The organism is Tardiphaga sp. 709, from assembly GCF_032401055.1.
GTDB lineage: Bacteria > Pseudomonadota > Alphaproteobacteria > Rhizobiales > Xanthobacteraceae > Tardiphaga.
In genome coordinates this window covers 5,246,621-5,361,963 of sequence record NZ_CP135529.1, presented here as the reverse complement: position 1 = coordinate 5,361,963, position 115,343 = coordinate 5,246,621, and the positions used below count along the sequence as shown (strand labels likewise).

Genomic DNA, 115,343 nt, shown 5'->3' with positions numbered 1-115,343 from the left:
GCAGCAGAAGCCGCGGCAGATTCCATTCGATCTTGGTCTTGGCGTCTTCAAGATGACCGCGCGACATGGTCTGCGCGTCGCCGAGATCGATCTGCGCGCCGGCCGAGCCGGCGGCGCCGAAGGCGAGCCGGCAGAATTGCAGGCGGGCCGATGCGGTCTTGGCGCTCTTCCGGATCAGATCGAGCGCGAATTCCTTGTCTTCCGGCTTGGGATTGTCGTCGAGCACTTCGAGCCCGTTGACGATGGCGCCCACGGGGCTGATCAGGTCGTGGCAGACCCGCGAACAGAGCAATGCCGCGAGTTCAAGGGCATCGGGGGCCGGACCTGGCGTGGGAGTGTCGGACATGAAATGCGCTCCTGGGGCCACACAGAATGAACGGCGAATCAAGCATTTGCTTTACGGTTAGATACACCGCAGATGGTGGCGCGACCACAACAAGGCTGGCACAGTCCACCGGTGCAACGCCCACGCGTAGAAATGAACGGGGATGACATGCAGGGGATGAAGGCTAGTCGATGACGGATGATTCGCGACCTCGCATGGATGCCGCGCGGGCTGCCACCCTGATGGAGCCGCTGACCGAGCTCGCCGCACAGGCCGGCGCCGCCATCCTCAAGGTCAACCGCAATGTCATGACGGTCGACGGCAAGGCCGACGGCTCGCCCGTGACCGAAGCCGATCTCGCAGCCGACCATGTGATCGGCGAAGGACTGGCCCGGCTGTTTCCGGGAATCCCGTCGCTGTCCGAAGAGCGCCTGCATCTCGCCACGCCCCCCTATGCCGGCACCCTGTTCCTGATCGACCCGCTCGACGGCACCAAGGAATTCGTCGCCGGCCGCCAGGAGTTCACCGTCAACATCGCCCTGATCGTCGATGGCACTCCGCTACTGGGTATTGTCGGTGCCCCAGCCCTCGGGCTGATCTGGCGCGGGCTGGTCGGCCGCGGCGCCGAACGTGTCGAACTCGCACCAGACCTGTCCATCCGCAAGGTCACACCGATCCAGACCCGCGCGGCGCCCGCTCCGGGCGCGGCATGGACCGCTGCGGTCAGCCGGTCCCATGGCGACCAGCGAACCGAGGCTTTCATCGCCAGCCGCCCCGGTGCTGTCAGACAGGAGTTCGGCTCGGCGCTGAAATTCTGCCGCGTGGCCGAGGGCCAGGCCGACATCTATCCGCGGTTGGCGCCGACCTGTGAGTGGGATGTGGCCGCGGGCCATGCCGTGGTGGTGGCTGCAGGCGGCAAGGTGACGGACACCTTTGGCAAGGCGGTTCGCTTCGGCGGCGACCGGAAAGACTTCATCGTGCCGGAATTCATCGCCTGGGGTGACCCCACCGTGAGCGCGCGCGGCTGAACCCGCATTATTTCGCCAGGATATCCTGCACACCCGGCCAGCGCTTGCGCGCGCCGGGCAGATATTTGGCCGGTGCCGCAGCAAAGGCGTCGCGGGTTTCCTCCCGGCCAAACAGGTAAAGGCGTTCGCCCGTAATGAGCCACAAACGCGGATTGCCGGCGAAGGCGACCCCGCGGGCGACGTCGACGGGATCATAGCCACCGAATTGCGGACCGTAGATGTCCGGATGCGCGGCGAAGGAGGCGCGGTTGCCCTCATTGCGGAAGCGCCAGACGGTGCCCTCTTCCGACATTTCGAAGTCCGGCTGCCCGAGCGTCGGGCGGCCTTCGGTGAAATAGGCCACCGGATCGAAACCGCTGATTGCGAGACCCGTATATCGGTCAGTGACCACGCGTTCGCTGGTCGCAGCCTGCGCGCCCGCCGGGAAGAGAGCGGCCGCCAGCAGCAGAATCAAGGCAATTCCACGGCTCCAGCCTGACAATTCCCGCCGTTGTGCCGTCATAGTTGATACCGATAGTATAGGGAGTCGGGGACAATGATTGCAGAGTTAAACCGTGCTTCTCAGCATCCGGTTAAAGCCGCGGTCGCAAATTTGAAATACCAGGGGTTCTTTTCATGACCTTCGCATCACGCCTGGCAGCGGTCGCGCTAGCCACGTTCACGCTCGCCTTCTCGCCGGCTTCTGCGCAGCAACCACCGCGCGGCCAAGCCGCACCGGACACCTATCGGTCCGAAGAACTCATGACGGCCGGCCATCGGTTTTTCGGCAACGTCTCACGCGGCCTCGCTTCGGTGATCGAAAAGGCCGTCAGCCAATGGGGCCTGCCGAACGGCTATATTCTGGGCGAAGAAGGCAGCGGCGCAATCGTGGCAGGCCTGCGTTACGGAGAAGGCACGCTCTATACGAAGAATGCCGGCGATCTGCGCGTCTACTGGCAAGGTCCCTCGGTCGGCTTCGACTGGGGCGGCGACGGCGCCCGCACCATGACGCTGGTCTATAACCTGCCGGCCACCCAGGCGATCTATCAGCGCTTCGCCGGTATCGACGGCTCCGCCTACATCATCGGCGGCTTCGGCATGACGGCACTGACTGCCAACAACGTCGTGCTGGTGCCGATCCGTTCGGGTCTCGGCCTGCGGCTCGGCGCCAATATCGGGTATCTCAAATATACCCCCAGCGCGACCTGGAACCCATTCTAACCTCTTCGATCGGAGCGGCGCGCGATCAAGCGCTTCTGAACGGGCGAATAAAGGTTAACGAGGCGTTACGCTGTCTTTGCCGGCGGTGCCATGGCATGCTAACCGCTGCATTTTGAGAGCGTGGGAGCATTCGTCATGGTTGAACCGATCATGTATCTGGCGATCGGTTTTCTGATCTCGATGCTCTGCGGCCTGATGATCATGCCGCTGGTGCATAACCGCGCCGTCCGCCTCACCACCCGCCGGCTCGAAGCCGCGACGCCACTGTCGATGGCGGAAATCCAGGCCGACAAGGACCAGCTGCGCGCGGAATTCGCGATGGCGGCACGGCGGCTGGAAATGAGCGTCGACCAGCTCAAGAACAAGACCACCAGCCAGCTCGCCGAACTCGGCAAGAAGTCCGACGCCATCAACCGCATGAAGCTTGAGCTCGGCGAAAAGAACGCCACGATCTTCGCGCTGGAAGCCCGTGAAGCCGCCGTGAAGGAAAAGCTCGGCCTCACCGAGGCCGACTTCACCAGCAAGACGGAAGCGTTGCGCGCCGCCGAACAGGCTTTGAGCGACAAGCAGAGCGAACTCGCCAAGCTGAACCACGACCTCTCGGACCGCTCCATGGTGGCCGACACCCGCCAGGTCGAGCTCATCGCCGTGCGCGCGCAGGTCGAGGAATTGAAGGGCCGCGTCGGCGATGCCGAAAAGGAATTCGCCAATACGCAGCACCGACTGGAGCTGCAGCGCGGCGAGTCCGACACCGCAACGCGCGAACTCACCGAGGCGCGCGCCCGCGTCGAGAATCTCAGCCAGCGCGTGACTGATCTCGATCAGCAGCTCACCATTCAGGTGCGCGAAGCCGAACAGCTCGGCGCCCGCGTCACCGATCTCGAGAGCCAGCTCTCGACCCAGAGCAAGATCCTCGCCGAGCGCGATTTCGAGAACAGCCAGTTGCGCCAGGCCAATGAAGCCGCCGAACAGATCGCGCGCGACCTGCGCGTCGAACTCGCCGCCATGAACGGCGCCAAGGGATCCCCTGTTCTCGAGAAACTGCGCGCCGAGAAGGCCGCCGTGGAGACCGAGCTCGCCGCCGCCCGCGAGGAGCGCGCCAAGCTGCAGCGCGACCTCAACGGCGTCCATCAGCAGGCCGAGAGCGCATGGGCCACCGAGCGCATGGAAAACGCGCTGCTCCGCGAACGCATCAACGACATCGCCGCCGAAGTGGCCAAAATGGCCATGACGCTGGAAGGGCCGAATTCGCCCATCGAGGCGATCCTGGCCGCCGCACCGGCGCCCGCGGCCCAGCCGCGACCGGCCAATGACGCAGGTTTCCCCCCAACAGCACCCTCGCCGACCGGATCCGGGCGCTGCAGTCCCATGCCTCCCGCGCCACGCAGCCGGGCTAAATCGCGGGCCAGGAACCCGGATAGGCCGCCCGGCCAGATGCGGAGACTTATTGTGACGACTTGCGGCAGGGTTTGCTTGACACCCCCGCCCCCTATTCCCTAAATCGCGCCACTGACGTCAGTCCCCGCCGGGCCATTACCGCCCGGCCTTTTGGTCTGTACGACATCCCGGGCGCATAGCTCAGCGGGAGAGCGTTCCCTTCACACGGGAGAGGTCCAAGGTTCGATCCCTTGTGCGCCCACCATCCATCCCTTTGTTCCTTACGATTTCGGATAGCCATCCTGCCACGGGGTTGGCCTGGGGACCGGCATGGGACAGAGGGCGCCGGACGAAACCGCCATTCCGCTCATCAAGCGAACTCACAACGAGTATCACCGTATCGGCGTGAATATCTGGGAAGCTAAATACGGGAACCATTAATTCACCTGGCCAAGACCAGACGCCGGTTAGGCCTGCCGCCGTTCGAATAGTGCCCTCATTTTACAGCGCTTTTTGGTGGGCCCCCTATAGACAGGCGTCGAAGAAAATATACTTGCACCTACGCGGCTTTCTGTAATTCAGGCCTAGAGTAGATTTTGTCGAGTCGTAGATTGTGCTTGGCGATCGGTGATCTTGAAGCCGAGCTTTTTCTTCGGTTACAAGAAAGCTAAACGCTAAGGTAAGATCGCTGGATATCGTCGTTGTGCGCCAGATCCTGCATCGACCCTTCATACACGATCTGACCTTTCTCGAGCACGTAAGCCCGGTCCGATACCAGGCGGGCAAAATGAAAGTTCTGCTCAGACAGCAGGATGCTTGCTCCGCGTGCCTTGAGCGCGAGGATCATATGCGCCATCTGCTCGACGATCACCGGCGCGACACCTTCCGACGGTTCGTCGAGCAGGACCAGTAGCGGATTTCCCATCAACGTACGGGCCACCGTGAGCATCTGCTGTTCACCCCCGCTCATCTGGCCGCCGCGCCGGTCCTGCATGCGGCCGAGATTGGGGAAGAGCTCGTAAAGCGCGCCGGGCGTCCAGTTGAGTGCGGCACTTCCATCCGCCCACTGCCGCGGCGCCTGCCTGCCGGTTTCGAGATTCTCGGTCACCGTCAAATCAGGAAAGATACGCCGATCCTCGGGCACGAACCCAAGCCCCATGCGCGCCACTTGGAAAGGCGCCTTGCCGCCGATGTCCTGCCCCAGGAAATTGATCCGCCCCTCGCTCCGCGACAGCAGGCCCATGATGGCCTTGAGCGTAGTGGATTTGCCGGCGCCGTTGCGCCCCATCAGCGATATGACTTCGCCACGGCGCACGTTGAGCGCAACGTCGAACAGGATGTGAGCTGCACCATACCAGGCGTTCAGACGAGAGACGTCGAGCAGGATCGGATTCACGAATGCAGTCATGCGGGTATCCTTGCCGCGACGGCCAGTTCCGGCGGATGTTCGAAAGTCAGGCCGTTGCCGAAATAGACTTCCTTGACCTTGGGATGACTGCGGATTTCGTCTGCGTCCCCTTCCGCAATCAATTTGCCGCGGGCGAGCACGATGATGCGGTCGGCATGGGCGAAGACGACATCCATGCTGTGCTCGGTGAACAGCACGGCCATGCCGCGCTCGATCACCAGCCGCTTGGTCAAAGCCATCAATTCGTTGCGTTCGCGTGGCGCCATCCCGGCGGTCGGCTCGTCCATCAGCAGCAGCCTGGGATTGTTCGCCAGGGCCATGGCGAGCTCGACGCGCTTGATGTCGCCATAAGCCAGTTCGCTGCAAGCTCGGTCAGCCTGCGCGTCCATGCCGACCTGCGCAAGCAGCATCAGCGCCTCATCGCGATAACGGCTTGCGGCGGGACGCCACAGCGAAAAGATCTGCTGCTGATGGGACATCACCGCCATTTGCACGTTCTCGACGACCGTGAAGGATGCGAATGTGGCCGCGATCTGGAACGTGCGTCCGACGCCGAGGCGCCAGATCGCGCGCGGCTTCATCCCGACCAGCTCTTGCTCGGCCAAGCGGACGGATCCGCCCGAGGCACGCAGCTGGCCGTTGACCATATTGAAGGTGGTGGATTTGCCTGCACCGTTCGGGCCGATCAACGCCAGCAATTCACCAGGATGAAGATCGAAGGTGATTCCATCGACGGCACATACGCCGCCGAACGTCATATAGAGATCGCGGACCTCAAGCAGCGCGCCACTCATGTCAGCTTCTCCTGTCGGACAACGCCCACGGCAGGTCGATATTGCTGCCACAGACTTTCGATCTGGCGCGAGATACCAGCCAGTCCCTCCGGGAAGGCGAGCACCAGAAACAGAATAATGCCACCGAACAAGGCCCGCCAGTAATCCGTGGCGCGCATCACCCAGTCCTGCAGCACGCCGAACACCGCAGCGCCGATCACGGGGCCCGTGAGTGACTGAATGCCGCCCAAGAGAACCATGACGAGCCCGTCGACCGATTTGCTGACCGAAATCACATCCGGCGAGACACTGCCCTTGGAGAAGATGTAGAGCGTGCCGGCCAATCCGCCGAACACGCCGGCGATCGTGAAGGCCAGCCACTGCACGAGCTTCACATCGATACCGATGGCCTCGGCACGCAGCGACGAATCCCGCCCGGCCCTCATCGCATAACCGAACGGCGCAAACACAAACCGCCGCAGCGCGTAGGCCGAGAGCCCGACCAATACGAGCGTGAGGTAGTAGTAGCGCGTTCCGCTCAGCCAATCCGCCGGCCAGACGCCCACCATGCCATTGGAGCCACCGGTGACCGCATCCCACTGGAACACGACTGACCAGACGATCTGCGAGAAGGCGAGCGTCAGCATCGCGAGATAGACGCCCGACAGCCGCACGCAGAACCAGCCGAACAGCAGGGCGCCAAGACCGGCCACCAGGGGAGCGACCAGCATCGCGAGCGGCATGGGCATGAATGCCAGTTTGACCAGGATGGCAGCGCCGTAGGCGCCAAGGCCGTAATAGGCGGAATGCCCGAACGAATGCATGCCGCCCGGTCCCATCATGAAATGCAAACTGACCGCGAACAGCGCCGCGACCAGAATGTCCTGACCGAGCACCGCAGCATAAGGCAGCGATTGATCGAGCATAGGCAACATCGCCATCAGCAGGAAAACGCCGATGACCGTCATGCGAAACCAGTTGGAAGCCGCCTTCAATGGTGCTTCAACCGGCGCCGAGTTACGACTGGTCGCTTGCGGCCGTCCCAACAGCCCCCACGGCCGGATCACAAGGACCACCGCCATGATCAGGAATTCGACCACCAGCGTGAGCTTGGAGAACGAGATCTCGATCCCCGCGAGATGAACCGTACCGATGCCGATACAAATCGCCTTCACTTCGGCGATCAGGAGCGACGCCAGAAAGGCACCAGGAATCGAGCCCATGCCGCCTACCACGACGACGACAAACGCATCACCGATCGTCGAGATATCGACGGTGAGGCTCGCCGGCTGACGCGGAAGCTGGACCGCTCCGCCGAGTCCCGCCAGCATGCAACCGAGTGCAAACACGCCGGTGAACAGCCACGCCTGATTGACGCCGAGGGCGCCCAGCATCTCGCGGTCGTGGGTTGCCGCCCGCACCATGACGCCCCAGCGCGTCTTGGTCAGCAGCATCCAGAGCAGGCCGAAAATCGCGGGACCGATCACGATCAGGAACAGATTGTAGCTTGGATAGGCACGACCGAAGAGCTGGATAGCGCCCTCCAGTCCTGGTGCACGACGACCGAGCAAATCCTCCGGCCCCCAGATCCATAGTGCGGCATCATTAAAGACGAGCACCAGCGCGAATGTCGCCAGCAGCTGAAACAGCTCGGGCGCCTTGTAGATCCGACGCAGCAGCAGAATTTCCACCAGCGCGCCGAGCAGTCCGACAGCCAATGCTGCGAGCACCAGCGCGCCCCAAAAGCCGACAGCTCGCCAAGGCCCCACGCCGATCCGTTCGACCAATGAATAGCTCACATACATGCCAAGCATGAAGAACGAGCCGTGGGCAAAATTGACAATCCGGGTGACGCCGAAAATCAGCGACAGGCCGGTCGCTACCAGGAACAGGGACGACGCCCCCGCCAAGCCGTTCAACAATTGAGCCAAGAAGGCGGACAGATCCATGGCAGTCTCGCTCGGAACAGATGTGACGCTCAAACGCGACCGGGCGCCCTCGATAGGAGGACGCCCGGCATCAGGTTAGTCAGCTGGACGCAGCTTGCGCACTTCGTCGTCCGACGGCAGCAATTTGTCGCCCGGGGCGTAGTGATAGTCGACCATCACGCCCTTGCCGTCCTCGACGGCGAGCTTGCCGACATAGAGGCCCCAGGTCGCCTGGTGATCGATCTTGCGGAAGCTGGTCTTGCCGTCCGGCGTATCGAAATTGAGCCCTTCGAACGCTGCGACGAGCGAATCGCTGTCGGTCTTTCCGCCGGATGCCGCGACACCGGCCTCGATGGCCTTGATCGTGGAATAGCCGATGATCGAACCGAACCGCAGATTCTCCTTGCCGTACTTCTTCTGATACTCGGTCAGGAATTCCTGATGGGCTGGCGTCTTGATGCTGTACCAGGGATAACCGGTCACCATCCAGTTCTTGGGGATCTCATCGCGCAGCGGTTCGAGATATTCGGGCTGACCGGTGATGATGCTGAACACCGGCATCTGGTCACCGAGATATCCACGCGTGTTGCCCTCGCGGATGAACTGGGCGAGATCGGAACCGAACAATGCGTTGAACGTGGCCTCGGGCTTGGCGTCGGAGAGCGCCTGGATCACGCTTCCGGCATCGATCTTGTTGAACGGCGGCGCTTGTTCCGCGACGAACTCGACGTCCGGCTGCTTCTCCTTCATCAACCTCTTGAAGGCCGATGCAGCCGACGTCCCGAATTCATAGTTCGGATAGATCAGTGCCCAGCGCTTCTTCTTCAATTTCACCGCTTCGTCGACCAGCGAAGAAACCAGCATATAGGTCGAGGAGTCGAGGCGGAATGTGTACTTGTTGCCGACGGCCCAGACGATGTTATCGCTCAGCGCCTCGGTGATCAGCATGAAGCGTTTCTTCTGCTTCGCATAGTCGGTCAATGCCGTACCGATATGGGCGTAGAAGGCGCCGGCCAGGATGTCGACCTTTTCGCGGGTGACCAGATCTTCTGCCTGGCGGATCGCTTCGCCCGGATTGGCATTGTCATCGCGGGTAATGAGCTCGAGCTTGCGCCCGGCCACACCGCCCTTGGCGTTGATCTGATCAATGGCGAGCATCATGCCCTTCTTGTAGCCGTCGGTGAAGACCGGCTGGGACTTGTAACTGTTGATCTCGCCAATCTTGATGGTGTCTTCGGCCCTGGCCGGAACCGAGGCTCCAATGGCAATCGTCGCCAGGCCAGACAGTAGGACGTGTCTAAAACTCACTTGCTTGGTCATGACTTACCTTCTCCGGTGGGTGATGCGATCGTGAAACGCTTGTGGTTGCTTGGAACGACGTGGTGGCGGCTCCAGACGATCGACCGTGCCGAACAGGCAAATGCAGATCTGGAGCATACCGTGTGACTGGGCGCAGCTCAGGAAGCAGCGCTCAGGGCCGGGGATTTGCCGAAGCGATCACGGCAGGTGCGGGCGTCGTATTGGTAGACCCACTCAGCCTTGATCCCGACTGCGTTGGGGTTCTTCGCCTGCTCAAGCTTGAATGCGAGGTCACGCGCTTTCGATTCTTCGGGCGAAGACAAATGATATGTGCGGCCACGTTCGCGCGCTTCGAGCTGGACACGGGTAGTGCGCGGACGGCGCTCAGCCTCGTAGGCATCGAGCGCCGCGCCGAGATCGCCCGGGCCGAAATGGCTCAGTGCCTGCGCGAGAACATAGCCGTCTTCGACTGCCATGGCTGCTCCCTGCGACAGGAAAGGCAGCATCGGATGCGCGGCGTCGCCGAGCAGCGTGGCATTGCCGCGCGACCAGCGTTGCATCGGATCGCGATCGAACAGCCCCCACTTGTAGATCTGGTCGGGATTGGTGAGCTCGAACAGACGGATCAGGTTGTCGTTCCAGCCAGCGAATCCATCGAGCAGTTCCTGCCGGCTGCTCTTGATGGTCCAGGACTCCTCGACCCAATCGTGATTCTCATTGACGGCAACGATGTTCACCATCGCACCACCCTTGACGTAATAGGTCACCACGTGCCCCTTCGGTCCCATCCAGAAGGCAGACGTCGGCGTGACGAAAGGCAGTGGAAACTGTTCGACCGGAACAAGGGCACGCCAGCACATGTGCCCGGTGTAGCTGGCCGGTTCCTGACCCCAGAGCGCGGCGCGGACAGCCGAACGAACGCCATCGGCGCCGACCACCAGATCGGCCGCATATTCGCTGCCGTCGTCGAAGCAGGCGATCGTGCGCCCGGCCTGCTGACGCAGCCCAGTGCAGGACACACCGAACGTGATGCGCTCAGGAGCGATATCTTTCGCCAGCATGGTGTGCAGGTCGGCGCGATGAACGTGGTAGAATTCGGCCCCGAACACACGAGGACATACTTCACGGAGCGGCGTACGAAACAGCTCTTCGCCGCTCTGCCAATTCCATCCCACCATGGCCTCTGGCAGGAAGCCTGCCGCCGCCAGATCCGGTCCCAGCCCAAGCGCTTCAAGCACCTTCACGGCGTTGGGCGTCATCTGCACGCCGGCACCCACTTCGCTCAAGGCCGAGGCGCGTTCGAACATGTGATAATCGATGCCGAGCCGATCCAGACTGCGGGCAAGTGCCGCGCCGCCGATACCGCCGCCAATGATGGCTACTTGGAAATCATGTTTCATGTTGTCTCCGATCACAGAACGTCACGTGAATTAAAGGTCCAGCTCGAGTGTGGTCAGCCCGCGCGAGCAGCAGGCCATCATCGTGCTGGAAGACGCTCTCGCCGCGGGCGCAATCACTTGGTCGCGATGATCGACGCGCCCCGAGAGAACGCGGACTTCGCAAGCACCGCAGACGCCTTCCTCGCATGAGTAGGAAAGATCGATGCCGGCGGCGAGGCAGGCGCTGAGCACAGTCTCCTGTGCCCCGACATCGAGCGTGCGCCCCGAGCGCGCCAGACGAACGGTGAAGCTGCCCGTGGGGCCCGTATCCACCGGCGCCACGGCAAAACGCTCGCGATGCACGAGGTCGATCGAACGCCGCTCGGTCAGTTCGTCGAAGGCATCGATCATGCGCGTCGGCCCGCAACAATAGAGCGGCGCCTCCATCGGCGTATCCGCAAGAACATCCGCGAGACGTGGCGCTGGTCCACTGGTGTGATGAATCCGCACGCTACCGTCGGCGACGGCGGCAAGCTCGGCATGAAACAGGGTCGCTTCGGGGCTGCGCGTCCAATAGTGCAGCTGTACCGGCTGACCATCGGCGACAAGCTTGCGATACATCGAGACGATCGGCGTGATGCCGATGCCGCCAGCGAACAGGTAACGTGTCGTCTCGTTGGTAGCACCGAGCGGGAAATGATTGCGCGGGATCGAACTCTGATAGATCTCCCCTGCGACCGACTGCCGATGCCAGGCGCGCGAGCCCCCTCTTCCGTCGGCCGCCTCCTGCACCGCGATCTCGTAGCAGTCCGAAGCTGGCTGTGGCCAAAGCAGCGAATATTGCCGCACCAGTCCGGGCGCTACCTCGAGATCGAGGTGAGCGCCGGGCTCGAAAGCCGGCAGCGTCGCGCCGTCGGACGAAGCGAGCCGGTAGAGATTGATCCCCGGCGCTCCGTATCGCACTTCGACTAGCCGCAACCTCAAACCGAGGTCAGATGACGCCATAGGTGATGCCCTTGGCGCGCAGCCAGCTCCGATAGCGTTGCCCCATCAGATCCGTTCGGTGATGCAACTCGTAGCGCAGCTCCGTTGGAATACGCTCCGGTCGCTGCGACTCGACGATCTCGCGATCCTGATTGAAGACCACGTCCGCCCGATCACGCACGACTTTCGGATCGGGATGCGGATTCACGTTCATCGCTGCGCAAACGCGCGCGATAGTCGTCTTCTCATCGACCGGTTGGCAAACGAAGAAGGTGGCGAAGATATCGGACTTGTCGGAAACGATATTGCCGGACTTGTCCGCCTGCTGGGTTCGCTTCGAGAAGTAGGCCACCAGCGGACGGAACGTGTGGTAGGTGTAGAACGCCATCAGCGGAATGCCGCGTGCATCGCCCCACGGCTGAAACACCTTTATTTCCGACGAGCAGAGGCCGGTATCGACCTCATGCACGTCATAGGGCTCAAGCCGATCCGGATTGTCCATGACGCCGTTCAGGCCGGCATGGACGAACGGGAAGTGGCTGGCATCGATGAAGTTTTCGATCGAGCGAAAGCCATTGGCCGCATACATATAGGGGCCGCTATGGACCTTCAGAAAGCTCGGATCATCCCATTGCGGGAACACCGGTATGTCGGCCGTCGGCTCGCCGAGACACACCCACACGAAGCCATAGCGTTCGACTGCCTGATAGGGGAAAGCGCGCGCCTTTTTCATCGGCGTCTCGTCGGGAGCAGCAGGCATGAGGGTGCAGCGACCGCCGCCGTCATACTCCCAGCCGTGATAGGGGCAAACAACGCGATCGTTCTTGATCCAGCCTCTCGACAGCCGGGCGCCGCGATGAATGCAGAGGTCTTCCCAGACATGGATGTCGCCGTTTGCCGAGCGCCAGACGATCAAGTCGCGCTCGAGCAGGCGAACGGGATGGATTTTGTCGGAGGCGAAATCGGAGGAATAGCCGACGACATGCCAGTCGTTGAGCAAAACCGGATCCTGACAGCCATCCTGCGCGGTGATCGGCCGCTGGGCCGATAAAGTCGTGACGGACATTGATGCTCCTCAAGATTGGCCGCAGCTAGTTACATTAATTAGCCGGCCATATAATTGTTTGGTTGGCCGGCTATATAATTTCTGGTAGCAATCCTCATGCCATCCCATGAAACGGCGGGAAACGGCATCGGCATCGACGCCTCAGGGGTCCACAATGCTATCTTTTCTATCTTCGCCCCATCGGCTGCACCGTTTTTGTGCGCCTTCGTGCTCGAATTGCTGCCACGGCATCGGATTCATGAGGAGGCCAGCATGAACCGCGTGTCCGGCCGGCGAGGCGTCTTGTCCGCTGAGCCACCGATCAAACGTCCTGGGCGGCCCGAAGGCGGCAAGGGAGCGATGCGCGAGGGCATAATGGATGCCGCCGAGGTGGTGTTCGCCAATCAGGGATATGCGGGCACCACGCTACGGGAGATTTCCGTGCTCGCCGGAGTGACACAGGCGCTGATCACTTACTACTTCGGCTCGAAGTTCGACCTCTTCAGCGAAACATTTCTTCGACGTGCGACGCCGATCGCAGATGCGCGGATCGAAAGCTTGGCGAGATTGCAGACCGATGGAAAGGCAACGGACGTCGTCGCCATCGTCGAAGCCTTCCTTCGGCCGGTCCTGGACCTCCGTGCGACCGAGCAAGGGCCCGCCTTCTTGCGGCTCCACGCCAGGCTGCATACCGAACCACCCAACCTCTCTTACGAGCTGCGCAAGACGGCTTATGACGAGTCCACGCATCTCTATATCGATGCGCTGCACAAGGCGTTGCCGCATCTTTCACGGCTCGACGTGCATTGGCGGATGACGCTCATGATCGGCACTTATCTTTACGCTCTATCCGATACGAACCGCATGGAGGACATGGTGCCCGAGTCGTACGATCCGAAAGACGGCTCCAGATTGATGGCCGAGACTGTCGCCTTCATCACCGGCGGCATGTGCCGCGAGCCGACGAAGGCTGTTGGTGTCCATAAAAGGAAGGCTGCGAGAAGCCGAGTTCAGATTTAAACGAGAGGAAGAGTGATGGATCACGCCAGCTTCACTGAAATCTGCCTGCATCAGCTCAAGATGTCCGGGGTTCGCGAAGGCGAGCGCCTCGTCGTTCTGACTCAGGGTAGCGATCGCCTGTCATATGCCGACGCTTTCATGGCCGCGGGCCAGCGTCTCGGCGCCAGGATGTATCACATGCGCCTTCCCGCGCCGATGCCGACCGCGGGCTGGAACGTCGGCGTGACCGGCCTGGCCGCCCTGCCCGATGCAGTCGAAGCGCTGAAGAATTGCGACATGCTGATCGACTGCATTTTCCTGCTGTTCTCCCCCGAGCAGTTTGCGATCCAGGCCGCCGGCACTCGCATCCTCACCGCAGTCGAGCCGCCTGCGTTGCTTGCCCGAATGCTTCCCTATCCGGAATTGCGCGAGAAGGTCGAAATCGCCGCCGGCCTTCTCGACAAGGCAAAGGTCATGCGAATCACGTCGCCACACGGCACCGACGTGACCTACAAGCTCAACACCTACGATACGATTGCAGAATATGCCTGCAATGACACACCCGGTCGCTGGGACCATTGGCCATCAGGCTTCGTCTTCACCGGTGGAGACGACGATGGCGTCGACGGCCAGATCGTCGTGGCGACTGGCGATATCCTGCTGCCGCAGAACATCATGGTGCGCGAACCGATCACCTACACGATCGAGAAGGGGTGGGTCACCGACATCCGCGGCGGCCTCGAGGCGGAGATCGTCAAAGCCTATATGGCTTCGTTCAACGACAAGCGCGGTTTCGGCATGAGCCACGTCGGCTGGGGCATGAACCCGCAGGCCAGATGGCACAACTTCGTACCGGGCGAATTTACCGGCGGAATGGGAATGGAGCCGCGCAGCTTCTACGGGAACGTCATGTTCTCGACGGGCCCGAACAGCGAACTGGGCGGCCCCAACGATACCGCCTGCCACCTGGACATTCCGATGCGCAATTGCTCGTTGTTGCTCGACGACGAACCCGTCGTGATCAATGGTGACGTGGTCGTGAAGGAGATCCAAATGAGCCGTTAAGCGATCGCGGGCCCCTGTGCGACGCACGCCGTGACTGCTGCGCAAAGGCAGCGCTTGCACTGTACGGCGCGCACGCAATTCCGAAGAACGCTGGTGCCTTTCGCGGCCAGCAGTGGGTAAATACGCGAGGGAACGTACTTCTCTATTCTGTAATGAGCGCTGGGAGCACCGCTAGTAAGTAGTGGCATATCCTTTGCTTGCACTCGTTGGATGCTTCAACCTCCAACCGAATGGAACGCGACATGCGCTCGCCAAACTGGTCATCGTGGAAGCTTAATGTTTCACGGGTGCTTGAATGGTCCTACGGCCATCTTATCGCGGCCGAATATGACGCGAGCCATCCTCAATCCGAAGGCGGCGCGCGAAACACGTATCAAGCGATTTGGTCGCCTGAGAATGGGTCCTCTGCTTCCCCTTCCCATCGCGAAAACGACTAGAGCCGCGGGCCACCAAGTCGAATTGACGGCGGCTCCCCCCCGGACGCGTTCGCGTGACCATTCTCGCCTCAGACGTGCGAACCTGATCACCCAAGTGGTAGACTGCTCCTGTCACATGATCCCGTAGCGATGGGCCTCTCCCGATGCAATCGCGACCGCATCAACTTCGTGCGAAGCACTCTCGGCCCGCCGGCTAGCACGCCCGTGATGTTGAACGAAGCACCGGTAGTCGCCACTAGTAACATCACAGCCGTCGTTAATTTGTCGACGGGCTTGCATGAGCTCAGTTCTAATAAAAACGCAGCCGGTTTCGACACCGACTGCGCTTGCGCAACGTGGATGGCGAGATAGCGGGTGGTTGCCCGGTGGCCTCCCAAGGACGCGCACGCATAGATCGCCCCAGACTACTTCTGTCTTCAAGACAATCTCTGTGCAGATCGTCGCTGCTGCACACGAGATTTGGATGCACGCATGTAGAGTTCGAAGCGCTGCCTCATCTAACATGATCTGGGCCAAGCTAAGATTGAGGACGATACGCCTGGATGGCGGCTTTGCGCCACTAGGGGGCAGTAATAAAGTTTTCCGGCACGATGCTTAGAAACGAAAGTCATCGATTGCGTATTGTCCTGCTCACCGCAATAACCGCAAACGCCCTTTCAACTCCGACACACTTCGAGGTCGTTCCGATGCAGTTGCGCTACAGAGTTGGAACGTGTCAGCTCAATTGGCCTGCACGCCGGAATTCTTCACGATCGGCGTCCATTTGTTCACCTCGCTTGCGACAAAGGCCTTGAATGCCGCTGGCGTCGATCCTTGAACGACGAAACCCTGCGCTGCGAAAAAATCCTTGATGTCGGGAGATTGCATGGCCTTGATCACCTCCGCGCCCAGCTTTTCGACGATGTCGGGCGGCGTGCCGGCCGGAGCAAACAAGCCCTGCCATGACGACGCCTCGAAACCCGGAAGTCCCGCTTCATCCAGGGTCGGCACGTCTGGCAGCAGGGGAAGCCTCGTCTTCGAGGTAACGGCAAGTGCGCGCACCTTTCCCGCCTGGATCTGCGGCATCAGCACCAATACGTCACCGAATGCGGACTGGATCTGACCGCTCATGAGGTCGGTGAGCATGGCCGCGCTGCCGCGGTAAGGAATGTGCACCATCGAGGCGCCGGTAACCTGCTTGTACATCTCGCCGGTGAGATGCATCGAGGTGCCGTTGCCGGGCGAGCCGAAACTCAGCGCGTCCGGTTTCGACTTGGCCAGAGCGAGAAACTCGGCCGCCGTAGTCGCCTTGACGTCGGGGTTGACGGCGAGCACGAGCGGCGCGCTCACCATGATCGACAATGGCGCGAAATCCTTGACCACGTCGTAGGGCAGTTTGGGGTACAGGGGCTGTGCGATGGCGTTGCTGCCAGTCACACCCGCCAGCAGGGTGTAGCCGTCGGGTGCAGATTTGGCCACGAAGTCGGCCCCGATAGTGCCGCCGGCACCGGGGCGATTATCGACCACGACCGGCTGGCCCCAGCCGGCGGCGAATTTTTCTCCGAGACGCCGCGCAAGCACGTCGGTGCTGCCGCCGGACGCGAAGGGCACAACGATATGAATCGGCTTGTTCGGGTAAGTTGCTTGCGCATAACCCGACGCAGGCAGAAACACCGCGAGACTGGCCAACGCCAGCGTCGTGCGGAGCGACATCGGGAAGCGGATCATGGATAACTCCTTGCAAGTGTGTCGGCGGATCCAACTGGAGCGAGAGATCCCCAGCCACCACCGCCAGCGGTTTCGATGATCAGCACATCGCCTGCGGACCACGCGATGCGGGCGCGCGCTGGCAAGAACTCCACCGCTCCGCCCACACGCAAAACCCGGGCCACCGAATTTGCGCCGGCGTCGCCGCCTTGCACACCGCGGGCGCGGCCGACATGGCGTTCTCCGCGATAGGCAATCCAGCCCTCACCTTCGAGCAGACGATAGGCGCGTCTGACGCCGTCACCGCCGCATTGCATGCCGGCGCCCCCGCTACCGCGGCGGATCTCGTAGCATTCCACGCGCAGCGGCGCTTCGGTCTCGATCACCTCCAACGGCGTATTACGGGCATTGCCGACGTCGGTGGAAACGCCGGCGCGGCCAGACGCGTTGACGCTGGCGCCGGCGCCGCTCGCGATGATCTCGGTGAACATCCAGCGTTGCCCGTCCATCCGCGTGCCGCTGAGCGCGAGGACAGTGGCCACACCGGCGTGTGGCGCCACGCCCGTCCCGCTTGCCGACTGCGACCAGGCACCGAGGATCGCGTTGCAGGCCAGCTTTACGGTTGCCGTGCGCGCATTGACTGCCGCCGGCAACATCGGATTGACCAGGCTGCCGGGCGGAAGCTTCAGCGTCAGCGGCGCCAGGCAGCCCGCATTGTTGGGAGCATCAGGCGCCAGCGTGCGCATGAAGAACAAGGCTGCAGACAGCATGGCCGCCGGCGATGCGTTCAGCGGTCCACGGACCTGCGGCGCGCTGCCGTCGAAGTCGATGACCAGCGCATCGCCCTGCTTGCGCAATGTCACGGCAATGGTGACCGGTGCGGTGTCGATGTCGCTGCCGTCGAGCTGGTCGCGCCAGCTCCACGCGCCATCGGGCGCAGCTCGGAGGGCCGCCCTTGTCATGCGTTCGGTCTGCGCAAGCAAGGCATCGCAGACCTCCATGAAACGAGGTCCGGTGTGTCGCACGATCTGCTTCACTTCACGCGCGCCCTGTGTCAGCGCAATCCATTGCGCCGCGAGGTCACCGCGCAAATTATCCGGCATGCGCGAATTGGCCACCAGGATGGCGTCAATGTCGGGCTGCACACCGTCGGCGCTGCGCCAGCGCACCGGAGGAATGCGCAAGCCTTCCTGGTAGACTTCATTGGCGTCAGGCGGGATGGAGCCGGCGGCCATGCCGCCCACATCCTGATGGTGCAGATTGGCGGCAGCCAAGGCAATCACCTCGCCACCCTGGAAGATCGGATGCACCAGCGCGAGATCGGGCAAATGCGTGCCGCCGGACCAGGGATCGTTAAGCAGATAGGCGTCGCCCTCAGACATCGCGGCCAGCGGGAAACGCGCGAGCACACCGGCCACGGCCGGAATCAGCGATCCCAGCAACAGCGGCAGCGAGCGGGCCTGAGCCAGCATGCGTCCGTCCGGCAGAAACAGCGCCGCGGCGCAGTCGCCGCTCTCGCGGGCTATGGACGATACGGCAGCGCGCGTCATGCCGGCCTGCATGCGATCGGCCGTGCCCTGCAGCGCCAGTCGCAGCGGCTCCATGCGCAGAGCGATCTCCAGATCGTGTGCTGGTGCGTGCGCGGGCGGCATCAGGCCTTCGCCTCCAGCGCCAGTGTTTGGTCCGGCATGAGCCACCAGGACCAGCCTGCGGGCACCCATACGGTGGTCATCGACGCGAATAGGGCATGCGGCCCCTCGCCCTGCGGCGGCAGCGGATCCCAGAGGCCATCGCTCGCCGCCAACTGGACAGCGGCCTCCTCCGGATCGGCCAGCATGCCAAGCGCCGCGATCACGCTGGCATGCGGCATCACCAGCACACGACGGATGCCGGCGCTCTCGGCCACTTCGGCCGCATGTTGCGCGCCGCCGCCGCCGATGGCGACGAGCACCGCGTGAGCGGGATCGAGGTTGCGCTGGAAGGCGTGGGTCTTGAGCGCCTCTGCCATTTCGGCCGCGGCCGCGCTCACGACGGCCTCCGCCGTTCGAGATACAGACAGACCGAGCGCGGCGGCGATGTCGCCGAGCGCGGTCTCGGCCGCCGCGCGGTCCAGCACGATCCCGCCTGCCAATCGCGGCGGCAAACGATCCAGCACGCACAGCGCATCGCTGAGTGTCGGTAAGTCACCGCCCAGACCGAAGGCGGCTGGCCCCGGCCAGGCGCCTTGCGAGCGCGGCCCCAGCCGCAATGCGCCGCCCGGCAGCACCGACACCAAGCTGCCGCCGCCGATGCCGATGGAGGTGATGTCCACGCAGCGCTGGCGGATTGGCAAGCTGCCACATTCCAGCGCATCGGTGAATGTCGGCCTACCCTCCAGGAGCAGACTGATGTCGGCGCTGGTGCCTCCCACATCCATGACGATCGCGGGTCCGGACGCGCATGTGCTGATGCTGGCGGCCACACCCTGCAGCGCCGCGCAGGGACCGGACATCGCGAGGCCGATCGGCTGTTCCGCGAGTTCGCGCCAAGGCGCGGTGCCGCCGGACGATCGCATTACGCGCGGTGTCGGCAGGCCGCGCGCCGTCAACGCGTCAGCCAATGCATGCAGGTAATCTCCCGCCAGCGGCCTGGCATAGGCGTCAAGCGCTGTCGTCAGCCATCGCTCGAACTCCCGCGGTTGCGGATCGACCTCGCAGGACAGTGAAACATACAGGTCCGGCAGACGCGCATGCAGCGCGGTGCGCACGGCACGTTCGTGGTCCGGATTGAGGTGCGAGAACAACAGGCCAACCGCCACGGCGCGCACCCCGGCGGCGCTCACCGCATCGGCGATCGCATCCAGCGCCGACAGGCCAAGCGGTTCGACCTCGCGCCCGGCGGCATCGATCCGTCCGGAGATTTCGAAACGGAGCGGCCCCGGAAACAGTTTTGCGTCGGGCAAGGCTGGCGCGATGACGGGCTCGTACAGCTCCTTGCGATCCTGCCGCGCCAGTACAGGCACATCGCGCATGCCGCGCGTGAGCACAAGGGCGACCGGCGGCTCGTTCAATTCCAGCAGCAGGTTGGTGATGACGGTCGAGCCGTGCACGACCCGTCCGACATCGCCTGCCCCGATGCCCGCCTGCGCGCGCAACAGATCGAGCGCCTCGACGACCGTCTCCGCCAGCGGGCCCCCGGCGCGCGGATGTTTGAGTGAGGCGATCTGTCCGTCGTGTCGCAAGGCCACTGCATCGATGAACGTGCCACCCATGTCCGCCGCAAGCGACCAGGACGGGCTCAACGGAATCGCTCCGGCGAAAACGGCGTGAGATCCACCTGCGTCGGGCGTCCCGCCACCAGATGCGCGATCTCGCGGCCGGTTGCCGCGCCCATGCACATGCCCATATGGCCGTGGCCGAAGGCGAGCCACGCGTTATCGACCGCACGGACCGGACCAATCACGGGCAGACTATCGGGATGACAGGGACGATGACCCATCCAGCGCGTGTAGGACGACGTGTCGAGGTGCGGGAACAGCTGCTGCCCCTGACGTAACAGCGCATCGGCGCGCGCCATGTTGGGCGCGGCTTTCAGGCCGGCGAATTCCACCGTGCCGGCCAGCCGAAGGCCCATGGCCATCGGGTTGACCATCAGATTGTGCTCCACCGCCATCACGGTGTGGCGCAAAGTCAGGTTCGAACTCTGCACGGTGACGTGGTAACCGCGCTGTGTCTCCAGCATCACCGGGCTGTCGAGCGATGCGGCCAACGCGCCCGACCATGCACCGGCCGCCACCACCACGCCATCCGCCGCCAGCGGCTCGCCGCGTTCCAGCCGCACGGCCGTGACGCGCTTGCCCTCACGCTCGAAGCCGCGAACGCGGTCGCGGACGTGGCGCGCGCCGTCCGTGATGCAGCGATTGTAAAGTACCTTGACGAGGGCAGACGGGTCGGACGTGGAGCCGTTCTCGGGCGCCAGGATGCCGAAGCGGAAGCGTCCCTTGAGGTCTGGCTCGAGAGTTTCGAGCTCATCCTGATCGACGTCCTGCATCTTGACGCCCAACGATCGCCGCAGGTTCATGCCCCATGACCACTGCGTTGCGGTCTCCCGCGACGAAAAGACGTAGAGGCAACCGCTGCGCCGCACGAGCTCCTGCGCATCGGCATGGGTGAGCAGCGGATCGTAGCAATCGAAGATTGGCTCCAGCAGTGTACGCAACGCGGTGGCGATACGCGTCACCTCTTCGCGCGACGAATGATGCAGCAAGCGCAGGAGCCACGGTGCCACCCGCGGCGCATAGGCCCAGCGCACCGTCAGCGGCCCCAATGGATCCAACAGCCAGCGCGGAACCTTCTTCCACATGCCCGGCATACCCACCGGCAGGCAGGCGCTGGGCGATAGCGAGCCCGCATTGCCGAACGAGCAGGCTTCGCCCGCCTCCAGCGGATCGACGAACGTCACCGCATGTCCGTCGCGCTGCAGCCATGCGGCCGTGCAGGCGCCAACGATTCCAGTCCCTATGACGACAATGTGCATGGGGACGAATTCTGGAAAATAACTCCCCCATCACACAAGCGAATTCTTCTAATACTCTCATCAGGCTTTCTGATACCCAAACCACGCCAGCGGGAGACTCCTATGCGGCCCGACGTTCTCTCCAATCTCAGCCTGCGCCAGATGCGGGCCTTCGCCGCGGTCGCGCGGGCCGGCAGCTTCACGACGGCCGCGCGGCAGATCAACCTGACGCAATCGGCCGTCAGCATGCTGGTCCAGCAGCTCGAGGAGACCCTCCACCTGAAGCTCTTTGACCGTGGCCCGGTCGTGCTGCTAACCGCCGCCGGCCAGCAATTGCTCCCTTTTGCGCGTCGCATCCTGGATGACGTTCAGCAGATCGCCGAGGGCGCTTCGGACCTTCGCCTGCTTCGTACCGGTCTGCTACGCGTGGCCGCGCCGCAGATGCTGGCATGTACATGGGTGGCGGCGGCGCTGGGCGAATTCGAACAGGCTCATCCCGACGTCGGCCTGCGCGTGACCGACGCGATGGCGGATGAGGTGGTGAGCATCGTGCGCCGGGGCGAGGCGGAACTGGGTGTCGGCCCCGAGCGCGCCACCGGCGACGATGTCACCAGCACGTTCCTGATGGATGTGCCGATCCGTCTGGTCTGCGCGGCGCGCAATCCGCTGGGGCGCCAACAGGCAGTCTCCTGGAAAAAACTGCGCGACGCGCGCTGGGTGATTTACTCCAGCGAGTTCAATCGGCATCTGGAACGCCTGCTGCACGAGCACGATCGCTCACTGTCGATGCAGACCGCCGTCGAGGTCCAATATCTCACCACCGCACTGGCGCTGGTGGGTGTTGGCACCGGCCTTGCCGCCGTTCCGGACTACGGGCAAATCTTCGCTGCGAATTTCGACGTGCGCTTCATCAAGCTCCGCGCCCCGGAAATCAACCGTCGCTACTACATCTACCAGCGACGCGGTCTCGTGCTCTCACCGCCTGCGGAAGCCTTCGTCAAGCTGCTGCGCCAGCGCGCGGCATGCAACGATGGATGAGGCTAGGCGAACGGATTTACCGGGTGTCCGAGACAACAGCTGCTCGCAATGACGAAGTATGAGGAATCCGCAAAACACACTGTCACTCTCCACGTAGGCGGGAATCCAGCACGTCGCAGCTTCTTGAGCAAACCATAGCTATTTCGGATTACTAGATCGCTCGGTCAGCTCAACGCCCAAAGGCGCATCACGTGATGATGCGCCTCAGTGAGAACTTAGAGATCCACCTGCTCCGACATGGCCAATGCGTCATCTATCTCAATTCCGAGGTAACGTACGGTGCTCTCAAGCTTGGTGTGACCTAGGAGCAGTTGAACCGCGCGAAGATTTCCGGTTTTCTTGTAGATCTCAGACACCTTCGTTCGGCGTAGCGAATGGGTTCCATAGCGTCTTCGATCTAGTCCAAGGCTGACTACCCATCGATCAACGATCCGCCCATATTGTCGGGTAGACAGATGAGGTTTAGCCAACTTACGGCTGGGGAACAGGAAGTCTGACGAAAGCAACTTCCGCGAAGCAATCCACTTCTCAAGACTGCTCTTTGTCTGCTCCGATACCTCAAAATGGACCGGGCTCCCCGTTTTCTTTTGAATAACCGTTGCCCGACTCCGCAATAAGCCGGAGATCATCAAGTCTCGAACTCTTATGCATGTCAGATCGCACGCGCGGAGCTTACTGTCGATTGCGAGATAAAGAGGGCAAGCTCTCGGAGGTTGGAGGCAACTTCCAATCTCGTTCTCATCCCCCAAACCTCTCTCGGTTTGAGCGGAAGTTTCTGGCCAACAATTTGACCTTTGTTCCAGACAGGCATGGAGTCGGCTCCGATGCCAACCCGTCCCTCCACGTCGCTCCCTACGAGCGACGAACGAATAGAAACTTACCCCAAATGACGGCTTTGCGCGGTGAGTTCAACCGATCGCTGCAACACATTCGGCAAACCTCTCAGCCGGCGTCTGATAAAGCAAGGTTTTCCGTGGTCGCTCATTGAGCTGCCTTGCAATGGCGCTGAGCCTGGCTTGGCTGTGCAAGGAGAGATCGGTGCCCCGCGGCAGATATTGGCGCAGCAACCTGTTGGTGTTCTCGTTTGATCCGCGCTGCCATGGGGAGCGAGGGTCACAAAAATAGATATCGACGTCGGCGGCCAATGCCAGTCGCTGATGGTCGGCGAGCTCCTTACCTCTGTCCCAAGTCAGGGACCTGTAAAGTTCGCTGGGCAACCGCCGCGATTGCTTGATCAACGCCGAGACAACGCTTTCGGTATCTTTGTTCGCGACTTTAATCAGCATCACATAGCGCGAATGCCGTTCAACAAGCGTTGCGATATAGCTATTCCTCGATCCACCGATCAGATCGCCTTCCCAATGGCCAGGGACCGCACGATCATCGACGGAAGGCGGTCGTTCACTGATGGATACGGCGTTCTTGATCTGGCCGAGCCCGTTCCGTTTCATGCTCGCATGCCTGGAGCGACGAACCGTACGCTTTGCTCTCAGGTGCTCAAGAAGCTCCTTTTTCAGGACGCCGCGCGCCTGGATGAACAGGCTGCGATAGATCGTCTCGTGTGACACCTGCTTTTCGGGCTCCGCCGGGTGCGTCCGCTTCAGCCAGCCGGCAATCTGTTCCGGCGACCAGTGCCTCCCCAACAAGGTCGATACTGTCCGCCTCAAGAACGGACGACAAGCCAGCTTGCAGAGCTTGGGTCGCCGCGATCGATCCCAGGCGGCCTGATCGGACCGGGCTGCCCGATAGCGATCCGCCCCACCATTGCGTCGGACTTCACGGCTGATGGTTGAAGCCGATCGTCCCAAATGACGTGCGATCGACCGCAAGGAGCGGCACATGCTGAGCCAACGAGAAATCTCCTCCCGTTCAGACAGACTAAGCGCTCGCTTGGCACGGCACCGATCCGGCGGCCGGATACCGCCAGTCGGCGATATGATCGAGAATACCAATGAGGAATCGCGGTCAAACCGGCGTCCGATCGAACTCATCGGTTCGCCTGCTTGCCAACGATCCCAGATCTCGGATCGTTGCGCCGCCGAGTAGTTAATGCGTTGTCGCCGGTTCATGTCCGCACTCCATCTTTGCTACAAGATTAGAGTGTTGCACCGACCAATTGAGCCCACTGGATTTAGCGGACGTCGCGTATGCAGAACACCCCAACGGGAATCTGAACGAAGTGATGACGATAGGCACGCTAGTGTGCGGTCGGCTGTTCTCGATCCGGTTCGACGTCCGAGGAGTTTCGAAGCAATATGGCTCAGGGGCCGGCGACTGACATTTCGTCCTTTGCCAGATGGGGTATGCAGCCCCTGCTCAAATATATCGTTGCTTAAACTGGCTGCTAATTCACCGTTGCCAAATACAAACTGGAATCGAAATAGTCCGTGGCCGGCGTCGCCGTTGTGACGCCAGCTTCCACCACGAAGAAATCGCTGACTTGCTGCAGCCATTTTGTAACCGTGCCGTCGGCATAAAGCCGTTTCCACTCCCGTGACGAGAACATCTTTTGCGCCTTAAGCGCCTCTGCTATGTCGGCAATCGAGGCGTTCTGATAGTGCCGCTGGTGAAGAGACTCCGCTGCGGCCTTGGGATTCCGCAACATGTGGTCGTTGGCGGTCGCCCAGCCTCGGATGATCCGCTGCAAGACGTCCTTGTGCGCGGCATAATACTCGTGCCGCGCGACCCAGCCGCCAACCACTGCCGACTGCGGATAGAAGGCGGACGCATCCACCAGCTTGATGGCATCCGGGAGCTTGTCGCGGACGCTGAGGTTAAACGGCACCCACAACGCAACGGCAGGCACCTCTCCGGCAATGAACGCGCCCACGGCTTGCGACATGTTGCTGTTGACCACTTGAACGTCGGCGAGGCCAAGGCCGTTAGCGCGCAAGGCGCGGTCCAGAAAGATATGCGCCGTGGTCCTCGTCGTTGTCGCGATGCGCTTGCCACGGAGATCGGCGAAGGATTTGACCCCGCGGTCCGGGCGAACCCAGAGCTGTGCAGTGGCGATCTCGATATCGTTGATCAGAAAGCCGCGGCCAGCACCGAGCGCGAGATAGTTCGAAATCACTCCGCCCGCCGACAGCACATCCACCTCTCCCCGCGCCATGGCCTCGAACGCTTCCGGCCCGGTATTGCACTCGACAAGCTCGAAATCGATACCCTGTTTGTCGAACGAGCCCAGATCGAGGCCGGTGAAGATCTGGCCGTCGACGGCGACGACATGGAGGTATCCCAGCCGAACGCGTGTTCGCGCTTGCGCGACCGCAGGAGCGGCAAAGGCGGCGCCTGCCGCAAGCCCACCGGCCAGGATCTGACGCCTGTTGAAAGGACGGAGCACGCGCGTCATTGCATCGCTCCGCTCGCAACGCGGCGCGGCGCTTGTAATTCCACGCGAATCCGTTCCGCATGGTATTGCGCAACACCATCGTCGGGATACTGGGCAAGAAAGTCGGTGACCCCCACGAGGGCCACGGCCGACTTATCCTGCCGGATCGCGGCATAGACGATTTCCCAGCGCTGGCAGAAGGCATGCTCCGAAGCTCCATCCGCCTCGCAACGCAGTTCAAAGATCCGCACGTCCTCCGCAAAGCCCTTCGGCTTGATCTCGTCGATGCTGCGGAAAGAAAAGCGTCCTTCGACGCGCTCCTTCACGGCGGCGCTGACCAGCACCTGTGTCCCATAATTTTTGTTGAGCCCTTCCAGACGCGCGGCGAGGTTAACGGTCGCGCCGAGCGCAGTGTAATTCATGCGGTCGGAGGAACCGACATTGCCGACGACCGCATCGCCTGCATGCAGACCAAAGCGGGTGCCATAGGCGGGCCACCCGGCGCCGCGGAACTGTTCGTTCAGCTCGCCATTGCGTTTCACACAGGCGAGCACGGCCTCGCAGGCATGGACGACGTGGTGGGGATCATCGTCTGGCGCGTTCCAGAACGCCATCACGGCATCGCCAATGAATTTATCGATCGTGCCGTGATATTTCATGATAACCTCGGACAGCGCCGCGAAATAGCGCGACGTGAAGATCATGACTTCCGACGGATCGGCCTTTTCCGTCTTGGCCGTGAAATCGGCGACATCGGTGAAGAGCACGGTGACTTCCCGCCGCGTTCCCCCGAGCTCGATCGACGCTCCGGACTCGATGAGCTGCCGCACGATTGGCCTTGGCACAAAACTGGCGAAGTTTCGTATGACAGTCCGCGTCGCAAAGACCGAGCGGCCGAGCTCGTTGATCTCATCGATGACGGAATGCAGGCGCGGGCGATCCGCGAGCCTGAAATGCTGAATCTCGTCGGTTTGTTGGGCGAGGCTGCGCAGCGACCGCGCGAGCATGGAGCCAAGCCAGATCGCCAGTGGCAGCATTCCGAGCACAAAACCGAGAGCCAGCGCAAACAAGCCGCGCCGCTCCGAAATGATCTTTGCGAAAAATTCGTCGAGTGGCGCGATCACAGCGAGCTTGATACCGGCATTGCCCGCGGTCTCGATACCGTGAAAGGCGGCGACATAGGTTCGTCCGGCATCGTCCGCAAAAAACTGCTGAGACGCACCGCCCTTTCGCCACGTCTCAACCGCCTGCGAAAGACCGGGCAGCCTGATCGCACTCATTGACGGCAGCTCGTTGCCGCGCTCGGGAATTTCCTCCATCAGCCGGCTCATCTCGGGATGCGCAACGATCCGCGCCGAATCATTGAATAGAAAGGCAACCCCGGAGTCGCCGAGCCTTTGCTCGTCCAGCATTATCTCAAGGCGATTGAGCAGGAGATCGGCGGCCACTACGCCGCGGCGGCCCTCCTTCAGCGCTGTGCGCAAAGTATAACCGGGCTGGCCGGTCGCAAAGAACACATACGGCCCGGTCAGCAGTGTTTTCTCATCCTTGAAGGCCTCGACGTACCAGGGCCGCTGACGAGGATCATAGGTCGTGGGGCCCTTGGTTTCGGCAACCTGGATCAGGTTATCCGATAGGAAGATAGTGGCGGGCGATGGCGATGCGTTGCCGGTGCGTGAAATGATGACCACGCGGAAGGCGGCATCCTCATCCACGCCGAGGCCTGCACGGAAAGCCGGCTTGGCGCGGTCGATCACATCCATTTCAAGAAATGAGCCGTCCTCATAGCCGACATAGAGATTGAATATCTGCGGGTTGTTGCGCAGCATCGAGGCCATCAGACTGTAGAGTCGCGAATTGTCTTCGATCTCCGCCGACTGGATCGACGGAAGGCCGGCGAGAATTTCGAGGCTGTCGCGCACGTTGCGGAATTTGGAATCGATCCGGTCGGCGCCGAGCTGCGCCACCTTGTCGATAAAGGTACTTGCCGCCGTCTGCGTGATCAGCGACACACGGCTGAAGCTGAAATAGACCAGCGTCAATCCGACAAACAGTACCACCGCCACGAACAGCGTGACGATGGATGTACGAAACCCGATACGAAGTGGGCGCCGCTCTGCTGAACGCTTGGTAGTCATCTCAGGACTCAAAACGGATTGACATAATTCAGGATCGCAATCTGTCTCAACAGCACCTTGCGAATGATATGCGTTGCCTTGACGTGGTCGGTGAAGATCGCGGCTTCACCGGCACTTCCTGCCGGCAACTGCGCCGCAATCCCGGCGTCATCGAGCTTCACGCGGGCGACGAACGGCGCGGATTGCACCGCTTTCGGCATCACGGCAATACCCGACGTCTGGGTCTGCCCTGTGGCGACAGCTTGCAGGATACTTTCCACCCGCCCCGTATAGATCTTGCCCGGGAGAAACTTGAACGTGACCTCGACCGGCTGGCCACTTCGCAGATATCGCGCATCGTTCTGTGCGATTTCGACGCCGACAATCGTATCCGACGTATCGATGAAAGCCATCACCGGTGACAGAGGGAGATTTGCCACCCGCGCACCCTTACGCAGCGCGACGTTGGTCACATAGCCATCGGCCGGTGCGCGCACGATGGTCTTGTCCAGATTCCACCGCGCGCTGTCGCGCTGTGCAGTCAGCTGATCGACCTCCGATTGCCGCTGCTCAACATCGAAGCCGCGGCCGGAATCGCGCTCGAAGAGCTGCGTCATCTGGGCAAGACGCATATCCGATAGTTTGAGCTGCGCTTCGATCCCCCTGACCTGGGCCTCAAAGGGCACCGGATCGATCCTGAAAAGCACATCACCTGCCTTGAGCGGGGTATTGGCCGCGACCGGAACATCGATCACCTCACCGGCGACGTCCGGGACGATGGAGACCGAGTGACGAACCACCAACGCAGGCCCCTGCGGCGCGCCCCATCCCATCGGAATGAACAGCAACAGGCTCAAAAGCAGAAGGACAATGAAAGGAGAGCATTTCCAGAAGAGGTTGAAACGAACAATACCAGTTCGCACAAGAACGAACAGCAGAACCAGATAAACCGCCATGATCGCGATCATCATGATTGCTGCTCCCTCTTGCTGGAGACAGGGACATCGACGTAAGCCCAGATGAGCGCGACCGGCCAGAGCGCGAAGCCGCAGATCAGGGTCACCCAGCCCGCGACCGTCACTGCCTCCGCCTGCCGATGACCGCGGGTTTTCGCGATGTGCCCGGGCAGCCAGCCGGCGATACAGAACACCGCGACCGCGCAAGCCATGAGTATGATCAGGACAATCCAGGCGAAGATGTCGAATCCGCTCATCTAGGCCTCCTTAATTGACCGCTTGCGCCTCCGGGAATTTCCATTTCCCGCTGAGGATTTCGGCGCGCGGACGATAGAGTCGCACGGTGTAGTTCCAGCCCTTCATGATCGGCAAGCAATTCGGGATTTTTCCGTCACAGCCGCCGAAATGGATGCTCACCGAACCATCGGCATTCTTTTTTGAAGTAAGGTTGTTGAGCGAATAGGCGTTGTACGGGTTTTTCTCGTAGTAGCCGGCGGCATTGTAGAGACTGACGGACCAGAACGCATCGACCGGCACGTCCTTGACGTTGAGCTTGTAGATTGTGTTGCCGTCATTCTTCGATGGCGAGAAGCTGAGATAGGTCGCGTCCTTATCGGGATTGCCTCCCCAGCCCGCGGACGTCCCGATCAAATGCCTGATAGGATCGACCTGCCCTTTGGTGCCGAAGGCATGCGAGAAGCCGCCTGCATATTTCGCCAGCACCAGAAGCGCGTCGTGGATATCTTTCCGGGCGGCCTGATCCCAATTCGGCAGATCGAGCTTCCCTTCACCTTTCTGGCTTGCCTTGATCGCGTCTTGCAGATCGTGAACCTGCTTGAGGTCCTCGGGATTGTTTGGATCGACGAGCGTACGGACGCCAGCCACGGCGTAACCGCGTGCCCACATTCTCCTTTGTCAATTTGTGCGATCCGGCACCATAATAAACGGCCGGAACATAATGGTCCTCGTTAATAATTTGCAGCGACATAAAGCGCTTGCCCGCGTTCGGCATCGTGACGGTCACAGGCCCCGCGTCGAGGTCGAACACGGCGAACGAATAGAGCGTGTCGCGATTAAGGCGAATGACCGTTTGATTATCGATGCTCGCCGGCTCACGGTTATGCTTGAACTTTCCCAAACTTCCTTCTTTGAGAAGATTACCGATATAGGCGTCGGACTCGGCACGGGCAAAGTTATCCAGCGTGACAGGCACGGTGACGCCCGCTGGTGATTGAGCCTGCGCGGCAACGACTGCGGCGCACACCAATCCTGAAACAAAAAGAGTAATAAGTGTCTTCATGACGAAAATTCCTTTCGTGTTCAGTTCACAGCCTGCAATAGCGAAGTCGCTTGTAATTACCGTCCTCTCTCACATCACCGCTTGACCAACGGCGGCGGGTAATAGGTGCCGTTCGCCACGCCTTCTGTCGGGCGATAGAACCGGAATGTGAGGCGGTACTTCTGCCCTTTCGGCGTCGGCAGCCAGTTGCCGTCGGGCGCATCGGCAGGCTTCTGATCGGCAAAATAGAGCGTCAGCGAACCGTCAGCGCCGTATTGCAGCTTCGACTGGTTGTTGATCAGAAACCGGTTGATTGGATTCGGCAGCACGCGGAAACGGTGACCGTCCACGGCGATCACCGACCAGAAGAACGTCGCATACTGAGCCGGCAGCCCATCCTTCGGAAAGGTCAGTGTATAGACGTTGTCACCGCTGATCTCGGCTCCGGCCTGATCGAGGCTTCCTCGATAGTAGAGAACTTCCGGCTTGATATTGGCCCAGATGCCGCCGTTGTTGACCAACGTTCGCGCCAGATAATCGAGGCCATATTCTCCAACAACACCGGGACGTGCCCAGCCGTTCTGCACCGTGCCGTGGCCGATGATGGCCCCGGCCTTACCCAAGTCGGCGAATGCACGGATACGGATCACCTGATCCACGCGCGCGCGTTCGGCAGGGTCCTTGATGGCCTTGGCGATGGCGCGAGCCTTCTGGCCCAACGCTTCCAGCCCGACGCTGAGATCAACCTCGCTGTCGAGTGCAATATCGGCTGCCTCGAAAGCTTCGACGCCCGGCAATGTCTCAAGCTCGAATATCGGCGTCTTGGGAATGTCCGGAAGTTTCGGCGCGCCTGTTGCCTGGAACTTGAACTGATGTTGCAAGGCGATTGCCGCCTCCGGATCGGAGCCAAGCTCGACCCGGGCAAGCACGCGAGAATATTTCACCGGCAGATCGATGCGCGTCGCTCCCGCAGGGATCGCAACGTTCGCGCCCCTGAGGCACATGGCAAACTCCCCGAACGGCCGCTTGGGAAAGAGGCGCTCATTGATGTTGGCTATTGTCTCGCCCCAGCCATTGAGGAAGTGGACCGTGTAGTAGCGTCCCTCGACCTTCGGCAGGCTGACGATGGTGCAACTGCTGTCGTCGACAGCGACCCAGGCTTCGGAGTAGGCAACATCAAGATTGGGGTTGGGCCAATCCACGGCGCCGGGCTTGCGATGCACCAGCTCGTTCCATTTAAACCCTTCCTGGAAATCAAGTTGCTGCTGACGCGTGACCAACAGCCGGCCGAGAAGATAGATATACGCGTCACTGATATCCTGGTCCGTGATGCGGGCGGGTTGCGGTTGGGCGTTCGCCGCCCATGCCGTCGTCAAAAGCAGAGCGAATGCTGCGCAAACAAATCTGTTCATGACCCACTCCCATCCATGCCTATAAAAACCGTCACGGCTCGAAGGCAAAGACCTTCTTCCAGTCCTGCTTCATATCCACGACGGTCCAGCCATTTGCCTTCGCCTCGTCCCACGCCTTGTCGAGCTGTCCGATCTTCGACGGCCGGTCATAGGCATATTCGCGTGCCGCATCGGTGTGGTGCACGATGCCGGCAAAGCGGGGGCCACCTCCCGCCATGGTCCATTGCAGCATCTGATGGTCGCCATCGGAATTTCCGAAGGCGAGGATCGGACGGCGGCCGATGATCATGTTGATCCCGGCAGGTTTCCCCGGCCCATCGTCGATGAACTGCACCTTCGCCGTCTTCAGCAGCGATGGCCTGCCCGCGGCGTCGAGCTGATATTTCGTGACACCGCTTGAGCCGACCACCTGCTCGGGCGGAACGCCATAGGCCTTTTCGGCCCACACCCGCATGAACTCGACGCCGCCGCCGGACACGATGAATGTCTTGAAGCCATTGGCGCGAAGATAGGCCAGCAGCTCGACCATCGGCTGATAGATGAGCTCGTTATACGGGCGGTTGAAGCGTGGATGTTTTGCCGTTGCCAGCCAATCGGACACGGATTTTGCAAATTCATCCGTGGTCATCCCGCTATGCGCTGTGGCTGCCAGCGTCAGCAGGCCCTTCTCGCCCTGCTCCGCCAGCGCCTTTCTGTCGCCGGAGAGAAACGCCCTGAACGGCTGCTGCTGCTTCCACTCGGGATGCTGCGCCGCCATGGCCTTGACGCGGTCAAGCGCAAAGGCGGCCTGGAAATAGATCGGTTGCTCGCACCACAGGGTGCCATCATTGTCGAACACAGCGATGCGTTCGGCGGGTGACACAAAATCTGCACCGCCCTGCGTGATAACTTTTGCGACGAAATCCATAATGGATTTCTTGACCGCGCCGTCGTTCCATGAAGGCAGCGGATCGCCTTGTGCAAGAGCGTGCTGGCTCAGGAACGCGCAAAGCGAACTGGCGACAAGCGAAGCCAGAATGCAGCGACGGAAGAAACGATCAATTTTTCCGGTCATCGATAGACCTCACTCGATCGAAAGCCTCGAAAAGTGAGGGGCCGGCTGGCACGATGCCAGCACGCCCCCTCTGTCTCCGCATCTACTTCTCGAGGCCGCGGGCCCTGAACGACTGGTCGATCGCCTTGTTGACCTCCTTGCGCGCGCCCTCGACATTAAAGCTCGCGGGACGCTGACTGGGCGGATATTCCGCGAATGTCTGCAGGAAGGCCGCGGCCTTCAATTGCCCCTTGACCATGAGGTAATCGTTCTTCGTGAGCCAGTCATAGTATTGATCCGATACCACGTCCGCGCGCTCATAAGGATCCATCCGAAGATTGTAGAGCTTCGGCACCCGCAAGGTCGTGAAGGGATTCGCCCAGACCACGAAGCCGCCCGGCATACGCTGCTCGGAAAAAACCACCTTCCAATCGTCATAACGCATCGCGACGAGGTCGCCGTCGTCGTTGAAGTAATAAAACTCGTTACGCGCGCTCTTGGGCGATTTCCCTGTCAGGTAATCGAGCTGGTTGAAGCCATCGAGGTAGTTCTTGAAGGTGGTGGGATTGCCAGCCGGCTGCCATCCCTTGAGCAGCCGGTCCTTGACGTCGGTGTCGCCGGCGGCCGCGAGCAGTGTCGGGAACCAATCCAGACCGGAGACTATCCCGGTGGAAATCTCACCGGCCTTGATTTTCCCAGGCCAGCGAACCATCGCCGGGACGCGGAACGCACCTTCCCAGTTGGTATCTTTTTCGCTGCGAAACGGCGTCGTAGCAGCATCGGGCCACGACCATTGATTAGGGCCATTATCGGTCGTGTAGATGACGATGGTATTGTCGGCGATGCCGAGATCGTCGATGGCCTTCAGGAGTTTTCCGACATCGCCGTCATGTTCGACCATGCCGTCAGCGTACTCATTCCCGACCATTCCGCTCTGTCCACGCATCGAATCGCGCACATGTGTGAAGGCATGCATTCGTGTTGCATTCATCCAGGTGAAGAACGGCTTGTTGGCCTTCACTTGTCGCGTCATGAAATCGACTGCGGCATCCGACGTCTCGTCGTCGATCGTTTCCATCCGCTTCCGGGTCAGCGGCCCTGTATCCTCGATCTTGCCATCGGCATAGCTGCGGATCACGCCGCGTGGATGATATGCCTTGAGGAAAGCCGGATCGTCTTTTGGCCAATAAGGTTGCTCCGGCTCCTCCTCGGCATTGAGATGATACAAGTTGCCGAAGAACTCATCGAAACCGTGATTGGTCGGGAGGTATTCATCGCGGTCGCCGAGGTGATTCTTGCCAAATTGTCCCGTCGCATAACCCAGCGGCTTGAGCGCCTGGGCAATCGTGATATCCCCCTTCTGGAGGCCAACAGGAGCACCGGGTGCGCCGACCTTGGAGAGGCCGGTACGGAGGCAGGATTGCCCCGTGATGAAGGTCGACCGGCCCGCCGTGCAGCTGTTCTCCGCATAGTAATCGGTGAACATCATGCCTTCCCTGGCAAGGCGATCGATATTCGGCGTCTTGTAGCCCACCACTCCGAACGAATAAGCACTGATGTTGGTCTGGCCTACGTCGTCACCGAAGATGACGAGGATGTTCGGCTTGCGTCCGGACGGCGTGGCGGGTGCTGGCGCCGGTCCTGGTGTCGGCGCAGCCTTTTGCGTCTGGGCCTCTGCGGCCGTCGTCATCGCCGCCATGGCCACCAGCGCCGATGAGCCCAGCAAAATATTCCGGCGGCTGAGAGCGCGATTGTCGGCTTCGTTCGATGGCGCTTCGGCTTTGTCCTGGTCTTTCGCACTGCTCGTCATTGCACTCTCCGTTCTTCCCAAAGAAGTTGAAGGTCATTGCGTAGCGAGTTTCCTTGTCACACAGCGGAATCCGACATGGCTGGTCGACGTGTCGATCGGTTCGGCGTGGCGCGCGGCCGGCCGATAGCGGCGACAATAATTTGGCGCGCAGAGGTGCGATCCGCCTTTGAGCACCTTGCGTGGAATTCTGATGGTCGGCTGGCAGGTGTCGTAACTTTGATCTTCGCGGCCGCCGCGCGGATTTTCAGGAATGCAGCACGCCTTCGGCGCGTCGGCTTCGTGTTTCGGTGAGTACCAATCGCTAGTCCATTCCCAGACGTTGCCGATCATGTCGTGAACGCCATACCCGTTCGGCGGAAAAGCCGTCACAGGCGACGTGCGCTCAAAGCCATCCTGACCAAGATTCTCCCGCGGGAATTCGCCCTGCCAGGTATTGGCCATATGCGCACCGCCCGGCGTGAACTCGTCGCCCCATGCGAACTCCGCGCCATCGAGGCCGCCGCGCGCGGCAAACTCCCATTCTGCTTCGGTCGGCAACTCCTTGCCGGCCCATGTTGCGTAAGCGAGCGCATCCGAATACGAAACGTGCACGACAGGATGATTGTCGTGCACGTTGATATTGGTCTTGGGTCCGTAAGGATGGCGCCAGTCGGCGCCTTTCATGAAGGACCACCACTCGGCCCAATTGCGCAGATCGACCGGCTGACGCGGCGGGGTGAACACCAGCGAACCCGCATAGAGCATGTGAGGCAGTGCGCCGGGATAGTCCTTCGGATCTGGCGGAACCTCGGCGAGCGTCACATGCCCCGTGGCTTTGATGAACAGCTTGAACTGCCGGTTGGTGACAGGCGTTTGGTCGATCCAGAAGCCATCAACGGTCACGCGGTGACTTGGTGCTTCCTCGGGATAATGATGATCCGATCCCATGCGGAAGGTCCCGCCCGGAATCCACATCATGCCGTCCATTCGCAGATCGTCAGCTGAATGATCGCTTCGCTCGATGCTAGCTTGCAACATCGTCATGGCATTCCCATCAACCATCGACTATTGGCAAACGTCCCAGAATCCCTGTCTCTGGCTTGGGTCCGTGTAGTACCAACAATAGCCGGGTGCTGGCGGGGACACCGCCCACGCGGCCGCCGTCGCTGCTGTCACGAAACCGATGGCAGCACCTGCCGCGATCGCACCGCCGGGCGGCCACCTGTACCACCCGGGGCGCACCCAGCGACCAGTCCGAACGGCCGGGCGAACGACCGTTGATCGGCGCACAACAGCACCCGCCGCGCGGCCCGACGACGGCTCGGCCTCTGTGCACAACCACGACCGGGACAACCACTGACGTGTCGTTGACTTGTAGTTTGTGCAATGCGCCATGACCGGGCATGGCGGCGGTCGCTGGCGCAAGTTGAACCACGACGAAGAGTTCCGCCACGAAGAAAATCGCAGCATTCCGGCGAAGCCTTGAATCGTCGAAGGTCATGGTGTCTGTCCCTTCTTGTTTCAACGCAAAGAAATTTTAGCAAAAAACAAACCCTGTCCGCGTCAACGCTGCTCACTTGATGGCCAGCGAGGAGCACACTATGCGCAGGATCTGAAATTGGGATGTGCAGTTTGTGCCAAAGTTCTCGATCGTGCCGTCAAGGATTAAGGGGACACTCGTCACGGCTCGCAATTTTGCTAAAAGTCAGCACGAGTTTTCACGCCAGACTTTGGAGGTTGTTGTTCCACAGAAATTCCGTTTAGATTGCAATCGGCCATATGCGCGGTCGCACGCAGATTCCTTTGGGCGGAGGTATGATGCGATATAGTTCTCGTATGATTTTTGGCTTCGGTACGATGCTGCTTGTTGCTGCTGCCGCCGAGAATGCAAAAGCGGCAGAAGGCGCGGTCGGTGTCTATCTGCTCGGTGCTCGCGGCCCGATGGCCGGCTTTACACCGCCCCCGGGATTATACTTCCAGGACGACACGTATTTTTATGACGGCAAGATCGGCGGTGGGCGAACGCTCCCGTTCGGAGGCTTGCTGGTTGCGAACGTTAGCGCCACGACCTGGATGAATCTTCCAACCACGATCTGGGTGACGCCCGCGAAAATATTCGGCGGCGATCTGGCTTTCTCCGCCACCGTGCCGACATTTGGCGAACCGCGGGTGAACGCGGGCCTGCTGGTGAATTCACCGCGCCTGGGGCCGATCGGCGCGAACGTTAGTGACTCAGAGCTTAATGTCAGCGACTTCCTCGTAAGCTCTTTTGTCGGATGGCATTCGGGAAATTTCCACTGGCAGCTTGGCGTGAGCGGAATCATCCCTTCCGGAAGCTACGTTGTGGGCCAGTTGTCCAATGCGTCGCTGAATAGGCCCGGGGTAGATATCTACGGCGCGCTGACATGGCTCGACCCGACAATCGGTGTTGATTTATCCATGGCGATGGGCGCCACGTTCAATCAAACCAACCGGGCGACGGACTACAAGACCGGCGACGAGTTCCATCTGGAATGGGCCGCCTCGAAGTACATCACCAAGGAATTCACTGTCGGCCTCGTAGGCTATTACTATCAGCAATTCACCGGTGACAGCGGCAGCGGCGCGAGACTTGGATCGTTCGAGGGCCGTGTCATCGCGCTCGGCGGAACTGTCGGATATACATTTGAAGTTGGGAAGTTGCCGATTTCTACGCGCATCAAAGTCTATCGTGAGTTTGATGCGCAAAATCGCATGGAGGGCACATCGGGTTTTTTCACCGTCTCGCTGCCCCTGGCCGCCGATTCCTCGGTGAAGCCGATGTCATCAGCGATCAAGGCCAAGTTCTAGGCGGGTCTTGGGTGCTTCACCCTGTTGCTGTCCTATTGAAAGGGACGACACGATGAGTGAGCTTTCGGTGACAACCGCCCGCGTGAATGACTTCGAGGGTTTTCGCGAAGCAGTTCACGGCTCCCACGTGGACGTGATGCAACTTGAGCGGGGCAAGCTACGTGGTTCTCTGACCCACGTCGGAATTGGGGATTTCTCTCTCAGCATTGGATCATTCTCAGCCGGAATTCGAACGCAGCGAACGTCGAATGAGCAAAAGCTCATCATCGGAATGCTGCTGGGATCCAGCAATCGTGTAACGCACTGGTCGTACGACATGCAGCCCGGCGACGTTCTGGTTATTCCGCCGAGCATCGACCATGACGGCAGGTTTTTTGGCGCCTCCTCTTACGCCGCCATTCGTCTGGATTTGACGGACGTCGCCAGCATCTTCGGCGGCGCAACAGATTTGGCCGATCCCGCGACATGGAGTGTAAAGAACCACTACACGGCCGATCCACGCATCGGCGCAATTGCGATTTATAGATTGCGCAAGATCGCTTCGCGCCTCGCGGATTCGACTGGCGACTTTCCTGATCAGTCGGCCGATTTCTGGAGACGGTCAATCACGGATGCCATGATGGCAACTGTCCTGCATTCACTGCCGTCGGACACCGCGAGGCTACACACATCCGCCACCGCGCTGGTCCGGAACGTCGAACATTACATCGATACGGCGGGCACGAGGCCAGTCCATATCTCGGAGATTTGCACCGAGTTCGCCGTATCTCGTCGAAGCCTTCATCGAGCATTTGACGAGGTTCTGGGTATGGGACCGGTGACGTTCCTGCGCCACAAGCGCTTGTGCAACATTCATTCCATCCTGCGCGAACGCGATCCGACGCAAACCACAGTGGCCAAAGTCGCAATCGAACATGGATTCATCGAATTGGGGCGTTTCGCCTATTACTACCACACGCTTTTCGGAGAGCATCCGTCGAAGACGCTCGGCGCTCGTCGCACTACGCGATCACTCGCCGTTGCATGATATTACCAGCTTTGATGCGCTCCATAAGTTCGAGAGTTTTCTTCACAACAGTATCGGCAGCGTAGAGCAACCGCGTCCGCGCTCTGAACATGGCGAGACGTCATCGATTCTCCGCTATGACCTTTTGCGTTCCTATCGCAGGCTCCGAAAAACCAGGAATGTTCGCCGCGAGGCTCAAGCTGTTCGCTTATGGGTTAAAGCTCACACCAAGGCCTTGCTGGAGTCTCCATCGCTAGCGATGCCGGCGCGCAATGTCCCAGCCTCCGCTTTGCGCCGAGAGCCGCCCTCAGGTCACCTCTAGTCCTTTAGGCCGTATGACCTGACCCGGCCAATTTGCGGGGCACGGGCTCAAGTCGAAGCCCAAATTTCCCCGCGGGAAGAAATGTGCGGCCGCGCGCCAACTTGGAGGAAGCGCGCGACCGCGGCGCCGCGAGAGCTACGACAGCCTCGTGGCGGACTACTTGCGGCGAACCGCTATCGTGTTTTGGGGCGAAGCCGGATTCGCTACCCAATGATCGCTTTGACCTCCAGATATTCTTCGAAGCCGAAAACCCCGAACTCGCGCCCATTGCCGGACTGCTTGTATCCTCCGAACGGAAGGCTGCGGTCGAATGCAGCGCCGTTGAGGTAAACACGTCCCGCGCGGATGCGATTGGCGACGGTGCGCGCTCGGTTGCGATCACGCGATTGCACGAAGCCCGCCAGTCCGAACGGCGTATCATTGGCAATCTCGATGGCCTCGTCCTCGCTATCATAGCTCATGATGGACAGCACAGGACCGAACACCTCCTCGCGCGCAATTCTCATTTGCGACGTCACGTCGCCGAACACGGTAGGGCGAACGTAGTATCCGCGATTGAGCCCCGCCGGCCGACCCGTTCCGCCCGCTACCAGGGTCGCGCCCTCGTCGATGCCGGACTGGATCAGGTCTTGCACTTTCTGGAATTGTGACTGGCTCACCAAAGGCCCCATGGTGGACGCCGGATCGAGCGGATCGCCGAGGCGGATGCTGCCGACGGCTTCACTTGCCGCGGCGAAGGTTGCGTCGCGCTGTGCGCGCGGAATCAGCATGCGCGTGGGCGACTGGCAGTTCTGGCCAGCATTTGTGTAGCAGGCGTGAACGCCCTGTATCACGGCAGCTTTCAGATCGGCATCCGGAAGGATGATATTGGCGGACTTTCCGCCCAGTTCCTGCGCGACACGCTTGACCGTATCCGCCGCCAGCTTCGCCACCCGAACACCGGCCGTCGTCGATCCGGTGAATGACACCATGTCGATCTCGGGATGGCCGGCGATTGCCTCGCCCACCGTCGGACCATCGCCGTTCACCACATTGAACACACCTGCTGGAATGCCGGCGTCGTGCACGATCTCGGCGAACAGCATGGAGCTCAACGGTGCGATCTCACTCGGCTTGAGAATGACCGTGCAGCCGGCGGCCAGTGCTGGCGCGACCTTCGAAGCCACCTGGTTCAACGGCCAGTTCCACGGCGTGATCAGGCCGCAGACGCCGATCGGCTCACGGCGAACGACCCCGCCTCCCATCGGTTCTTCAAACCTGTAGTCCGCAAGCACGCGCGCAGCTTCCTCGAAATGAAACAGCGCAACGGTCGCTTGGCGTTCTGTCGCAAAGGTGATCGGCGATCCCATTTCCAACGTCATCATCCGCGCCAGTTCCGGCAGACGTGCCCTGAAGCCCTCAATGATCTTCTGAAGATAGACGAGGCGGTCTTTCACGCTCACGTCGGAGTATGTCGCGAAGGCACGGCGGGCCGCTTGCGCGGCCCGGTCCACATCCTGGCAGGAGCCCAGGCTGATCCGCGCGAAGGCCTCCTCCGTCGCAGGATTGAAAACTTCAAGAGTTGACGGTGTGACGGGATCCACCCAGGCGCCGTCGATATAGAACTTCAGCTTGTCCATCTTCTCCATCCGTAGCGCCTACATAGCAATTGTGTTTGGAGCTCGCGGCCCCGCCGTCGCTATCTCGCCGCAACTCCCGCCGCCGAGTGCTTTAGAGGTGCCTGCCCTCGTCCACGGGCACGACGATCCCCGTCGAGCTCGTCAGGCTGACGATGCAGGCCATCACCGCTCTTGCGACATCATCGGGCGTCGTGATGCGGGCAAGCGGGAGTTTTTCGGCGACCCGCTGCAACTGTTCCCGCGTCCGGCCGGCGACGAAATCCGTATCCACGCCGGCCGGCGAAATGGAAAACACCCGGATTTTGGGTGCGAGCACTTTCGCGAGCGCGATCGTCAACGCGTCGACGCCCGCCTTGGCGGAGAGATAAGCGAGGCTGCTTCCCAGCCCGGTGCGGGCGGCAATGGACGAAATGTTCACAATGGCAGCGCCGCTGCCGCGTTCCAGCAACGGACGGAAAGCGCGCACCATGGCGAAAGGCCCCCGCAGGTTGACGGTCACGGTCCGGTCGAAGATCTCGTCGGTCAGTGCGTCAAGATCTTGGGCGGGTACTGGCGTCGTGGCGCCTCCACAATTGACCAGCACATCGAGCCGGCCATACGCCTTCGCAACCCGCGCCGCCGCTTCGGCGATGGAGGATGGATCGTCGATCGCGATGCACATAGCGAGATGCCCGGTGCCCTGCAGCCCGCTTACGACATCTTCTGCCAGTTCCTTGCGGCTCTTGTAGCCGACCACGACAGCCGATCCGCTGGCCGCGAGGCGTGCCGCTGTCGCCTTGCCGATCCCGCTGCTGCCGCCTGTGACGAGCGCCACTGTGGGAGTCGATAGCGCGGGAACATCGATGTGGATCACGTCAGTCACTTCATCACTCCCGATCGTCAGGCGGCGTGCCTGCACTCAGCGCAAGCAGGACAACGTTACACTGCGCCATGCCGGCCTCGTTCTTGCTACATTGCAATTTTTGCCGCCTCGATCACCGGCCGCCACTTGGCGAGCTCGGCCGCGACGAATGCCTTGAGATCGCCGGGTGATCCGCCGACGCCCAGCAATGCATTCTGCCCGAGAATAGCCTTCCCCTTTTCACTCTGGAGAAAGCTGTTCACGATGCTGTTCAACTTGGTGACGATCTCCGGCGACGTCCCGGTCGGCGCGACCATGGCGTACCACGCTGATGCCTCGAAGCCCTTGAAGCCCGTCTCCTGCACCGTCGGCACGGCCGGCAGTTGCGCGGCCCGCTGGCTGGTCGTGACGGCAAGCGCCTGAACTTTTCCCGAAGTGACCAGCGGCACATAGGTCGGCATGAAGTCGATGACGATGTCGATCTGACCGCCGAGCAAATCCGTCATCAGCGGTGATGTGCCGCGATACGGCACGTTGGTCATCTTGACGCCGACGGACCTCTGCACCAGTTCCGACGTGATGTGCCCGAGTGTGCCATTGCCGGGATGTCCCACATTGACCTTGTCAGGGTTCTGTTTCGCATAAGTAATCAACTCTTCGAATGTCTTCGCTGGAAAGTCGGCGCGCGCCGTTACAATGAGCGGGGACTTGGCGACGAGAACGACCGGCGTGAAATCCTTTTCGGAATCATAGGCCAGCCCCTTATACATCAGCTTGTTGAGCGCAATCGGCGCAGGCGTGCCGAACAGGAGCGTGTAGCCGTCAGCGCTCGCCTTGGCCACGGCCGCACCACCAATGCTGCCGCCTGCGCCCGCACGATTGTCGACAATGAACTGCTTGCCGAGCGCCTCACTCAGCGCCTGACCAACGGCGCGCGCGAGCGTGTCGACGGCGGATCCCGCCGGAAACGGCACGATCATGGTGACCATCCGCTCCGGCCATCCTTGCGCGACAGCACTATGGATGGGCGTCAGGGCGAACACGAGACCGCATAGGCCAGCTAACAATGCACGCATGTTTCCTCCGATTTATACAGAGCGGGCTGTGCCCGCTTGTTCGGCGCCGTCTTCCGCAGCGCTTTCCCTGTTCGATGTCCTACAATCAAACCGCTATCGAAGTTGCGGAATGTGCCGCCGTTCCGCTGTACGGCACGGCTTGCTCACGCGCTTGCGTGAACAGCCCCCCCGGCACATCTGCCGGGGGCTCTTGTTTTCACACCGACCCGGTGGTCGATCAGGCTCAGAACGACCGCAGGATCTGAACCGCGCCGTTGTAGAGGTTCTGATCGCGTATGGCGTAAGATGTGCCGGCAGGCTTGCCGACGACGTTGCCGGTGTAGGTGCCACCCAGGCTCTGATCCAGGCGGCTGTAGATGAATTCCGCCGAGAGCGTCAGATTTTGAACGGGCGTCCAGGCTGTTCTCGTGCCGACCTGCGTGGTGGCAAAGTCGAAGTTGTTGGTGGTCCCGGACAGAACGCCGGCGGACGAAGCCGCTGCCGAGGACGAACTGGTGCCGAAGCCCCGCGTGGTCGAGGCGAATGCCCCTGCTAGCAGAGCATTGCCCGCATCACCGTAGGAGATGTGGCTGTAGTTGGCGAACAGCGAGGTGCGCCACGCCGGGTTCCAGTAATGCTCGAAGAAGCCGCTGACTTCCCAGGCCGAGCTCTGCACGATCTGGCCGCCAGGTGCATAGACGCCATCGAGAACGTAGCCGAAGCCGACCGTGTTGCCATCGAACTTGGCGAACCGGCCGCCGCCCAGCGTATCGACGGTGCCCGCGAAGACGTATTTCGCGGCGCCCTTGGCGTAGGAGGCTTCCAGCTTGAGGCTGTCGCCCGCGCCAGTTGGCAGGTTCTTGAACTCGACAGCGCCGCTTACGGCGAAGCCGTAGGCATCGTCAGGGTGGCCGGAGGGTTCATTGGTGTAGTATTGAGCCGTCGCCTGATGAAGGGCTGCAGCGAAATGCAGCGTGCCCCATGCCTGATCTAGGCGGAGGTTGCCGACGACATCCGGCATATGGTTGCCGCCGGCGGCATTGCCGAGGAACGTGTTCGACGACGAGCCATAGAATGCACCGGTGAACTGCGAGGCACCGGGCGCCACGATGAACGTGTTCACGTTCCACAGGCCGGCATTGCGATAGGGCGACGCGTTCTCGAGCGAGATGGTGCCGGAGACGCCGTTGCCGAAGGAGGCCGTGTAGGCCAGCTGCGGGATACCCGTCGCGTTGTTCGAGCCCGCGAAGAAACCGGAGGCAATGGTCGGCTTGGCGAGCGCCCATTGCGGGTCGAACTGCGAGACGGCCTTACCGAAGGTGAAACCTCCGAACTGGATGAACGCGAAGTCTACCTCGACGAAGCCGCCGGCGATGCTTTCACGTCCCTGCGCGAAGTCGAAATGAATGTTGGAGAATGTGCGAAGCAGACCATATTCGGTCGCCGTGCGCGTATCGGTGGTCAACGTCAGGCGCGGCTTCGTATTGAAGTAATCTTTTGTGTAGAGATTGTTGCCGCCAGCGCCACCGAACCAGTACGGCACGTCATAGTTGCTCGCGGCGTTGAACGCGGTATCGATGCGAAGTGCACCGCCGATCTTGATGCAGGTGTCGGTGCCCGGAATGTAATAGAAGCCCGCGCCGTAAAGCGAGCAGATCTTCACATATTCGACCGCCTTGGCCTTCACCGGCAGATCGGCTGCGTGTGCACCGCCGATCGCGAGAATCCCTGCCGCCGAGCCGAGAACAAGAGTCTTGATAGTCGTCGTCATTATAGCCCTCCGAATTGCCTTCGTTTCCTCAGTGAAATTTTACTTGGCCGCCCATCGCCGGCTCGCGCTCATTGTACGCGAGGGCGTAACGATGTTTTGATATAAGATATTGATGGAGAGATCGGCCTGTCAACGACGGCAGCGAATTTCGGGCTAATGATGAACGGAGTGTGTCATTCGCGTTGCATTGACGCACAAATGAAGGGTGCCGTTTCGTCATCGCGAACAACTATCGAAACGCATGCGCGCAGCGCGTCGAGAACTATGATCGCAAGCCCGCCAATAGAGCTCGTATCACCTCGCTGCGGCGTTGCCGGCGATCACTATTGTGAGTCGCTCCGCAAAATGCAGCGCGTGCCGCGGCGCGCAGGCGTCGTGATATCATCGGGTATGCAAGGCGCGCGTCCGACATGGTCGGCGTATGAATGTCGCCGTTATTGTCGAGCCTGCGTCATTTGGTCCCGCAGCGGATGCGAACCGCTGTTCGACGCCCCGTGTCAGCTCACCCCGCCATCGGCGATGATCGTGCGCCCGGTAAGCCATTTCGCCTCCGGCGATGCCAGAAACAGCGCGACACCGGCAATGTCATCGGTTTGCCCGATGCGCCCGAGCGGCGTCATCGCCGCGATCCCCGCGCCGCGCTCGGCCAGTATCTGCGTCGTCATGTCGGTCTCGATCACACCAGGCGCGATCGCGTTGACTGTGATCCCGCGCGGGCCGAATTCCTTGGCGAGCGCATGTGACAGGGCGGCAACCGCCGCCTTAGAGGCCGCATAGATCGAGGTGGTCGGGATTGGCCGGGTAGCAAGCGCGGAGGAGAAATTGATGATCCGTCCTCCCGGCGCGGTCAGATGCGGGAGTGCCGCCTGAATGACCGCGATCGTGCCGAGGACATTGGTATCGAAGGTGACGCGAAACAGTTCGGAGTCGACCGCCTCGAACGGTCGATATTCCGCGATACCGGCGCAATTCACCAGAATGTCGAGATGCCCGAACCGCGCAATGGCCTGCGCGACCATCGCCCTCGCATCGTCCGGATTGGAAATGTCACCGGTAACGCCGATGCCTTGCGCTCCCAACGCGGCGATATCACCGAGTACCGCATCCGCCGCCGCGGATTCATTGCGGTAGCCGATCGCCACGCGACTGCCCGCGCTGGCAAAACGCCGTGCGATCGCAGCTCCCATGCCGCGCGAGCCGCCCGTGACCAGTACGACCTTGCCGCTCAACGAATCCCGGTCGGTCCGCCCTTGATTGCTGATGCTCATGACCTGCCTTTTGCGGTGGGAGTGACTGCTGCGGTGCTGGCGTGCGACGCCATGTCTTCGACGGCCTGCTGCAGTCGCTTGCTCCATTGCAGCAGATACACTTCGCGGCCGTCGGCATCGACACGCGGTGCTGCGTAAGCGACGAACGGTTCAAGAGCTGTCATGCCGAGATACTCGATCATCAGGCGCTGCGCTGGCCACAGCACGGTCCGGATGTCGCCATAAGCGTCGCCAGCCGAGAACCGTTGCCGAGTGCCGCCGGTGCTGAGGCACAGCAGCCCGTACTTGTCGGGAAAGAAACCGCTGGCAAAGCGGCGACCATCGGCATAGGCGAAGCCATAAGCGAGAACGCGATCGAACCAGCCTTTCAGAATGGCCGGCATGCCGCCCCACCAGATCGGGTAGAGCCAGACAACGAGATCGGCGTCGCGAAAGCGCTGCTGCTCACGCGCGAGGTCGGTCGCAAAACCGCCCGTGCCGTACGCATGGGCCTGTTCGGTCTGGTAGTGAAACCGCTCCGCATCCGCCACTGCATTGAAATCGTGCCGCCCGGCAACCGGGTCGAATTGCTCGGCATACAGATCAGATACCACCACGGTGTGGCCGGCCTGACGCAGCGCCGCGACACCGGCATCCTTCAGGGCGCCAGTGAACGACGTCGGCTCGGGATGTGCGTAGACCATCAAGACATTCATCGCGATACTCTCACCGGCATTTGCCTCGGATCAGGCGCTCTTCGCCCTGCCGGCGAACAATCCGCTCGGGAAGAACAGGAGGACGATGAGTAGCACTGTCAGCGCCACGATGTTCTTGAAACCCGCGCCGAAGAACACGATGGCGCCGGACTGGATGACACCGAGAAAGATGCCGCCGACCAGCGCCGCCGGCGCGCTCCCGAAACCACCGATGATCGCCGCGATGAAACCATTGATGCCGAACGGACCGCCGACGCTGTAGGCCGTATATTGCGTCGGCGTGATGAGAATGCCGGCGGCGGCGCCCAGCGCGGCGCTGAGTGCAAAGGAGACAATCAACATGCGCTCGACGGGAATGCCCAGCAGCGCCGCCGCCTCGCGATTCTGCGAACAGGCTCGCAACGCCCGCCCCATCCGCGTGCGGTTGAAGAACTGCGTCAGTGCGAACACCATCAAGGCACCGCATCCGAGCACCCAGAACAGCTGATAGCCGATCGCGATCGGCCCGATCTTTAGCGGCCCGCCGGAGGTGAATTCCGGATAGGTCCGCGGCTGATCGCCCAGAGTGAGAATGACGACCTGTTCGATCAGAAGCTGGATGGCCAGCGTCGCAAGAATGATCGCGAACAACGGCGCCTTGCGACGCCACATCGGATTGATGATGGCGATCTGAACGAGAACGCCGATGCCCGCGACCAGGATCGTGGACAGTACCGCCGAAACATAGATCGGCAGGCCGAATTGCGTCAGCAGCGTATGTGCGAACATGCCGCCGAGCATGACGAACACGCCCTGCGCGAAATTGACGATGCCGCTGGCATTGTAGATGACGCAAAATCCGATCGCGACCAGTCCGTAGATCAGTCCGATACCGACGCCGTTGACGAGGCTCTGGACGAGTTCGACTGCGCTAGGCATGTGCTGCCTCCTCTACGCCGAGATAAGCGGCAATGACTTCGGGATGAACCTTGATTTCGTCCGGCGTGCCTTCGGCAATCTTCCGGCCGAAATCGAGCACAGCGATCCGGTGTGCGATTCGCGTAACCAGACCGACGTCGTGCTCGATCAACAGCACCGTGGTGCCCTGGCGGTTGATCTTCTGGATGATATGCGCGAGCCCATCGGTCTCCTGCGTATTGAGACCGGCGGCCGGCTCGTCGAGCAGCAGAAGTCGCGGCCTGGATGCCAACGCGCGCGCGACCTCGAGCAGACGTTGCTGGCCATAGGGCAGCAACTCGGCATCGAGATCAGCGTGCGCGCCAAGCCCGACGAAATCGAGCAATTCGCGCGCCCGTTCGTGAACCTCGGCTTCCTGCCTGCGAAACCAGGACGGTCGCAGCAGCGCCGCGGCGACGCCGCCTCGGGTGGCGAGGTGGCAGCCGACCTCGACGTTCTCGGCGACGGACATGCCCTTGAACAATTGCACGAGCTGAAACGTCCGGATCAGCCCCATAGCGGCGATCTGATCCTGGCGCATGCGCGTGGTGTCGCGGCCATCGAAGGCGATGCTTCCCGAGGTCGAATTGAGGAAGCCGGAAATCATGCTGAAGAACGTGGTCTTGCCCGCGCCGTTCGGACCAATCACTGCAAAGAGACTGCCCTGGGGCACTTCGAGATCGATCTCGTTATTCGCGAGCAGCCCGCCAAAACGCTTGGTCAGACCCTTGACCTTGAGGAGAGCCATCGTCACGCCTCCCCTTTGTCTTTGCGCGGGCGAAACAGTCCGCCGAGCGCAGAGAGGCCTTTGGGCGCATAGATCAGCATCAACAGCAACACCAGCGCATAGGCGATGTCCTGGAAGCGGCCGGTGCTGCGGAAGATTTCCGGCAACAGAGACGCAACGATGGCGCCGACAACCGGACCGATCAGCGTGCCGACGCCGCCGACATAGAGCATCGTGAAGGTCACAATGACCATCTGCGGACCGAACACTTCGGGACTGATGAAGCCGACCGTATGTGCAAACAACGATCCGGCGGCCGAGGCGTACAATCCGGCGATGACAAAGGCGATCAGCTTGAAGCGCGAAATGCGAATGCCGAGCGCAGCGGCGCCGTTCTCGCTTCCTGAAATGGCGCGCAGTCCGCGGCCGAAACGGGAATCGCGCAGACGCTGCGATATCCAGAAGCCGACCAGCAGCAGCCCGCCGAGACTGAGCAGCTTCAGCCGTTCATCCTCGATGGTCAGGCTGCCGATGCCGAGCGGTGGAATGCCGGCATAGCCCATATAGCCCTGGGTCAGGCTGGTCCACTGGACCGAGATGTCATAGGTAATGAGGCCCAGCGCGAAGGTCGCCATCGCGAGATAGTGGCCGCGCAGGCGCAGCGTCGGGTAACCGATCACGAGCGCGGCTATTCCCGCAACGCCCATCGAGGCGATAAGGGCGAGCGCAGGCTCCCAATTGTACTGCACGCAGAGAATGGCGCTGCCGTAGCCGCCGATACAGGCAAAGGCGTTCTGACCAAAGGATGCCTGGCCCGTATAGCCCATGAAGAAATTCAATCCGAGGCAAAAGATGCCGTAGATCATCGCGAGCTGCATCACCGTCAACAGGTAGCCGCCATAAACAAGGACGGCGACGAACAGCAGCGCTCCTGCCCCGAGCAGGCCGAGGGAGAAACGTTCCAGACGTGCAGCCGGCTTAGGTGAAGTAATAGCGAGCGAGGTCATGATGCGATTCAATCTCCTGTGTCGGCAACTCGGCCCGAACGCTTCCAGAGGCAAGAATGTAAACACGCTGGGCGAGCTTGAGCGCCAGCGGCGCTTTCTGCTCGACCAGCAAGATGCCGAGACCCTCCTTGTTGAGAGCGCCGAGCGTCGACAGAATTTCGGAGGCGACGCGCGGCGCCAAGCCAAGCGACGGCTCGTCGAGAATGAGCAGCTTCGGATCAGCCATCAATGCGCGGCCGACGGCCAGCATCTGCTGCTCGCCGCCGGACATGGACGAGGCGGTCTGGTCGATGCGTTCGCGCAGCCGCGGAAATAGGGAGAACACCTTCTCCAGCTGCCGCTCGCTGTGGGCCTGCGGTCCGGACAGTTTGTAGGCGCCGAGTTGCAGGTTCTCCCGCACGCTCATGTCGCCGAACAAACCACGCCCTTCCTGCACCATGATGATGCCGAGTCCAGCAAGTTCATGGGTGCGCAGATGGGTGACGTCCTGCCCGTTGAAGATAATCTGGCCGGTGCTGGCGATCAGCCTCGTGATGGCGCGAAGCAAGGTGGTCTTGCCCGCACCATTCGGCCCCAGAATGGTGACGAACTCGCCCGGCGCCACGTGAAGTGCCGTCGACCGCAGCGCTTCGATATGACCGTAGCGCGCCGTCAGATCGCGCACCGCGATCAGTGGGGTGATGTCCGCCATCGCCGTCATTTCTTGAGAACCAGAACGCCGTCCTTTACCGAGGCGATTACATAGGGATTTCTGGTGATGCCGATATGATTCTCGGCGCTGAAGTCGTAGGAGGCGCCTGCACCGTCGTAATGGCCGAGTTTCTCGAAGGCGTCACGCACGGCCGTCCCGTCGGTCGAGTTCGCCTTCTTCATGGCGGCGGCCATCATCATGATGGAGTCCCAGGCACGCGAGGCCTGCGCGTTGTCGGACTTGCCGAACTTGGCTTTCATCGCCTTGACGAACGGCTCGGCGGCCGCGCGTGCGGCGGGGTCCGTGACGACGCTGATGTCATCCGCCGCCACCTGGATGAGCGGCGACGGAACCAGATACTGGTCGCCAAGCACCTTGCCAGCCGAAAGCAGGATATCGAGCTCATTGATGCTGCCCAGCATCAGCATCTTGGTCAGGCCGAGGCTGCGGATGTTGTTGGCGACGGTGACCACCGCATTGCCCTGCCCCAGCATGATGATCGCGCCGGCGCCGGCCGCATTGATGCGCCCGATCTGGACGCTGAAGTCGGCGTCATCCTGCTGGTAGGACTCGTTGGCCACGACAGTCAGTCCGAATTCCTCGGCACCCTTTTCCGCCAGACCGCGCATCAGCAGGCTGTAGGGGCTCGGATCGGAGAGGATTCCGACCTTACGGATATCGGTCTTGTCCTTGAGATACTGGTAGCGCGCATCCACCTCGAATTTGGGTGGGGGCAGGAACTGGAAGGCCCACTTCTGCTCATCGGGCTGGCGCGGCAGAATGGAGCAAAGGAACATCGGCAGCTTGGCTCTGGAGACGAAGCTCGCGGCGGCAAAGTTTCCGGCCGAAATGCAGCCACTGTCGAAGGCAGCGACCTTGTCGTCTGTCATCATCTTGCGATAGACGACCACTGCCTGCTGCGGCGTCGACTTGTTGTCCTCGATCACCAGTTCAAGCTTCTTACCGAGGACACCGCCCTGCGCATTGACCGCCTCAACGGCGATCTGCATCCCATCGCGCCAGTGACCGTCGGTCGCCGACCCGTAGCCCGTCAAACCCAGCGACGATCCGATCTTGATCGTCTGCTGCGCAGACGCCGGCAGTGCCAGCGTGAGCGCGAACAGCGTGGCGACAATTGGCGCCTTCCGTAACCTCATGTTTCCGTCCCCTGTCTGTTTTTCTCAGCTTGAACGCTGATTGCAGATTGATTGGTCTAGCGCATGCTCATCCGACCTTGTCCCGGACATCGCGGAGGCCGGCGGTTGCCGCCTGACGCAGAAAGCCCTGGTCCGAGGAGAGCACGAACACGCTGGCGCCGAGCGAATTCAGCCAGGCGGCCTCGCTCGCATTGCCGACATAGACGCTGATCGGCTTATTGGCCTTGCGTGCGGCCTCCGAGATGCGCTCGACTGCGCGCAACACGTCGGGCGGATCTTTCGATTCATCGCCGAAGGCGGCGGTTAGGTCGCCGCGCCCAATGAACAGGGAGTCGACACCCTCGACGGCAGCGATCGCGTCGATCTCGTCCAGCGCCACCGGATCCTCGATCTGGGCCACGAACACCATCCGGGCATCCGCATCCGCAATGTGTCGCCACATCGGTATGCCGGAATAGCGGCCTGCGCGCGTACTGGTCGCAAAGCCGCGGCTACCGCCGCGATAACGCAACATCGCGGCCACCTCGCGCGCATAGGCCGCGCTCTTGACATGAGGGACTAGGACCCCGGTCGCGCCGCAATCGAGCACCGAGAGAATGGCTTCCGGTCCGGGCACCCGAACCAGCGCCGGCGTGTCGGTTGCCCGCGCGGCCATCAGTGCGATATCACTGCTGGTGCGGTCGAACGGCCCGTGCTCCTGATCGATCACGACGAAATCATAGCCGATGTCGCCGAGGATTTCGGTGCCGTGACCGGTCGGCGTCTTCAGAAACGTGCCGACAAGTTTCTCGCCACCGAGCATGCGCTGCCGAAATGTGGAAGCAGTTGTCATCTTTGATAATCCTGTTGCCGTTGTGGGGTGGGCTGCCGGTTACGGCATCGGATATTCATCGGCGTTCAGGATCCAGCCGGGCTTCTGCGAGAAGTCGAGCCGCGGCGGACAGAAGATGTCGACGAGCTGGTTGAAGTCACTTCCGCAGGCCTCGGTGGTGTGAATCGAGGGAGGCGGAATGACGGCGATGGACGGCGTCTTGCACAGTTCGTGATCGTCCGTGCGCCAGTTCTTCTTGTTGATCGTCCAGGGCCAGCGCAGGTGGTGAATGAACTCCCCCTCCACCGCGAGCGAACACTGCTCGAAGTCGTCGTGATGGTGCGGCGACAGTTTGCTGGGATCGCGGGGGCCGTTATAGCCGTCGAGATAGTTCACCATGATGGTGGTGCATCGCCAGATGCGACCGAAGCGTCCCGGCTCCGGCGGTACGTCGAGGCTGTAGACACGCAGACGAAAGCCGTCTTTCGGCGCGGGCCACGGCTCCAGCGGTGCGACGTAAGGCTTAGCCGTGGCATAGGAAGCCGCATTGGCGCATTTCGCCGCGAGATCCTCCGACCGCGTGGTGAAGATGCGAACGATCTTGCCGGCCTCAATGATCTTGATGCTGGACCGTCCAGGCGGCACAAATGCTAGGGACCGGCCATTGACGCGCTGCGTACCGTCCGCCGTGGTGATCTCCACGACCACCTTGGGATCGGATAGCAGGACGGCATATTCGTCCGGCTGCTCTTCGCGCGCCAATACGCCGCCCGCCTTTCCTTCCGTATGCACGAGTAAGAAGTTCTGACCGCGCCCATACCAGCTCTTGCCTGACGGTCCATCCTCCTGCGGCGGCTCGTCATAGAAGCGGAGATATTCCGCCTGGCCGAAAGGGCCTGCAGGCGCTGCATTTGCAGTTGCAGGTGCAGGTGCAAGCTTAGCTCTCGGGTCGGTGGCGTCGTACATGTGGGGATCTCCCTTGATGTCAATTCTGGGAGCCGGCATTTCACGATGCGCCGGCCTGAGATTGTGCCTTGTCCGGAAAGCTAACTAGCCCGCGCCGTGGCTACGTCCGCTTCGATGCCGAGCGCGCGCGCGGTGTTGCCGGAGACCATCTTGCGGATCTGATCGTCGTCGTAACCGAGATCCATGCAGAGCCTGATGCCGCGGCGGAAGCCATCGAGCGGGCTGAAGGTTCCGGTCTGACCGAGGTCGGAGCACAGCATCGTCTGCTCCACACCCGCAGCTTCGATCTGGTCGCGCAGATCCTCGGCCTCACGGCTCTTGAACTTGCAGCCGTCGAGGAACATGCAGAGCGAGTGTTCGACGAAGGCGCCCATCGCTGCGATTCCTTTGACGTCGTTCAACGACGCATCAACGATGTCCTCCGGATGAGTGAACACCAGGCGCTTGACGCCCCGACGCTGCGCCTCTTCGAAGATCACCCAGGTCTCGCTGACATGCAGGTGGCCGCTGGCCAGCACCATGTCGTTGCGCGCGACGATGTCGATAATTTCCTTCATGTCGTCGCGCACCGACTTGTCGTCGTTCAGAACGGGAATGGCAGTGACCGGTCGCATCCGATCGGTGGATGCGGGATGAACCCAATTGGCCGATGCCTGCCATCGCAGATGGTTTGCGGCGGCCAGCGTGGGAAGCCAGACGATCCTGCCGCCCAGCGCAGCGGTGTGTTCGACCGCATAGGGGTTGAGACCACCCACCACATTATTGAGCACGATGCTGGAATAGATCTTCGTCTTCAGCTCAGGAAAATGCTGCCTGATCAACTCGGCCGTCATGACGCCGCTGTAGTCGTGATCCTTGGTGACGACCGCAGCGAAACCCGCCTGGGACGCCTGCCGAAGCAGCGTGACGTGATCGATGCCACGCGGCGCGATGGACGGTCCACTATGCACATGCGGATCAATCGCCCCTTTTAGCAACGCGTCGATGCGCGCCTCGACGTTGGGGTCAGTTATCTCTGTCATTCCCTCACCGCATTTTATCCCGCCGGCCTTGAAGGCCGTCGATTTCGCTGATGTTCGCGAGAGCGGAACATCGTTTCATTTAAAGATAGTGGTCGGCGCACGGTCGTGTCAATAGTTTTGGGGCATATCCCCGCGATGCTCCACGCATCAATCACATTGCACTTGCATTCCAGTTCGCTACGTTGTTCAGCACAGGCGAACACGAAGTTGAGAAACGATGAGCGATTCAGCATCAACCGGCGTCCACTCCGTGCAACTGGCCATCGACGTACTGGAAGCCGTTGCATTCTCGGACGATGAACTGGGCGTGACGCAGATCGCCGACCGTCTGGGCATGACGAAGGGATCGGTGCATCGGCATCTGCAGACGCTGGTCGACCGCGGCTATCTCACACAGAACTCCAGCACCTCGCGCTACAGCATCGGGCCGAAGGGCCGGTTGCTCGCCCGACATGCGCCGGATGCGGATCTGATCCAGCTCGCGGAAGGACCGATGCGGCAGTTGCGTGATGCGCTTGGTCATTTCGTCGTGCTCTCCGAGATGACGCCGCGCGGCGCGTTGATCCTGCACAAGCTGTCGGGCACCGCGGCGATTGAACTTGGCGTTCGGCCGGGCAGCGAATTGACCTTCCATGCGTCGGCGCAAGGAAAGGTCCTGCTCGCTTTTGCTCCCAGCCCCATGAGGGCGCGCGTCCTCGCGCAGCCCCTGCAGCGCTTCACCGACAAGACCATCGTATCCGTCCGCAAGCTCGAGCAGGAATATCTGGATATCGTGCGTCTTGGATTTGCCTCGGCACCCGAGCAAAGCCTGATCGGGATGAATGCGGTGGCCGCGCCAATCTTCGACGCACAGGATGCCTGCATCGCTTCGATCGCCATCGTGGCATCGATCCAGGTCCTGCCGGAGAAAACACGGCCGTCCGACGTCGCCCAGCTCATCGAGGCGGCACGCCAGATCTCGCACAAGCTCGGGCACGGACGCGGCGCTCATCAACCACCGCCCGTCAAGCGCAGCGCGCGGACGGCGCGCCCGCGTTAAAGCTGATCCGCAATGTATTTTCTCCAGTTGTCGGTGCGCAGCGGCATGTCGGCGAATGTTTTGCGCTGGTCTGCAGCCCTGCCGATCAGTTCGGCAGCGGTCATGCGCTTGCCGCGAAGGTAAGCGTCGAATTCATCCAGCGCAGATGACAGCACGGCAGCGCCGCGCAGCATCACCGCCGATGCCATCTCCACCGCGCTGGCGCCGGCGAGCATCATGCGCGCCACATCGAGACCCGTGCGTGCGCCGTTGGTCGCGATCAGAGGCTTGTCGCCGCCAAGCTGTTGCCGCGACACAGCCAGCCAGTGACAGGTAAGCGGCAGATTCCAGTAGCCACCGACGCCAAGCGTCGTTCCCAGAAACGGCTGCATCGTCTCGACATCCGGTATGAATCCGAGCAGCCGCCCGGCCATCACCACTGTTTCGCCGCCTGCGCGAAATGCAGCATCTGCCAGCTCCGGCACGCGCTCACTCTGCCCGGTGATCTTGACCCATAGCGGGATGCCGATCGCCTCCCGTACCGCGGACACGATCATGGAGACCCGCTCGGGATCGAGTTCGGTGGACACCACTCCTTTCGCCTGACTTGCATAGGGTGTGCCGATATTCAGTTCGAGGACGCGCACGCCGGCCTGCTCGACCTGCCTGGCCATCTCGACCGTCCGCGCGACATCCGCAACGATCAGGCTCGCGACCGCATAGGCGTCAACCAGTCTGGCCTCGCGATCGAGCCCGGCCGTCTGATCGAGCCACGCATCGAAGCTCTGCGGCGTCAGGCCGGAGCGACAGGCGATGAATGCCGTGTCAGGTGCATTCGACGTCCACGCCATTTCGCGCCACTCGCTGTCGAGCAACATATACTCCGCCCGCTGCAGCTGATCACGACCACGCTCGGATTCGTTGACGGACTTGACCACCACCGCGCCGACCCCGGCGCGCAGCGCGCGCCGGACACCTTCAGGGTCGATATGCTGCTCGGCTGATCCCGCTATCAGCGGATTCTTGAGGACCGTCCGACCGACGGTCACATTAAGACGCGTCATCCCGTCAGTCCTCTCAGTGTTCCGCAAGGCGGGTGGGAAGGCCGATGATCTCGCGCGCCTCGCGTGGCGACGCGATCGCTCCGCCGAGTTCCTCGACGATGCGACAGGCTTTCTCCACCATGGCCGCGTTCGATGGCGCGAGCTGTCCGCGCGATAGATAGACGGCGTCTTCCAGACCGACACGAACGTGTCCGCCGCACAGATAGGATTGCGCGACATTGTGGAATGACGTCTTGCCGATGCCGATTGCGGTGAACTGGGCATCCGGCGGCAACATGTTGCGGGCGTAGATGACCGTCTCGGGACTTGGCTGGAAACCATAGCGAACACCCATGACGAACGAGCAGAGTACGGGTCCGTCGAGTGTGTTGTCCCTCAGCAGATCATTCATCAGCGCGATATCGCCGGAATCGAATAGCTCGATCTCCGGCTTGACCCCGGCTTCGCGGATCACCTTCGCCATCCGCCTGACATTGCCGGGCGTATTGATGACGACTTCCCTGCCCGAATTCATGGTGTTGAGATCGAGGGTACAGATATCCGGGCGAAGCGCGGCGATGTGCTCGACACGTTTTTCAGGCGCGATCAACGTCGTTCCCGCCGCTGCGACTCGCGGCTGGTCTGTAGATGGAACGAAACGGCCGCCGGGCCCCGTAGTGATGTTGAGGATCAACTGGGTGTTTTTCGCGCGTATCCGTTCAACGACATCCCGGTAATAGGCGAGCTCCATCGAAGGCTTCCCGGTGAAGGGGTCCCTTACATGGATATGCACGATCGCGGCGCCGGCCTCGGCCGCCCCGAGACAGGCCTCAGCGATCTCCGCCGGCGTGATCGGCAGATGCGGTGTCTGTTCCGGCGTGGTCAGATTGCCGGTGACGGCACAAGTGATGAAGACCTTTTGACGCGGCGCCTGCATCGCCCATGCTCCTGTTCGTTCTGCGGCCGTCGACATGACGGCCGATCTCATTTCAATTTATGCGGTGATGCTTTTTGGCAGCGCCGTACCGTTAAGACGGCAGACGCTCCGGCGATCCCATTTCCTCTGCGAGCGCGTTCAACGTCGCGGACAATGCGCGTGGAATAGTGATCCGGCCGCCATCGCTCTGGCGCTTCGTCCAACTGCGTTCACCTGGCGTACGTGGCGGCACCTGCGCGCGCGACCCGCGAATTTTCGCGAGCTCGGCGGACGCTTCATTGCGAAAATCTTTGGCCGGCCGGAAGTGTTCGATATCGATTGCCAGAAACAGCAGCGAGCACAAAAACGGCTTCGCGAGATCGCCATAGAGCGGCGCAACCTCGTCACCGCCCGGCCCCTGTGACAGCAGGCTGCACATCAGATTGATCGCCAGCGACAGGCCGAAGCCCTTCGCGCCGCCCGACGGCAACAACATGCCGTCGATCGCGGCCTTGGCATCCGTCGTGGGCTCACCGTTGCGGTCGACAGCCCATGTCGGCGGAAGCGGCTTCCCTTCGCGCTCATAGACGCGGATCTTGCCGAGCGCCGCTTCACTCAGCGCCATGTCCAGCACAAACTCCGGCCCTTCGGATACCGGAAGCGCGATCGAAAGCGGATTGTTGCCGACCAGTTTCTCAAGACCGCCGGGCACCGGCATCATTGGCTTGGTGTTGCACATGGCGATGCCGATGCAATCCCGCGCACTTGCCTGGCGTGTGTACCGGGCCGCCGCACCGAAGTGAAAACTGTCGCGAACCGCTACGACGCCGACGCCCGTTTCTTTACTACGCTCAATGGCCATCTGCATGGCCGCGTCACCCGCCAGATGGCCGAACATACCTTGCGCATCCAGCACAGCCATAGCCGCGCGGCTCTCAACCACGATCGGCTTCACGGCGGACGACACGCTCCCGAGGCGAAGCCGGCGAATATACATGTCCGCCTGCAACAGGCCGTGCGACGGGAGACCTGCGACATCGGCGTCTACCAGCGCACATGCCATCTGTCTGGACGCCGGCAATGGAAGATCGGCGCGCTCGAACAGATCCGCGAGAAACTCCTCGGCCGCCGCGACCGGCATTGACAGGACATCACTCATCACGTCGTCTTTCGTGCTCTAGTCCGGCTGTCCGTCCGGCACCACATAGGCCAAGGCCGGATCGACGATCAGCACGACCTTGCCGATCTGTTCATTGGCATCCATGAGGGCATGCGCCTTGGCCATGTCCTCCAGCGGAAATGCCGCGCAGATGTTGAGCCGCATCCGCCGATCCTCAAGCAATGGCCAGACCTCGCGCATCAGGGCCTTGGCAATCCAGCCTTTGTATTCCGGCGGACGCGGCCGGATCGTCGACCCCGTCAGCGTCAGCCGGCGGCGCACGATCTGCCGGACATTGATGTCGGCGCGCTCGCCGAGATGACTCGCGATCAGGACAAGGCGGCCATCGAAGGCCAGCAGTTCCAGCTCCAGATTAGTGTAAGGACCAGCCTGCGAGTCGAGGATGACGTTGATGCCCTGCCCTTTGGTCGCCTCCACCAGAGGCTTGACCCAATCGCAGCGATAGTCGAGCGCAATCTCCGCGCCGAGATCGCGGCAGATCTGACGCTTCGTTTCCGACCCGGCCGTGGCAAAGACACGCGCGGATCGCAGCAGCTTTGCGATCTGGATGGTCGCCATGCCGACACCGCTGGTGCCACCCTGTACGAGGATGCTCTCGCCCTCTGCAAGCTTGCCGAGTAGAATGACGTTGTTCCAGCAGGTGAACAGCACCTCGGGTAGCACCGCAGCTTGCGCGAAGTCGTATCCCTGAGGGATCGACATGCATTGCACGGCTGGCACGCTGCAATACTCCGCATAGCCGCCGCCTGTGACCAAGGCGCAGACCGCGCTGCCGACCCGCGGCCAGTTCACATCCGGCGCTACCGCGACCACAATACCGGCAATATCGAGGCCCGGAATCTCCGTTGCGCCAGGCGGCGGCGGATAGAGTCCGCGGCGCTGCTGGATGTCCGGCCGGTTCACGCCGGCCGCCACCACACGCACCAGTACTTCGCCGCGCGCTAAAGTCGGCAACTCCTCTTCGCCAAGCGACAGCACCTCGGGACCGCCAAAGCGGGTGATCCTGACCGCCCGCATGTCCGACGGAAGCGCTGTCATGACACGGCCTGCCGGCGAGCGGCAGCAGCCGCAACGGTGACCTCGCTCTCGCCGTCCGCCTTCGGTGCGACGCGCCATGTCAGCAACATCGCGAACGCGCTGGCGGCCAGCAGACCCAGGCTGAGGGCGGGCACCGACATCGCAGCCAGCGCACTGCCTGACAAGCTCGCGACCCACGGCATGAGATTCTGCGCAGCAAAGCCGCCGAGACTGCCGATCGTGCTGATGGCTGCAATCGCCGCCGCCGCATGCGCTCCCTTGAAGATCTGCGATGGCAGATACCAGAAGCACGGAAACATCAGCGAAACGCATGGCGTTCCGACTGCGAGCGCCACGTAACGCATCCAGTTCTCGGTCAGCAATGTCGAGGTGAAGAACGCTCCCATCCCGCACAGGGCGATCACCGCCATGCCGATCAGGACTGTGCGGTGCTCGCGTAGATGTCGCGGGAGCCAGACGAGAACCGCGGCAGCCACAGCCCATGGCAGTGCATTCAGCAGACCGTTCTGCGTGCCGGTCGTGCCGAATCCTTTGACGACCGTTGGCGACCAATAGATGATTCCGTAGAGCGACAGCGTGATCAGCGTGTAGACGAACGAAAACCACCACACCCTTGCGTCGATCAGGACGCGGAGCGGATTGGTATGCATGGTGGTGGCGATTTCATCGCGGCTGAGCGCGTCCGCCAGCTGCGCCTTCTCCTCGGACGACAGGAAACCGGCCGTCTGCGGATTGTCGGGGAGATAGCGCATCACCAGCACGAACAGCAGGGCCGCAGGCGCGCCCGTGGCGATGAAGACCCACTGCCACCCGGCGAGGCCAAGCATGCCATCAAAATCCAGCAGGATGCCGCCAAACAGCGAGCCGAACATGTTGCCGAGTGGACTGCCGATGGTGAGAAGCGCCACGGCCTGCACGCGGTAGCGCTTGGGAAACCAGAGCGTAAGGTAGAAGATGATGCCCGGATACGCCCCTGCCTCGGCCACCCCGACCAGGAAGCGTACCGCCGCAAACATTGAGCCAGTCATGCTGAAACCCAGGAGCACCGTCAGCATGCCCCATGTCAGCAGGATGCGGGCAAACCAGAGCCGTGCACCGAACCTGTGCGCGGCCAGCGCGCTCGGGATTTCAAAGAACGAATAGCCGATAAAGAACAGCGAGGACGCCAGCCCGTACACGGTTTCGGACATGCCCAGGCTGCTGGCCATCTGCAGTTTGGCGTAGCCGACATTCGACCGGTCGATCACGGCCAGCATCATCATCGCCATCACAAGCGGCATGACCCGCCACATGATGCTATTCATCAGGGCTTCTTCGCTTTCGCGATCCACGTTCATGATTTCCTCGTCGATCTTGTTTGCCGACCTTCGCTGGTCGTTCTTGTCGGTCTATTGAGCGGCGCGCTTCGCCGGCAGATCGAGAAATGCCGCTGCGTTCTCGCTGATCAGTTTCTTGATCGAGGCATGCGGCATCTGAAGATCGAGCAGCATCTGCGTGACACTGCGGAAGCCGTCCACCGGACGTTGCGAACCAAGCAGGCCCAGATCGGACGACAAAATGGTGTGCTCTACGCCGGCGATCTCGATGAGGTGGGCCAGATCGTCCGCGCTGAACTTCTTCGACTTGCCTTCGATGAACATGCAGATCGAATGTTCCATCGTCACACCGAGCGAAACCAACTGGCGAATATCGCTATCGGCAAAGCCGACCACATAGGTCGGATGATTGACCATCATCTTCTTGACGCCGCGGCGTTTGGCCTCCTCGAACAGGACGTGCTGCTCCGAGACGTGAAGGTGACCGCCAGCCAGGATGATATTGGCCTCCGCGATCAGATCGATGACCTTCTTCGTGTCATCGGTGAGCTTGCCATTGGCGTCCAGCGCCGTGAGCGGGATCGGATCCAGCATCTTCTGGGACGTCTTCGGGAATGTCTTGGCCTGACCGCTGGCCTGAACGCTGATATGGTTCGCCGCCGAAAGCGTCGGCATCCAGACGATCTTGCCGCCGAGCTTGATCGCATGATCGACCGCGTGCGGATTGATGCCGCCAGACGCATTGTTCAGCGCCACGCCCGAATACAGGTGAACGCCGAACTGCGGAAACAGCTTTTCCAGAATGATGGCGTGCGCCATGCCGGGATAGAAGTGATCCTTGTACAGCACCGCGCGAAAACCCGCAGCGGCAGCGTCCTGCATCTCCTCGTAGTGATCAAGTATCCGCGGCATCGCGGCGGGCCCGCTGTGACAGTGCAGATCGATCGCATCGACCAACAGCTCCTCGACCTCCTTCGGACGCGAGAGCGGCGGGAGCACGACAGTGTCAGGATATGAAACGGAATTCTCGGCCATGATGGCTGCCCTTCAGTGGATGCTGGTTCTGAGAAAATGGCGATCTGCCGGTGGATGGCGGGGCCGCAACCGACGCCTCATCGCGCGACACGTCCGGGTCGGCCCGCGCACGACAGATCGCGACAACGCCTGACGTTTTCCGGACATGGCAGGTGAACTGACAGCCGCGCGATATTGGTGCGGCGCGACGACGCCATTGGCGCCCTGACCTCTCCGCAAGACACGGCACTTCCTCCCACGACACGGTTGCGCTTCGGTGGCCTGAGCGGACACCGGCGCATTCTGTTGGGCGGATATTGCAACCAGCCGGGCCATTTGCCATATCTATTCGCCACCGTTCCGCAGAGTGGAATCTTGGTATGCCCCCCCGTTCGCCGAAAGTTGAAGCAGCAGCACGCACGCTCATCCTGCTGGAGGAGCTGAACCGGCATCGCGTTGCCTCGATCCAGATGCTTCATCTCGCGACAGGTTTGCCGAAATCGACCATCGTGCGCCTGATGAAATCGCTGTGCGCCATGGGCTATGTCGCTAATGACTGCAGACAAGGTGGCTACGCAGTCGCCTCACGCGTTAAATCTTTAAGCAACGGCTTTCACGGCGACCCGCTGGTGGTCGAAGCCGCGCGACCGTGGGCACTGTCCTTTACGTCACAGCATCAGTGGCCGTTGGCGATCGGCGTTCTCGACCACACGTCCGTGGTCGTGCGCTTCAGCACCATTGCCGACAGTCCGGTATCGCCGTTCCACGGAACGATCAACATGCATCTCAGCCTGCTGCGCCGCGCATTGGGCCGTGCCTATCTCGCCTTCTGTCCCCCTGCGGAGCGCACGATGCTGCTCGACCTTCTTTCACGATCGACGGATGATGAAGATCAACTCATCGGCGATCGCGCCCAGACATTGTCGATGCTGCGATCAATCCGGAAGCAAGGCTATGCCGAGCGGGATCGCGCCGTCGACCCTCGCTCATCCGGAACGATCGCCATCCCGATCATGAGTGGAGACAAGGTGCTTGCGACCGTTGGCATGACTTATTTCATGTCTGCAATCGATCGACGTGAGTTGCTCAAAACCTTCCTGCCCAGCCTTAAGACCTTGGCAGAGAACATCTCTCGAAGCGCTGCTGCACTCAAGTGAATACGATCAATAACAACCGCGATTTCCACGAAGGTCGCTGGACCCGATGATCGTGACGCCAGTCAAATACGGGTCAGATCAAATAGGTCAAATTTGCATCTCGACGTCAGCTCTGCGCCACAAGCGGACATAGTCGATATGTTAGCCCCACGAGATCATCAGAGCATGTCTCTATGCGCCAAACCGCCCCGTATAAGCCGGCTAGCTCAAGGTCCTGAAAGGCACCCTGATCGCATACAGGCCATCGGTCCTTAACAATTAGTGCGTCTTGCTAGCAGGCTTCTTCTCCCACCGCTTTGCTTCCTTGATTGCGACATCTTGCGATAAAGGAATTTCGGAAGAACGGCGCTTATTGCTCCGCAAGAAGACGAACACGGAAGCCAATAGAAACGCGGCTTGCCCGGTGAACATGCAAAGAAGCGTCTTCCAAACAATCTGGCCTTCGACATTAGCTGAGAGTACAATTGCTGAGAAAAGCATCGAGCCTAGTAGCGCAAAAATTGCGATGCCGCTCCGTCCAAGCAGACCGAGCGCAAAGCCAGCCAGCCCGTTGATTATAATCAGCATCATGATGACGCTCATGTCAGCTCTCGCCGCCTAAGCAGAACATTAATGCGTCCCAAGCTAAATTTTGTGAGGCAACTATCGAACTAACGGAACTACACCCAGAGTCCAGAATATTCGATTCCGCGGCGCAAAATCTTGTTAGCATTCGCGGTAGGCGCCCATGTTTTGGACACATGGGGCGAGAGCGCGCATCTGATACACGCGATTTCAAGCAATCAGAAGCGCGCTTCCGCAGCCACCCTGTAGTCGGATACGGTCTGCGGGACCGATCGGATAAGAGTGATAAACTTCAGGAAATCGACAGAGGGCGCGTTCGAGACGTAGATCATATCCCGATCCCGCATGATGAAATCTGAGATAAGAAAGTAACCGGACGGATCTTCAAGGTCTGCCCGATACACTGTCGGGACAAGCGGGCCGGGATGCAGGCTGACGTCTACGCCCATGCGCTCAAGCGCTTGGCGCGACTCAAATCGATAGAGAAATACGGCTGCCGCTTGCGCACGGTCATCTTGAAGACCGCCGGCCTTGGCGAGAGCATCTCCGAGAGACATACGGTACGAGTCGAACGGGAACCGACGATCCAGGGGCCCAAGAGTTGTTGTCTGACCCGTCGCACCGAAAGCCAGGAAGTAGCGCGGACGACGGGTAACAGTCACGACGTCACCGGGACGAAGCTGAATATTGTTATCCGGGCGCTCGTTCACAGCAACGAGCAACGCGCTGTCGATCTTCCCATCTCTTTGAATCGAGATGATGCTTTCAAACGCCGGTGCCTTTGTGCCGCCCGCCCGGGCAAGCGCTGGCAGCAGCTGGATGCCACCAGGTTCGATCGGAATACGAGCAGGCGTATTCACTTCGCCAAGAACGCTGATGCTGTTGGAGATCTCGATCCGCGACCGAAACAAGGACCTGAGGATCAATCGCACGGCCGCTTAGCTTACTCTTGATCTCAAGCTGCACATCCTGCGGCGACCGGCCCGCAGCCTTGATGGCGCCAGCATAAGGCACGGTGATGTTGCCGGCCAGGTCGACCTGCTGACGTGGCAGCTCCACAGCGTTGCCAGGCGCGGCATTGCCTTCGGTCGACGTGAATAAACCGCCGCGCTGGGCCTCATAAATTGTGATGCTGACGACATCGCCGATTCCAAGCGCAACACTCGTCTTCGCGCGTCCCCTCATGTTGCTAAAGAGCCGCCCGCCATCTTCGGAATTCAAATGCGTAACCACCTCGGGGCGGAGGTTAACTACAACATAGCCGACGGTCGAATTGGGGTTACCAACGGTGTCGACCGACTCCTTGAAGACCCTTGCCGACGGAGGACCACTGGATGGAAGCACCCCGCCCGCACATCCTCCCAAGAGCAGGGAAGCAAATGCCAGCCCTGCCAACACAGGCCGAGGCCGCGCGCAATTCGAGGAAAGCGTGATCCGTAAACCGCCCTTAGAATTGATTGGCGTAGACGTATTCATTAAAGGGGCAGCCTTATTGGCAAGAACGCAAACGCATTTCTGAACAATAGCCTGCAGATGCCGTACCAAGGCAGGTCAGACTCGTCCAACCCCTTTGAACTACCAGTGCTTTTTTATTGGGAATGGAGGATTTCAGGCAACATCGGTTAATCGATGATGACCAAAGACGATTAACGAATGCTTATGGCTGAAAACCAAAAATAACATACTGATATCATTGGGAGTCTTGAGAGCAGAGGTGAGAGACTCCAATGAGCCAGCCAGCGCCGCGGATTCATGCCAATCGAATAAGCACAATTCACCCGACGAGCTCTCAAATGATACTTTCAGGATGCCGCTTTATTAAGCACAACGCCTAGCATTTTCTCATAGACCATTGGCGCCGTAGACAGCGCACCAATGACTTCGTCGTAAGAGGTCTTTCTCCACTCCACAACGAAGACGAATTTTTCGATCAGGGGGCTGATGGCCCTGGCATCCACCGCTTTGGTTAGCGGCGGCAAATCGATGATAATGTAATCGAAGTTCTCCTTGGCCTTCTTCAGCAACAAATCCATCCCGACCGACGAGAGTTTCTCCGCCGTGTGGATCGGTCTTTCCTGCGTTATCGCTGGCAGGAATTTCAATCCCGTTTCACCATCTTGCCAGAAAAATTCATCGGTATCTTCAGGACGCCCGATCGCATCGAGTAATCCGGTTGCCGCCGTTGGAGCCAGCGCACGCGTCAGGCCGGCATCCCTCAGACCGCCGTCTATTAGCAACACATGATTGCCGGCATGCGCCACCAGATGAGCGAGATTAGCAGCAATTGTGGTTGCCCCCTCTTCAGGCATCGCTGAAACAACGCCAATGACCTTCGACTTCCCGATCAATCCGGCGTGGTCAGCAGCGACCCTGATCGTACGAAGAGTTTCAGCAAAGCGCGAGAATGGATCATTAATGACGTAGCGCGCAATTGACTCGCCTGGGTCGAGGTCGCGGGCCGGAGCATCGGTCTTAGGCTCTCCCAAACCTAGTATCTTCGGTCCCGACCTGCGCAATTTCCTCCCCGCTACGAACGGCAACGCTCCGAAACAAGAAACGCGTAGCGTCGACTCGACACTCTCAGTCGAGCGGAACGTCCGATCGAGTGCCTCGCGTCCAAACGCAGCGGCCGCGCCGGCCATCAAGCCAAGCGCGCTTGCGATACCAAGAATGATGCCGCCCTTTGGATTGCTCTTCTTTTCTGGCGGCGTTGCAATCGTGATAACGCGCGCTTCCGTGGAAGGAACCGAAGTTTGCTGATTCGACTGCACATACTTTTGAAGAAACGAGTCAAAAATCGCGCGATAGCTCAGCGCTGTGCTTTCAAGTTGGCGTAGGGTCACCTGCGCCTTGCGCGTCAGCGCTTCGCCTTTGATCAGAGTATTTACGTTTGCAGTGATCGCTTGCTGACGTAGCAGGGCAATTTGGTAGTCGCTTTTGTTCGCCTCGGCAACGCGGCTTACTTCGTCGGCCATCGACCGCTCGAGGCCAATCATCACGTTTCGCAGGTTGACGGCGGCTCCGTGTTCGCGCCCGTACTTTCTCGACAGTTGTGCTTCTTGCTGCTGCATATCGAGATACTGTTGGCGCATCCGGTTGATAACTTCACTTTTCAACGTATCTGCGACCGCGGCGTTAGTGACTCCTTCCGTCATGACCACGTTCACACGATCCAGTCGTGCTTTGGCCTCCGCAACCTGCCCTTGGACGAGCACCAGTTGCGTGTTCAGTTCGCCTAACTGCTGTTCACTAATGAGGCCCTGCTTGGTATCGACGATATTGTTCTGCGATTTAAAATCCTGCACGGCGCTTTCAGCAACGAAAGACTCCTGCCGAAGTTCAGCAATTCGTTCGCGCAGCCAGTCGGCAGCTCTCTTTGCCTCGCTATACTTTGCTTCTAACTGACCTGCGATATATGCATCCGAAAACGCATTAGCGATGACGGCAGCCTTCTTCGGATCGCGGGCGCGAAAGCTGATCTCGATGACGTAGGTCAATCCAACCCGAGTGACTGTCAGATTCTCGAGCAGATTATCGACCGCAGCACGCGAAATCCGGCTTTCGCTCGGATCGGACGATTCCGTGAAGAGGCCAACAACAAACCGGATAACAGTCGCCACTGGAGAGCCGCCTGGCGAAGTAAAGTCAGGATCGTTGGCAAGATCCAATTTCTTGGCGACAGCAATCGCAACGCCTTCCGACCGCACAACCTCGACCTGGCTCTCGACGGTCATGGCATCCAGAACCCCGTCGGACGCGCTGGCTTGCTGCGACGACAGGAACTTTGACCTCGTCGCGTCCAGCATCATGCGCGCCTTAGACGTGTATAGCTTGGGAGACGTCATATAGACGGTCGCACCAATGCCCCAGGCGAGAGCGAGGCAGCCTATGACCAACCAACGGTTTCGGCGGAAAATTGCCAGGAAGCCGGACAGGCTCAGACTTCGATCGCCAAAAGGCGGCGCCTGATTGATCTCTTGGTCAACACGAAACGAATTTCGATGCAATTCGAGCACGGCATGCTCCCTTACTCTGACACTACTTCACAATACTGCGCGTCGTAGAAAGCATAGAAAGGCAGTTGGACTCGAAATCTTCTGAGCCGAACCAAATAGTAAGCAAGGACGGTGCCAGATATCGGCCACGACCTCACTCAGATATCTCCACCCTCGTTCCTTCTTAGATATCCATGGATTTAAACATACGTTCCGGGATCGCCCGGATAATGAACATGATGCCTCGCCAGACACCCAGTACGTAGAGTACGTCCTTCTTCTTGCGGTGGGCACTGATAATGGAACTGGCAACCTGCTGCGGACTCGCCGTCAGAAGCGGCGGAAGCGCCATTCCCTCAGTCATTCGGGTGGCGACAAATCCAGGCTTGACCGTGAGCACGTGAAGTCCGCTCGATCCGAAGCGATTGCGCAGACCGGACAAAAACGCAGTGAAACCTGCCTTGGCGGAACCATATGTATAATTCTTCTTGCGTCCCCGGTCTCCCGCGACCGAGCTAATTCCAATGATGCACGCGCCTGGCCGGTCCGCCATGAGATTGGCGAAGGCCCCGAGCAATAGGGACGGAGCCACATAATTTACTTGCATGATGTGGTTAGCAGCAGCGGCACTGCTCCATGCAGCCGCTTCGTCGCCAAGAACGCCGGCAACGGAAATGACGGTACCGGGAACCTCCGTCAATTTTCCAAGCAGTGCTTCGCGCTGCCCCTCGTCAAGAATATCAAGCTCCATGAGCTGCGCGTCTGCCTTATATCGATAGAACAGATCCTTCACGTCGGGCTCTAGCCTGCTGACATCTCGCGCGGCGAGAATGAGCGAAGCGCCCGCCTTGGCATACTCCGCCGCAATCGCGCGTCCGATATCGGACGCGGCACCCACGATCAAAACAGGCGATGCGATCATCATTAGATGCCCAGTCGGTCAGAGAGTAAGGAACGCATTTTGCGATCTGGATCGAACCGTTGCCGTACAGCCGCAAATTCAGCGATCCGCGGATATCCACGCTCCAGCATGCGGGCTCCCATCCTGGCATCCTTCGCCAGATAGATCCGCCCCCCGTGATCATCGACGATGCGATCAAGTTCCAGGAGCATGCTGAAAGTTCTTGCTCTAATGGGATAATCGAGAGTCAGCGTGTAGCCCTCCCGTGGAAACGAAAGTGGACTATTCCGCTGTCTACCACAGAGCTTCAATACGGAGAGAAATGACCCCAGTCCGTAGTCAGAGGCAGTCCGAAGGATCGCGCTTATCCCTTCGAAACTGCTCTCGCGCGGAAATGCCACCTGATACTGAACGAAGCCCGCACGCCCGTAGATCCGGTTCCATTCCGCGATACTATCCAGAGGGTAGAAGTAAGGCTGGAAATTGATCAACGAGCGCCCGAATTTGCGCGATCCGACATAGAGTGCATTGAAGGCTGATACGCTAAATCTGTTCAGAGTCATTCCGGGAAGGTCGAATGGCACTTTTCGCCCGTTCGGAAGCTTGGCGGAAAATGGCACAGATGTCCGATCCTTCGGCAATTCCGCCGCCGCCAGATGCTCTCCCGTGAACACAACCGAGCGGCCAAGCTTGTCATCCCTTGCCAAGCTATCGATCCATGCGACCGAATACGTTGCCGAGAGCGAGTTCTCCAGGACGTCGAAAGCTTCTCTCAGGTTGTTTGCGCGGATCGTCTCCTGAACGATCAGGTCCGTCTCGATGCGCAGCATGCGGAAGGTCGCGCGCAGGATGACGCCGGTCAGTCCCATGCCGCCGATCGTGGCATTGAACAGGTCGGCATTCTCATCATCCGCACAGCGCAACGTTCGTCCATCGCTGACCGCGAGTTCAAGGGACTCAACATATTCGCCAAAACTGCCCGCACCATGATGATTCTTTCCATGGACGTCCGAGGCGATCATGCCTCCCACAGTCACGTATTGCGTGCCCGGCGTAACGGGCGGAAACCAGCCCTGCGGCACGAAGACGTTCAGGATGTCGGCGAGAAGCACTCCCGCCTCGCATGTCAGGCGCCCCGTCGCGTCGTCGAAAAAAAGAATGCGGTTGCTGCCCTCCATCAGCAGCGTCATCTGCGAATTCAATGCCGCGTCGCCATAGGCGCGGCCGGCTCCGCGAGCGATCAGGCTTGTTGTTGAAGCCATCAACTTTATAACATCAGCTTCGCCGCGCGCCTTCCGGGCTGTGCATGGCAGCACAGGATATCGTCCCCATCCCGAAAGCATCATACCGCCGCCTCAAAGACAAATCGCCGATCGAGGTGGTACTTGATGACATAGCCGATCGTGAGCCCGATCGCGCCGCCGATCATCAGTCCCGCTGTCGTCGGCACGATGAAGAACGCCACAGCTTCAAATATCCAGAAGATGGCCGTCGTCACTAGTCCCATCGCCGTATACATCGAGAACTTGCGCGCATGAGAGTTAAGGTCGCGGCTGCGGTCCTCGAAGATATAGCGCTTGTCCAGCACGTACTTAATCAAAAGGCCCGCCAGTGTACCGCCGGCGAGTACGACAAGCAGCCGAAGCTGGTCAGCGACTCCCTGCTTTACCAACAGCCAGTTTAATGCGTTCTGCGTCCCGAGGTTGGTCGCCATTGCTATCATGCAAAAGACGACATAAGTCGCGATCAAGCTATGAGTTGATGACTTCATAGGCTGATATACACGACGCCGAGGCATATTGCTCCGACGCCCAGACTGACCCGGTCCCGCGCAGCGAAGACGATGGGATCATCATCCATCTGTCCGCGATGAGCCTTGAGCAACATCCGGCTCGTCCAGAACAGCAACGCCACGCAGATCAGCAGAAGTCGATGCGGCTTGTTATAGAGGTTTACGACAGCCTCGCTGTTCAGGTAGAGCGCCATCACCAACGCCGACAAATAGCCGCTGGCAGCGGCCATGGACTCGATCACCGGCAAATCGTCGAGCCTATACCCTCGTCCGCCCGGATCACCACGTCCACTTTTAACGCGATCGACTAATTCACCGGAACGCTTCACGAGGGCGAGGCTGAGGAACAGGAAGATGGAGAACGCTTCCAACCACTGCGAGATCAGCACGCCGGTCGCCACTGATCCGCCGATCACCCTCGCGGCATACAGGCACGCAAGCGCGATGACGTCCACCAACACTTTGCGCTTGAGCCAAAAGGAATAAAGCGTTGTCAAAACCAGGTAGCCGGCCAGGACAATCGCAAAGACCTTCGGCAGAAACAATGTGAGGGAGAACGCCGCAAGCAGCAGGCTCGGCGCCATCACCGCCCCATGGATGATGGGAACGCGCCCTGATGCGAACGGACGATTGCGCTTGCGCGGGTGCTGCCGGTCGGCTCGCAGATCGAGCAGGTCGTTAAGAATATAGACTGCGGACGCGCACAGGCAGAAACTGATGAAGGCGAGAATCGACCCGAACCAGGTCGTCATCAGGACGTGTCCAGCGATAGCGGGAACAAACACGAGCGCGTTCTTCAGCCATTGATGCGGGCGCAGCGCCGAGATGTAATCGCGAAGGCCCGGCTGGGACCCGACAATCTCCACTACGCCCGGCTGGCAGCCTGAAATCCCGGAGCGCCACGCGCCACGACCACCCGCGACGATCGCAACGTTGCAGGTGCTCCAGACCTTGAGGTCCGCCCGGCTGTCGCCAACATAGTCGAACTGAGCCTTGCCAAATCGCTCGCACAAGGCATCCGCCTTGGCCGCACCAGACAGGTTGATCGTGCCGTCCGATCCAAGCACACCGTCGAACAGGCCGAGGTGATCGGACAATGCGGATACGAGCTGCGCGTCTGCCGCAGACGCGAGATAGATCTTCCGCCCTCGAGCCTTCTCACCGTGAAGGAAGGTGATGACCTCTTCCCGCACGGGCATCAGCGAGATATCGATCTCTGCTTCGCTCGCCAGCCGCGCCTTGAACGCAGCCTTGCCCTTCCGCAACTCCGCCAGTGCCAGCAGCGCTCTCAATGGCTTGCGCGAAAGCAACGCGAGAAATGTCTCAACAAGCAAATCTGTCTTCAGGAGTGTTCCGTCGACGTCAACAATAAGCGGAACCGACATACCGGATAACGACGCTTCTGCTAAGCCCATACGCCTTACTCCAGCTCGCCTCACAGTATTGCAGGTCGTCTCACATCAATTCGTCTGCATCTCGTCTCGCCTTGCGCTAGCCCATCGAGGCCCCACCTGCCGCCGCCTTAGACTTCAGAGCGCATCCCGCAGGCCACACGGAATCGGCTTCTCTGCACTCCCCGCAGGTGCGACCGGAAACATGTTTGCGGCCACATTGTTGAAAAAATCCCGAGCCGGGACTTCAATCAGATTGTACGTATGACGCGACACGAAGATCACGATGACGAGATAGCCAACCGCTACGAGATCCAGAAACCAGGGGCCGCCCACCGTGAGAACATCGAACGGCGCTCCGTCATGAACGAACTGCGCGCGCAGCGGCATATGCAATTTTTGCTCCAGCGCCCGCGTCAGCGCATTGAAAATGGTCAGGACAACAAAATGAACCAAATAGATCGAGTAAGAAATTTCCCCCATACTCTGAAGCGGCCGCCACATGAGGCCGCGCGACACGATCCCACCCCCGCCCGCGAAGACAAAGACAACCGCTCCAAAAAGGATTGGGCTCACGAGCGCCAGCTGGCTGCGGGATGACACCGAAAGCAGAACGACCATCACAATAACGATTGGGATCTCGAACCACGACGCTACACGTATCCCCAACGGCGGCGTCATGCGAAAGAGCCGGTAAACGAAAACGCCGACGAAGAATTCGCACATACATCGCGGAACAGCAGTATAGAGCGGCGGCGGCCCGGCACGCTGACCGATCAAGATGTAGAAGACGGCAGCAGCCAGCGCAGCCGCTACCCCCGCAATCACCACCGATGGCCGTCCGAACGCCACGCAAATACTTGCGAATGCTGCATAGACGTAGAATTCAGTACTGATGCTCCAACTCGGCAGGTTCCAGGTGAAGTCCGGGAAGAAGCCAAGACCATGCAGCAAGAATACATTATAGATGAGCGCCTCCACGCTCGTCCGCCCGGCAAATGCAGGCGCGCCCGCACCGAGGCCAGCAAACTTCATCGTCGCGTACTTCAGGACCTCGCTTGCGACCAGAACAAGCGTCGTGACGATATGCAACGGCCACAGCCGGCCGAAGCGACGAATAGCGAAACGAAAAAATTCGTCTTTGTTCGAGAGGCGATTGCCATAAGCGTGAGTAAGAACAAAACCGCTCAGGACAAAGAAGAAATCGACGAATACGTCCGCCTTTCGGACAAAGGGAATATCAAAAAAATGACCTAAAACACTGAGATGGAAAACTGCAACCCCGATGGCTGCTATACCACGCCAGCCGTCTAAAGCTGCGAAACGCAATGGATCCTCCTAAAGGAAAATTCCACTTCGAGTAGGCTATCGAACGCGTACAATTTTCGGCAAGTACATATTATATGCAGGAAACGCCTTCATTTACGACATCTCCAGAAACTACACTTCCGAGTTTGTTCGGATGGAACCGAGACTTACTTTTCCTGCAAAATTAGCCTTCCGCAGGTTTTTCTTCGGAAGCGCGCGATGTCCTATGGCGCATCGCTCGCACTGCGGACCGCGCCCGCGTCGCGCGCGGTGCCTATGTTCGCGGCGATTTGAGGCGAGCCAATCCACCGAACGATGCCAATACCAGCACAATAACGAACTGGCGCTCCACCGCCTGGGTGACAATCATGGGAGCGAGCAACGCGACGCATGCGATTGCAAATGAGAATGATGAAACTCGAATTCGTTCACTTCGTGCCGCATAAATCAAACCGATGAGTGCCATTAGCTCGAGGCCGTAGAATGCCATCAGGTCGAGCTTTGGGCTGACATTACAGCCATAACGCTGGCCCGGGACACAGCCCTCTCCGCCAATCAGGCCGGTGGCGCGCTGCATCGCCCGGATCGCTACGCCCGCCGGATCGGCGCGGACCTCCTCCATGGCCATTTCCTTGAATATGCGGCGCTTGTTTTCGTCATGGAGCCACTGCTCGTATCTTCCCTGGGGCAACAACATGGGGCGCGGGTATGTCACCTTGTCACCCGCTTTATACCGCCGCTCCATTTCCGCGAAGAGCAGTTCATCCGCCTGCGGTCGCTCATGATTCCGAAGGAACACATTATTGTTCCGTGCAAGATTTTCCTCGGCCGTGGTCGCGAACAGCACCACGCCGTTATGAATCATCGCCTGCGCAGCAACGTAGGGCCCGGCGATCAGGGCAAATGCCACCACAAAATGGAACCGATACCGGATCCTGAGCAGAGCGAGTATCACAAGATAAATGGCCAGCACCGCAACGAAAGCGTGTGTCAGACAAGCCATCGCGAACAATGCCCCGCAAAGCACATATCGGCTGGGCTGTCCCTGCGTGCCAACGGAGAACAGGCGATACTTCACGATCAGAAATATCGCTGCGCCAAGCAACAGGAGTACCAGGCTTTCAGGACGAATTTGAAAGTAATAATGTGTTCCGACAACGAACAGGGCGACAACGGCGATACCGATATAGCGGCCCCATGGCTGCGCTATCGCGGCGATCAGAAACCCAAAGCCACCATAGGTCAGCAATACATTAATTCCCCGAAGAAACCCCACACCGCAGTTCGTTAGTGCCTGGATGCTGCCCATCAGCATCGGATAGAGCGGCGGCCAGATTCCCCCGCATAGAACGTGCCGATGGTCTCGAGATTTGCATTTCCGCGGACAATGCTGGCGAACATCATTGACCGCTTGAAATGGTCATGCTCGTCCGAGAACGTCTCGACAACGCCGAAAATGCCGTTATGCGCAAGCATCGCAAGCGTCAGGACAAAGGCAATGCCAAGCAGGACGAATGAGCCTCCTGGCCTGATATAAAGAGCTGCGGCGCGAGCCATCTCTTTGACGGCGCTTGCGTCATTCGAAGAACTCGTCTCGGCCTGCATGATTGCCTCAATCTGCCCTGTTTACCTTGAACTTGCCCATTCGCCGGCTCCGCCAGGCCAGGTTTCTCACTGCTGCAGGTGTGGACTCCACAAGCGACCGAAGGATCCAACACCGGCCGGAAACAGGAGCCTGTGCACTGGCGGCACGCTGCGAATGGCGACAGCAACACCCACAGCGATTGCAATCGTCAAAGCGAGTGTCACAGCGCCTGTCACCCAAGGTCCCCAACTGGTGACCAGCACCGCCGGCGAGATCGCGCGGATCCCGATATAGATCGGCTGGTGAAGCACAAAGAGCTCGAAGGACATCCTGCCAAGCCCGCTGAACAACCTTTGCACCGGCAATAACCGGCTGACGGCCATGAGGGTAACAAAGGCCCATATCTGGATAAGGTCGAGTGCAATCAATTTCAACGGCGTTGCGATTGAGGGCACAAAGATCATTCCGACATTGAGCGGATGACCACGATTGATCAGCCCCGTCGCGAGCATGAGCGTCAATGCAATCGCGCCAAGGCCGATAAGCATCCACACTGGTATTCGGCGTCGCCCAAGATCAAGGAGCGCAATTACCATTCCCGGAAACAGCAGCAACGCCGCAATCGGCCACCCGAATGGCGTGACGTATTTCAGACTCTCCGGCAACAGACCTACCAGACTGTGTGCAAAAGCCGCGACGGCCAGAACAGGCCATAATTGCGCGCCTGCGATCGGTGCCACGAGCATCATCGCGAAACGGATACCGATCAGCGCTGGCAAGAACCAGAGCAGCTGAAGGCCCGTCGCGTGATCGAAGCCGCGCGCGCTCATGGCAAGCACGGCTTCGGCGACCAGCATGGGTACTTCGGTCAATGAGCGACCGGAGAATTTTACAAAGATAACTGAGTAGACGAGTGTGAACACCACACATGGCCAGCCGTAGCGGATGATCAGGTCGAGTGGTTTTGCCCGCCCCCACGCCTGCCACGGCCTCAGGAACGGCAAGTACAAGAACATCGCGACGTGAAACAAATACAGAAAAGCCCGGAACTCCGGGCTCGCATATTCCAGGCTTTTGTTATGTCCGAAGATGATAAGGAAGATGCAGATACCTTTGAACGCATCAGTCGACGCCGATTCCAGCCTTCCAGCACGCGGCTCCTGCTGCGACTTCTGCTCATCAATGACTTCCGGCGTCGGATGAGTTGCGGAATAGGTCATAGGTCCTTTGCTCCGTCGAAATCGGTCGCCGACCCAGGGCATGAAGCCCACGACGCAATACATCCGGTGTCAAGCAATCGACATGCCAGAGCTGGCCTCACTATTGCATGAGTAGTTCATCTCGAGCTTGAGAGGTGCGTATGCCGGACCGTAGCTGGGAGAAGGAATCTCGTTCGTCGGGTTGGCGCGAATTCCACTGCGCTGCGTGCGGGAGCCCATCCATCCGAATTCCCAAGCTTCTCCGGGAAGATCAGGAAGTGAGATGTCAGCGCTGCGATTTCGTGGTGTCGACGTGGGGCCGCTTTCGAACGTCGATCGAGAACAATATTAATTGATGCGAGACCGTTACCGACGACGCTGCCTGGCTCCCGTCGGAGCCACGCGGCATTCTTCTTGCAACGCTATCCCCGGGGCGATCCTTCCATTCTCCTTAATCCATCGCATCGCGCTTGAGCCGTGCGACCGACTGCGGATGAGCGAATGTCTATTCGAGACCTCCGCGTTGAAGAGAATGACGAGGCGAAGTTCGCGCAGATATGCGTCATTGGAGCTGGCTTTGCCGGTCTCGTCGCATCACTACGTCTCGCAAAACAGGGCTATTCGGTTGTCCTGCTTGAAAGCGGCTATCAGACGCTCGAACCCGACATCGACGAATTGAATCGCGCAGACACCTCATCGACGTCATATGCTGGCGCCATGACGGGGCGGCTTCGCGGTCTCGGAGGTACATCACGTCGATGGGGTGGGCGCCTTCTTCCTCTAACGCCGCACGACACTGGCCCGCGTCCACACCTGTCGCTGGACGGCTGGCCGTTCCCGATTCATGAGCTCGACATCTATACACCAGAAATCGAAGACCTATTTGGCCTGGACAATAGTGCGTTCGAGGGAGACGTCCTTGATGGGATAGATCCTAACTCTGTCATTCCACGATGCGACCCGGACATTCACATCCGGCTACCGAAATGGCCAAATTTTCGGCGCCGCAATATTGGTCAGCGGCTGCAACGGCAGATCACACGCAGCTCCGCACTTCAGCTTTATCTTGGAGCAACAGTCTGCGGTCTGGGGGTCGATCCAGCAACGGGCCGGCTAACGTCAGTCGAAGCCCGCTCCCTCAGCGGTCGCAAACTCACAGTCAACGCGGATCAGTTCCTCATCTCGGCGGGCACGATCGAGACGACGCGGCTTCTTCTGATTCTAGATCAGCAGTCGCAAAATCGCGCGTTCGAGAGATGCAACGCGTTAGGCCACTATTTTCAAGATCATATCCGGCTCGAAGTTGGCCGGCTTCTGCCGACCGACGATGACCGGGTGACCCGCCTGTTCGGCTATGATTATTGGGGAAGCACCCGTCGGAAGCTCTACTTCCAGCTCAGCGATCAGGCTCAGGATGCGAACGCCGTCGCCAGCGCCTATGCCGAAGTCCGGTTACACATCTCCGACGGCACACCTCTGGATCGGCTGAGAGCACTCGTTCGCGATTTCCAGCGGCACGAGATCCAGCATTCGCTGCGTAAACTCCTTTATCTCTTGGTCGACCGCGATCTGCTTACAAACCTTGGCCTATGGCGCGCATTGACACAGCAGACATTTCTGCCGCCCGCCGCTGAACTGCGTCTGGATGTCCGGATTGAGCAAATCCCCGTCTACGACAATCAAATCACACTATCCCAGAAACGTGACAGGTTCGGCGTTCCGCTTCCCAAATTGGAATGGGCACCCGGTGAGACCGAGCTCCGGACGTTTCTGCGCACAGTGCAATGTCTGAGCAATTTCTGGATTCGTGCGGGAATCGAGCCCCTGTGTCCGGTGATCTGGAATCCGGGTGTTTTAGAGGGAACCCTGTCGCTCTCGGACTCCGTCGACACCTCACATCCGTCAGGTACGACGCGCATGGGCACGATGCCAGCGGAGTCCGTGGTCAATGCAGATCTACAATGCCATGCAATCCCCAACATCTGGATCGCCAGCGCATCGGCATTCCCAACTTCCGGCAGCGCCAATCCAACTTTCACAATCATACAGCTGGCGCTCCGGGCCGCCGATGGAATCGTAAGGACAATGCTATCGGGAGGTTGACGCTGGCCATCCCCGCCTGGTTACGAAAGGAAGCCGATAATGCGTTTTCTTTTCCCGGGCACAGCCGGCTTCATCGGCTTTCGCGTTGCACGTGAACTCATCAAGCTAGGTCATACCGTCCACCGGTCCCGGGAATTGGCAGGGATTCTGCATATCAGGCTATGAGGTGCCGTTCGCGCGTCGCTTCAAATATGTTCAATTGCCGGATTTTTCGTTTTCTCGAGTAAAAGAGGTTTGAACGATGGATATTACGGTAGTCGGCGCTGGATATGTCGGACTTGTTTCGGCAGCTTGTTTTGCAGATTTTGGCCACTCGGTAACTTGCGTGGATACCGACGCCACGAAGATTGAGAACCTCAGGGTCGGCACCATTCCAATCTTTGAACCCGGACTGGACGATCTCGTCACCCGCAACGTTGCCGCGGATCGATTGCACTTTACGACGAATCTCAAAGACGCTATCCAAGGAGCAGCCGTCATCTTCATCGCCGTCGGCACGCCATCAAGACGCGGCGACGGCCATGCGGACCTGAGCTATGTCTATCAGGCAGCGCGCGATATCGCGGGAACCGCCAGTCGCTATACGATCGTTGTGCTGAAATCGACGGTACCGGTTGGAACCGGCGATGAAGTCGAGAGCATAATCCGGTCGGCACGTCCGGACCTCAAATTCTCGGTCGTTTCCAATCCCGAATTCCTGCGTGAAGGTGCTGCGATCGGCGACTTCAAGCGGCCGGATCGCATCGTGATCGGCACCGAGGACGAGCGTGCGCGCGACGTCATGAGTGAGGTATATCGCCCTCTTTTTCTCAATCAGTCGCCTATCTTCTTCACGGAGCGACGCACTTCCGAGTTGATCAAATACGCATCAAACGCTTTTCTGGCGGTCAAGATCACATTCATCAACGAGATCGCAGACCTTTGCGAGCTGGCCGACGCCAATGTCCAGGACGTCGCGCGTGGCATGGGCCTGGACAACCGGATCGGCCAGAAATTCCTGCACGCCGGCCCCGGCTATGGCGGATCATGCTTTCCAAAGGATACGGCGGCGCTCGTCAAGACGGCGCAGGACTACGGCGGATCGCTACGTATTGTCGAGACCGCTGCCGCCGTAAACGACCAGCGGAAGCGCGCCATGGCCCGGAAGGTGATCGCCGCCTGCGGCGGCTCCGTCAAAGGCAAGACGATCGGGTTGCTGGGACTGACTTTCAAACCCAATACCGACGACATGCGCGATGCTCCATCCATCGCGATCGTTCAAGCGTTGCTCGATGCTGGCGCGACGGTCAATGTTACAGATCCCGTGGGAATGACGCAGGCCCAGGGGGTCATCAGCGGAGTAACGTTCTACCCGGATGCCTACACTTGCGCCGACAATGCGTCCGCCCTGGTTTTAGTGACGGAGTGGGACGCTTATCGTGCACTGGACTTCCCACGCCTTCGCGAGCTGATGCATCTGCCAATTCTGGTTGACTTGCGCAATGTCTACCGGTCAACCGAGATCGAACGCCACGGCTTCATTTATAACAGCGTCGGTCACAAGCCTTCGCGGCCCAAGTCTTTGCTTCGCGCCGTCAGCTAGATGGCACTACTGGCGCCTGGGCTGTCGGTCAGCCTCAGTCGACCGACACAACGGGTAGGCCGACCACGGGCCTACCCGTTCGGATCTTGATCAGTGAGAATATTCTGCGCCGCGCCCAGACCAGGTCCTCGCCGATGATCCGATCCGGCAACAGCGACATCGTCACCGCAAGCACGATGACGAATGCCATTGCCCCCGCGCCATGCGACAGAAGCCAGCCAAACCGAGAGAAGGACCATATCGCCGCGATATCAGCGAATGCGCCAACGCCAGCGATCCCAACGGCGCGCAGGTGCACGAAGGCTATGCTTGCCCAGCTGAGGTCAACAAGATGCCGGGCCTGGAGAACGCTTACCACGTAGAATATCCAGATTGCAGCAGTGAAGCCGCTTGCGACTCCGACCAGGCCGTGCGGAGATCCGACCAGCAAGCCCACGCTCACAAGCACAAGATAGAGCAGTTGACGAAAGGCAACGCTGTTGAAACGCCCCTTACTGAGCGCTAGCGACTCCGATATTTTGTAGCTGGCGCGGCCCGAGAATGCCAGGAACAATACACTGGTCACGGGGATCGCGGCCAGCCATTGAGAACCGAACAGGATACGAATGATCGGCTCGGCATGGATGGCAAGCCCAACGCCAATCGTGACGTAAATAGGCAGCAGCACGGACAGCATGCGTCGAAAGAGCAACGTTACACGCTCGCTATCCTCCTGAACTCCCGACAGACCCGAGAACATGACCCGCTCAACCGTCGTGGAGAACAATTGCGTTGCCATGGAGAATAGACTGCCGGCACGTGAGTAAAGCCCCAGTCCATCCGCCCCGAAAAGTCGTCCGACGATGACATTCGGGCTCGAAAGCGCGCCCCAGTTCAAAAGCCCGCTGGAGACGGAGGCGCGCCAGTCCCTGATGAAATTCCGATCTGTGATGCGCCAAACGAATTTTCGAGGTGGGCCGGCTGCGCGGCCAACCAGGACCAGCTCGGTCAACGCGGCGAGAATGCTCGGGATTACCAAAGCCCAAATCCCGAATCCCAGCGCGGCAAGCAAGATGGCTACGATGGAGTAAGCGAATATGTTCGATAACAGCGCGGCAACCGTGACCTCCCGATAGCGATGATCCCGCATCAGCAACCCGATGGCAGGCGCCGCCATCGCCTTGATCGGAATGATGACAACCGCAGCTAACAGTGGCCATTCAAGCCCTTCTATCCTGAAAAACCCGGCCACCCACGGCGACGCAACGGCTGCCAAAGCACCGAGCACGAGGCCGAATATTGCAGACAGACTGAAAACCGCATTTCTGAGATCAGCATCGACCTGTGTCCTTTGAATGATGGGAGAGACAAACCCGCCCTCGGTCAGCGCATTGCCGAGAAACAGGACGACCGTAATCGCGGCCATCATGCCAAATTCACGCGGTGACATCAGTCGTGCCAGTGCCACTGACGACGCAAGCCCGGAGAATGCCAACCCGAGGCGCCCGATCATCAGCCAGCCAACGCCGGTACCGAGCCTTCGTGTGAGGCTGCTGCCGGAGGTTTCCCCACGCGCGTCCATCAGCGAAACGTCCATCCAGTATCAACTGTGTTACGGTTCACGACGCCACCTCGCTAGCCCAGATAGATATCCGCTGGATGCAGTCGTGGCCGGACATTCCCCGAAAATTTAACGCCGAAGAAGAATGAGCCATTTGCACCGTCGATCCGCCGCTGCTCGGGGATGAATCGATCCAGCATGACGAAGGCCAGTCCTGGAGCCGCCAACAAATTGCCTAGCGTCTTTGATCGCGTGACTGCTCTCCAGAACTGACGAACGGCCCAATAGAGCGAAAGACCAGGCCCACCGAGAGTGCCACGATCGATTGCCTCGAACTCGCGGAAGAGCAGCCGATGCCCGCTTTCGCTGAAACGCCAGAAATCATAGGCGCCCTCGTGAACATGCTGCAGGAATGGTGTTTCCGCATAGACGAACCCGCCCGGCTTCAGTACGCGCACGATCTCGGAGACCACCCTGACAGGGTCCACGACATGTTCCAGCACGGCCTGAATGCAAACCAGATCGACACAGCCCGACATCAATGGGATCGAGTGAGCGTCGGCGACGAAGAGCGTATTATCGCTCGGATAGATGTCGAACGAGACGACGCGTAATTCGGCATCACTATAAAGCGCGTCCGCCCCCTCTCCCCTGGTTCCGCCGCCAATCACCAGCACAACCGGCTTGGCGACACGCGCCTTGATCTCCGCCGCTACCCGCTTGTAGTTCCGTGCGCTTGTCGCCGTAGACACATAGAGGCTTTTCGCGAGCCGCCTGAAAAAGGAGTGTCGCTTTCTGTTCAAAAGCGGACGAAATCCCTCGCTGAAGTCCTCCGGTCGCGCCACGCTGGTGTTGAAATCAATTAGTATTGGCTGCCCATGAATGCGACGGACGGCGTCTTCCGTTTGGACCGCTTCGCCGCCGCTCGCGCCAATAGCTTCCTTCAAGAATAACGGCGTCTCCAGACATTCAGGACGCCTGAGCAAATGGGCGATCTCGGTGAGGTTAGCCAGCACGGTCGCATCCCCTTTTCTGAGGGTTGAAAGATCACTAGGCTTGATTGACCTGAGATGTCTCGCGAGTGGTCCTTAGTCCGACAGAAGCGCCTGGCTCGGACAGGGCACGATAGAGTTCAACGTAGCGCATCGCGACCGACTCAAGATCGAACGTTCTCTCCGCGTGCTGGGACAGCCGCCGCGACCACTCCAACCAGACCGCTGGATCGAGTGCATAGGCCCTGCGAACGGCGACCGCGATATCGACTTCGCTACCGCTCACGGAAAACAGCGGATAATTCTCGAACGGAATCACGTCGCGCGCACCGCTCATATCCGTAATGATTGGCACCACACCAGCCGCGAGCGCCTCCAGCAGCGCGTTAGAGAGGCCTTCAGAGCTTGAGAGAAGCAGAAGAAAGTGCGTGCGGTGAAGAAGCCCGCTAACGTCTGTGATGGCACCAAGCAGCCTTATATCTAGCGGATTTCGCGTACTTTGCAGTCTTGCTTCGATCGCTTCCCGTAAAGGCCCCTCCCCGGCCAACATCACCATTGTCCTCTTCGGCGCCGGTACAGACTGGAGACCCGCAATCATCGACAACACATTCTTCTCGGGAGACAACCGCCCAACGAAGCTGAATACTGCCGCGTCCTTGATACTTTCGGCCCGCGCTGCCTGCGTCTCCTCAATGCGCGCTGCGAAACGAGTGAGATCGACACCGTTCGGGATCGACGCGATTGCAAATGGAGATACGCCATGTGCCTTCAGATCGTCTTCGATCTGCTTACTGATCGCAATAAACCGGCTCGCATGCCTAACCACAAAATCTACACCGGCCTTCCCGAACAGATACTTCCTCCGTCCGATCACCACGAGATCGTTCTCTTCTCCGCCAACGCCCAACTTCAGGACCGATGGCAGCTTCAGGAACTTGCTTGCGACCGCGGCGACATAGGCGTTGATCCGGAGCTGGTGCGCGTGAACGACTTTAATGTGCTGGCGATGCCAGAATAGCCAAAACAGCGCTTGAACCGCCCAGAGCAATGACGACAACAAATGGCGACCGGCGAGCTGCGGCGGCGACGGACACCAGAACCGGATCACTCGGATACCGATAGCACCATCGTCGAGAGCGACACCGGGTACGCGGCTTGACAAGACGATGACATTCTCTCCACGACCTTCCAGCGCCCGGGACAGGCTCAAGCACTGCTTTTCCGCGCCGCCCATGATCTCCACGAACTGACACGTGAGCATAACAACAAGGGACTGGCGATCGTCCTGCTTATGCAGCAACCACATAATCGAGTACTCCGACTCAAAGCAGTCGTTCAAAAACAAGCATACGCTATGCCAACTAATATCGACGCGAGAGCAAGCAAACCGCCGCACGAAAGACTGCGCAATACTTCATATCCCGCCGCCGTGACAGTTAATGGTGGAACTCAAGACGATGCCTGCAGAGCAATCGCAACGTCCACATCTTCGGCGGCGACTGCCGCGAAATCTCGCAAAGCATCCATAGCTTCTTCGTCACAGGTCATGTCATGACGACGAACCTACGCTTTTGAAAGCAAACACCGCTAAACTTTTAGTCTTGACGTTAAGCGCCTTCACAACCCTGAATAGGGCCGCGATATTTTCTTCTGAACTACCAATTTCTGACTATCAAGAATTACGCTCAGCGACCTCGACTGCAGAACGATACAAAGCGACGCCCCATGCGGGGCTTCCACTTTCTATCTTTTTCAATGCAACGCGTCGGTAGCAACTATGGCATCGGTATCAGAGTTCCACGGGCCACAGCTCCTCTTCAAGCCGAGCCATCGACTTCCGCTATCGTATGAAGCATGGGGCTACGCACTCGCAATAAGCGACGCCTGCGCCATCGTCCTGACCGGCTGTATCTCCGTACTGACATATGCATACTTCTATTCTCACGCCCAGATTCCAGTTTTCAGCGAATTGAGCGCTCCGCTCGGCGCGAGCTTCATACTTGGCGGTCTGTATCTCGCCTCGGCACAAGCACGAGGGATATATCGCCCGTCATCGTTGCTGCGAAACGGAACCACGCTGACTAAGATACTGACGAACTGGGTAGGCGTCTTTCTCTTTGGCTCTTTGGCGGCGTTCCTGCTGAAAATCGGCGATCAATTCTCGCGAGGCGCTCTTATTCTTTACTTCGTGACCGGTGCCGCAGCGCTCGGAGTCGTAAGGTATTCCGCTGGACGTCTTCTAACGAACGCGCTTCGCCACGGCGGCCTCAAGCGCAAGCGGATCGCCCTCATCCAGGATTCAGACCTCCACGTTCCGCTGTCGACAACCAATGATATCATTCACTCTCTGTCGCAGCATGGTTATGAGATTGTTCGAACTTATCCGGCCAATGATCTCGCGGACACCTTGGACCAGAAAAGCGCGCTAGCCCGCGAAGACCTCCTCGATCTTAACCGCGACGGAAAACTCAACGAGATTGTCATTTGCGCCGGCGCTATAAATTCGAAACAGCTTACAACTCTGATGCATCAACTGCGTCGCATCCCCATTTCCGTGAAATTGATCCCGCATAGTGAGCTACATTCCCTTCTGCAACGACCGCTGGTCGACATCGGGGCCGGTGTTGCTGTCGAGTTGCAGCGCCGACCATGCTCAACGTTCGAACAGACCATAAAGCGCCTGATTGACGTTACTTTGGCCGGAGCCGGGCTACTCGCTCTGTGCCCAATGATGCTGATGATCGCGGCACTGATCCGCCTGGATAGCCCGGGACCAATATTCTTCGCACAAAGGCGCACTGGCTTTAACGGCCGCGTGTTTCGGATTCTCAAATTCCGCTCAATGACCACCGCAGATGACGGTAACGTTATCCGGCAAGCGTCGCGTGGCGACGCACGCATCACCAGGATCGGTGGCTGGCTCAGATCGACGAGCATCGACGAGCTGCCTCAGCTGATCAACGTTCTCCGCGGGGAGATGTCGATCGTCGGACCTCGCCCGCATGCCGTTGCGCATGACACGATCTACAGCAATTTGCTCGATAACTATGCGCTTCGCTACCGGATGCCGCCGGGCATTACGGGATGGGCCCAAGTCACCGGCTATCGCGGGGAGACGGCCACTACGGACCTTATGGCCAAGCGCGTGGAGCAAGATCTCTGGTACATCGAAAATTGGAGTCTGGCTCTCGATATCAAGATTATCTTTCGAACTATCTACTCGGTTATGAAAATTCGCGATGTCTACTGATCTACGGGGACGTCATTTAGCGTTCCCTGACTCGTTTGCCATTTTACGTTTTCTCTTCCGGAGAAATCGACATGTACAATACGAATCCGCATCATATTCTTCACATCATCACTCGCCTCGTTGCGGGAGGAGCTGATGAAAATACAGTCCTCAGCTGCAACCATTTTGCTCAACTGGGGCATCCCGTCACAATCATCTATGGTCACGACTTCGATCCAAAGATGATTGCCCGGTTGCATCCGGCGGTGAAAGCCATTCAGGTCAAGTCCCTCACCAGAAGCATCAGCCCGATGCGTGATCTGCGTGCCATGCGCACGATCAGGCGTCTGCTGTGGTGGCTCCGTCCAGACGTCGTACATACGCATACCAGCAAGGCTGGCGTCATCGGACGCATGGCGGCAATGAATATCCCAAGCCTCGCCGTCGTTCACGGAATCCATATCCTCGCTTTCATCAATGTCGGCTGGTTGCAGCGTCAGGTCTATGTTGCTCTGGAGCGTGTCACCGCATCATGCACCCATGCTTTCGTCGATGTGAGCCCCGGCATGATGGAACTAGCGCTCGCGCATGGCGTCGGCACCCCCGATTTGCACTATATCGTGCCCAGCGGCATGGACATTGATGCCTTCCGGAGCCGGCAAGCGCAGCACGTGCGCATCGAAACTCCGACGAGCCGTCCGCGCCGACGAGTTGTCTATCTCGCCAATTACGAACGGCGTAAGGCTCATCGCGAGTTGATCGACGGTGTCAGTGAGCGAAGGGCACAGTTTAGTGACACGACATTCGTGCTGGCCGGCACGGGCGCACTTGAGGCTCCGTTGAAGGAACACGTGTCCAATCTTGGTCTTCAGGAGATCATTGATGTATGCGGATACGTTTCGGATGCACCGGCACTGCTCGAGACGGCGGATCTGTGCATCTATTGCTCCGGTAGAGAGGGCCTGCCGCGGGCCGTCGTTCAATACTGTGCCAGCGGAAAACCTGCCGTTACTTTCGACCTGCCGGGTATCGAGGTGATTGTGAAGTCGGATTATAACGGCATGGTCTGCAAGCAGGGAGACTTTGATTCAATGCTGTCAGCCGTCCGCAGCCTGCTCGATGACCCGCTTCTTCTTGCCAGCATGAGTTCAAATGCAAAATCCATCGATCTCGAAAAGTGGTCGACTGCCAGTATGGGTGTGTCTCTAGAGACGATCTACCAAACTGCCATCATGCGAGCGCGAGCCATTGTACAATAACTCCTTCAGAGGCCGATTTGAGATCACACCGCGAAGTATCGTCACGGTCGGCATTGTCTGTTCGCTCGGCGCACTTTTCATGGGGCTTGAGCTGCGAACCCCGGTCGGCACGCTGAAACCCATCGACATTGTCACCTTGGGTCTTATTGCACTGTATCTATGCACGACGCATCCGCGTCACATCAGGACCAGTGCAGGCATGCTCCTTCTCGTCATGTTCTATCTGGTTTCGACGGTTCCGGCACTTTGGACTGGTGAACTGGTCTACATCAGCAAGCGATTCTTACAGATCACGATTCTTATCTCTCTTGGAATTCTCATCTGCAATATCGACACGTCCGGCCTGCGACGTTGGCACTACCAGCTACTTCTCGGGCTTCTGGCCGCGACGATTGCATTCAACGTCATTTGGCATGTCTCGCATGGCCATATCATCGTTTGGAAGCAGCTGGGCGATCCGAAATCGGCCTTTCTGTTTCTCCCGATGTGCATTGCGATCGGCCTCGTGATCGGGGCACTGCCGACCAACCGCTTCTGGCTCTCGATCTGGGCTCTGCTTTTTGTCTTGATTCTGATGTCAGCCGAGCGAAAGGCGCTGGTGCCGTTTCTGGCCGTTACACTCGCGGTGTTCCTCAATGTCCGGAACCTGGGCGCTCTCGTTCTGGCTGCGGCCGCGGGCGCCCTGGCCATGGCCTTTACGGACATCCTGACCGACGGACAGATATCACAGCGTGTCGGCAGTATATTTGTCGAGCAGGACCGAAATGAGATCTGGTACGCGATAGAAGGCGGCTTACCTTCCTCCATTAGCGATACCGCTCGCAAGCTTGGCACCGAAGTCGCGTGGGCGATGTTTTCCCAGAACCCGTTCCTGGGCGCAGGTACTGACGCAACCGGCAATTTCGCACGAACATATTTCGCAAACTACCCCCCGTATTTGCGGGCAGCCGTGCATAATGAATTTCTTCGCATGCTGGCCGAGAACGGGATTCTCGGTACGGGGATCGTACTTGCTGCGCTTGGCCGTTCAATGGTCCTTGGTATTCGTGATGCCGTCTGGATGCGCCGCCGCTTCAGCGACTATGCCTACATCCGACTCCTGTTCATCATCTTCATCCCGGTGCTGACCTACATGTGGTATGAAGGGTCCGGCACCGAGATGTTCGTGATCATCGTCTTGATTACCCTGATGCCGGACTTGCTGCCCAATATTGTCATGCGCGCGCGGGTTTCCGCGGAGCAATGCGCCGCAGCCGCCCGCGCGCAGCATACGATCGAACCCGGAAAACAGTATCGGTATATCATGGAGAACGGCGCCACTTGAGTTGGTGGCGACATGCAAGCACGAGGCCTGACGCAGATAATCCGGTTAGAACGTAGTAGTGAGTAGTCGTATGAGTGTTTCCGTTATCGTTACCTGCTTTGACGAGGGACCTTTTCTGCATGCAGCCATTGCCAGCGTGCTCGAGCAAAGTCGCGCTGACCTGATCGACCACATCGTTATCTGCGACGACGGGTCGGACGCAGAGACCCAGGCGATCCTGCAGGAGCTCCCCGCGCGCGATCCCCGCATATCGATCTTGCCGGTCGCCACAGACAAGATCCAGGGCATACGCGGCGTGTCGCTCAACCGCAATCGTGGCGTCGCGGTCACCGATAGCGACTATATCGCCTTCCTGGATGCCGACGATCTCTGGCGATTGGACAAACTCGAACGGCAGCTTTCCATCTTCGACGCCATGCCGGAGACCGCGCTCGTCTATACTGCATTCTCATTATTCTGGTCGGACAATCGCAAGCCGCCCGAAGTCGCTCCGCTCGTTGACCTTACCCTTCAGTCCGATCAGAGCCTGGCATATTTCATGGACGACCCCCCTATCGTCCCGTCTACGGTTCTGATGCGGCGATCATTATGGGACAAGCTTGGCGGCTTTGACGCGGCACTGGAAGTATTCGAGGACACTGAGTTCTTCTTCCGTGCAACGAGGCTGGGTCGGGTTGCAGGGGTGAAGATCCCTCTGGTCGACAAGCGACTTCACGAATCGGCCATGACCTCCAAACGTAACCAGTTGATGAAGCATCACGCTTACGTAGCGTTTCATATCGCCGCTCAGGATCCACGGCTACTTCGCTACGCAGCCAAGCGACTATCCGAACGTGCGCGAAAGCTCGGCAATCTGGAGGCGCTGGACGGCCGCAGCGAGAGCGCCGTGAATCTTCTGACGTCGGCGATCTATTTCAACCCGTTCAATCTGCGAGCCTTGCTCACCCTCGCATTGCACTATTTAGGCGGTGAATCGGCCATGAGAGCCGTAAAATTAACGCTGTCACGCGCGAGCCGATCATGACCGAGCAACGCCGCGTTATCTACTTCATCAATGGCCTCACGCGAGGTGGCGCCGAGATCGGGTTGCGCAGCCTGTTGGAGAACGGCCTTTTCGAAGGTTACGACTTCCGGGTCATCATTCTGCATAGAGGTTCCGCCGAGCTCAGGCGTGAAGTCGGGGCTTTAGCGGGCGAAGACCGAATTATCGAAGCTAGCACGTCGCCGAAGCTGACAATCCGCGGCTGCGTCATCGGAATGTATCTGCTGTTCCGGACCATCGTCACCTTCCGCCCGGACTCCGTCATCTTGTCACTTAAACAGGCAAACATCATCGGCCGGTTCGTTCTATATGCATTTCCCAAGGTCAAATGCATCGCCTTCGAGCACATTGCCGAGCTGGAGCGCGGACGCGCGGTCGCGTTGTATAGCAAGCTCCTGAGATTGACTTCCGGTCGCGTCGACAGCGTTTGGGCAGATTGCACCACGACATTGAATGCAACGCGCGTCTATTTCAAACCGCGGCCGCGTGAGGAAAAAGTCGTCCCGCTGTTTCTTGCCAGTGATGAAGCACCGCTGAAGAGCTGCTACGAACTCTCCGGCCCCGCGCGGATCGTAACCGCTGGTCGCCTGGTCAGTCGAAAACGCGTCGATCTCCTGCTCAAGGCAATTCGGATTCTCGCCGATCGTGGTCGTATCGTCGTTCTGACCATCTATGGCGAAGGTCCCATGAAATCCGCATTTCAACAATTGGCGAACGAGCTTGGCATTGGCCAACAGGTCGAATTCGCCGGTTTCAAGCATAAATGGTACGCCGATGCGGCTGAGCACGATCTCTTTATCCATATGAGTGACGAGGAAGGATTCTGTATCGTCGTCGCCGAAGCCATGATGGTGGGCTTGCCCGTTATCGCAAATGCGGTGGGCGGGATACGCGACTACTCTTGCGACGGGAGGACGGCGGTTCACCTGGCATCGATGGATCCGCAGTACGTGGCCGATATTATTGGGAGACATCTCGACTGCGAGAATCATCGGCAATATTTGGGCAATTGTGCCGCCGGCTGGATCAAATCAACATACCAGCGGGAGCGAGTGAAGGAGCTGTACAGGAGCGTTGAATTCTGAATCTCCTCCCGCGGATTGTTTCTGGGTTGACCGACCACGGTCGATTCATCAATCGGCGGCAGGGCCCAGAGACAACTACGCGGTTCAATCTATTTTCTAATGTTGGATTTTCCAGTTTCTGTTTTTTACGAGGCACGTCTTCTAATGAAAGCGGCTCAAGTTTTTGTTCTTGAGATCGACGGCAAGCCGACGCTTGTATTTAACGCACCTGATGCGGATATCGCTGGTGCAATGTGCGCCGACGATCTGCTTAGAACAGATCTCGAGTCGATGACCACCAATGGCGAGTCGATTTGCGCCCCTCATTCCCGCCTCGCATACCGCCCTGCCTCTCCACGCGAGATCTCGGCCTTTGAGCACGCGCATCTTCGTGCTCCCGCGTCGGATGAACCGACTATGGTATTCCTTATCAATGTCGATGGGATCGTCATGATATCCGTCGACCCTTCCGCTTGAGTCCAATGATCACCGATCCGATTTCTCCAACGGGCGTCTACTCATTGGAAATGCCTTTCGCGAACATGGGGGCAACGTGACGGATCCATCGAATAATGCTTGGTCGGTTGAGGACGATCAGAGATTGAGGGAACTCGCTATAGCGGGCCGATCCAATCTCGAGATCGCGCAAGACCTGGACCGCACCCTGGCCGCCGTCAAACGACGGGCCAGTTCTTTGGGTGTTCCGTTGGGCAGGGCCGGACGCGCGCGCGCCGGCATCTCGCGGTTTGGATAAAGCGAGCGCGCTTTAGCTCAAAATCGGGAGAACGCGCGCGGCCGTCAATATGACGCGGCACGAATGCGCATTAATGTTTCAGGGTAGACAGCGACGATAAGTCGATCGATGCGCGACAACATACTGACGCAACGATTGGCCGAGACGACAAATTACGTGCCTCATCACGCCGCTTCAGGATCGCCTGCTGCGCATTTATGGCCATCCTCAAAGTGGCACTGATAACTTCACCCGAGGGCGTCGCGCATTGCCAAACGGGTCGATCAATGTCACGATGACAGGTTTATGGCGGTCTGCGTTTAACGGCCTAGCCGAGAACCGAACTCTTCGTCCACCCCTTGCTTAGGCGCTCCGCGCTTGGTCGTCTTAGGGACAGATGTAACTCATGGGCTTTGATCGTCGTGGCAGCTCGGGTGCGTCCAATTTCTTTCGCTATTTCCTCCGGCGGCATGGTTCCCGCCAAGTGGTGAAGCATTGCAATTTCGTCGGCAGTCCAAGGCCGGTGTAACATGGCCATCTTTACCTCCTAATACTCAACTCAACCCAATGCCTAATACGCTGCAAATTTCATTCCAGACTTCGGAATTGAACCGTAAGCAACCATGCGTAATCATGGTTGATGGGCAAATCTCAGCGGAGATCTGGTGGACTTTTCAAGGTAACAAAATACAGAACATCGCATCCGCCTGATCGGATGTTACTACTCGTCTATGAATTTTAGACGAAATCCGCCTCGCACCGTTGGTACTGTCTCGTCAACGAACATATGGCTGCTCGCGACAGAACTGCCCACTCGCTCGTGTGAGCGCAAATCCAACGCAAGCTGGTATCCTCAGGACAATCGCGACATTTGATCAGAAGCGGCGTCGCCGCTACGAGGCACGTCGCCCATGCTCGCCGATGCGCCCAAGGTCCATAACAATTTTCACGGCACGGTTGGGGAAGCTCAATAAGCTATTTTATCTTGGCACATACCTGACACCCGCGTATCGGCAGATGTTCGCTTTGCAATAGCATCACCCATTCGCTAATCGACGAACCCAGTATCTCTGGCCGCCCCTTCTGCGTTTTCGGTAGCTGGACTTTGGGAAATTCCGAGGCGATCTTCGCTGCGCTCGATCACCGTGCGTGCTGCGCCAGCCTTGGCCTATCGAATCGTACGCCCAGCGCATCGAGGCGTTCGCGAACTGATCCGCGATATGGGCGAACGCTTTCCATGGTAAAAGCTTTCACACCAACCTTCGTCAGTAGCTCTTTGCGGCCCAGCGACATCGTCATCATGGACAACCTGGGACACCACAAATCCGCGGCCACCCGGCAGGCCGTCAACGCCGCCAAATCAAGGCTTTTATTCCCCTCCGCCAGCCGAGCAGCCGACGCACGACCTCATAAGGCCAAATGGCAACCGGGATGCACGTCGGAAAAGTGCGCTGACGCGACTCATTCAAGTCTGGATGGCCGCAATTGCCGTGCGTGTCGCGTTGCAGCTTCATGCTAAAATATCAGCGTGGATTCGCGATGCAGCCTTTCACCTTGCCCCTATGAACGCTTAAGCAGACCAGCTCATGGACCCGCTCGACAGCCCCAATTCCAGGCCAGCGCGTCTGGCAGCGCATTCATCACCGCAAGGAATTGCGGCTGATCTTGTTGCAGTGCTGGTAGCCGTGACCTCGGGCGAGCCTCGTGTTCTAACGATCCAGGATCAGCGCGCCCTGCCCTCCGGGCCTTTCGAACTCGCCCATCGTTCGCTGCAATCGGGACTCCGTGCCTGGGTCGAACGGCAGACACGGTTGCCGCTCGGTTATGTCGAACAGCTCTACACCTTTGCCGATCGCGATCGCGCTGGCGCCATTGGGCAGCACGTCATCTCGATCAGCTATCTTGGCCTGACCCGAGAACAACCGGCATTCGGCGAACACGAGGCCAGATGGCGCGGCTGGTATGATTATTTCCCCTGGGAGGATCATCGTGACGGCCCACCGCCGCTGATGGAGAAAGCTCTGCAGCCAGGGCTCAAAGCCTGGGCTTCTGCAGCATCCGACCGGGCGGCGCAGCGCGCTCGTCGGCAGCGTGCGGCAATGCTCTTCGGTTTCGAAGAGCACAGCTGGAACGAGGAACTGGTTCTGCAGCGATACGAACTATTATACGAGGCGAGACTGATCCCCGAGGCGACACGCGGCAATTCCTCGACATCCACGTCTACCCGTGAGGGTCTATCGAACACGCCGGGTCACCCCATGATCCTGGACCATCGCCGGATTCTGGCCACCGGAATTGCAAGACTCAGGGCCAAGATCAAATACCATCCTGTCGTGTTTGAATTGATGCCGGACACATTCACGCTGCTGCAATTGCAACGCTGTGTTGAGGCGCTGGCCGGACGGCAAGTGCACAAGCCGAATTTCCGCCGCCTGATAGAGCAGCAGGAACTCGTTGAGGAAACTGGCGAAACCAGCCAGGACACCGGCGGACGTCCTGCAAAACTCTTCCGCTTTCGCCGTGCCGTCCTTGCGGAACGCGCCGTCGCCGGGACCAAACTTCCCGTCTCGGGGGCTTGACAAGACTTATACTCCATTACAGTATAACATATGCTCAACGAGAGTATATGCCATGCTGTCGATTCCCGAACTACGTCCTTCGGAACATCTCTATGCGAAAGTGCGCCACGCGATCCCCGCGATCGAATGGTCGATGCTGTCAGAAGATATCGACGCGATCATCGCGTTGAAGCAAAGCCGCAACGCGGTCATCCTTGCCCACAATTATCAGACACCGGACATCTTCCACTGCGTCGCGGACATTGTCGGCGACAGCCTCGCGCTGGCGCGTGAAGCAATGCACGTGGAGGCCGACGTCATCGTTCTCGCCGGCGTTCACTTCATGGCTGAGACGGCCAAATTACTCAATCCGTCGAAGACCGTGCTGATTCCCGATCGCGGTGCCGGCTGCTCGCTTGCCGACTCCATCACGGCCGAGGACGTGAGGCTGCTGCGGCAAAACTATCCCGGCGTCCCGATCGTGACTTACGTGAACACTTCAGCTGCGGTGAAGGCCGAGTCGGATATCTGCTGCACCTCGGGCAATGCCAAGGCGGTGATCGAGTCGCTTGGCGTTGAACGCGTGATCATGCTGCCGGACGAATATCTGGCCAGGAACATCGCTGCCGAGACAGCCGTGAAAGTTATTACCTGGACCGGTCATTGCGAGGTGCACGAGCGCTTCAGCGCCGAAGAGGTGCGCCAATTGCGCGAGAACCACCCTGGTATCGTCGTACTCGCGCACCCCGAATGCCCGCCGGACGTCTTGGCGGAGGCCGATTTCGCCGGCTCGACGGCCGCCATGTCGTCCTACGTCGCAAGCAAACGACCACCGCGGGTCGTGCTTCTGACGGAATGCTCGATGAGCGACAATGTCGCCATCCAGTATCCGGACCTCGAATTCATCCGTCCGTGCAATCTTTGTCCGCACATGAAGACAATCACGCTCGGTAACATCCGTCACGCGTTGGAGACGATGCAGCACAAAGTCACGATCGACGACAGTGTCGCAGCGCGCGCACGCCTCGCGGTCGAACGAATGCTGGCCGTCACATGACAGCGTTGCACGATACGGACGGCGCTCCCCTCATCATCGGCGGCGGCATTGCCGGACTCATGACCGCCCTGGCGCTGGCGCCGCGGCCAGTATTGCTCCTGACCGGCGCACCGCTGGGCTCGGAATCGTCGAGCGCACTCGCACAAGGCGGTATCGCTGCCGGTATCGGGGCGGATGATAGTGCTTCGCTGCATCTGGCAGACACACTCGCCGCCGGTGACGGCTTGTGCGACGAGACCATCGCGGCCTCAATCCTCGCCGCAGCGCCCGCCGCAATCGAACAATTGGCGCGGCTCGGCGTCATTTTCGATCGGGATGCCAGCGGCAAGATAGTCCTCGGCCTCGAGGCCGCGCATTCGCGCCGCCGGATCATCCATGCCGGGGGTGACGCAACAGGCCGGGACGTTATTCGAGCCCTAGTCCGCAAGGTCCGCGAGACGCCTGCGATCACGGTGATCGAGGGGGCTACGGCACAGCGCCTGGTCGTCGAAGACAACGCAGTGGTAGGTCTTCTTGGCCATACCGGTCGAGGACCCGTGCTCTTTGCCACCGATCGTGTCGTCATCGCGACCGGTGGCATCGGAGGTCTGTTTCTGCATGGGACGAATCCGGCTGGATCCTTTGGCCAGGGCCTCGCGCTCGCAGCCCGCGCCGGCGCCGTCATGGCCGATCTTGAATTTATCCAATTCCATCCGACGGCGCTCGACAGCAAGTCCTCTCCACTGAAGCTCATCAGTGAGGCCGTACGCGGAGAAGGCGCGATCCTCATCGATGGGAATGGCGATCGCTTCATGGCCGGTGCCCCCGGTGCCGAGCTTGCGTCCCGCGATATCGTTGCACGTGCGGTCTGGCGGCACATCGCGGCGGGGCATCGGGTTTTTCTCGACGCAAGGGCCGTGAAGGGCCTCGACTTTGCGCGGCGTTTCCCGGCGATTACAGCGCTGTGTCGCGATGCAGGAATCGATCCTGTTACGCAGCCGATCCCAGTCCGTCCCGCTGCGCACTACCACATGGGCGGCATACGGGTTGACCAGAACGGGCGGACCTCCGTCGACGGCCTGTGGGCCTGCGGCGAAGCTGCCTGCACTGGCCTGCATGGCGCAAACCGGCTTGCCAGTAATTCACTCCTCGAGGCGGCCGTGTGTGGCGGCTGGGTTGCCCAGAATATTGCCGCAACGACCTCCACCCGGCGGCGCCAGCCAATGTTGCCCGATGGAGTAACAGACAGCGACCCAAGTTTGGTGCGCCCTATTCTGTCGCGTGCCGCAGGCGTGTTGCGCGATGGCGAAGGCCTGCGTGCCGCCGCTCGCGCGCTCTATTCCCTCGCAATCTCGCAGCAAGCTGCAAGCGATCCCGCAATTGTCGGCCTGATGATCGTGATCGCTGCCTTGCGCCGCCAGGAAAGCCGTGGCGCGCATGCACGCACCGACTTCCCGAAGCACACGGGTCTGGCACAGCGTTCGACGCTGCGCCTTGATGACGCGCTTCAAACCGCGCGAGAGGACATCCCGGAACTCGTCGCCTAACCCAAAGGATCGCCATGACGCCCTCGCCGCTCCCCCATGTCATGATCGAGCCATTGGTTCGCATGGCGTTGCTTGAAGATCTCGGACGAGCTGGAGATCTCACGACCGATGCGATCGTGCCAGCCGACAGACGCGCCACGACACTTCTTGTTGCGCGCCAGCCCGGCGTGGTGGCCGGGCTCGACCTGGCTCGACTCGCCTTTCAACTGATCGATCCCGCGATCAAGATGCATATCGAGCGCAACGACGGCGCAGTCCTGGCGCCCGGCGACGTGATCGCCACGATCACCGGCCCCGCGCGAGGTATTCTCACCGCTGAACGGGGTGCATTGAATTTCCTGTGCCGCCTGAGCGGCATTGCGACGGCAACGGCGTCCGTGGTTGCTGCGGTCCGAGACTACCAGACGAAAATTGTCTGCACGCGCAAGACAACGCCCGGGCTGCGCGCCATCGAAAAATATGCGATCCGCGTTGGCGGTGGCAGCAATCACCGGTTCGGCCTCGACGATGCTGTGCTCATCAAGGACAATCACGTCGCCATCGCCGGCAGCGTAACCGAGGCGTTGAAGCGGGCGAAAACCGGTGTCGGCCACCTGGTCAAGATCGAACTCGAAGTCGATACGCTCGATCAGCTGCGCGAGGCGCTCGATCACGGTGTAGACGCCGTTCTTCTCGACAATATGGACCCGGCGACGCTCACGAAAGCCGTCGCAATGGTCGCAGGTCGGGCGGTCACCGAAGCCTCTGGCCGCATCACACCCACGACAGCGCCACACATCGCTGCGACCGGCGTCGATCTGATCTCAATCGGCTGGCTCACCCATAGCGTCAGCGTTCTCGACATCGGGCTGGATTTCAAACGAGACGATTTGAAGATGTGAGTGAGGTTATTGATGTTGTTGCGGTCGAACTCAATATCAACAGAAAGCCTCAGCAACTATCCCGATTGCAACTTTGTACCAGTAGCTTCGTCGATCCCGCGCTGCGCGGCCTTCGTCCTCTAGCCCGCTTCTCTCGGGAGATCGAAAGCATCGGGTCTTTTCACTGCTCCGCAGTAAAATGCGCGCCCGATCAGTAAAGGCATCGTCAGGTTCTAACTTCGCGTGGCGACGTTCTTCAACGCCTGAGCATCGAGAAGGACAAGTGTACGATTCTTGACCAGAACCCAGCCGCACTCAGCCCAAGCGGATATGATTTTATTTGCGCGCTCCCGCGAAATGCCCACCATCTCGCTGACGCTCTGTTGCGTCATATTCACCACAAGGGATCCATCCATTTGCACATTCGGCTCCGCAAACTTTATGACGATATGGGCAAGACGAGCCTCCAGGCCGTGAAGGATCACCTCTTCCAGATGCTCGCTCGTCCATCTCAGGCGGGCACATAACAAATCAATGAACTTGGCAGCCAAAGCCGGCTCGGTTCTAACCAGGGGGATCAGATCGCGCCGCGCAATTCCCCAGATTTCACAATCGCTGTTCGCGATTGCATCGGTTGTTCGGTCGAGGCCATCCAGAACGGCAATCTCGCCAAATGTCTGACCGGCACCGATCAGATTTAACACCGCGCTCTTACCGTCAGGAGAGGATGCACACATCCGCACCGAGCCTTCCACAACTCCGAACAGGCATGTCCCAGGGTCTCCGCGTCGAAAAATGTAGTCTCCCCGTTCGAAGGTCTGGAAAGACGCGCGATGAAACAGCTGGGCAACCGTCTCGGGCGCGAGGTCGCTGAAGATCGCGTTCATACGTATGGCCGCCTGACGGCCCGCTGATCTCGCTGCCTTCGCTTTCGACACCGCGATGTTCCCTGTGCTCCGCACCGGTCCCAAATCAAGGTCTGTTTGGACGTCCGCACCGATCCAGCCGGCCAGCCCCGATCCGCACAGCCAATGGTGAGCCGGGACCTGGCGCCTTTGTGTCTCCTGTTTTCGCGATGCGCTGTACGTCCGGACGATCGCAAGCAAGCTGCGAGATCATCAATCCCGAGATCAATCGTGTCACCTGCGGAGCCGCGACACTTGTCCCATTCATCGTCACAACGGAACCGCTGCGCGTACCGGCGGCAAGCAGATTCCTGTGTACTGGCGACTCGTCTCCAACTGCCGACACATCGGGGCTTCGGATTGGGGACGCGCCATCTGCTGTTTCACGCCCCCCGCCCCCGAATACTCACTGACGGCCTTGTCGCTGCGAAGATAAGCACCCACGACGATTGCGTGCGTCCCTGTTGCCAATGCGTTGATCGTACTTTCCCTCCGTACCGGGCTGGAGCCCTTGTCATCTTGCTCTGGTCGCCCGGCAAGATCGAAGCGCACGTAATTCTCGTCTTCAAGCCGAGATTGCCGCCCTGACAACGGATAGCCAAATGGCGTGTCGCCGCGCTGAACCCAGACATCGACTGTCGTGGCTACGCCCTTGTTTTTGAATTCGATCAGCCACGTCCCGGACGGAGCGGTCAGCGAGGGCATTCCGAGATCAGCCGTGGGGGCCATAGCAAGGAATATCTGCGATCGCTCCCCGACTGCAGTATAGTATTTCGCGAAAAACCGGAGCTGGCCTGATATGCGCCACTGCCAGTTCTGGTTAGCCCCAATCCAAGGACTGCGCTGGTTGGTCGGAGTGGTAATCCTTATGGTGATTTCGGGCTGGGACTTCTCTGTTGCCTGTTTGGGCAGCCACAGCTCCATAAAGCTGTTGGCCTTATTGTCGGGCTGCACACGCCACCGCAAGCGCTTCGGCGGCTGGCCAGGGACTGATGCCTGAGGCAGTTCGACCACGGCATGACATCGCGCCAGATAGTGATTGCCGGCTGGCAGAACGACCCTGAGCGGTGCGGTGCGTGACGCTATCAACTGATCGATCGCAGCTTCCAGCTGTGACGTGCCATCGTGCGGGCCGGCAATGGTCCCATAACTCAGATTGATGACCACAGGGATCGGCCCCGTTCCTTCGGCCGCCGAAATCTGATCCGCACGACTGAGTATATAGGAGATGGCGGCGTAGACATTCGGAGTCAGGAATGCGCCCGACGTCTCCTCTGTCACCCACTTCGGCAATTGAACGCCGATGATATAGGGAAGCTTGGGATCTTCGGGAACCGCATGTTTCGGGTCGAGCCCGCAAGCAATGTCCATGACGTGCGTACCGTGCTTGGCGCGGCGAGCAGCCAAATTCTGACCGGCCAACCGATAGAACTCATCCTCATCCAGCAATCCAGTATGCGTGCAGGACGCCAGAAGCTGATTGATCTCATTCTCCTGCAGCTCACGTCCCCAACCGAAGCCGGCCGGCCTGCCTGTATTTGTATGATCGTCCTGGTTCCAGAAATACTTCACCCGCGATCGGCCATCCTGAAAGCGGAATCTCTCATGGGCGAACGCCAATCCGTCATCGATGATCGCGACAATTGCCCGCCGCGACGGACTCGTGGCAAGCAACGGCTGCTCGATCGGTTCAGTCTTCTCGAACAGATCTCGTCGTCGGCGTTCCAAGCTCGATTCGATTGATCGAGGACAGTAGGGGCGCAAACTGTTTAGCATCACCGCGCGATACCTTGCCGGAAACGAGTGCGGAAAGAGCCTCACGTCTCGCAATCGCCATACAGCATGTTAGATCGGCACCTCTCAGCGAGGGTGGCGCCCCCTGATAGACCGCAGGAATTCGAATGAACTGACCGAGCCCCGAGTGCACGACGGAACGGGCAAGGGCTTCCGCCGGTTCATCAAGCTCCAACAAGACCCAGAACCACTCACCCGGGAGATAAGCGAACTCCGTCAGCACTGCCCATTCGAGATAAGGTGAAACCCGCTTCCGTTGTTCTGCCATAACGCACACCTCGCGAATGCTATCGCCCTACTGCCATTTCCCAGCAGCTACTTCACCTCTGCAAGCGCCGCATCCCACAGCCACTTCATAATCGGTGATACAGCTGGCGGCGTGGAGGCGAGCAGATCGACATAGGGCGGATCAATCGGGGCGCTCAGCTTTTCCTGTCCGTTTGCTGGATTATAGAAATCATGGAAATTGAAGTCCTGAGTAGCTCCGTATCGCCCGCCGTCAAAACGCCAGGCGTTGAACCTCGGCCCACCTTTCGCCCGCAGAATGAAGTAGCGGGCAAGTGACAGTCCAAGCACCTGACCGGCGGCAGTGTCGACCGGGAAATGGACGCCGGCCACTGTGCGGTTGACCGCGATGCGTGCTGCCTGTCGCATCAACTGCTCACCTAGTCTCGGTTCGCGCCCGTACAGCTCCCACAGGATGCGCGCAATCATGTGATTTTCGGTTGAATGGCCGCTCGGAAATGTCCCGTGGCCTGGCGTCAGAATGATCGGTTGAACCTGAGACGACAGCTCATACGGTCGCCAGCACGCCAGAGCATGCTTGATGCGCATTTCCACCGCGGTCGCAAACCGAAGCGCAGCATCGAGCAGCTCTATCGTCTTCTTGGTGCGATCCGGATGTAAGTTCACCACCGAACTCCAGAACGCATATTGAGGGCCGAGCTGGGTCACGATTTCCGAAACACGATCCTCGCGAAGATCGGAATATTGATCCAGAAACTCCAGCTGGCCTTTGAAAGTGTCGACGGACGGGCGAATCAAAGTCGCGATCCGGCTCGATTTCGCTTTGGGGGACGGATCTGTCGCTGTGGTTTGAACATGGAACTGCCAGACCGTGACCGACTTCTCGCTCGGTGTCCGGGAGACGTTCTTGCCCTGATGCTTGTAGCTGAATCTCTCTGAGTGAGTTGTAAAATGGAGGTGCGACAGCAGTTCGAAGTCGATGACCGACGCCCGCACCCACGGCTCCCAGAGCGCGAGGTTCTTCTTGTCGTCCAGCGCACGCGGCGACCGATTGACGGTCTGACCGAGCCAGCTTCCGACGATACCGTCGCGGTGCTTGACGAGTGCATCGGCAACCAGCGGCGCCCCATAACTGCCGTAGGGCCCGGCTCCAGCACCGCCTGCGCCGCCTGCCCCTCCGGCACCGCCCGCTCCCCCAGCACCACCGGCGCCGCCTGCGCCCCCCGCACCGCCTTCAGGACCCATCGTGCACATGTTTTCGCTCCCGTTTTGCTAATTCGGTACACCAGCTCCCTGCAATGCGCTCGACCAGATGCGGCCGGTTTCATATCCCCCACTGGGGTGACGCTCGCGATATTTCGCGACGGTCAAGCCCGGCTCTAGTTTCATCAGTTCGGTCACCGTCTTGCGCGCCTCTTGTTGAAGGCCGAGCTGCCATTGCGCGATCGCCAGTGCGCGAAACGTGGATGTATGCGTGCGATTTGCGCGCAACGAACGGTTGGCAAGATCGATGGCGCGCTTGTATTGCCCGGCGGAGAGAGCAGCCGTTGCGGCCAGGGAATCGTAGAAGTATCTGTGAGGGTCGAGCGGCGACAGTTTCAGCGCGTGCTCGGTGTGTTCGACGGCCGACTTTCCTGCATCCTTGAAGGCGAGAAGCGTTCCCTTTAGCAGCCACGCCATCCCATCGTTGGGATTGACGCGCAGGGCGAGGTCATACTGCTCCTGCGCGACGTCAAATTGTTTCAGCAGATTGGTATGAGCAAAGCCCATAACCACCAGCGCGAGGGAACAGCGCGGATCGGCACTCAGCGCTCGCCGCCCGCAATCGAGCGCCAGTTGCGTATCCGCACTCCAGTCATCAGTCCATCCCTGCTGGACCCGCAATATGTGCCACTTCGCCATCCATGCCCATGGTACGGCCTGCCGGGGCATACGCTCGGTCAGGACCTGGAGCATCTGACGCGACCTGTGAAAATCCTGCACCGAAAGGCGATGCATGAGCGCGATCGCCCCCATCAACAACGTGTAGCTCTCGACGGTCGGGAGTGATTGCGACTGTGCACGTTCAAGCTCGCGCGCCATGATCGCCAAGCTGACCGCCGTCACAATGCCCGCGACAGCACCGTCCTTTCCGCTGATCAAAGCTGTCGCGCTACAAACGAACGAGTCAGACCAAACGATTGTCAGATTCGACGAAGATGCCAGTTCGAGGTTCACCCGCAGCTTACTTCCGGCCTTGCGGTAAGAGCCCGACAGAACGTAGTTCGCCGTCAAATAGCTACTGATCTCCTCGACCGAACTATCCCGCCCGCGAAAGACAGAAGTCGACAGGCGCGAGATGACGTTCAGCTCCGATGAACGCGAAAGCGCGGATATGATTTCGTCGGCGAGCACTTCGCCAATGACCCGATGTTCCGGACCATCATCCAGCCCGGTAAAAGGCACGACCGCGACAGTGGCGCGCAACTTCGGCATTGATACAGCACCTGGCTCGATCACGGGTCGCGGCCCTGGTGGGCCGACACGATACGCTCGAACGGGTTCATGCACATGTTTAAGGTAACAAGCTCCCAAATCCTCGACGTCGGCATCCAATACAGGCACGAGTTGGTCGCGAACATCGGCCGATACAACAATTTCCCCCGGCCCCGCTAAACTTGTGAGCCGGGCTGCAAGGTTAACGTCAGCCCCGTAAACATCGTGCTCGTCAGCAAGAAGATGACCGACGTGAGCTCCTTCACGCACGAGGATATACTGATCTTGCGGAACGCCTTCATTGATAACCGCACACGCATTCTGGACTGCAAAGGCAGCTTTCACTGCGAGGGGAGATTGAGGGAACTCCATGAGGAGCCCATCCCCAAGGCTCTTTACAAGCCGCCCCTCGAACCGCGGCAGGATATCTTCATCTACCGTTTTAACGAGTTTACGCCATCGCTGTACGGTGCTGGCCTCGTTCTCTTCCATCAGTCGCACGGACTCGACCACGTCCACGAAGAGCAGTGTGCGCACCACCCATTCCGGATTCTCGAATGCGAGTGAAGCGCTTGATCTAGCCATCAGTCACGCTGGTCACTGTTCTGATCCGCACTCTTGTGCACTAATGCGCACAAACTCGGCATCACCGGCGGATCACACTCAATTTTTTCCCGCCAAGAACTTGTTAGCTAGACTTGAACAACGGCGATTTCAGGACGCCGCACCTGACGACTAGATTGCACTCACGTCGCCACGTGAGTTGACTTCGATACGCCAGCCGTCGTCTTCAATACCTGCCGCCGGACCGAATGGTGCTATCCCGATCATAGACCAGGAGTTCTTCAGCCGGCAACTGCGACCTGCGCGTAGCGATGGCGCCTCCGACCCTGACGACGGATGCTTATCGTTAAAGCCTGAAACGATCTGCTTCACGATGGCGGGGACTGCGGCGGTCTGCCCAACCACGATCGCACACATGAGGGCGACGCAAATCACTCCGGCCCTAATCATCAAGCGGTGGTATAATCGACGATAGGATTGCTCCAGTTCATCTTCCGATGCACTCATGATTGCCTCCAGATAAGGCACATAGCCTTACTGCGTCCCGCTGGAGGTGGATGTGACGAGCGTCACATCTCGGGATGATTTTGTCTGATTGCCGATCCTCTTATCCCGGCCTCGCCGCCCGTTGAACCAAAAGATGGCGTATCAGGCTACGCGTGGCTTCGAGGAAGCGCAGCGTACTCTTGGTCGTAGCTGGCGTAGGATTCCTTGAGCGTCGCCAGATTGAGCAGCATCGTCGCGACCAGCGCGTTTAAGCTGTCGAAGACTTCGGTGCGCACCCACAGGCTCTCGGTGCGCTTGCTGCCGGACATCGCGACGACCTTGCGGTCTAAGCGGTAGTCTTCTCCAACGAACAGCGGACCTAGCCGCAGCCGAATTTCCTGATCGGCGAACAGGCCGACTGCCGGCCCCTTGACCGGTAGCCGATCCTTCTTGCTGCCGTGCTGAAACAACACGCTGAGCATTTCCATCGGAATGATCGCGCGTCCCCATGGCGAGTTGCCTGCGCTCTCGGGCGCGTAATATGGCGACGGCTCGGTGATCACCTTGAGCTTCTGTTCCAGCGAGAATGGATAGAGCTCGCCCATGTTCTGATCGAAATCCATCCGAACCGTCTGCGATGCGGTGGTCATGCCAAGCTTGATGTCGCGCAGGATTACGGCATCACTCAGCGGCTTCAGCTCGGTGAGTCGGATATCCAGGGCGGAGGGCGGCGCGTCACTGCCTATCGATGCACTGCCGCGCAACACCTCGGTGCCATCCCGCTTCACCATCCTGATCGTGCAATAATGCCCGCCATCGATCGGCTTTTCGACAATGGCCTGCACCTCCTCGCCCTCAAAGGCGGCAGCACGATAATGCGCCGAGATACAGCCCGTCTCGAACCAGTCCTTGCCCCACAGTCGTTCGCAGAGCGGTGCAAACTGGCTAAAATGGGTCGGGCCCTCGATGGTGCCGCCCTTGAAGCCGAGCTTCTGCGCGGTGGCATCGTCATGGATGGATGCGTGAGAGTCGTAAGTCTGCGCATGGAGCATCTGTCGGGGTTGTCGCCACGGGCCGATCAGTGCATTTCCGGCATCCTCAATTACCGTATCGAATGCTTTTGATATCATCGGAAACTCCTCCGGGAATGTGAGCCGTCGGTTCGTTGTGGCTACCAGGTATCGACACAGGGGCGCTTGCGACCCTCGCGTTGCGGCGGCTTCGGCACCGAACGCAGGCCGGCCATCACCCAGCGCCGTGTCTCGGCGGGGTCGATGACATTGTCGATCTCGAACACCGAGGCGATTGAGGTCGCCTTGCCGTTGGCATAGAGCTCGGCGACCTTGTTCTTGTAATAGGTCTCGCGCTCCACCGGGTCGGCGATCGCCTCCATCTCCTTGCGGAAACCGAGCCGCACGTAGCCTTCCAGCCCCATGCCGCCGAATTCGCCGGTCGGCCACGCCGCCGTGAAGAACGAAGCGTGAAAACCGCCGCCGATCATCGACTGCGCGCCGAGCCCATAGCCCTTGCGCAGCACGATGCCAAACAACGGCACCGTAATGCTCGCGCCGGTGACGAACATGCGCGCGACATGACGTACGATCGCGGTTTTCTCTGCCTCCGGTCCGACCATGAACCCCGGCGTATCGCAAAGCGACACGATCGGAATGTCGAATGCATCGCAGAGCTGCAGAAACCGTGCGGCCTTGTCCCCAGCCGCCGCATCGATGGCGCCGCCGAGATGTTTCGGATTATTGGCGATCAGACCGAATGGCTTGCCCTCGATACGAATGAACGCCGTGATCATGCCGACGCCGAAATCTCGCCGGATTTCGAGCACGGAGTCCTCATCAGCGATCAGATCGATCACCGCACGAATGTCATAGACGCGCAACCGGTTCTCCGGGATCGCACGGCGCAGCAGCCGCTGATCGGGCGCACGCCATTCGGTGACGGCGCCCTGGAAGTAGGACAGATATTTCTGCGCGGCCCGTGTCGCTTCCTCTTCGTCCTCGACGAGAATATCGACGACACCGTTCGGCGACTGGAACGACACCGGCCCGACTTCGGCCGGATGATAAACGCCGAGGCCCCCGCCCTCGATCATCGCAGGACCACCCATGCCGATCGAGGCGTTCTTCGTGGCGATGATAACGTCACAACAACCGAGCATCGCGGCATTGCCCGCGAAGCAATAGCCAGACACCACGCCGATCACCGGGACGAGGCCCGACAGTTTGGCGAATTGCACGAAGGACGGCCCGTCGAGGCCCGTCATGCCGAGCCGGTCGGTATCGCCTGGGCGACCGCCGCCGCCTTCGGCATAGAACACTAGCGGCATCCGCCATTGCTCGACCAGCGACAGCATACGGTCGATCTTCTTGTGGTTCATATGGCCCTGGGTGCCCGCCAGCACGGTATAGTCATAGGAGATCACCATACAGCGCGCTTCGTGCTCGCCGAATTTCGTGGCATTCACCGTAGCCGTACCGGCGACCAGGCCATCCGCCGGCGTGTTCTTGATGAGATCGTCGAGCGCGCGGCGGCGACGCTGGCCGGCAATGGCGAGGCTGCCATATTCCATGAACGAGCCGTCGTCGACCAGTTGCGCGATGTTCTCACGCGCGGTGCGCTGATTGGTCTTGCGGCGGCGCTCGACCGAAGAGGGCCGGTTTTCATCCAGCGTGTTGCCCTGGCGAGCGATCAGCTCGGCGAGATCCGGCCGGATGTGGTCAAGATCGATATCGGCTTCTTCCGTGGCGAAGTCGCCGGCCACGTCCCGAGGTTCGATATACAGAATGGGCTCGCCCTGCATCAGCGTGACCCCATCGGATGCCGCGATCCGGGTGACGCGACCGCCCTGCTCCGCAGTCACCAGATGCTCCATCTTCATGGATTCGATGATGGCGAGTTGCTGGCCGGCCCTGACCACATCGCCTTCGGCCACCGGAATGGACACGACCGTGCCCTGCAGCGGCGCCGCAACCGCGACCGATCCTTCCGGCACGGGCTGCACGACGCCGGCGGACGTCCGTGCATCACCGGTTGATCCGCTGGCGGCGAAAAGCGGCTTGCTCGCTGTCAGTGTGGCAGCGACCAGATCGGCGACGTTGCGATCGATAAAGCTGGTGCTGATCCGATTGGCCTGGAAGTCGGCATTGGCCAGGATCGCCTGCATCAACGGGATATTGGTGGCGACGCCCTCGATGCGGAATTCGCGCAGGGCCCGCGTGCCCTTGGCGATGGCGTCGGGCCATTTCGACGACGGCGTGTGGACGATCACCTTGGCCAGCAGCGAGTCGAATGCCGCGCTGGTCTTGTAACCGGCATAACCGAACGTATCGACACGCACGCCGGGGCCTGACGGCGGCTCGAAAATCGCGAGCGTGCCGCCGGTCGGTTTTGTGGCGCCGGTGGCATCCATGGTCTCCATATTGATGCGGAGCTGCATGGCGAAGCCGCGCGGACTCGGCACCGAGGCCTGATCGAGACCGAGCGACGCCAGCGTGGCGCCACCGGCAACGGCGAGCTGCGACCGCACCAGATCGACCGACAGCACTTCCTCGGTCACGGTATGCTCGACCTGCAGCCGCGGATTGGCCTCGATGAAGGCGAAGACGCCGTCGCTCTCGCCGGCTTCGCCATCGACCAGAAATTCGAAGGTGCCGAGGCTGTCATACTTCGCTTCCGCCGCAAGATTTTTGGCGGCTTCAACGATGCGGCTGCGCAATTTGTGTGACAGCGACGGACTCGGCGCAACTTCGACCAGCTTCTGATTACGGCGCTGGATCGTGCATTCACGCTCCCAGAGCTGGCTGATATCGCCGTGACGATCGCCGATGATCTGCACTTCGATATGACGGGCATTGCGAATGAGACGCTCGACATAGACGCCGTCGCTGCCGAAGGCCGCCTTAGCTTCTGACTGGCAGCGCGCATAGGCGTCGTCGAGATCCTCTGCGCGCTCGACAACGCGCATACCGCGGCCGCCGCCGCCAGCCATGGCCTTGATCATGACGGCGGCATGGCTACCGAGCGATGTGAAGAACGCCTTCACCTCATCAAGCGTCGTGGGGCCCGTGGTGCCCGCGATGATCGGCACACCGCAGCGCTTGGCGAGCTGCTTGGCCGCGACCTTGTCGCCGAACAGCTGCAATGCCGCGGGTGACGGGCCGACAAAGGTAATGCCCTCTTCGGCGCAGCGGCGGGCCAGATCGGCGTTCTCGCTGAGAAAGCCGTAGCCCGGATGCAGCGCATCGCAGCCGGTGGCTTTCGCGGCACCAATCACGCCTTCGATGTCGAGATAAGCGCGTGCACCACGGCCGGGGATTTCCGTGGACTCGTCGGCGATCCGTACATGCAGCGACAGCGCATCATCGGCCGGATACATCGCGACGGTGGCAAGGCCGGCGTCCGCCGCGGCGCGCGCGATACGAATGGCGATTTCGCCGCGATTGGCGATCAGCAACTTGCGAAAGGGCATCAAATTCTCCGTGAACAACAGACGCGATCCGGGGCAGCATCATCCACGCCCGGGGCCATGTAATTTTTCGATCTACTGCGGCGCGTTGGCGTCGAGTTCCTGCTTCTTCACCTTGCCGGTGGCGGTCATCGGCAGCGCGTCGATGATGCGGATCTCAGGCACCTTGTAGACGGCCATCCGTTCGACACACCACGCCTGCAGTTCGGCTGGCGTGATGGTGCCCCTCTCTTCCGGCTTGAGCTGGATGAAGGCGACCGGCACCTGCCCCTTGCCGGCATCGTCGCGGCCGACCACGCCAGATCCGAGAACCTTCGGATGCTGCCCGAGCAGCGCCTCAATCTCCGGCGGGAATACGCTCATGCCCTTGACCTTCAGCATCTCCTTGCGACGGCCGAGGAAGTGCAGGAAGCCGTCGGGATCGATGGTGCCGATGTCGCCGGTGCGCAGCCAGCCGTCGATCAACGACTCCGCTGTTGCTTCCGGCTTATTCCAGTAGCTCTTCAGCAGCGACGGCGTGCGAACGCGGATCTCGCCCTCGCCGCCGAGCGGCACGAGCTCACCGGTCTCGAAATCAGTAATCTTGAACTCAGCGCCGGGCACCGGCAGGCCAACGAAGATCGGCTGTGACAGAAGATCGAAATCATCGTCCTGGAAACCAGCGGTGAAGGTGTTGGACGTATGCGTTTCTGTCATCCCCCACGAAGCCTCCGTAAGGATCGTTCCGGTGAGATCCTTCCAGCGTTTGCGATATGCTGGATTAAGCTTCTTCACGAAGGACACGACGCGCACCTGATTGAGCGACGACAGGTCGAATTCCCCGAACCGCGGATGATCCATCAGCTCGACGGCACCATCCACCGGCATCGCAGTGACATTGACCTTGTAGCGATCGATTGCTGACAGCGCCCCGATCGCATCCCAGCGCGCCAGCAGAACAAGCGTTGCGCCCGTAAACATCGGGAAGATCAGGCCGAAATTCTCGCCGGCAATCCAGAATTCCGGGAAGAACGACAGAAAGACGCTGTCTTCATTGGCGACGACAGAGATGCCGTGATTGGCGGCGGCTGTATAGACCATATCGCGCTGGGTGTGCACGCAGCCCTTTGGCATCCCTGTGGTACCACCGGTGTAATTCAGCGCGGCGATATCATCGAGCCCGGCGGGCGGCAGCGGCTTTGGCGCGGGCAGCGCAGCCAGCGCTGGTAACAGATCGGTCGCACCGGGGATGGCAATGCGCGGCGCACTGATCGAGTCTGGAACGGGAATGGTCGGCTTGGCCGGAAGCACATCCGCAAAACTGGTAACGATCACTTCGCGCAGCTTGGACTCGCTTCGCACCTGGTCGACCACAGGCGCCAATTGATCCAGCGCCACGATGAATTCGGCGTCGGTATCATTCAACTCGTAGGACAATTCGAACGCGCGTGACAGCGGGCTTACGGGGACGTGGATAGCGCCAAGCTTGAGGATGCCGAAGAATACGATATGGAATTGTGGGCAGTTCGGCAGGAACACCGCGACCCGGTCGCCCTTGCGGACGCCCTTCTCCATCAGCAACGCCGCGAAGCGATCACTCTGCGCGTCGAGTTCGGCATAGGTGGTGACGTGACCATAAAAGATAACCGCAGGCTTTTCAGGATTACGCTTGGCCCACGCGCGCAAATATTCGGTGAGTGCCACCTCGCCATGCAGATATTGCGGCTTGTTCGGCGTGCCTTTCGGCCAAGCCTTAGCCCACAGCTCGTGCAGCTTGGCGAGATATTCAGTTTCTTTGGCGCTTGCGGTCATCACCGTCTTCCTTGTTCTTGGTCTTGGTCAATTACGTTTCATGGTCGGGTCGAGCGCGACACGCAGCGATTCACCCAGTGTGTTGAAGGCCAGTGCGGTGAACAGGATGGCGAGGCCGGGCGGATACATCTGCTCGGGCGCGATTTCCATATTCTGATAGGCGCGCGCCAGCATCGAGCCCCAGCTCGGATCCGGCGGCTGGATGCCGAGGCCGAGGAAACTGAGGCTCGCTTCCGCCAGGAGCGCCGCGGCCAGCAACAGCGTGACCTGCACGATGACAGGCTGGATTGCGTTCGGCAGCACATGACGCCACAGGATGCGCGGCGTTGATCCCCCGAAGCAACGCGCGGCATCGACATAAAGCTCATTGCGCACCACCAGCGTGCGCGCACGGACGAGGCGCGCAAGCTGCGGCGAAAACACGATGCCAACCGAGATCATGCCGTTGGTGAGGCCGATGCCGAGTGCACCCGTCACGGCGATCGCCAGCACGATGGCGGGGAACGACAGGAAGCTGTCGATGACACGGCTGATCACCGTGTCGACCCAGCCGCCGAGATAGCCGGCGAGAATCCCGACTGGCACGCCGATCAGAACGGCAATCGTGACCGCAAGGAAACTCGCATACAGCGACGCCATGCCGCCATAGATCAGGCGGCTGAGCGTATCGCGACCAAGATCGTCGGCGCCCAGCCAATGTTGAGTCGACATGGTCGCCAACGCCGCGTCGAGATCCTGCGCAGCCGGCGCGTATGGCGAGATCCACGGGCCGAGAACCGAGATCACGAACAGCGCGACGAGGAAAGTCAGGCCGAAAGCGCCGCGTAGATCACTGACGAACCAGCGTACAAAACCCGAGAAAGGTCCCGGCCGACGCTCGGGCGCCAGCACAGCATCCGTCATGATGAAATCCTCGGATCGAGGACGCTGTACAGAATATCCGTGAGCAGATTGAGCGTGACGACGATCAGCACCATGGTGAACACCACGCCCTGCACCACCGGAAAATCGCGGTTCATCGCGCCGTTGACGATCAAGCCGCCCATCCCGGGAATCGCGAACACCGCCTCGACCACGACGGTTGCCGCGAGCAGGCGGTTCGCGAGCAGGCTGACGACGGTGAGCAGGTTGACGCTGACATTCTTCAAACCATGACGCCACAGGATCGACGATGGCGGCAAACCCTTGGCGTGCAGCGTGCGAACCTGTTGCGACGACAGTATCTCGACGAGTGACGACCGCAATTGCCGCGCCACCTCGGCAATGCCGCCGGACGCAAGCGCCACCGCCGGCAGGATGGCATGACTGAGCGACGCCCACGGATCTTTCATGAGCGATACTGCACCCGTGGCCGGCAGCCAATTGAGCTGCAGCGAGAAGAACGCCACCAGCAGCATGCCGAGCCAAAAATTCGGCACGGCGACACCGAGCGAGGCAATGGCCATGACGAAGCCGTCGATCCATGAACCTGGCTTGGTTGCCGCGGCAATGCCCAGGGGGATGCCAACCAACATCGCCATGAACAGCGCGAGTGCGACGATCAACAGCGTATGCGGCAGGCAGCGCTGGATCGAGGTCAGCACCGCTTCGTTGGAAATCAGCGAGCTTGAGAGATCGCCATGCGCCGCCTTCCAGAGCCACGAGCCATATTGCAGCAGGAACGGCTGGTTCAGACCGTAGAGCTCGCGGATTTCGGCGATCCGCTGCTCCGACGCATTGTCGCCAGCAAGCGTCACCGCAACATCGCCCGGCACCAGCTTGAGCAGGCCGAACACGATGAAGGTTGACAGCACCACTACCGGGATTGTCTGGAGGAGGCGACGACCGATGATGCGGAGGCGTCCGGAATTCAACATGCGCAATTTACACCAGTTAAGGACGCCGCGATGATCGCGGCGCCGGTTGCTGTGTCGGGCGGATTAGCCGAGCGAAATGTTTTCGAATTTCGGCTTGCCGAGCAGATTGGGCTTGAAGCCCTTCACTTTGGCGGACAGCGCATCGAGTTCGAACTGGAATGCGAGCGGTGCCGACAGAGCATTCTCCACCGTGAATTTCTGGATCTTGGCGAACACATCGGCGCGCTTGGCGAGGTCTTCGCTGACGCGGCTCTCCTGGATCAACTTCGACAACTCCGGTTCGCCGCTGCGGCCCGCATTGTAATAAGCGCCTTTGTCGAAGCTCAGCCCGTAGGTCATGCTCGGATCTGGACGCCCGGTCCATGCCGAGACAAGAAGGTCGAACTTTTTCTCGGTAGCGAAGAACTGCGCGCTGATTTCGGCGATGGTACCCCGGGTGAATTTCAGGCGGATGCCAGCCTTGCCGAGCTGATCCTGGATCACCTCGCCGCGCCGCACGGAATCCTGATCCATGTAGCCGCCTATGGTCAGTTCGAGACCATCCTTGTAGCCGGCCTCGGCGAGCAGCTGCTTCGCTTTCTCCGTGTTGTTGGGATACATCCCCGCGACGTCCTTGTTGAACGCCCAGTGCGAGCTCGGCAGCGTCATGCGAGCCGGTTCGCCAAGGCCGTTGAGCGCCGCCTTGACGAAAGCATCGCGGTCGAGCGCGAAGTTGATCGCCTGACGGACCTTGACGTTGTCAAGCGGTGCGCGGCCGTAATTGAAGTAGACCTGAATGCAATACAACGTCGGCGAGCTGACGGTTTCCAGATTCTTGGCGCGCTCGATCACCGGCTTCAATCGCGCCGGCAGCTGGAACGCCATATCGTTCTGGCCGGCGACGACCGAACGCAAAGCGGTGGCGTTTTCCGGGATGATGTTGAATTCGATGCCGTCCAGATAAGGTCGGCCCTGACGCCAGTATTGGTCATGGCGCTCCACGACGATGATCTCGTTGTCGTTCCAGCGCACGAATTTCCATGGGCCAGCGCCGACCGGCTTGCGGTCGGTCTCATTGCCGAGCGCCTTGATATTGGTCGGCGACACCATCATGCCGGCTCGATCCGACAGGATCGCCGGTAGCGCGGTGTCAGGGTTCTTCAGTTTCAACGTGACCTGCAGCGGACCCGTCACCTCGACCGCATCCACGCTGGACAGATCAGGCTTGACGTTGGAGCGCTGGTCGGCGCGGTTGCGTTCGAGGTTGAACTTGACGGCCTCGGCATCCATCGGCGTGCCGTCGTGGAATTTGATGCCGGTGGTGATGTCGAGCACCATGGTCTTCGGATCGGGGAACGCCCATTTCGCCATCCCCGGCTTCGGCTTCAGTGTCTCGTAGTCCCACTCCACCAGCGTGTCGTACATGGTCCACAGAATGCTGTGGTCGGAGCCGGCGCCGCCGGTGGCCGGATCGAGCGACGACGGATTGGCCGGCGCGGCGACCTTCAGCACGCCGCCCTTCTTGGCCTCCTGCGCCCAGGCCGGCAGGCCGAGCACGCCGGTGGCGGCAGCGCCCCCCATCAGTGCCAGCATGTCACGACGACGCAATGTTTGCTTGCCCAGATCAATTGTCTTCATTTGAAAATCCTCCCGGTGATTATGATGCGCGTTGCGCTTTTTGATTGTCTGGCGGTGGACCGTCCGCCGTAGCGAAATGGCAGGCCACGCGGTGTCCCGGCTTGACGTCGCGCCAGGCTGGCACTTCCTTGGCGCAACGCGGTTGCACCGACGGGCAGCGCGTGCGGAAGCGGCAACCCGATGGCGGCGCCACCGGGCTCGGAATTTCACCTTCGAGAATGATGCGGCGGTCGACCCGCAAATGCGACGGCAACGGCACCGGCTCGGCCGACAGCAGCGCGCGCGTATAGGGATGCAGTGGCCGCTCGACCACGTCCTCGGCCGGACCAAGCTCCATCAGCTTGCCGAGATAGGTGACGGCGATGCGGTCGGAGATGTGCGAGACCACCGAGATATCGTGGGTGATAAACACATAGGTCAGGCCGAATTCGCGCTGAAGATCGGCAAACAGATTGAGCACATCGCCGCGGATGGAGACGTCGAGCGCCGCCACCACCTCGTCGCAAACGATGACCTTGGGCCGCAACGTCAGAACGCGCGCGATGTTAACGCGCTGCTTCTGGCCGCCGGACAGCTGATGCGGATAGCGATCGGCGGCTTCGGCGGCGAGGCCGACGCGCTCCAGCACCTCGATACCACGGCGGTGGCGCGAGGCATGATCGCCCTCGCCCATGATCTCCAGCGGCTCGACCACGCTGTCGATGATCGTCATGCGCGGATTGAGCGCGGCATTCGGATCCTGGAAGATGATCTGGTAATCGCGGCGATGCTTGCGAAATGCGCTTGTACCGAGGGTTACCGGATCGGTGCCGTCATGCAGGATCTGGCCATGACTCGGCGGCAACAGCGATACCAGCGCACGGCCAAGCGTGGTCTTGCCCGAGCCGGACTCACCGATGATGCCGAAGGTCTCGCCAGCACGGACGTCGAAATCCATGCCGTCGATCGCCTTGACAGTGTCGCGGCCGTCGCGGGTCGGAAACAGGATCCGCAAGTCACGCACCGCGAGAATGCCGCTGTCGCTATTGTGGTGCCGCATGCCTGACATCAATTCACTGCTCCCGGCAGCACGAGTTCGGGAGCACGCCAGCAGCGCGCGGCACGGCCATTCCCGGTCTCGACCATCGGCTGTTTCTGCTCGCAGCCCGCAACGGCGTGGCTACAGCGCGCGCGGAAGCGGCAGCCGGCGGGCATTGCATTGGGTGACGGTACACGGCCGGGAATCGAGGCCAGCACGCCGCGGCGCGGGCTGAGGCTAGGCAGCGAGCGCAGCAGTCCGGATGTATAGGGATGACGCGGCCGCATCAGCACGTCGTCCACCGGCGCGTCCTCGACGACCTCACCGGCATACATGGTGATCATGCGAGTGCAGGTTTCGGCGACGACGCCAAGATCATGGGTAATGAAGATCAATGCCGTGCCGGTGCGCTCGCTCAACGAACGCAAGAGATCGGTGATCTGCGCCTGCACGGTTACATCGAGCGCCGTGGTAGGCTCGTCGGCCACAAGCAGCTTCGGCTTGCAGATCAGCGCCATGGCGATCATCACGCGCTGACGCATGCCACCGGAGAGTTGATGCGGATACTCGTCGCAGCGTCGCTCCGGCGCGGGGATGCCGACTTCACGCAGCGCCACAATGGCTCGTTCGCGCCCTTCCGCGCGACTGACCGGAAAATGGATGCGATAGGCTTCGCTAATCTGGTCGCCGACCGTGAAGACAGGATCGAGCGCGCTCATCGGCTCCTGGAAGATCATCGCAATCTCGCGCCCGCGCACGGCGCGCATGCGGCGCGGCGACAGCGTGGCCAGATTGGTTCCGTTGAACAGGATATCGCCTTGAATGCGCGCCGACTGCGGCGGCAACAGCCGCAGCAGCGACAGACCAGTGACGGTCTTGCCGCATCCGCTCTCTCCGACCAGACCGACGCGCTCGCCCGGTGCAATGGTGAAATTTACATTCCGGGTAATCGGCAATGCGCCGCGCGACGTCACGAATGATAGTGAGAGATCGCGCACTTCGAGCAAAGGCGGCTGCGGCGAAACGCCCGCGTTGGGCATTCCAGCAACGCGTGCTGACGTGGGAGCGGAGATGTCGATCGCACCTGTCATCGCGCTTCGCCAGCCGGAGCACACCCCATGACGCCTCGCGTCATCCACTGCTGCAGGGTTTGCCGGTGCTGCACTTGCACATACGGATGAAAGCCGCAGACGCGTGTCTGTTGGGGTGTTGTCAGTCGGACATGCGCCGACGCTAACAGAGCCGCCATGTTCACCTCCCTTGCCATCCCTGTTCTGCAGATCTTGCATCGGGACGTTCCATCGCGGTCCGGCTTGTGCCGGTATGTATTGAAGCGACAGTAGCCCAATGAAAGGTCATCGACTGTCAATTGTCAACAATTGACTTCTGCGGTAGACAGGACCGTATGACGCGGCAAGCGTGCATCGACAGGAGGCGGCCATGGCAGCGACACTTCGCAGGCCATTCAATGATAACCAGCACGACGTCGAACGGCGATTTGCGCCGCGCACGATCCCTGACCAGGTTGCGGAGGAACTCGGTGCTGAGATCGTCTCCGGCCGCCGCAAAGCGGGCGAGCGTCTTGTCGAACTCGACCTGGCGCGCGATTTCGGCGTCAGCCGTGGCCCAATCCGTGAAGCGATCCGCATTCTCGAGCGCCGGCGCCTGGTCGACATCTTTCCGCGGCGCGGCGCCTATATCAGGCCGCTATCACTCAAATCGGTGGCTGACCTGTTTAATGTCCGCACCGCACTGTCGATGCTGGCAGTGCGCACCATGGCGACCACGCCAGTCGAAAGCTTCATCGACACATTGGCGCGCCGCTGCGACGAGTTGAGAGTCGCAGTCGAGATCGATGATCCAATGGCTTTCGCACATACCACGACGCGCGCGGTAAAGACCATTGCGCGCGGCTCGGGCAACGAACTGCTCGTCGAACTGCTCACCGACCTTGCCAATCAAACCGTATGGGAAACCATATGGAAGACGCCGCTGGACTATCAGACCCGCGACATCCGCCGGCTCAGCGCCGACCTGATGGCATCGACATTGAAGGCGATCCGGCAGCGCAAGCCGAATGCCGCTGTCACACATCTCGGTCAGCTTCTGGAAAGTGATCGCGATCGCGCCTTGTCCACCCTATCGCGCATTCGCGGAGAGACATTCGACCTGAGCGCGCTAACACATAGCGATGGGCACGATATTACACCGGCGGACACTGCGCCCGTTTCGCGCGGGTGAAATGCGACGGGGCTGCAGGCTCAGACGGTAGCGACCGCAACTTATTAACGCAAAAGCGTAAGGGGCGCACGGGGCGTTCGTAACGCCCCGTGTGCCATGTCCGTCGCTAGACGAAGCGGAAGTCGTCAGCGGTAAGCGACGCCAAGCTGGTGTTGGCGAGCGTAACTGCGTGGTTTTCATCCAGCGTCACCACGATGCTGCTGCCGACCTGGGCGGTGTGAGACATCACATCGGCATAGTCGGAGAACAGATCGCTGGAGAACTGGATGAAGTCCTTGGAAGATCCGCTCGCGGCGAAGTCGGTGATCATATCCTTTCCGAACCCGGCAGCGAATACGAACACGTCGGAGCCAGAACCGCCAGTCAGGATATCGTCGCCGGTTCCACCGCCGACGATGTCGTTGCCGGAGCCGGCATTCACCTTGTCCGCACCCGCGCCGGCCACGATGATGTCGTCGCCCGAGCCGGCATCGATGATG

The 115,343-nt window shown here is 60.0% G+C and carries 92 protein-coding genes, 1 tRNA gene and 5 pseudogenes (2 of these 98 running past the window's edge); 25 read left to right on the top strand and 73 right to left on the bottom strand.

Features of this window, described 5'->3' with window-relative positions; translation table 11 throughout:
- Window positions 1–346, bottom strand: partial view of a histidine phosphotransferase ChpT gene (chpT, locus tag RSO67_RS25875; RefSeq protein ID WP_068737134.1) — the 5' portion only. Its footprint begins 302 nt before the window's first position; 346 of the gene's 648 nt are visible here — the first part of the coding sequence; its start codon is at window positions 344–346; its stop codon lies off the left edge, out of view.
- A 170-nt stretch (window positions 347–516) separates the two neighbouring features.
- Between chpT and cysQ the strand changes: the two genes are divergently transcribed.
- Window positions 517–1,353 carry a 3'(2'),5'-bisphosphate nucleotidase CysQ gene (gene cysQ / locus RSO67_RS25870; RefSeq protein WP_315841173.1) on the top strand — a complete coding sequence of 279 codons (837 nt, stop codon included), beginning with the start codon at window positions 517–519 and terminating at the stop codon, window positions 1,351–1,353.
- A 7-nt stretch (window positions 1,354–1,360) separates the two neighbouring features.
- On the opposite strand, the gene RSO67_RS25865 is transcribed toward cysQ, so the two are convergent.
- Complete coding sequence (locus RSO67_RS25865) at window positions 1,361–1,855, bottom strand: YHS domain-containing (seleno)protein (protein WP_315841172.1); 495 nt, start codon at window positions 1,853–1,855, stop codon at window positions 1,361–1,363.
- Between the two features lie 113 nt (window positions 1,856–1,968).
- Here RSO67_RS25865 and RSO67_RS25860 point away from each other — a divergent pair, with 113 nt between their 5' ends.
- The 3 genes and pseudogenes from RSO67_RS25860 to RSO67_RS25850 all read left to right on the top strand — a co-directional run bounded on the left by RSO67_RS25860 (window position 1,969) and on the right by RSO67_RS25850 (window position 4,195).
- Window positions 1,969–2,553, top strand: coding sequence for a DUF1134 domain-containing protein (locus RSO67_RS25860; protein WP_089267524.1), 585 nt, complete (start codon window positions 1,969–1,971; stop codon window positions 2,551–2,553).
- Window positions 2,554–2,688: 135 nt separating this feature from the next.
- Window positions 2,689–3,950: pseudogene (locus RSO67_RS25855) on the top strand (hypothetical protein).
- A 170-nt stretch (window positions 3,951–4,120) separates the two neighbouring features.
- Window positions 4,121–4,195: transfer RNA gene (locus RSO67_RS25850), tRNA-Val, on the top strand.
- Between the two features lie 402 nt (window positions 4,196–4,597).
- On the opposite strand, the gene RSO67_RS25845 is transcribed toward RSO67_RS25850, so the two are convergent.
- From RSO67_RS25845 to RSO67_RS25815, 7 genes are all read right to left on the bottom strand, one after another.
- The gene (locus RSO67_RS25845; RefSeq protein WP_315844361.1) at window positions 4,598–5,317 is read right to left on the bottom strand and encodes an ABC transporter ATP-binding protein; all 720 of its coding nucleotides are present in this window, start codon (window positions 5,315–5,317) and stop codon (window positions 4,598–4,600) included.
- Window positions 5,318–5,334: 17 nt separating this feature from the next.
- The gene (locus RSO67_RS25840; protein ID WP_315841171.1) at window positions 5,335–6,132 is read right to left on the bottom strand and encodes an ABC transporter ATP-binding protein; all 798 of its coding nucleotides are present in this window, start codon (window positions 6,130–6,132) and stop codon (window positions 5,335–5,337) included.
- Window positions 6,129–8,060: an ABC transporter permease gene (locus RSO67_RS25835; protein WP_315841170.1), complete on the bottom strand. Its 1,932-nt coding sequence runs from the start codon at window positions 8,058–8,060 to the stop codon at window positions 6,129–6,131. The genes RSO67_RS25840 and RSO67_RS25835 overlap by 4 nt, the downstream gene beginning before the upstream one ends.
- A 75-nt stretch (window positions 8,061–8,135) precedes the next feature.
- Window positions 8,136–9,359: an ABC transporter substrate-binding protein gene (locus RSO67_RS25830; RefSeq protein WP_315841169.1), complete on the bottom strand. Its 1,224-nt coding sequence runs from the start codon at window positions 9,357–9,359 to the stop codon at window positions 8,136–8,138.
- Window positions 9,360–9,496: 137 nt separating this feature from the next.
- The gene (locus RSO67_RS25825; protein ID WP_315841168.1) at window positions 9,497–10,738 is read right to left on the bottom strand and encodes an FAD-dependent monooxygenase; all 1,242 of its coding nucleotides are present in this window, start codon (window positions 10,736–10,738) and stop codon (window positions 9,497–9,499) included.
- A 30-nt stretch (window positions 10,739–10,768) separates the two neighbouring features.
- Entirely contained in the window at window positions 10,769–11,722 is a 954-nt protein-coding gene (locus RSO67_RS25820; RefSeq protein ID WP_315841167.1) for a PDR/VanB family oxidoreductase, read from the bottom strand.
- The gene (locus tag RSO67_RS25815) at window positions 11,709–12,767 is read right to left on the bottom strand and encodes an aromatic ring-hydroxylating dioxygenase subunit alpha (protein WP_315841166.1); all 1,059 of its coding nucleotides are present in this window, start codon (window positions 12,765–12,767) and stop codon (window positions 11,709–11,711) included. The genes RSO67_RS25820 and RSO67_RS25815 overlap by 14 nt, the downstream gene beginning before the upstream one ends.
- A 96-nt stretch (window positions 12,768–12,863) precedes the next feature.
- Between RSO67_RS25815 and RSO67_RS25810 the strand changes: the two genes are divergently transcribed.
- Window positions 12,864–13,766, top strand: coding sequence for a TetR/AcrR family transcriptional regulator (locus RSO67_RS25810; protein ID WP_315841165.1), 903 nt, complete (start codon window positions 12,864–12,866; stop codon window positions 13,764–13,766).
- A 15-nt stretch (window positions 13,767–13,781) separates the two neighbouring features.
- Window positions 13,782–14,810, top strand: coding sequence for a leucyl aminopeptidase (locus RSO67_RS25805; protein ID WP_315841164.1), 1,029 nt, complete (start codon window positions 13,782–13,784; stop codon window positions 14,808–14,810).
- Between the two features lie 1,157 nt (window positions 14,811–15,967).
- Here the strand turns inward: RSO67_RS25805 and RSO67_RS25800 are convergent.
- The 4 genes from RSO67_RS25800 to RSO67_RS25785 are packed head-to-tail and all read right to left on the bottom strand — an operon-like array spanning window position 15,968 to window position 21,448.
- Complete coding sequence (locus tag RSO67_RS25800; RefSeq protein ID WP_315841163.1) at window positions 15,968–16,954, bottom strand: tripartite tricarboxylate transporter substrate binding protein; 987 nt, start codon at window positions 16,952–16,954, stop codon at window positions 15,968–15,970.
- Window positions 16,951–18,585, bottom strand: a complete 1,635-nt coding sequence (locus RSO67_RS25795) for a hydantoinase B/oxoprolinase family protein (RefSeq protein ID WP_315841162.1) — start codon at window positions 18,583–18,585, stop codon at window positions 16,951–16,953. Before RSO67_RS25795 ends, RSO67_RS25800 begins: the two co-directional genes overlap by 4 nt.
- A complete protein-coding gene (locus tag RSO67_RS25790) occupies window positions 18,585–20,213 on the bottom strand; it encodes a hydantoinase/oxoprolinase family protein (protein ID WP_315841161.1) in 1,629 nt (542 codons plus the stop codon). The genes RSO67_RS25795 and RSO67_RS25790 overlap by 1 nt, the downstream gene beginning before the upstream one ends.
- Window positions 20,210–21,448: an NAD(P)/FAD-dependent oxidoreductase gene (locus RSO67_RS25785; protein ID WP_315841160.1), complete on the bottom strand. Its 1,239-nt coding sequence runs from the start codon at window positions 21,446–21,448 to the stop codon at window positions 20,210–20,212. The genes RSO67_RS25790 and RSO67_RS25785 overlap by 4 nt, the downstream gene beginning before the upstream one ends.
- A gap of 102 nt (window positions 21,449–21,550) precedes the next feature.
- Between RSO67_RS25785 and RSO67_RS25780 the strand changes: the two genes are divergently transcribed.
- Window positions 21,551–22,465 carry a LysR family transcriptional regulator gene (locus RSO67_RS25780; protein ID WP_315841159.1) on the top strand — a complete coding sequence of 305 codons (915 nt, stop codon included), beginning with the start codon at window positions 21,551–21,553 and terminating at the stop codon, window positions 22,463–22,465.
- 215 nt (window positions 22,466–22,680) lie between these two features.
- On the opposite strand, the pseudogene RSO67_RS25775 reads toward RSO67_RS25780, so the two are convergent.
- The 11 genes and pseudogenes from RSO67_RS25775 to RSO67_RS25725 all read right to left on the bottom strand — a co-directional run bounded on the left by RSO67_RS25775 (window position 22,681) and on the right by RSO67_RS25725 (window position 35,369).
- Window positions 22,681–23,276, bottom strand: a pseudogene (locus RSO67_RS25775) (tyrosine-type recombinase/integrase).
- Window positions 23,277–23,373: 97 nt separating this feature from the next.
- A complete protein-coding gene (locus RSO67_RS25770; RefSeq protein ID WP_315840826.1) occupies window positions 23,374–24,534 on the bottom strand; it encodes an IS30 family transposase in 1,161 nt (386 codons plus the stop codon).
- Between the two features lie 275 nt (window positions 24,535–24,809).
- Window positions 24,810–25,817, bottom strand: coding sequence for an ABC transporter substrate-binding protein (locus tag RSO67_RS25765; protein WP_315841158.1), 1,008 nt, complete (start codon window positions 25,815–25,817; stop codon window positions 24,810–24,812).
- Entirely contained in the window at window positions 25,814–27,934 is a 2,121-nt protein-coding gene (locus tag RSO67_RS25760) for an adenylate/guanylate cyclase domain-containing protein (protein ID WP_315841157.1), read from the bottom strand. The genes RSO67_RS25765 and RSO67_RS25760 overlap by 4 nt, the downstream gene beginning before the upstream one ends.
- Before the next feature lie 8 nt (window positions 27,935–27,942).
- Window positions 27,943–28,884: an efflux RND transporter periplasmic adaptor subunit gene (locus RSO67_RS25755; RefSeq protein WP_315841156.1), complete on the bottom strand. Its 942-nt coding sequence runs from the start codon at window positions 28,882–28,884 to the stop codon at window positions 27,943–27,945.
- On the bottom strand, window positions 28,881–29,126 hold the full coding sequence (locus tag RSO67_RS25750) for a DUF3302 domain-containing protein (RefSeq protein WP_315841155.1): 246 nt from the start codon (window positions 29,124–29,126) through the stop codon (window positions 28,881–28,883). Before RSO67_RS25750 ends, RSO67_RS25755 begins: the two co-directional genes overlap by 4 nt.
- Before the next feature lie 10 nt (window positions 29,127–29,136).
- Window positions 29,137–30,169 (bottom strand): annotated as a pseudogene (locus RSO67_RS25745) (DUF1254 domain-containing protein).
- Between the two features lie 74 nt (window positions 30,170–30,243).
- A complete protein-coding gene (locus RSO67_RS25740; protein ID WP_315841154.1) occupies window positions 30,244–31,560 on the bottom strand; it encodes a DUF1214 domain-containing protein in 1,317 nt (438 codons plus the stop codon).
- Window positions 31,561–31,591: 31 nt separating this feature from the next.
- Window positions 31,592–32,614: an HAD family hydrolase gene (locus tag RSO67_RS25735; protein WP_315841153.1), complete on the bottom strand. Its 1,023-nt coding sequence runs from the start codon at window positions 32,612–32,614 to the stop codon at window positions 31,592–31,594.
- 82 nt (window positions 32,615–32,696) lie between these two features.
- The gene (locus tag RSO67_RS25730) at window positions 32,697–34,292 is read right to left on the bottom strand and encodes an arylsulfatase (RefSeq protein WP_315844360.1); all 1,596 of its coding nucleotides are present in this window, start codon (window positions 34,290–34,292) and stop codon (window positions 32,697–32,699) included.
- A gap of 144 nt (window positions 34,293–34,436) precedes the next feature.
- Entirely contained in the window at window positions 34,437–35,369 is a 933-nt protein-coding gene (locus RSO67_RS25725) for a formylglycine-generating enzyme family protein (protein WP_410001782.1), read from the bottom strand.
- 849 nt (window positions 35,370–36,218) lie between these two features.
- On the opposite strand from RSO67_RS25725, the gene RSO67_RS25720 reads away from it, so the two are divergent.
- Window positions 36,219–37,211, top strand: coding sequence for a transporter (locus RSO67_RS25720; protein WP_315841152.1), 993 nt, complete (start codon window positions 36,219–36,221; stop codon window positions 37,209–37,211).
- Between the two features lie 52 nt (window positions 37,212–37,263).
- The gene (locus RSO67_RS25715; protein WP_315841151.1) at window positions 37,264–38,238 is read left to right on the top strand and encodes a helix-turn-helix domain-containing protein; all 975 of its coding nucleotides are present in this window, start codon (window positions 37,264–37,266) and stop codon (window positions 38,236–38,238) included.
- Window positions 38,239–38,742: 504 nt separating this feature from the next.
- Here the strand turns inward: RSO67_RS25715 and RSO67_RS25710 are convergent.
- The 14 genes from RSO67_RS25710 to RSO67_RS25645 all read right to left on the bottom strand — a co-directional run bounded on the left by RSO67_RS25710 (window position 38,743) and on the right by RSO67_RS25645 (window position 53,105).
- A complete protein-coding gene (locus RSO67_RS25710) occupies window positions 38,743–40,158 on the bottom strand; it encodes an aldehyde dehydrogenase family protein (protein WP_315841150.1) in 1,416 nt (471 codons plus the stop codon).
- Window positions 40,159–40,249: 91 nt separating this feature from the next.
- A complete protein-coding gene (locus RSO67_RS25705) occupies window positions 40,250–41,020 on the bottom strand; it encodes an SDR family oxidoreductase (RefSeq protein ID WP_315841149.1) in 771 nt (256 codons plus the stop codon).
- Window positions 41,021–41,106: 86 nt separating this feature from the next.
- Complete coding sequence (locus RSO67_RS25700) at window positions 41,107–42,075, bottom strand: tripartite tricarboxylate transporter substrate binding protein (RefSeq protein WP_315841148.1); 969 nt, start codon at window positions 42,073–42,075, stop codon at window positions 41,107–41,109.
- A gap of 223 nt (window positions 42,076–42,298) precedes the next feature.
- Window positions 42,299–43,825, bottom strand: coding sequence for a porin (locus RSO67_RS25695; protein WP_315841147.1), 1,527 nt, complete (start codon window positions 43,823–43,825; stop codon window positions 42,299–42,301).
- A gap of 497 nt (window positions 43,826–44,322) precedes the next feature.
- The gene (locus RSO67_RS25690; protein WP_315841146.1) at window positions 44,323–45,093 is read right to left on the bottom strand and encodes a glucose 1-dehydrogenase; all 771 of its coding nucleotides are present in this window, start codon (window positions 45,091–45,093) and stop codon (window positions 44,323–44,325) included.
- Window positions 45,090–45,788: an NAD(P)H-dependent oxidoreductase gene (locus tag RSO67_RS25685; RefSeq protein WP_315841145.1), complete on the bottom strand. Its 699-nt coding sequence runs from the start codon at window positions 45,786–45,788 to the stop codon at window positions 45,090–45,092. Before RSO67_RS25685 ends, RSO67_RS25690 begins: the two co-directional genes overlap by 4 nt.
- A 30-nt stretch (window positions 45,789–45,818) precedes the next feature.
- On the bottom strand, window positions 45,819–46,706 hold the full coding sequence (locus RSO67_RS25680) for a branched-chain amino acid ABC transporter permease (RefSeq protein ID WP_092139405.1): 888 nt from the start codon (window positions 46,704–46,706) through the stop codon (window positions 45,819–45,821).
- On the bottom strand, window positions 46,699–47,472 hold the full coding sequence (locus RSO67_RS25675) for an ABC transporter ATP-binding protein (RefSeq protein ID WP_315841144.1): 774 nt from the start codon (window positions 47,470–47,472) through the stop codon (window positions 46,699–46,701). The genes RSO67_RS25680 and RSO67_RS25675 overlap by 8 nt, the downstream gene beginning before the upstream one ends.
- A gap of 2 nt (window positions 47,473–47,474) precedes the next feature.
- Window positions 47,475–48,458 carry a branched-chain amino acid ABC transporter permease gene (locus RSO67_RS25670; protein WP_315841143.1) on the bottom strand — a complete coding sequence of 328 codons (984 nt, stop codon included), beginning with the start codon at window positions 48,456–48,458 and terminating at the stop codon, window positions 47,475–47,477.
- Window positions 48,430–49,149, bottom strand: a complete 720-nt coding sequence (locus tag RSO67_RS25665; protein ID WP_315841142.1) for an ABC transporter ATP-binding protein — start codon at window positions 49,147–49,149, stop codon at window positions 48,430–48,432. Before RSO67_RS25665 ends, RSO67_RS25670 begins: the two co-directional genes overlap by 29 nt.
- 5 nt (window positions 49,150–49,154) lie before the next feature.
- Window positions 49,155–50,306, bottom strand: coding sequence for an ABC transporter substrate-binding protein (locus RSO67_RS25660; RefSeq protein ID WP_315841141.1), 1,152 nt, complete (start codon window positions 50,304–50,306; stop codon window positions 49,155–49,157).
- A 67-nt stretch (window positions 50,307–50,373) separates the two neighbouring features.
- Window positions 50,374–51,138 carry an HpcH/HpaI aldolase family protein gene (locus tag RSO67_RS25655; protein WP_315841140.1) on the bottom strand — a complete coding sequence of 255 codons (765 nt, stop codon included), beginning with the start codon at window positions 51,136–51,138 and terminating at the stop codon, window positions 50,374–50,376.
- Between the two features lie 39 nt (window positions 51,139–51,177).
- Window positions 51,178–52,083, bottom strand: a complete 906-nt coding sequence (locus RSO67_RS25650; protein ID WP_315841139.1) for a hypothetical protein — start codon at window positions 52,081–52,083, stop codon at window positions 51,178–51,180.
- 80 nt (window positions 52,084–52,163) lie between these two features.
- On the bottom strand, window positions 52,164–53,105 hold the full coding sequence (locus RSO67_RS25645; RefSeq protein ID WP_315841138.1) for a DUF6282 family protein: 942 nt from the start codon (window positions 53,103–53,105) through the stop codon (window positions 52,164–52,166).
- A 217-nt stretch (window positions 53,106–53,322) separates the two neighbouring features.
- Between RSO67_RS25645 and RSO67_RS25640 the strand changes: the two genes are divergently transcribed.
- Window positions 53,323–54,144, top strand: a complete 822-nt coding sequence (locus RSO67_RS25640; RefSeq protein WP_315841137.1) for an IclR family transcriptional regulator — start codon at window positions 53,323–53,325, stop codon at window positions 54,142–54,144.
- Here the strand turns inward: RSO67_RS25640 and RSO67_RS25635 are convergent.
- From RSO67_RS25635 to RSO67_RS25610, 6 genes are read right to left on the bottom strand one after another with little or no spacing between them, the layout of a single operon-like run.
- The gene (locus RSO67_RS25635; protein ID WP_315841136.1) at window positions 54,141–55,187 is read right to left on the bottom strand and encodes a tRNA-dihydrouridine synthase; all 1,047 of its coding nucleotides are present in this window, start codon (window positions 55,185–55,187) and stop codon (window positions 54,141–54,143) included. The genes RSO67_RS25640 and RSO67_RS25635 overlap by 4 nt on opposite strands.
- Before the next feature lie 13 nt (window positions 55,188–55,200).
- Complete coding sequence (locus RSO67_RS25630; RefSeq protein WP_410001781.1) at window positions 55,201–56,139, bottom strand: 3-keto-5-aminohexanoate cleavage protein; 939 nt, start codon at window positions 56,137–56,139, stop codon at window positions 55,201–55,203.
- A 55-nt stretch (window positions 56,140–56,194) separates the two neighbouring features.
- Window positions 56,195–57,241, bottom strand: coding sequence for an Ldh family oxidoreductase (locus tag RSO67_RS25625; protein ID WP_315841135.1), 1,047 nt, complete (start codon window positions 57,239–57,241; stop codon window positions 56,195–56,197).
- Window positions 57,242–57,259: 18 nt separating this feature from the next.
- Complete coding sequence (locus tag RSO67_RS25620) at window positions 57,260–58,300, bottom strand: NAD(P)H-quinone oxidoreductase (RefSeq protein ID WP_315841134.1); 1,041 nt, start codon at window positions 58,298–58,300, stop codon at window positions 57,260–57,262.
- Window positions 58,297–59,637, bottom strand: coding sequence for an MFS transporter (locus RSO67_RS25615; RefSeq protein ID WP_315841133.1), 1,341 nt, complete (start codon window positions 59,635–59,637; stop codon window positions 58,297–58,299). Before RSO67_RS25615 ends, RSO67_RS25620 begins: the two co-directional genes overlap by 4 nt.
- A 51-nt stretch (window positions 59,638–59,688) precedes the next feature.
- Window positions 59,689–60,651, bottom strand: a complete 963-nt coding sequence (locus RSO67_RS25610; RefSeq protein WP_315841132.1) for a DUF6282 family protein — start codon at window positions 60,649–60,651, stop codon at window positions 59,689–59,691.
- Window positions 60,652–60,947: 296 nt separating this feature from the next.
- Between RSO67_RS25610 and RSO67_RS25605 the strand changes: the two genes are divergently transcribed.
- Complete coding sequence (locus RSO67_RS25605; RefSeq protein ID WP_315841131.1) at window positions 60,948–61,787, top strand: DNA-binding transcriptional regulator; 840 nt, start codon at window positions 60,948–60,950, stop codon at window positions 61,785–61,787.
- Window positions 61,788–62,045: 258 nt separating this feature from the next.
- Here RSO67_RS25605 and RSO67_RS25600 read toward each other — a convergent pair whose 3' ends face one another.
- The 12 genes and pseudogenes from RSO67_RS25600 to RSO67_RS25550 all read right to left on the bottom strand — a co-directional run bounded on the left by RSO67_RS25600 (window position 62,046) and on the right by RSO67_RS25550 (window position 74,543).
- Complete coding sequence (locus RSO67_RS25600) at window positions 62,046–62,369, bottom strand: hypothetical protein (protein WP_315841130.1); 324 nt, start codon at window positions 62,367–62,369, stop codon at window positions 62,046–62,048.
- 200 nt (window positions 62,370–62,569) lie between these two features.
- On the bottom strand, window positions 62,570–63,283 hold the full coding sequence (locus tag RSO67_RS25595; protein ID WP_315841129.1) for an SLBB domain-containing protein: 714 nt from the start codon (window positions 63,281–63,283) through the stop codon (window positions 62,570–62,572).
- A 28-nt stretch (window positions 63,284–63,311) separates the two neighbouring features.
- A pseudogene (locus tag RSO67_RS30540) lies at window positions 63,312–63,536 on the bottom strand (polysaccharide biosynthesis/export family protein); the annotation flags it as partial.
- A gap of 617 nt (window positions 63,537–64,153) precedes the next feature.
- Window positions 64,154–66,367: a Wzz/FepE/Etk N-terminal domain-containing protein gene (locus tag RSO67_RS25590; RefSeq protein WP_315841128.1), complete on the bottom strand. Its 2,214-nt coding sequence runs from the start codon at window positions 66,365–66,367 to the stop codon at window positions 64,154–64,156.
- A 163-nt stretch (window positions 66,368–66,530) separates the two neighbouring features.
- Entirely contained in the window at window positions 66,531–67,271 is a 741-nt protein-coding gene (locus RSO67_RS25585) for an SDR family oxidoreductase (protein ID WP_315841127.1), read from the bottom strand.
- Entirely contained in the window at window positions 67,271–68,509 is a 1,239-nt protein-coding gene (locus RSO67_RS25580) for an FAD-binding oxidoreductase (RefSeq protein ID WP_315841126.1), read from the bottom strand. Before RSO67_RS25580 ends, RSO67_RS25585 begins: the two co-directional genes overlap by 1 nt.
- A gap of 80 nt (window positions 68,510–68,589) precedes the next feature.
- Window positions 68,590–68,961, bottom strand: a complete 372-nt coding sequence (locus RSO67_RS25575; RefSeq protein WP_315841125.1) for a GtrA family protein — start codon at window positions 68,959–68,961, stop codon at window positions 68,590–68,592.
- A gap of 53 nt (window positions 68,962–69,014) precedes the next feature.
- The gene (locus RSO67_RS25570; RefSeq protein ID WP_315841124.1) at window positions 69,015–70,454 is read right to left on the bottom strand and encodes a UbiA family prenyltransferase; all 1,440 of its coding nucleotides are present in this window, start codon (window positions 70,452–70,454) and stop codon (window positions 69,015–69,017) included.
- Between the two features lie 114 nt (window positions 70,455–70,568).
- Window positions 70,569–71,759, bottom strand: coding sequence for an acyltransferase (locus RSO67_RS25565; RefSeq protein WP_315841123.1), 1,191 nt, complete (start codon window positions 71,757–71,759; stop codon window positions 70,569–70,571).
- 253 nt (window positions 71,760–72,012) lie between these two features.
- Entirely contained in the window at window positions 72,013–72,987 is a 975-nt protein-coding gene (locus tag RSO67_RS25560) for a hypothetical protein (RefSeq protein ID WP_315841122.1), read from the bottom strand.
- Between the two features lie 59 nt (window positions 72,988–73,046).
- Window positions 73,047–73,343 carry a hypothetical protein gene (locus RSO67_RS25555; protein ID WP_315841121.1) on the bottom strand — a complete coding sequence of 99 codons (297 nt, stop codon included), beginning with the start codon at window positions 73,341–73,343 and terminating at the stop codon, window positions 73,047–73,049.
- A gap of 66 nt (window positions 73,344–73,409) precedes the next feature.
- Window positions 73,410–74,543 (bottom strand): acyltransferase family protein, encoded by a 1,134-nt coding sequence (locus tag RSO67_RS25550; protein WP_315841120.1) that lies wholly within the window; start codon window positions 74,541–74,543, stop codon window positions 73,410–73,412.
- A 480-nt stretch (window positions 74,544–75,023) separates the two neighbouring features.
- Between RSO67_RS25550 and RSO67_RS25545 the strand changes: the two genes are divergently transcribed.
- Both RSO67_RS25545 and RSO67_RS25540 read left to right on the top strand, forming a co-directional pair.
- On the top strand, window positions 75,024–76,625 hold the full coding sequence (locus RSO67_RS25545) for a GMC oxidoreductase (RefSeq protein WP_315841119.1): 1,602 nt from the start codon (window positions 75,024–75,026) through the stop codon (window positions 76,623–76,625).
- Between the two features lie 241 nt (window positions 76,626–76,866).
- Window positions 76,867–78,207 carry a UDP-glucose/GDP-mannose dehydrogenase family protein gene (locus RSO67_RS25540; RefSeq protein WP_315841118.1) on the top strand — a complete coding sequence of 447 codons (1,341 nt, stop codon included), beginning with the start codon at window positions 76,867–76,869 and terminating at the stop codon, window positions 78,205–78,207.
- Between the two features lie 34 nt (window positions 78,208–78,241).
- Here the strand turns inward: RSO67_RS25540 and RSO67_RS25535 are convergent, their stop codons facing one another.
- Genes RSO67_RS25535 through RSO67_RS25525 form a run of 3 tightly spaced genes read right to left on the bottom strand, consistent with a single transcriptional unit; the run spans window position 78,242 to window position 82,045 of the window.
- Entirely contained in the window at window positions 78,242–79,783 is a 1,542-nt protein-coding gene (locus RSO67_RS25535; protein ID WP_315841117.1) for an oligosaccharide flippase family protein, read from the bottom strand.
- A 38-nt stretch (window positions 79,784–79,821) separates the two neighbouring features.
- Window positions 79,822–80,763 carry a class I SAM-dependent methyltransferase gene (locus RSO67_RS25530; RefSeq protein ID WP_315841116.1) on the bottom strand — a complete coding sequence of 314 codons (942 nt, stop codon included), beginning with the start codon at window positions 80,761–80,763 and terminating at the stop codon, window positions 79,822–79,824.
- A 34-nt stretch (window positions 80,764–80,797) separates the two neighbouring features.
- Window positions 80,798–82,045 carry a glycosyltransferase family 4 protein gene (locus tag RSO67_RS25525; RefSeq protein ID WP_315841115.1) on the bottom strand — a complete coding sequence of 416 codons (1,248 nt, stop codon included), beginning with the start codon at window positions 82,043–82,045 and terminating at the stop codon, window positions 80,798–80,800.
- A gap of 471 nt (window positions 82,046–82,516) precedes the next feature.
- On the opposite strand from RSO67_RS25525, the gene RSO67_RS25520 reads away from it, so the two are divergent.
- From RSO67_RS25520 to nadC, 11 genes and pseudogenes are all read left to right on the top strand, one after another.
- Window positions 82,517–83,989 carry an undecaprenyl-phosphate glucose phosphotransferase gene (locus tag RSO67_RS25520; protein WP_315841114.1) on the top strand — a complete coding sequence of 491 codons (1,473 nt, stop codon included), beginning with the start codon at window positions 82,517–82,519 and terminating at the stop codon, window positions 83,987–83,989.
- 71 nt (window positions 83,990–84,060) lie between these two features.
- Window positions 84,061–85,227: a glycosyltransferase gene (locus RSO67_RS25515; RefSeq protein ID WP_315841113.1), complete on the top strand. Its 1,167-nt coding sequence runs from the start codon at window positions 84,061–84,063 to the stop codon at window positions 85,225–85,227.
- 79 nt (window positions 85,228–85,306) lie between these two features.
- Window positions 85,307–86,551: an O-antigen ligase family protein gene (locus RSO67_RS25510; protein ID WP_315841112.1), complete on the top strand. Its 1,245-nt coding sequence runs from the start codon at window positions 85,307–85,309 to the stop codon at window positions 86,549–86,551.
- Window positions 86,552–86,621: 70 nt separating this feature from the next.
- The gene (locus RSO67_RS25505; RefSeq protein WP_315841111.1) at window positions 86,622–87,575 is read left to right on the top strand and encodes a glycosyltransferase family 2 protein; all 954 of its coding nucleotides are present in this window, start codon (window positions 86,622–86,624) and stop codon (window positions 87,573–87,575) included.
- Window positions 87,572–88,678 (top strand): glycosyltransferase, encoded by a 1,107-nt coding sequence (locus RSO67_RS25500; protein WP_315841110.1) that lies wholly within the window; start codon window positions 87,572–87,574, stop codon window positions 88,676–88,678. The genes RSO67_RS25505 and RSO67_RS25500 overlap by 4 nt, the downstream gene beginning before the upstream one ends.
- A 144-nt stretch (window positions 88,679–88,822) precedes the next feature.
- Window positions 88,823–89,134, top strand: a complete 312-nt coding sequence (locus tag RSO67_RS25495; protein WP_315841109.1) for a hypothetical protein — start codon at window positions 88,823–88,825, stop codon at window positions 89,132–89,134.
- A gap of 1,532 nt (window positions 89,135–90,666) precedes the next feature.
- Window positions 90,667–90,765: pseudogene (locus RSO67_RS25490) on the top strand (IS630 family transposase); the annotation flags it as partial.
- A 211-nt stretch (window positions 90,766–90,976) separates the two neighbouring features.
- Window positions 90,977–91,969 carry an NrtR DNA-binding winged helix domain-containing protein gene (locus RSO67_RS25485; protein ID WP_315841108.1) on the top strand — a complete coding sequence of 331 codons (993 nt, stop codon included), beginning with the start codon at window positions 90,977–90,979 and terminating at the stop codon, window positions 91,967–91,969.
- A gap of 52 nt (window positions 91,970–92,021) precedes the next feature.
- Window positions 92,022–93,005, top strand: coding sequence for a quinolinate synthase NadA (gene nadA, locus RSO67_RS25480; RefSeq protein ID WP_315841107.1), 984 nt, complete (start codon window positions 92,022–92,024; stop codon window positions 93,003–93,005).
- On the top strand, window positions 93,002–94,531 hold the full coding sequence (locus tag RSO67_RS25475; protein ID WP_315841106.1) for an L-aspartate oxidase: 1,530 nt from the start codon (window positions 93,002–93,004) through the stop codon (window positions 94,529–94,531). The genes nadA and RSO67_RS25475 overlap by 4 nt, the downstream gene beginning before the upstream one ends.
- A gap of 14 nt (window positions 94,532–94,545) precedes the next feature.
- The gene (nadC, locus tag RSO67_RS25470; RefSeq protein WP_315841105.1) at window positions 94,546–95,412 is read left to right on the top strand and encodes a carboxylating nicotinate-nucleotide diphosphorylase; all 867 of its coding nucleotides are present in this window, start codon (window positions 94,546–94,548) and stop codon (window positions 95,410–95,412) included.
- Between the two features lie 212 nt (window positions 95,413–95,624).
- On the opposite strand, the gene RSO67_RS25465 is transcribed toward nadC, so the two are convergent.
- The 13 genes from RSO67_RS25465 to RSO67_RS25405 all read right to left on the bottom strand — a co-directional run bounded on the left by RSO67_RS25465 (window position 95,625) and on the right by RSO67_RS25405 (window position 113,714).
- Complete coding sequence (locus RSO67_RS25465) at window positions 95,625–96,278, bottom strand: Crp/Fnr family transcriptional regulator (RefSeq protein ID WP_315841104.1); 654 nt, start codon at window positions 96,276–96,278, stop codon at window positions 95,625–95,627.
- 288 nt (window positions 96,279–96,566) lie between these two features.
- On the bottom strand, window positions 96,567–98,024 hold the full coding sequence (locus RSO67_RS25460) for a hypothetical protein (RefSeq protein WP_315841103.1): 1,458 nt from the start codon (window positions 98,022–98,024) through the stop codon (window positions 96,567–96,569).
- A gap of 381 nt (window positions 98,025–98,405) precedes the next feature.
- Complete coding sequence (locus RSO67_RS25455; RefSeq protein WP_315841102.1) at window positions 98,406–99,590, bottom strand: phosphatase PAP2 family protein; 1,185 nt, start codon at window positions 99,588–99,590, stop codon at window positions 98,406–98,408.
- 18 nt (window positions 99,591–99,608) lie between these two features.
- Entirely contained in the window at window positions 99,609–101,348 is a 1,740-nt protein-coding gene (locus RSO67_RS25450) for an adenylate/guanylate cyclase domain-containing protein (protein ID WP_315841101.1), read from the bottom strand.
- Between the two features lie 198 nt (window positions 101,349–101,546).
- Window positions 101,547–101,882 (bottom strand): hypothetical protein, encoded by a 336-nt coding sequence (locus RSO67_RS25445; protein WP_315841100.1) that lies wholly within the window; start codon window positions 101,880–101,882, stop codon window positions 101,547–101,549.
- Window positions 101,883–102,028: 146 nt separating this feature from the next.
- Complete coding sequence (locus RSO67_RS25440; RefSeq protein WP_315841099.1) at window positions 102,029–102,991, bottom strand: hypothetical protein; 963 nt, start codon at window positions 102,989–102,991, stop codon at window positions 102,029–102,031.
- Between the two features lie 41 nt (window positions 102,992–103,032).
- The gene (locus tag RSO67_RS25435) at window positions 103,033–106,344 is read right to left on the bottom strand and encodes an acetyl-CoA carboxylase family protein (RefSeq protein WP_315841098.1); all 3,312 of its coding nucleotides are present in this window, start codon (window positions 106,342–106,344) and stop codon (window positions 103,033–103,035) included.
- A 72-nt stretch (window positions 106,345–106,416) separates the two neighbouring features.
- Entirely contained in the window at window positions 106,417–108,132 is a 1,716-nt protein-coding gene (locus tag RSO67_RS25430; protein WP_315841097.1) for an AMP-binding protein, read from the bottom strand.
- A 27-nt stretch (window positions 108,133–108,159) separates the two neighbouring features.
- Window positions 108,160–109,035 (bottom strand): ABC transporter permease, encoded by an 876-nt coding sequence (locus tag RSO67_RS25425; protein ID WP_315841096.1) that lies wholly within the window; start codon window positions 109,033–109,035, stop codon window positions 108,160–108,162.
- Window positions 109,032–109,988 carry an ABC transporter permease gene (locus tag RSO67_RS25420; RefSeq protein WP_093761028.1) on the bottom strand — a complete coding sequence of 319 codons (957 nt, stop codon included), beginning with the start codon at window positions 109,986–109,988 and terminating at the stop codon, window positions 109,032–109,034. Before RSO67_RS25420 ends, RSO67_RS25425 begins: the two co-directional genes overlap by 4 nt.
- A 63-nt stretch (window positions 109,989–110,051) precedes the next feature.
- Window positions 110,052–111,605 (bottom strand): ABC transporter substrate-binding protein, encoded by a 1,554-nt coding sequence (locus RSO67_RS25415; RefSeq protein WP_315841095.1) that lies wholly within the window; start codon window positions 111,603–111,605, stop codon window positions 110,052–110,054.
- Window positions 111,606–111,624: 19 nt separating this feature from the next.
- The gene (locus tag RSO67_RS25410) at window positions 111,625–112,644 is read right to left on the bottom strand and encodes an ABC transporter ATP-binding protein (protein ID WP_410001780.1); all 1,020 of its coding nucleotides are present in this window, start codon (window positions 112,642–112,644) and stop codon (window positions 111,625–111,627) included.
- 8 nt (window positions 112,645–112,652) lie between these two features.
- A complete protein-coding gene (locus RSO67_RS25405) occupies window positions 112,653–113,714 on the bottom strand; it encodes an ABC transporter ATP-binding protein (protein WP_315841093.1) in 1,062 nt (353 codons plus the stop codon).
- A 349-nt stretch (window positions 113,715–114,063) separates the two neighbouring features.
- On the opposite strand from RSO67_RS25405, the gene RSO67_RS25400 reads away from it, so the two are divergent.
- Window positions 114,064–114,864, top strand: coding sequence for a GntR family transcriptional regulator (locus RSO67_RS25400; protein WP_315841092.1), 801 nt, complete (start codon window positions 114,064–114,066; stop codon window positions 114,862–114,864).
- Between the two features lie 106 nt (window positions 114,865–114,970).
- Here the strand turns inward: RSO67_RS25400 and RSO67_RS25395 are convergent, their stop codons facing one another.
- Window positions 114,971–115,343 carry the end of an ExeM/NucH family extracellular endonuclease gene (locus RSO67_RS25395; RefSeq protein ID WP_315841091.1) on the bottom strand. The gene runs 7,961 nt beyond the window's last position, so only the last 373 of its 8,334 coding nucleotides appear in the window; its start codon lies off the right edge, out of view; it ends in the stop codon at window positions 114,971–114,973.

Coding starts and splice junctions, on each gene's coding strand:
- cysQ (WP_315841173.1), top strand. CDS start 517: ATGACGGATGATTCGCGACCTCGCATGGATGCCGCGCGGGCTGCCACC.
- RSO67_RS25865 (WP_315841172.1), bottom strand. CDS start 1,855: ATGACGGCACAACGGCGGGAATTGTCAGGCTGGAGCCGTGGAATTGCC.
- RSO67_RS25860 (WP_089267524.1), top strand. CDS start 1,969: ATGACCTTCGCATCACGCCTGGCAGCGGTCGCGCTAGCCACGTTCACG.
- RSO67_RS25840 (WP_315841171.1), bottom strand. CDS start 6,132: ATGAGTGGCGCGCTGCTTGAGGTCCGCGATCTCTATATGACGTTCGGC.
- RSO67_RS25835 (WP_315841170.1), bottom strand. CDS start 8,060: ATGGATCTGTCCGCCTTCTTGGCTCAATTGTTGAACGGCTTGGCGGGG.
- RSO67_RS25830 (WP_315841169.1), bottom strand. CDS start 9,359: ATGACCAAGCAAGTGAGTTTTAGACACGTCCTACTGTCTGGCCTGGCG.
- RSO67_RS25825 (WP_315841168.1), bottom strand. CDS start 10,738: ATGAAACATGATTTCCAAGTAGCCATCATTGGCGGCGGTATCGGCGGC.
- RSO67_RS25820 (WP_315841167.1), bottom strand. CDS start 11,722: ATGGCGTCATCTGACCTCGGTTTGAGGTTGCGGCTAGTCGAAGTGCGA.
- RSO67_RS25815 (WP_315841166.1), bottom strand. CDS start 12,767: ATGTCCGTCACGACTTTATCGGCCCAGCGGCCGATCACCGCGCAGGAT.
- RSO67_RS25810 (WP_315841165.1), top strand. CDS start 12,864: ATGCCATCCCATGAAACGGCGGGAAACGGCATCGGCATCGACGCCTCA.
- RSO67_RS25805 (WP_315841164.1), top strand. CDS start 13,782: ATGGATCACGCCAGCTTCACTGAAATCTGCCTGCATCAGCTCAAGATG.
- RSO67_RS25800 (WP_315841163.1), bottom strand. CDS start 16,954: ATGATCCGCTTCCCGATGTCGCTCCGCACGACGCTGGCGTTGGCCAGT.
- RSO67_RS25795 (WP_315841162.1), bottom strand. CDS start 18,585: ATGCCGCCCGCGCACGCACCAGCACACGATCTGGAGATCGCTCTGCGC.
- RSO67_RS25785 (WP_315841160.1), bottom strand. CDS start 21,448: ATGCACATTGTCGTCATAGGGACTGGAATCGTTGGCGCCTGCACGGCC.
- RSO67_RS25780 (WP_315841159.1), top strand. CDS start 21,551: ATGCGGCCCGACGTTCTCTCCAATCTCAGCCTGCGCCAGATGCGGGCC.
- RSO67_RS25770 (WP_315840826.1), bottom strand. CDS start 24,534: ATGAACCGGCGACAACGCATTAACTACTCGGCGGCGCAACGATCCGAG.
- RSO67_RS25765 (WP_315841158.1), bottom strand. CDS start 25,817: ATGACGCGCGTGCTCCGTCCTTTCAACAGGCGTCAGATCCTGGCCGGT.
- RSO67_RS25760 (WP_315841157.1), bottom strand. CDS start 27,934: ATGACTACCAAGCGTTCAGCAGAGCGGCGCCCACTTCGTATCGGGTTT.
- RSO67_RS25755 (WP_315841156.1), bottom strand. CDS start 28,884: ATGATGATCGCGATCATGGCGGTTTATCTGGTTCTGCTGTTCGTTCTT.
- RSO67_RS25750 (WP_315841155.1), bottom strand. CDS start 29,126: ATGAGCGGATTCGACATCTTCGCCTGGATTGTCCTGATCATACTCATG.
- RSO67_RS25740 (WP_315841154.1), bottom strand. CDS start 31,560: ATGAACAGATTTGTTTGCGCAGCATTCGCTCTGCTTTTGACGACGGCA.
- RSO67_RS25735 (WP_315841153.1), bottom strand. CDS start 32,614: ATGACCGGAAAAATTGATCGTTTCTTCCGTCGCTGCATTCTGGCTTCG.
- RSO67_RS25730 (WP_315844360.1), bottom strand. CDS start 34,292: ATGGCGGCGATGACGACGGCCGCAGAGGCCCAGACGCAAAAGGCTGCG.
- RSO67_RS25725 (WP_410001782.1), bottom strand. CDS start 35,369: ATGGACGGCATGATGTGGATTCCGGGCGGGACCTTCCGCATGGGATCG.
- RSO67_RS25720 (WP_315841152.1), top strand. CDS start 36,219: ATGATTTTTGGCTTCGGTACGATGCTGCTTGTTGCTGCTGCCGCCGAG.
- RSO67_RS25715 (WP_315841151.1), top strand. CDS start 37,264: ATGAGTGAGCTTTCGGTGACAACCGCCCGCGTGAATGACTTCGAGGGT.
- RSO67_RS25710 (WP_315841150.1), bottom strand. CDS start 40,158: ATGGACAAGCTGAAGTTCTATATCGACGGCGCCTGGGTGGATCCCGTC.
- RSO67_RS25700 (WP_315841148.1), bottom strand. CDS start 42,075: ATGCGTGCATTGTTAGCTGGCCTATGCGGTCTCGTGTTCGCCCTGACG.
- RSO67_RS25695 (WP_315841147.1), bottom strand. CDS start 43,825: ATGACGACGACTATCAAGACTCTTGTTCTCGGCTCGGCGGCAGGGATT.
- RSO67_RS25690 (WP_315841146.1), bottom strand. CDS start 45,093: ATGAGCATCAGCAATCAAGGGCGGACCGACCGGGATTCGTTGAGCGGC.
- RSO67_RS25685 (WP_315841145.1), bottom strand. CDS start 45,788: ATGAATGTCTTGATGGTCTACGCACATCCCGAGCCGACGTCGTTCACT.
- RSO67_RS25680 (WP_092139405.1), bottom strand. CDS start 46,706: ATGCCTAGCGCAGTCGAACTCGTCCAGAGCCTCGTCAACGGCGTCGGT.
- RSO67_RS25675 (WP_315841144.1), bottom strand. CDS start 47,472: ATGGCTCTCCTCAAGGTCAAGGGTCTGACCAAGCGTTTTGGCGGGCTG.
- RSO67_RS25670 (WP_315841143.1), bottom strand. CDS start 48,458: ATGACCTCGCTCGCTATTACTTCACCTAAGCCGGCTGCACGTCTGGAA.
- RSO67_RS25665 (WP_315841142.1), bottom strand. CDS start 49,149: ATGGCGGACATCACCCCACTGATCGCGGTGCGCGATCTGACGGCGCGC.
- RSO67_RS25660 (WP_315841141.1), bottom strand. CDS start 50,306: ATGAGGTTACGGAAGGCGCCAATTGTCGCCACGCTGTTCGCGCTCACG.
- RSO67_RS25655 (WP_315841140.1), bottom strand. CDS start 51,138: ATGACAACTGCTTCCACATTTCGGCAGCGCATGCTCGGTGGCGAGAAA.
- RSO67_RS25650 (WP_315841139.1), bottom strand. CDS start 52,083: ATGTACGACGCCACCGACCCGAGAGCTAAGCTTGCACCTGCACCTGCA.
- RSO67_RS25645 (WP_315841138.1), bottom strand. CDS start 53,105: ATGACAGAGATAACTGACCCCAACGTCGAGGCGCGCATCGACGCGTTG.
- RSO67_RS25640 (WP_315841137.1), top strand. CDS start 53,323: ATGAGCGATTCAGCATCAACCGGCGTCCACTCCGTGCAACTGGCCATC.
- RSO67_RS25635 (WP_315841136.1), bottom strand. CDS start 55,187: ATGACGCGTCTTAATGTGACCGTCGGTCGGACGGTCCTCAAGAATCCG.
- RSO67_RS25630 (WP_410001781.1), bottom strand. CDS start 56,139: ATGTCGACGGCCGCAGAACGAACAGGAGCATGGGCGATGCAGGCGCCG.
- RSO67_RS25625 (WP_315841135.1), bottom strand. CDS start 57,241: ATGAGTGATGTCCTGTCAATGCCGGTCGCGGCGGCCGAGGAGTTTCTC.
- RSO67_RS25620 (WP_315841134.1), bottom strand. CDS start 58,300: ATGACAGCGCTTCCGTCGGACATGCGGGCGGTCAGGATCACCCGCTTT.
- RSO67_RS25615 (WP_315841133.1), bottom strand. CDS start 59,637: ATGAACGTGGATCGCGAAAGCGAAGAAGCCCTGATGAATAGCATCATG.
- RSO67_RS25610 (WP_315841132.1), bottom strand. CDS start 60,651: ATGGCCGAGAATTCCGTTTCATATCCTGACACTGTCGTGCTCCCGCCG.
- RSO67_RS25600 (WP_315841130.1), bottom strand. CDS start 62,369: ATGAGCGTCATCATGATGCTGATTATAATCAACGGGCTGGCTGGCTTT.
- RSO67_RS25585 (WP_315841127.1), bottom strand. CDS start 67,271: ATGATGATCGCATCGCCTGTTTTGATCGTGGGTGCCGCGTCCGATATC.
- RSO67_RS25580 (WP_315841126.1), bottom strand. CDS start 68,509: ATGGCTTCAACAACAAGCCTGATCGCTCGCGGAGCCGGCCGCGCCTAT.
- RSO67_RS25575 (WP_315841125.1), bottom strand. CDS start 68,961: ATGGCGACCAACCTCGGGACGCAGAACGCATTAAACTGGCTGTTGGTA.
- RSO67_RS25570 (WP_315841124.1), bottom strand. CDS start 70,454: ATGGGCTTAGCAGAAGCGTCGTTATCCGGTATGTCGGTTCCGCTTATT.
- RSO67_RS25555 (WP_315841121.1), bottom strand. CDS start 73,343: ATGCAGGCCGAGACGAGTTCTTCGAATGACGCAAGCGCCGTCAAAGAG.
- RSO67_RS25550 (WP_315841120.1), bottom strand. CDS start 74,543: ATGACCTATTCCGCAACTCATCCGACGCCGGAAGTCATTGATGAGCAG.
- RSO67_RS25545 (WP_315841119.1), top strand. CDS start 75,024: ATGTCTATTCGAGACCTCCGCGTTGAAGAGAATGACGAGGCGAAGTTC.
- RSO67_RS25540 (WP_315841118.1), top strand. CDS start 76,867: ATGGATATTACGGTAGTCGGCGCTGGATATGTCGGACTTGTTTCGGCA.
- RSO67_RS25535 (WP_315841117.1), bottom strand. CDS start 79,783: ATGGACGTTTCGCTGATGGACGCGCGTGGGGAAACCTCCGGCAGCAGC.
- RSO67_RS25525 (WP_315841115.1), bottom strand. CDS start 82,045: ATGTGGTTGCTGCATAAGCAGGACGATCGCCAGTCCCTTGTTGTTATG.
- RSO67_RS25520 (WP_315841114.1), top strand. CDS start 82,517: ATGGCATCGGTATCAGAGTTCCACGGGCCACAGCTCCTCTTCAAGCCG.
- RSO67_RS25515 (WP_315841113.1), top strand. CDS start 84,061: ATGTACAATACGAATCCGCATCATATTCTTCACATCATCACTCGCCTC.
- RSO67_RS25510 (WP_315841112.1), top strand. CDS start 85,307: ATGGGGCTTGAGCTGCGAACCCCGGTCGGCACGCTGAAACCCATCGAC.
- RSO67_RS25505 (WP_315841111.1), top strand. CDS start 86,622: ATGAGTGTTTCCGTTATCGTTACCTGCTTTGACGAGGGACCTTTTCTG.
- RSO67_RS25500 (WP_315841110.1), top strand. CDS start 87,572: ATGACCGAGCAACGCCGCGTTATCTACTTCATCAATGGCCTCACGCGA.
- RSO67_RS25495 (WP_315841109.1), top strand. CDS start 88,823: ATGAAAGCGGCTCAAGTTTTTGTTCTTGAGATCGACGGCAAGCCGACG.
- RSO67_RS25485 (WP_315841108.1), top strand. CDS start 90,977: ATGGACCCGCTCGACAGCCCCAATTCCAGGCCAGCGCGTCTGGCAGCG.
- nadA (WP_315841107.1), top strand. CDS start 92,022: ATGCTGTCGATTCCCGAACTACGTCCTTCGGAACATCTCTATGCGAAA.
- RSO67_RS25475 (WP_315841106.1), top strand. CDS start 93,002: ATGACAGCGTTGCACGATACGGACGGCGCTCCCCTCATCATCGGCGGC.
- nadC (WP_315841105.1), top strand. CDS start 94,546: ATGACGCCCTCGCCGCTCCCCCATGTCATGATCGAGCCATTGGTTCGC.
- RSO67_RS25465 (WP_315841104.1), bottom strand. CDS start 96,278: ATGAACGCGATCTTCAGCGACCTCGCGCCCGAGACGGTTGCCCAGCTG.
- RSO67_RS25455 (WP_315841102.1), bottom strand. CDS start 99,590: ATGTGCACGATGGGTCCTGAAGGCGGTGCGGGGGGCGCAGGCGGCGCC.
- RSO67_RS25445 (WP_315841100.1), bottom strand. CDS start 101,882: ATGAGTGCATCGGAAGATGAACTGGAGCAATCCTATCGTCGATTATAC.
- RSO67_RS25440 (WP_315841099.1), bottom strand. CDS start 102,991: ATGATATCAAAAGCATTCGATACGGTAATTGAGGATGCCGGAAATGCA.
- RSO67_RS25435 (WP_315841098.1), bottom strand. CDS start 106,344: ATGCCCTTTCGCAAGTTGCTGATCGCCAATCGCGGCGAAATCGCCATT.
- RSO67_RS25430 (WP_315841097.1), bottom strand. CDS start 108,132: ATGACCGCAAGCGCCAAAGAAACTGAATATCTCGCCAAGCTGCACGAG.
- RSO67_RS25425 (WP_315841096.1), bottom strand. CDS start 109,035: ATGACGGATGCTGTGCTGGCGCCCGAGCGTCGGCCGGGACCTTTCTCG.
- RSO67_RS25420 (WP_093761028.1), bottom strand. CDS start 109,988: ATGTTGAATTCCGGACGCCTCCGCATCATCGGTCGTCGCCTCCTCCAG.
- RSO67_RS25415 (WP_315841095.1), bottom strand. CDS start 111,605: ATGAAGACAATTGATCTGGGCAAGCAAACATTGCGTCGTCGTGACATG.
- RSO67_RS25410 (WP_410001780.1), bottom strand. CDS start 112,644: ATGCGGCACCACAATAGCGACAGCGGCATTCTCGCGGTGCGTGACTTG.
- RSO67_RS25405 (WP_315841093.1), bottom strand. CDS start 113,714: ATGACAGGTGCGATCGACATCTCCGCTCCCACGTCAGCACGCGTTGCT.
- RSO67_RS25400 (WP_315841092.1), top strand. CDS start 114,064: ATGGCAGCGACACTTCGCAGGCCATTCAATGATAACCAGCACGACGTC.